The sequence below is a fragment of the Paenibacillus sp. S-38 genome, from assembly GCF_049942825.1.
In the GTDB taxonomy this organism is placed as follows: domain Bacteria; phylum Bacillota; class Bacilli; order Paenibacillales; family NBRC-103111; genus Paenibacillus_G.
In genome coordinates this window covers 187,501-302,843 of sequence record NZ_CP187970.1, presented here as the reverse complement: position 1 = coordinate 302,843, position 115,343 = coordinate 187,501, and the positions used below count along the sequence as shown (strand labels likewise).

118 protein-coding genes, 10 tRNA genes, 1 rRNA gene and 1 other RNA gene (2 of these 130 only partly in view) are annotated in these 115,343 nt (G+C 52.2%); 12 read left to right on the top strand and 118 right to left on the bottom strand.

The features are described from left to right. A protein-coding gene (locus tag ACP26L_RS01510; protein ID WP_426450719.1) for a S8 family serine peptidase crosses the window boundary here: on the top strand, positions 1-722 show its 3' portion. The gene continues 2,527 nt to the left of window position 1, outside the view; 722 of the gene's 3,249 nt are visible here — the last part of the coding sequence; its start codon lies off the left edge, out of view; it ends in the stop codon at positions 720-722. Between the two features lie 363 nt (positions 723-1,085). Here the strand turns inward: ACP26L_RS01510 and ACP26L_RS01505 are convergent, their stop codons facing one another. The 6 genes from ACP26L_RS01505 to ACP26L_RS01480 form a co-directional block, all read right to left on the bottom strand. Next, positions 1,086-2,876, bottom strand: a complete 1,791-nt coding sequence (locus ACP26L_RS01505; protein ID WP_426450718.1) for an FTR1 family iron permease — start codon at positions 2,874-2,876, stop codon at positions 1,086-1,088. Between the two features lie 20 nt (positions 2,877-2,896). After that, complete coding sequence (efeB, locus tag ACP26L_RS01500) at positions 2,897-4,180, bottom strand: iron uptake transporter deferrochelatase/peroxidase subunit (protein WP_426450717.1); 1,284 nt, start codon at positions 4,178-4,180, stop codon at positions 2,897-2,899. Between the two features lie 2 nt (positions 4,181-4,182). Beyond that, positions 4,183-5,064, bottom strand: coding sequence for an iron uptake system protein EfeO (gene efeO / locus ACP26L_RS01495; RefSeq protein ID WP_426450715.1), 882 nt, complete (start codon positions 5,062-5,064; stop codon positions 4,183-4,185). Between the two features lie 215 nt (positions 5,065-5,279). Next, entirely contained in the window at positions 5,280-6,368 is a 1,089-nt protein-coding gene (locus ACP26L_RS01490; protein WP_426450713.1) for an anion permease, read from the bottom strand. Positions 6,369-6,653: 285 nt separating this feature from the next. After that, positions 6,654-6,827 (bottom strand): hypothetical protein, encoded by a 174-nt coding sequence (locus ACP26L_RS01485; protein ID WP_426450712.1) that lies wholly within the window; start codon positions 6,825-6,827, stop codon positions 6,654-6,656. A 245-nt stretch (positions 6,828-7,072) separates the two neighbouring features. Next, positions 7,073-7,531 (bottom strand): SRPBCC family protein, encoded by a 459-nt coding sequence (locus ACP26L_RS01480; protein WP_426450711.1) that lies wholly within the window; start codon positions 7,529-7,531, stop codon positions 7,073-7,075. Between the two features lie 135 nt (positions 7,532-7,666). On the opposite strand from ACP26L_RS01480, the gene ACP26L_RS01475 reads away from it, so the two are divergent. Then, complete coding sequence (locus ACP26L_RS01475; RefSeq protein WP_426450709.1) at positions 7,667-8,506, top strand: AraC family transcriptional regulator; 840 nt, start codon at positions 7,667-7,669, stop codon at positions 8,504-8,506. 234 nt (positions 8,507-8,740) lie between these two features. Here the strand turns inward: ACP26L_RS01475 and ACP26L_RS01470 are convergent, their stop codons facing one another. The 16 genes from ACP26L_RS01470 to ACP26L_RS01395 all read right to left on the bottom strand — a co-directional run bounded on the left by ACP26L_RS01470 (position 8,741) and on the right by ACP26L_RS01395 (position 22,676). Beyond that, entirely contained in the window at positions 8,741-9,268 is a 528-nt protein-coding gene (locus ACP26L_RS01470) for a DUF3231 family protein (RefSeq protein ID WP_426450708.1), read from the bottom strand. A gap of 77 nt (positions 9,269-9,345) precedes the next feature. Beyond that, positions 9,346-11,046: a GMC family oxidoreductase N-terminal domain-containing protein gene (locus tag ACP26L_RS01465; protein WP_426450706.1), complete on the bottom strand. Its 1,701-nt coding sequence runs from the start codon at positions 11,044-11,046 to the stop codon at positions 9,346-9,348. Then, on the bottom strand, positions 11,043-11,702 hold the full coding sequence (locus ACP26L_RS01460; RefSeq protein WP_426450705.1) for a hypothetical protein: 660 nt from the start codon (positions 11,700-11,702) through the stop codon (positions 11,043-11,045). The genes ACP26L_RS01465 and ACP26L_RS01460 overlap by 4 nt, the downstream gene beginning before the upstream one ends. A gap of 175 nt (positions 11,703-11,877) precedes the next feature. Next, positions 11,878-12,885, bottom strand: coding sequence for a cyclic nucleotide-binding domain-containing protein (locus tag ACP26L_RS01455; protein ID WP_426450704.1), 1,008 nt, complete (start codon positions 12,883-12,885; stop codon positions 11,878-11,880). A gap of 546 nt (positions 12,886-13,431) precedes the next feature. Then, positions 13,432-14,082, bottom strand: a complete 651-nt coding sequence (locus ACP26L_RS01450; protein WP_426450703.1) for a hypothetical protein — start codon at positions 14,080-14,082, stop codon at positions 13,432-13,434. A gap of 240 nt (positions 14,083-14,322) precedes the next feature. Beyond that, the gene (locus ACP26L_RS01445) at positions 14,323-14,814 is read right to left on the bottom strand and encodes a CBO0543 family protein (RefSeq protein ID WP_426450701.1); all 492 of its coding nucleotides are present in this window, start codon (positions 14,812-14,814) and stop codon (positions 14,323-14,325) included. A 574-nt stretch (positions 14,815-15,388) separates the two neighbouring features. Further along, a complete protein-coding gene (locus ACP26L_RS01440) occupies positions 15,389-15,772 on the bottom strand; it encodes a hypothetical protein (protein ID WP_426450700.1) in 384 nt (127 codons plus the stop codon). Positions 15,773-15,814: 42 nt separating this feature from the next. Beyond that, the gene (locus ACP26L_RS01435; protein ID WP_426450699.1) at positions 15,815-16,198 is read right to left on the bottom strand and encodes a hypothetical protein; all 384 of its coding nucleotides are present in this window, start codon (positions 16,196-16,198) and stop codon (positions 15,815-15,817) included. A 28-nt stretch (positions 16,199-16,226) separates the two neighbouring features. Continuing rightward, on the bottom strand, positions 16,227-16,979 hold the full coding sequence (locus ACP26L_RS01430; protein WP_426450697.1) for a barstar family protein: 753 nt from the start codon (positions 16,977-16,979) through the stop codon (positions 16,227-16,229). A gap of 108 nt (positions 16,980-17,087) precedes the next feature. Next, a complete protein-coding gene (locus ACP26L_RS01425; RefSeq protein ID WP_426450696.1) occupies positions 17,088-17,615 on the bottom strand; it encodes a shikimate kinase in 528 nt (175 codons plus the stop codon). Positions 17,616-17,761: 146 nt separating this feature from the next. Next, positions 17,762-18,202, bottom strand: a complete 441-nt coding sequence (locus ACP26L_RS01420; RefSeq protein ID WP_426450695.1) for a hypothetical protein — start codon at positions 18,200-18,202, stop codon at positions 17,762-17,764. Between the two features lie 296 nt (positions 18,203-18,498). After that, complete coding sequence (locus ACP26L_RS01415) at positions 18,499-18,858, bottom strand: hypothetical protein (protein WP_426450694.1); 360 nt, start codon at positions 18,856-18,858, stop codon at positions 18,499-18,501. A 151-nt stretch (positions 18,859-19,009) separates the two neighbouring features. Then, a complete protein-coding gene (locus ACP26L_RS01410) occupies positions 19,010-19,345 on the bottom strand; it encodes a hypothetical protein (RefSeq protein ID WP_426450693.1) in 336 nt (111 codons plus the stop codon). Positions 19,346-19,531: 186 nt separating this feature from the next. Beyond that, positions 19,532-20,614, bottom strand: coding sequence for a hypothetical protein (locus tag ACP26L_RS01405; protein ID WP_426450691.1), 1,083 nt, complete (start codon positions 20,612-20,614; stop codon positions 19,532-19,534). A gap of 157 nt (positions 20,615-20,771) precedes the next feature. Continuing rightward, positions 20,772-21,905 (bottom strand): hypothetical protein, encoded by a 1,134-nt coding sequence (locus ACP26L_RS01400; RefSeq protein ID WP_426450690.1) that lies wholly within the window; start codon positions 21,903-21,905, stop codon positions 20,772-20,774. Between the two features lie 90 nt (positions 21,906-21,995). Next, complete coding sequence (locus ACP26L_RS01395; protein ID WP_426450689.1) at positions 21,996-22,676, bottom strand: replication-relaxation family protein; 681 nt, start codon at positions 22,674-22,676, stop codon at positions 21,996-21,998. Between the two features lie 610 nt (positions 22,677-23,286). On the opposite strand from ACP26L_RS01395, the gene ACP26L_RS01390 reads away from it, so the two are divergent. Continuing rightward, the gene (locus ACP26L_RS01390; RefSeq protein WP_426450688.1) at positions 23,287-23,703 is read left to right on the top strand and encodes a hypothetical protein; all 417 of its coding nucleotides are present in this window, start codon (positions 23,287-23,289) and stop codon (positions 23,701-23,703) included. 88 nt (positions 23,704-23,791) lie between these two features. On the opposite strand, the gene ACP26L_RS01385 is transcribed toward ACP26L_RS01390, so the two are convergent. Then, on the bottom strand, positions 23,792-24,250 hold the full coding sequence (locus ACP26L_RS01385; RefSeq protein WP_426450686.1) for a DUF4429 domain-containing protein: 459 nt from the start codon (positions 24,248-24,250) through the stop codon (positions 23,792-23,794). 144 nt (positions 24,251-24,394) lie between these two features. Between ACP26L_RS01385 and ACP26L_RS01380 the strand changes: the two genes are divergently transcribed. Then, entirely contained in the window at positions 24,395-25,240 is an 846-nt protein-coding gene (locus tag ACP26L_RS01380; protein WP_426450685.1) for an RNA ligase family protein, read from the top strand. 62 nt (positions 25,241-25,302) lie between these two features. Here the strand turns inward: ACP26L_RS01380 and ACP26L_RS01375 are convergent, their stop codons facing one another. From ACP26L_RS01375 to ACP26L_RS01245, 27 genes are all read right to left on the bottom strand, one after another. After that, positions 25,303-25,698: a phage holin, LLH family gene (locus tag ACP26L_RS01375; protein WP_426450684.1), complete on the bottom strand. Its 396-nt coding sequence runs from the start codon at positions 25,696-25,698 to the stop codon at positions 25,303-25,305. Positions 25,699-25,700: 2 nt separating this feature from the next. Then, positions 25,701-27,092, bottom strand: a complete 1,392-nt coding sequence (locus tag ACP26L_RS01370) for a phosphodiester glycosidase family protein (RefSeq protein ID WP_426450683.1) — start codon at positions 27,090-27,092, stop codon at positions 25,701-25,703. A gap of 10 nt (positions 27,093-27,102) precedes the next feature. Then, positions 27,103-27,372 carry a hypothetical protein gene (locus ACP26L_RS01365; protein WP_426450682.1) on the bottom strand — a complete coding sequence of 90 codons (270 nt, stop codon included), beginning with the start codon at positions 27,370-27,372 and terminating at the stop codon, positions 27,103-27,105. A 98-nt stretch (positions 27,373-27,470) separates the two neighbouring features. Beyond that, the gene (locus tag ACP26L_RS01360; protein WP_426450681.1) at positions 27,471-27,638 is read right to left on the bottom strand and encodes a hypothetical protein; all 168 of its coding nucleotides are present in this window, start codon (positions 27,636-27,638) and stop codon (positions 27,471-27,473) included. A 19-nt stretch (positions 27,639-27,657) separates the two neighbouring features. Then, positions 27,658-27,933 carry a hypothetical protein gene (locus ACP26L_RS01355; protein ID WP_426450679.1) on the bottom strand — a complete coding sequence of 92 codons (276 nt, stop codon included), beginning with the start codon at positions 27,931-27,933 and terminating at the stop codon, positions 27,658-27,660. Positions 27,934-27,944: 11 nt separating this feature from the next. Continuing rightward, positions 27,945-29,657: a hypothetical protein gene (locus ACP26L_RS01350; RefSeq protein ID WP_426450678.1), complete on the bottom strand. Its 1,713-nt coding sequence runs from the start codon at positions 29,655-29,657 to the stop codon at positions 27,945-27,947. A gap of 1 nt (position 29,658) precedes the next feature. Further along, positions 29,659-30,786, bottom strand: coding sequence for a siphovirus ReqiPepy6 Gp37-like family protein (locus ACP26L_RS01345; protein WP_426450676.1), 1,128 nt, complete (start codon positions 30,784-30,786; stop codon positions 29,659-29,661). A gap of 2 nt (positions 30,787-30,788) precedes the next feature. Further along, positions 30,789-31,640, bottom strand: a complete 852-nt coding sequence (locus tag ACP26L_RS01340; RefSeq protein WP_426450675.1) for a phage tail domain-containing protein — start codon at positions 31,638-31,640, stop codon at positions 30,789-30,791. Continuing rightward, positions 31,633-36,081: a phage tail tape measure protein gene (locus tag ACP26L_RS01335; RefSeq protein ID WP_426450673.1), complete on the bottom strand. Its 4,449-nt coding sequence runs from the start codon at positions 36,079-36,081 to the stop codon at positions 31,633-31,635. The genes ACP26L_RS01340 and ACP26L_RS01335 overlap by 8 nt, the downstream gene beginning before the upstream one ends. A gap of 195 nt (positions 36,082-36,276) precedes the next feature. Continuing rightward, positions 36,277-36,579, bottom strand: a complete 303-nt coding sequence (gene gpG, locus ACP26L_RS01330; RefSeq protein ID WP_013914951.1) for a phage tail assembly chaperone G — start codon at positions 36,577-36,579, stop codon at positions 36,277-36,279. A 56-nt stretch (positions 36,580-36,635) separates the two neighbouring features. After that, the gene (locus ACP26L_RS01325) at positions 36,636-38,246 is read right to left on the bottom strand and encodes a fibronectin type III domain-containing protein (protein ID WP_426450671.1); all 1,611 of its coding nucleotides are present in this window, start codon (positions 38,244-38,246) and stop codon (positions 36,636-36,638) included. Then, entirely contained in the window at positions 38,233-38,634 is a 402-nt protein-coding gene (locus tag ACP26L_RS01320) for a hypothetical protein (RefSeq protein WP_426450670.1), read from the bottom strand. Before ACP26L_RS01320 ends, ACP26L_RS01325 begins: the two co-directional genes overlap by 14 nt. 26 nt (positions 38,635-38,660) lie before the next feature. Next, on the bottom strand, positions 38,661-39,290 hold the full coding sequence (locus ACP26L_RS01315) for a major tail protein (RefSeq protein ID WP_426450668.1): 630 nt from the start codon (positions 39,288-39,290) through the stop codon (positions 38,661-38,663). 2 nt (positions 39,291-39,292) lie between these two features. Beyond that, positions 39,293-39,652, bottom strand: a complete 360-nt coding sequence (gp17, locus tag ACP26L_RS01310) for a tail completion protein gp17 (protein ID WP_426450667.1) — start codon at positions 39,650-39,652, stop codon at positions 39,293-39,295. Then, a complete protein-coding gene (locus ACP26L_RS01305; protein ID WP_426450665.1) occupies positions 39,649-40,041 on the bottom strand; it encodes an HK97-gp10 family putative phage morphogenesis protein in 393 nt (130 codons plus the stop codon). Before ACP26L_RS01305 ends, gp17 begins: the two co-directional genes overlap by 4 nt. Beyond that, positions 40,022-40,360, bottom strand: a complete 339-nt coding sequence (locus ACP26L_RS01300; protein WP_426450664.1) for a phage head closure protein — start codon at positions 40,358-40,360, stop codon at positions 40,022-40,024. Before ACP26L_RS01300 ends, ACP26L_RS01305 begins: the two co-directional genes overlap by 20 nt. Next, entirely contained in the window at positions 40,341-40,532 is a 192-nt protein-coding gene (locus ACP26L_RS01295) for a hypothetical protein (protein ID WP_426450663.1), read from the bottom strand. The genes ACP26L_RS01300 and ACP26L_RS01295 overlap by 20 nt, the downstream gene beginning before the upstream one ends. 1 nt (position 40,533) lies before the next feature. After that, positions 40,534-40,845, bottom strand: a complete 312-nt coding sequence (locus tag ACP26L_RS01290; RefSeq protein WP_426450662.1) for a head-tail connector protein — start codon at positions 40,843-40,845, stop codon at positions 40,534-40,536. A 15-nt stretch (positions 40,846-40,860) separates the two neighbouring features. Next, positions 40,861-42,012, bottom strand: a complete 1,152-nt coding sequence (locus tag ACP26L_RS01285) for a phage major capsid protein (protein WP_426450660.1) — start codon at positions 42,010-42,012, stop codon at positions 40,861-40,863. Between the two features lie 5 nt (positions 42,013-42,017). Next, complete coding sequence (locus tag ACP26L_RS01280; protein WP_426450659.1) at positions 42,018-42,749, bottom strand: head maturation protease, ClpP-related; 732 nt, start codon at positions 42,747-42,749, stop codon at positions 42,018-42,020. After that, positions 42,746-43,951, bottom strand: coding sequence for a phage portal protein (locus tag ACP26L_RS01275; RefSeq protein WP_426450657.1), 1,206 nt, complete (start codon positions 43,949-43,951; stop codon positions 42,746-42,748). Before ACP26L_RS01275 ends, ACP26L_RS01280 begins: the two co-directional genes overlap by 4 nt. Positions 43,952-43,994: 43 nt before the next feature. Then, positions 43,995-45,719 (bottom strand): terminase large subunit, encoded by a 1,725-nt coding sequence (locus tag ACP26L_RS01270; RefSeq protein ID WP_426450655.1) that lies wholly within the window; start codon positions 45,717-45,719, stop codon positions 43,995-43,997. Beyond that, positions 45,719-46,201, bottom strand: a complete 483-nt coding sequence (locus ACP26L_RS01265; protein WP_426454782.1) for a phage terminase small subunit P27 family — start codon at positions 46,199-46,201, stop codon at positions 45,719-45,721. Before ACP26L_RS01265 ends, ACP26L_RS01270 begins: the two co-directional genes overlap by 1 nt. Positions 46,202-46,226: 25 nt before the next feature. Further along, positions 46,227-46,442, bottom strand: a complete 216-nt coding sequence (locus ACP26L_RS01260; protein ID WP_426450654.1) for a hypothetical protein — start codon at positions 46,440-46,442, stop codon at positions 46,227-46,229. Positions 46,443-46,576: 134 nt separating this feature from the next. Next, positions 46,577-47,176: a DNA-methyltransferase gene (locus tag ACP26L_RS01255; RefSeq protein WP_426450653.1), complete on the bottom strand. Its 600-nt coding sequence runs from the start codon at positions 47,174-47,176 to the stop codon at positions 46,577-46,579. An 8-nt stretch (positions 47,177-47,184) separates the two neighbouring features. After that, positions 47,185-47,856, bottom strand: coding sequence for a ParB N-terminal domain-containing protein (locus ACP26L_RS01250; RefSeq protein WP_426450651.1), 672 nt, complete (start codon positions 47,854-47,856; stop codon positions 47,185-47,187). A 341-nt stretch (positions 47,857-48,197) separates the two neighbouring features. Beyond that, positions 48,198-48,557 (bottom strand): epimerase, encoded by a 360-nt coding sequence (locus ACP26L_RS01245; RefSeq protein ID WP_426450650.1) that lies wholly within the window; start codon positions 48,555-48,557, stop codon positions 48,198-48,200. Between the two features lie 1,049 nt (positions 48,558-49,606). Here ACP26L_RS01245 and ACP26L_RS01240 point away from each other — a divergent pair. Further along, positions 49,607-50,014, top strand: a complete 408-nt coding sequence (locus tag ACP26L_RS01240; protein ID WP_426450649.1) for a hypothetical protein — start codon at positions 49,607-49,609, stop codon at positions 50,012-50,014. Positions 50,015-50,121: 107 nt separating this feature from the next. Here the strand turns inward: ACP26L_RS01240 and ACP26L_RS01235 are convergent, their stop codons facing one another. The 16 genes from ACP26L_RS01235 to ACP26L_RS01160 form a co-directional block, all read right to left on the bottom strand. Continuing rightward, positions 50,122-50,469 carry an HNH endonuclease gene (locus ACP26L_RS01235; protein WP_426450648.1) on the bottom strand — a complete coding sequence of 116 codons (348 nt, stop codon included), beginning with the start codon at positions 50,467-50,469 and terminating at the stop codon, positions 50,122-50,124. Beyond that, complete coding sequence (locus tag ACP26L_RS01230; protein WP_426450647.1) at positions 50,466-50,657, bottom strand: hypothetical protein; 192 nt, start codon at positions 50,655-50,657, stop codon at positions 50,466-50,468. The genes ACP26L_RS01235 and ACP26L_RS01230 overlap by 4 nt, the downstream gene beginning before the upstream one ends. Before the next feature lie 130 nt (positions 50,658-50,787). Continuing rightward, positions 50,788-51,351: a tyrosine-type recombinase/integrase gene (locus ACP26L_RS01225; RefSeq protein ID WP_236628784.1), complete on the bottom strand. Its 564-nt coding sequence runs from the start codon at positions 51,349-51,351 to the stop codon at positions 50,788-50,790. 740 nt (positions 51,352-52,091) lie between these two features. Further along, a complete protein-coding gene (locus ACP26L_RS01220) occupies positions 52,092-52,460 on the bottom strand; it encodes a hypothetical protein (protein ID WP_426450646.1) in 369 nt (122 codons plus the stop codon). Between the two features lie 161 nt (positions 52,461-52,621). Continuing rightward, the gene (locus ACP26L_RS01215; protein ID WP_426450645.1) at positions 52,622-52,894 is read right to left on the bottom strand and encodes a hypothetical protein; all 273 of its coding nucleotides are present in this window, start codon (positions 52,892-52,894) and stop codon (positions 52,622-52,624) included. 33 nt (positions 52,895-52,927) lie between these two features. Then, positions 52,928-54,589 carry a DNA cytosine methyltransferase gene (locus ACP26L_RS01210; RefSeq protein WP_426450644.1) on the bottom strand — a complete coding sequence of 554 codons (1,662 nt, stop codon included), beginning with the start codon at positions 54,587-54,589 and terminating at the stop codon, positions 52,928-52,930. Then, complete coding sequence (locus tag ACP26L_RS01205) at positions 54,561-54,791, bottom strand: preprotein translocase subunit YajC (RefSeq protein WP_426450642.1); 231 nt, start codon at positions 54,789-54,791, stop codon at positions 54,561-54,563. The genes ACP26L_RS01210 and ACP26L_RS01205 overlap by 29 nt, the downstream gene beginning before the upstream one ends. Beyond that, positions 54,781-55,032, bottom strand: coding sequence for a hypothetical protein (locus ACP26L_RS01200; RefSeq protein ID WP_426450641.1), 252 nt, complete (start codon positions 55,030-55,032; stop codon positions 54,781-54,783). The genes ACP26L_RS01205 and ACP26L_RS01200 overlap by 11 nt, the downstream gene beginning before the upstream one ends. Before the next feature lie 15 nt (positions 55,033-55,047). Further along, positions 55,048-55,500 carry a hypothetical protein gene (locus ACP26L_RS01195; protein ID WP_426450640.1) on the bottom strand — a complete coding sequence of 151 codons (453 nt, stop codon included), beginning with the start codon at positions 55,498-55,500 and terminating at the stop codon, positions 55,048-55,050. Between the two features lie 15 nt (positions 55,501-55,515). Next, positions 55,516-55,743 (bottom strand): hypothetical protein, encoded by a 228-nt coding sequence (locus ACP26L_RS01190; RefSeq protein ID WP_013914929.1) that lies wholly within the window; start codon positions 55,741-55,743, stop codon positions 55,516-55,518. A gap of 11 nt (positions 55,744-55,754) precedes the next feature. Continuing rightward, positions 55,755-56,117 (bottom strand): hypothetical protein, encoded by a 363-nt coding sequence (locus ACP26L_RS01185; protein WP_426450638.1) that lies wholly within the window; start codon positions 56,115-56,117, stop codon positions 55,755-55,757. After that, the gene (locus ACP26L_RS01180; RefSeq protein ID WP_426450637.1) at positions 56,074-57,105 is read right to left on the bottom strand and encodes a DnaD domain protein; all 1,032 of its coding nucleotides are present in this window, start codon (positions 57,103-57,105) and stop codon (positions 56,074-56,076) included. The genes ACP26L_RS01185 and ACP26L_RS01180 overlap by 44 nt, the downstream gene beginning before the upstream one ends. Before the next feature lie 222 nt (positions 57,106-57,327). After that, positions 57,328-57,576 (bottom strand): DUF2538 family protein, encoded by a 249-nt coding sequence (locus ACP26L_RS01175; protein ID WP_426450635.1) that lies wholly within the window; start codon positions 57,574-57,576, stop codon positions 57,328-57,330. After that, entirely contained in the window at positions 57,554-57,826 is a 273-nt protein-coding gene (locus ACP26L_RS01170) for a hypothetical protein (RefSeq protein ID WP_426450634.1), read from the bottom strand. Before ACP26L_RS01170 ends, ACP26L_RS01175 begins: the two co-directional genes overlap by 23 nt. After that, positions 57,816-58,313: a helix-turn-helix domain-containing protein gene (locus ACP26L_RS01165; RefSeq protein ID WP_426450633.1), complete on the bottom strand. Its 498-nt coding sequence runs from the start codon at positions 58,311-58,313 to the stop codon at positions 57,816-57,818. Before ACP26L_RS01165 ends, ACP26L_RS01170 begins: the two co-directional genes overlap by 11 nt. Positions 58,314-58,644: 331 nt before the next feature. Next, on the bottom strand, positions 58,645-58,881 hold the full coding sequence (locus ACP26L_RS01160) for a helix-turn-helix transcriptional regulator (protein ID WP_426454780.1): 237 nt from the start codon (positions 58,879-58,881) through the stop codon (positions 58,645-58,647). Positions 58,882-59,059: 178 nt separating this feature from the next. Between ACP26L_RS01160 and ACP26L_RS01155 the strand changes: the two genes are divergently transcribed. Further along, positions 59,060-59,431 carry a helix-turn-helix domain-containing protein gene (locus ACP26L_RS01155; protein ID WP_426450632.1) on the top strand — a complete coding sequence of 124 codons (372 nt, stop codon included), beginning with the start codon at positions 59,060-59,062 and terminating at the stop codon, positions 59,429-59,431. A 15-nt stretch (positions 59,432-59,446) separates the two neighbouring features. Here ACP26L_RS01155 and ACP26L_RS01150 read toward each other — a convergent pair whose 3' ends face one another. Further along, positions 59,447-59,599: a hypothetical protein gene (locus ACP26L_RS01150; protein ID WP_426450631.1), complete on the bottom strand. Its 153-nt coding sequence runs from the start codon at positions 59,597-59,599 to the stop codon at positions 59,447-59,449. Positions 59,600-59,824: 225 nt separating this feature from the next. Here ACP26L_RS01150 and ACP26L_RS01145 point away from each other — a divergent pair, with 225 nt between their 5' ends. Further along, positions 59,825-60,064 carry a hypothetical protein gene (locus ACP26L_RS01145; protein WP_426450630.1) on the top strand — a complete coding sequence of 80 codons (240 nt, stop codon included), beginning with the start codon at positions 59,825-59,827 and terminating at the stop codon, positions 60,062-60,064. 392 nt (positions 60,065-60,456) lie between these two features. Here the strand turns inward: ACP26L_RS01145 and ACP26L_RS01140 are convergent, their stop codons facing one another. After that, positions 60,457-61,104, bottom strand: coding sequence for a hypothetical protein (locus ACP26L_RS01140; protein WP_426450629.1), 648 nt, complete (start codon positions 61,102-61,104; stop codon positions 60,457-60,459). After that, complete coding sequence (locus tag ACP26L_RS01135; protein ID WP_426450628.1) at positions 61,049-61,591, bottom strand: RNA polymerase sigma factor; 543 nt, start codon at positions 61,589-61,591, stop codon at positions 61,049-61,051. The genes ACP26L_RS01140 and ACP26L_RS01135 overlap by 56 nt, the downstream gene beginning before the upstream one ends. A gap of 86 nt (positions 61,592-61,677) precedes the next feature. Here ACP26L_RS01135 and ACP26L_RS01130 point away from each other — a divergent pair, with 86 nt between their 5' ends. Then, positions 61,678-61,995, top strand: coding sequence for a hypothetical protein (locus ACP26L_RS01130; RefSeq protein ID WP_426450626.1), 318 nt, complete (start codon positions 61,678-61,680; stop codon positions 61,993-61,995). A 322-nt stretch (positions 61,996-62,317) separates the two neighbouring features. Here the strand turns inward: ACP26L_RS01130 and ACP26L_RS01125 are convergent, their stop codons facing one another. Further along, complete coding sequence (locus ACP26L_RS01125; RefSeq protein ID WP_426450625.1) at positions 62,318-62,995, bottom strand: hypothetical protein; 678 nt, start codon at positions 62,993-62,995, stop codon at positions 62,318-62,320. A 40-nt stretch (positions 62,996-63,035) separates the two neighbouring features. Further along, the gene (locus tag ACP26L_RS01120; RefSeq protein WP_426450624.1) at positions 63,036-63,521 is read right to left on the bottom strand and encodes a DUF7689 domain-containing protein; all 486 of its coding nucleotides are present in this window, start codon (positions 63,519-63,521) and stop codon (positions 63,036-63,038) included. A gap of 923 nt (positions 63,522-64,444) precedes the next feature. Between ACP26L_RS01120 and ACP26L_RS01115 the strand changes: the two genes are divergently transcribed. Next, entirely contained in the window at positions 64,445-65,884 is a 1,440-nt protein-coding gene (locus ACP26L_RS01115; RefSeq protein ID WP_426450623.1) for a recombinase family protein, read from the top strand. A gap of 56 nt (positions 65,885-65,940) precedes the next feature. On the opposite strand, the gene ssrA is transcribed toward ACP26L_RS01115, so the two are convergent. From ssrA to ACP26L_RS01055, 12 genes are all read right to left on the bottom strand, one after another. Beyond that, positions 65,941-66,302: a transfer-messenger RNA gene (ssrA, locus tag ACP26L_RS01110) on the bottom strand. A gap of 197 nt (positions 66,303-66,499) precedes the next feature. Further along, on the bottom strand, positions 66,500-66,985 hold the full coding sequence (gene smpB, locus ACP26L_RS01105; protein WP_426450622.1) for an SsrA-binding protein SmpB: 486 nt from the start codon (positions 66,983-66,985) through the stop codon (positions 66,500-66,502). A gap of 144 nt (positions 66,986-67,129) precedes the next feature. After that, positions 67,130-69,661: a ribonuclease R gene (gene rnr / locus ACP26L_RS01100; protein ID WP_426450620.1), complete on the bottom strand. Its 2,532-nt coding sequence runs from the start codon at positions 69,659-69,661 to the stop codon at positions 67,130-67,132. Between the two features lie 30 nt (positions 69,662-69,691). Beyond that, complete coding sequence (locus ACP26L_RS01095) at positions 69,692-70,495, bottom strand: alpha/beta hydrolase (RefSeq protein WP_426450619.1); 804 nt, start codon at positions 70,493-70,495, stop codon at positions 69,692-69,694. A gap of 91 nt (positions 70,496-70,586) precedes the next feature. After that, positions 70,587-70,826, bottom strand: a complete 240-nt coding sequence (gene secG, locus ACP26L_RS01090; protein WP_426450618.1) for a preprotein translocase subunit SecG — start codon at positions 70,824-70,826, stop codon at positions 70,587-70,589. A 177-nt stretch (positions 70,827-71,003) separates the two neighbouring features. Beyond that, complete coding sequence (locus tag ACP26L_RS01085; protein ID WP_426450617.1) at positions 71,004-71,714, bottom strand: M50 family metallopeptidase; 711 nt, start codon at positions 71,712-71,714, stop codon at positions 71,004-71,006. Between the two features lie 302 nt (positions 71,715-72,016). After that, entirely contained in the window at positions 72,017-73,309 is a 1,293-nt protein-coding gene (gene eno / locus ACP26L_RS01080) for a phosphopyruvate hydratase (RefSeq protein WP_426450616.1), read from the bottom strand. A gap of 52 nt (positions 73,310-73,361) precedes the next feature. Continuing rightward, complete coding sequence (gpmI, locus tag ACP26L_RS01075) at positions 73,362-74,906, bottom strand: 2,3-bisphosphoglycerate-independent phosphoglycerate mutase (RefSeq protein WP_426450615.1); 1,545 nt, start codon at positions 74,904-74,906, stop codon at positions 73,362-73,364. Between the two features lies 1 nt (position 74,907). Beyond that, positions 74,908-75,660, bottom strand: a complete 753-nt coding sequence (tpiA, locus tag ACP26L_RS01070; protein WP_013914027.1) for a triose-phosphate isomerase — start codon at positions 75,658-75,660, stop codon at positions 74,908-74,910. 15 nt (positions 75,661-75,675) lie between these two features. Then, positions 75,676-76,857 carry a phosphoglycerate kinase gene (locus ACP26L_RS01065; RefSeq protein WP_426450614.1) on the bottom strand — a complete coding sequence of 394 codons (1,182 nt, stop codon included), beginning with the start codon at positions 76,855-76,857 and terminating at the stop codon, positions 75,676-75,678. A 404-nt stretch (positions 76,858-77,261) separates the two neighbouring features. After that, positions 77,262-78,269 carry a type I glyceraldehyde-3-phosphate dehydrogenase gene (gap, locus tag ACP26L_RS01060; protein ID WP_426454778.1) on the bottom strand — a complete coding sequence of 336 codons (1,008 nt, stop codon included), beginning with the start codon at positions 78,267-78,269 and terminating at the stop codon, positions 77,262-77,264. Positions 78,270-78,357: 88 nt separating this feature from the next. Beyond that, the gene (locus ACP26L_RS01055) at positions 78,358-79,389 is read right to left on the bottom strand and encodes a sugar-binding transcriptional regulator (protein ID WP_426450612.1); all 1,032 of its coding nucleotides are present in this window, start codon (positions 79,387-79,389) and stop codon (positions 78,358-78,360) included. 259 nt (positions 79,390-79,648) lie between these two features. On the opposite strand from ACP26L_RS01055, the gene ACP26L_RS01050 reads away from it, so the two are divergent. After that, positions 79,649-79,723, top strand: a tRNA-Arg gene (locus ACP26L_RS01050). Positions 79,724-79,850: 127 nt separating this feature from the next. Beyond that, on the top strand, positions 79,851-80,432 hold the full coding sequence (gene clpP, locus ACP26L_RS01045; RefSeq protein WP_426450611.1) for an ATP-dependent Clp endopeptidase proteolytic subunit ClpP: 582 nt from the start codon (positions 79,851-79,853) through the stop codon (positions 80,430-80,432). Positions 80,433-80,528: 96 nt separating this feature from the next. Here the strand turns inward: clpP and ACP26L_RS01040 are convergent, their stop codons facing one another. The 25 genes from ACP26L_RS01040 to ACP26L_RS00920 all read right to left on the bottom strand — a co-directional run bounded on the left by ACP26L_RS01040 (position 80,529) and on the right by ACP26L_RS00920 (position 110,784). Beyond that, positions 80,529-81,335: a hypothetical protein gene (locus ACP26L_RS01040; protein WP_426450610.1), complete on the bottom strand. Its 807-nt coding sequence runs from the start codon at positions 81,333-81,335 to the stop codon at positions 80,529-80,531. A gap of 184 nt (positions 81,336-81,519) precedes the next feature. After that, a complete protein-coding gene (locus ACP26L_RS01035; protein WP_426450608.1) occupies positions 81,520-83,310 on the bottom strand; it encodes a stalk domain-containing protein in 1,791 nt (596 codons plus the stop codon). A 203-nt stretch (positions 83,311-83,513) separates the two neighbouring features. Then, a complete protein-coding gene (locus tag ACP26L_RS01030) occupies positions 83,514-83,783 on the bottom strand; it encodes an HPr family phosphocarrier protein (RefSeq protein WP_010500412.1) in 270 nt (89 codons plus the stop codon). Positions 83,784-84,213: 430 nt separating this feature from the next. Continuing rightward, positions 84,214-85,152 (bottom strand): DNA-binding protein WhiA, encoded by a 939-nt coding sequence (gene whiA, locus ACP26L_RS01025; RefSeq protein ID WP_426450607.1) that lies wholly within the window; start codon positions 85,150-85,152, stop codon positions 84,214-84,216. Between the two features lie 6 nt (positions 85,153-85,158). Then, positions 85,159-86,148 carry a gluconeogenesis factor YvcK family protein gene (locus ACP26L_RS01020; protein ID WP_426450606.1) on the bottom strand — a complete coding sequence of 330 codons (990 nt, stop codon included), beginning with the start codon at positions 86,146-86,148 and terminating at the stop codon, positions 85,159-85,161. Then, entirely contained in the window at positions 86,145-87,044 is a 900-nt protein-coding gene (gene rapZ, locus ACP26L_RS01015) for an RNase adapter RapZ (protein WP_426450604.1), read from the bottom strand. Before rapZ ends, ACP26L_RS01020 begins: the two co-directional genes overlap by 4 nt. A 163-nt stretch (positions 87,045-87,207) precedes the next feature. Beyond that, positions 87,208-88,161: an ROK family glucokinase gene (locus tag ACP26L_RS01010; RefSeq protein ID WP_426450602.1), complete on the bottom strand. Its 954-nt coding sequence runs from the start codon at positions 88,159-88,161 to the stop codon at positions 87,208-87,210. Between the two features lie 377 nt (positions 88,162-88,538). After that, a complete protein-coding gene (locus ACP26L_RS01005; RefSeq protein WP_426450600.1) occupies positions 88,539-93,758 on the bottom strand; it encodes an S-layer homology domain-containing protein in 5,220 nt (1,739 codons plus the stop codon). A 201-nt stretch (positions 93,759-93,959) separates the two neighbouring features. Next, the gene (trxB, locus tag ACP26L_RS01000) at positions 93,960-94,913 is read right to left on the bottom strand and encodes a thioredoxin-disulfide reductase (protein WP_426450599.1); all 954 of its coding nucleotides are present in this window, start codon (positions 94,911-94,913) and stop codon (positions 93,960-93,962) included. A gap of 44 nt (positions 94,914-94,957) precedes the next feature. Then, positions 94,958-96,712, bottom strand: a complete 1,755-nt coding sequence (locus ACP26L_RS00995) for a tetratricopeptide repeat protein (RefSeq protein ID WP_426450598.1) — start codon at positions 96,710-96,712, stop codon at positions 94,958-94,960. 169 nt (positions 96,713-96,881) lie between these two features. Then, positions 96,882-97,832, bottom strand: a complete 951-nt coding sequence (locus tag ACP26L_RS00990; protein WP_426450597.1) for a ribose-phosphate diphosphokinase — start codon at positions 97,830-97,832, stop codon at positions 96,882-96,884. A gap of 120 nt (positions 97,833-97,952) precedes the next feature. Continuing rightward, on the bottom strand, positions 97,953-98,768 hold the full coding sequence (gene hisJ, locus ACP26L_RS00985; protein ID WP_426450596.1) for a histidinol-phosphatase HisJ: 816 nt from the start codon (positions 98,766-98,768) through the stop codon (positions 97,953-97,955). A 12-nt stretch (positions 98,769-98,780) separates the two neighbouring features. Then, positions 98,781-99,488: a bifunctional phosphoribosyl-AMP cyclohydrolase/phosphoribosyl-ATP diphosphatase HisIE gene (hisIE, locus tag ACP26L_RS00980; protein WP_426450595.1), complete on the bottom strand. Its 708-nt coding sequence runs from the start codon at positions 99,486-99,488 to the stop codon at positions 98,781-98,783. Next, positions 99,485-100,243, bottom strand: a complete 759-nt coding sequence (hisF, locus tag ACP26L_RS00975) for an imidazole glycerol phosphate synthase subunit HisF (protein WP_426450594.1) — start codon at positions 100,241-100,243, stop codon at positions 99,485-99,487. The genes hisIE and hisF overlap by 4 nt, the downstream gene beginning before the upstream one ends. Positions 100,244-100,283: 40 nt before the next feature. Continuing rightward, positions 100,284-100,910, bottom strand: coding sequence for an imidazole glycerol phosphate synthase subunit HisH (gene hisH, locus ACP26L_RS00970; RefSeq protein WP_426450593.1), 627 nt, complete (start codon positions 100,908-100,910; stop codon positions 100,284-100,286). A 3-nt stretch (positions 100,911-100,913) separates the two neighbouring features. Continuing rightward, positions 100,914-101,525 carry an imidazoleglycerol-phosphate dehydratase HisB gene (gene hisB / locus ACP26L_RS00965; protein ID WP_426450592.1) on the bottom strand — a complete coding sequence of 204 codons (612 nt, stop codon included), beginning with the start codon at positions 101,523-101,525 and terminating at the stop codon, positions 100,914-100,916. Further along, positions 101,518-102,807, bottom strand: a complete 1,290-nt coding sequence (hisD, locus tag ACP26L_RS00960) for a histidinol dehydrogenase (protein WP_426450591.1) — start codon at positions 102,805-102,807, stop codon at positions 101,518-101,520. Before hisD ends, hisB begins: the two co-directional genes overlap by 8 nt. A gap of 169 nt (positions 102,808-102,976) precedes the next feature. Continuing rightward, a complete protein-coding gene (gene hisG / locus ACP26L_RS00955; protein WP_426450590.1) occupies positions 102,977-103,624 on the bottom strand; it encodes an ATP phosphoribosyltransferase in 648 nt (215 codons plus the stop codon). Between the two features lie 13 nt (positions 103,625-103,637). Next, positions 103,638-104,816 carry an ATP phosphoribosyltransferase regulatory subunit gene (locus ACP26L_RS00950; RefSeq protein ID WP_426450589.1) on the bottom strand — a complete coding sequence of 393 codons (1,179 nt, stop codon included), beginning with the start codon at positions 104,814-104,816 and terminating at the stop codon, positions 103,638-103,640. 315 nt (positions 104,817-105,131) lie between these two features. Continuing rightward, the gene (locus ACP26L_RS00945; RefSeq protein WP_426450588.1) at positions 105,132-105,635 is read right to left on the bottom strand and encodes an acyltransferase; all 504 of its coding nucleotides are present in this window, start codon (positions 105,633-105,635) and stop codon (positions 105,132-105,134) included. Beyond that, positions 105,632-106,285 (bottom strand): pyrophosphatase PpaX, encoded by a 654-nt coding sequence (ppaX, locus tag ACP26L_RS00940; protein ID WP_426450587.1) that lies wholly within the window; start codon positions 106,283-106,285, stop codon positions 105,632-105,634. The genes ACP26L_RS00945 and ppaX overlap by 4 nt, the downstream gene beginning before the upstream one ends. Beyond that, entirely contained in the window at positions 106,263-107,309 is a 1,047-nt protein-coding gene (lgt, locus tag ACP26L_RS00935; RefSeq protein ID WP_426450586.1) for a prolipoprotein diacylglyceryl transferase, read from the bottom strand. The genes ppaX and lgt overlap by 23 nt, the downstream gene beginning before the upstream one ends. A gap of 80 nt (positions 107,310-107,389) precedes the next feature. After that, complete coding sequence (gene hprK / locus ACP26L_RS00930; RefSeq protein ID WP_426450585.1) at positions 107,390-108,331, bottom strand: HPr(Ser) kinase/phosphatase; 942 nt, start codon at positions 108,329-108,331, stop codon at positions 107,390-107,392. A gap of 125 nt (positions 108,332-108,456) precedes the next feature. Further along, entirely contained in the window at positions 108,457-109,581 is a 1,125-nt protein-coding gene (locus tag ACP26L_RS00925) for an ABC transporter ATP-binding protein (RefSeq protein ID WP_426450583.1), read from the bottom strand. A gap of 90 nt (positions 109,582-109,671) precedes the next feature. Beyond that, positions 109,672-110,784 (bottom strand): PucR family transcriptional regulator, encoded by a 1,113-nt coding sequence (locus ACP26L_RS00920; RefSeq protein WP_426450582.1) that lies wholly within the window; start codon positions 110,782-110,784, stop codon positions 109,672-109,674. Between the two features lie 173 nt (positions 110,785-110,957). On the opposite strand from ACP26L_RS00920, the gene larA reads away from it, so the two are divergent. Further along, on the top strand, positions 110,958-112,220 hold the full coding sequence (gene larA, locus ACP26L_RS00915) for a nickel-dependent lactate racemase (protein ID WP_426450581.1): 1,263 nt from the start codon (positions 110,958-110,960) through the stop codon (positions 112,218-112,220). Between the two features lie 120 nt (positions 112,221-112,340). Here larA and ACP26L_RS00910 read toward each other — a convergent pair. From ACP26L_RS00910 to ACP26L_RS00865, 10 genes are all read right to left on the bottom strand, one after another. Continuing rightward, a tRNA-Lys gene (locus ACP26L_RS00910) sits at positions 112,341-112,416 on the bottom strand. A gap of 14 nt (positions 112,417-112,430) precedes the next feature. After that, positions 112,431-112,515: transfer RNA gene (locus tag ACP26L_RS00905), tRNA-Tyr, on the bottom strand. Positions 112,516-112,524: 9 nt separating this feature from the next. Continuing rightward, positions 112,525-112,600, bottom strand: a tRNA-Thr gene (locus ACP26L_RS00900). Between the two features lie 5 nt (positions 112,601-112,605). After that, a tRNA-Phe gene (locus ACP26L_RS00895) sits at positions 112,606-112,681 on the bottom strand. A gap of 48 nt (positions 112,682-112,729) precedes the next feature. Then, positions 112,730-112,806: transfer RNA gene (locus ACP26L_RS00890), tRNA-Asp, on the bottom strand. A 15-nt stretch (positions 112,807-112,821) separates the two neighbouring features. Then, positions 112,822-112,898 (bottom strand) — tRNA-Met (locus tag ACP26L_RS00885). A gap of 15 nt (positions 112,899-112,913) precedes the next feature. Then, a tRNA-Val gene (locus tag ACP26L_RS00880) sits at positions 112,914-112,989 on the bottom strand. Between the two features lie 39 nt (positions 112,990-113,028). Next, a tRNA-Met gene (locus ACP26L_RS00875) sits at positions 113,029-113,105 on the bottom strand. 29 nt (positions 113,106-113,134) lie between these two features. Continuing rightward, positions 113,135-113,222: transfer RNA gene (locus ACP26L_RS00870), tRNA-Ser, on the bottom strand. A 180-nt stretch (positions 113,223-113,402) separates the two neighbouring features. Further along, a 23S ribosomal RNA gene (locus ACP26L_RS00865) occupies positions 113,403-115,343 on the bottom strand (it continues 980 nt past the right edge of the window).

The following is a 115,343-nucleotide window of genomic DNA, read 5'->3' as shown; positions in this document are numbered from 1 at the left end:
TCCAGGAGCTCGAGCAGACGGAGAACGTCATCTATCCGGACAATGGTGGAGACCTCCCGGTGTCCACTGATCTCTCCTTCCGCCTGACGGCCAAGGACACCAATGTCGTCGATCTGTGGGCCGTCGGCCTGGATGACATTCCGATCGGCATCATCGACAGCCTCTCGAACCTGAACGGCAGCGGCCAGCCCCGTCTGCTCGAGCCGGGCGTCTACAGCTTCGAGGGCATCGACGGTTCTTATGTCGATGGCGAGCAGGATGCCGGTGGCCAGCTCGTCGTGAAACACCTCGAAGCGGGGACCTATAAGCTGCTGCTCCGCGCCCAGCTTGTCGATTCTCTCGGCAACCCGCTCGGCGGCAGCGTCTATGAAGCCTACAGCTCTCTGCGCCTCGCTGATTCGGAGAGCGACCGGGTAGCCCAGGCGAAGGACACCTTCAAGGCCAAGGTCGTCAATACCCGTATCGTCGGCCAGCCGGTCCTTCAGCTGCCGGTTACCGAAGGCATCGTGTACAAGGTGACCAGCAGCAGCAGCAAGGCTTATATCGATAACAACGGCGTGCTGAAGCTGGTTCCGGCCAGCGGCATCGTTAACGTGGAACTGACGGTCACGATCTCGTCGGCGGCGGATCCGTCCGTGAAAACAACCGTGAAGGTGCCTGTCGTGCTCAGCAAGGTTAATGTGCCGCAGAAGCAGACCTCCGGGACAGGGCTTGCCGAGTAGCCTTCAGAACGGCAGCGGCCAGGCTCGTTGCATATGAAGCCTCCTGCACGTTTACCGCCCTCTTGGCCGCACGTGAGGCTCCCGGGTGAATAACGGATTCCGGTACCCTGCCTCGTGGTAGAACACGTAGAACACGCAGGAAGTTCCATGCTCTGTAATAGCAAAAGGAGCCCATCTCACGCAAGAGATGGGCTCCTCTGCCATGCCTGGGCACTGGACGTTATAAGATAAGAGCAAGGACTCCCCCGGCCGCTCTGCCCATTCTTTGAAAGGACAGGCCTCCGATCCATACAGCAAAAAGACGCTCCTCATCGCCGGTATGAGGAGCGTCTTCTTGTTCGTGCAATGTTCATTTACTTGGGATCAAGCCGCACGCCGTACGGACTTCTCGCTCGTCCTGCGCTCCGTGCGCACCACATTCCAGACAATGACCGCAAGGATGCCGAGCTGCGGAAGCGTCGTCTCCCAGCTATTATACATGCCGAGCAGGGAGATGTTCACCAGAGTGTCCGATGTATGCGCGGACAGGTTTCCCGTGATCTGCAGCGCGTGCAAGGATACGCCCACGAACTTAAAGGCCAGGTAGTAGAGCAGGAGACTTGCCGCCAGGAAGAACGGACGCACCGGAATACGGTCGCTCATCCGGATAATCACGTATCCGATGACCGCCAGAAGGACCAGCGCCGCTCCAATCCCAAGCAGCATATCCGCCATCGCGATACTGGATGCCATCCCCATGTAGAAGATGAGCGTCTCTGCACCTTCCCGCATTACCGAAAGGAAGGATGTAAAGAACAGCGACCACAGCGTTCCCTTGGCCAGGGAGGAACCGATGGAGTTCTCCACGAAGCGGTTCCACGATTTCAGGTTCGACTTGCTGTGCAGCCAGGCTCCGATCGATACCATAAAGAGGACGGCGATGAGCCCTGTAATCCCTTCGATAAGCTCGCGTGAACCGCCCGCTGTCAGCTGGGACAGCATTAGGGTCAGGACGAGGGCCATGGCCACAGAGAATACGAGCCCTGCAGCAGCCCCCGACCAGATCCAGCCCCGCTTGTCGCGGTTACCCGACCGGTTCAGGAACGCCACGAGCGCGGAGATGATCAGGATCGCCTCCAGGCCTTCACGGAAAATAATTACGCCGGCATCCCAAGCCGTATAGGAAGATGCTTCGGCATAAGGCTCCAGCTCCCGCCGGAGCTCACCCAGTGCGGCCCCGGCCAGCTCCCACTGGGGCGGGCTCGAGAGCAGCAGGGTCGGCACCTCGACCATCTTCGTCTCAACCCGGTTGTACGCCTCCGGGGAACGGGTGCTGACCACGCCTTCCAGCGCCGGCCAAGCCGCGATGAAGCGGTCCATGCCGGCCGCCGCTTCCGTGCCGCGCTGCTTCTGAACGTCTGCGGCTACGGTATCCAGCAGACTAATCAGCTCAGCGATGGATCCAAGGGTTCCACCGGTCGCATCCGCTTCTGTCTCCGTACCGCTCTGGCCTGAGGCATAGGCCTCCAGGCCCGCGATCAGCTCCTGCAGTTTGCCTTCCGCCTTGGCCGTGTCCATCGGCTCCGTATTGAGTGCGATGCGGGCGCCGCTGATCTTCACTTCCATGCTGCCGTACAGCTTCGCGTTGTCCTGCCGGATGGCGCTCTCGGCTTTGCCCCAGCCGCTGACGAAGGAGGCATAGGCCGCTTTGGCCTCGGCGGCGTCCCCTGCCTTAACGGCAGCCAGGCTCTTCTGCAGCAGCGGAACCAGCACGGTCTGCACCTGCTTGTGCGCCTTCTCAGCAGCAGCCCCTCCACTGCCGGCGGTCACATAGCCGTCAACCGCCTTGACCAGCGCGGAGACGGCACTGTATGCCGCCTTATCGTCCTTCTGCGGCTTCGCCAGCTCTTGTTCGGCTGCCTGGAACGCTTCGTCCACAAGCTTCGACTCCGCGGTAGCTGCAGGTGAGAGGGCGGTCCACTGTGCCTTCAGCTTCGCCACAGCCCCGGACGCCGCAGTCCAGTCCCGGTCTCCCGCACCGATCAGTGCGTCACTCGCCAGCGCGATCAGCTGGTTACGGCCTGCAGCCGACCCGTCCGTCTCTGCCGCCAGCAGGGGCGATACGGGCATCAGCAGCATCGCCGCCATACACAACCACAGCAGGCAACGTCTCATGTATGACACTCTCCAACTCTCTAGAATAAAGTACTGCCGATATATTCGCCCTGCTTCACGCCGGGCAAGCAGGCATACAGGCCGCTGCCCACATGCACGATGTATTCGTTGAGCTTATCCGCTGCCGCCAGCTTCTGCTGCATGGGGATAAACTGCTCCCGCGGGTCCCGGTTGTAGCACAGGAAGAGCAGGCCGGCATCCAGCTGGCCCGTCTTCAGGTCGATCCCGTTCGAATAAGAGTACCCGCGCCGCAGAATCTTGACCTTACCTTCCATATGCGCTAAGGCTACGTGGGAGTCGGCCGGAATGAGCGGCTTCCCTGCCGCATCGTTCTTCGCCAGATCCAGGGGTTCAAACTCCCCTTTGCCCCCAAGCGGAGCACCCGTATCACGGTGCCTCCCGAAGGTGGCCTCCTGCTCGCCGAGCGTCGTCCGGTCCCATACCTCAATACGCATCCGGATCCGGCGCATCACGAGGAAGCTCCCTCCGGCCATCCAGGCCGGATGGTCCCCGCCCGCGGTCCAGACGATCTCCTTCGCCGCAGCGTCATCCTGTACGTCCGGGTTATTGGTCCCGTCTTTGAAGCCGAGCAGATTGCGCGGCGTTGCTCCCTGCGGATCGGCCGCACCCGTACGCTGAAAGCCTTCCTGAAGCCAGCGCAGGACCGCTTTGCCTCTTCCGATACGGATCAGATTACGGATCGCATGGAAGGCCACCTGCGGATCGTCGGCGCATACCTGCACGGCCACATCGCCACCGGACCATTCGCTTTGCAGCGCATCGCCCTTAAATCGCGGCAGATCGACCAGAGCGGCTGGCCGCTGGCCCGAGAGCCCGTAACGCTCATCGAAGAAAGAAGCTCCAAGCCCGAAGGTGATCGTGGTCCGGGAAGGATTCAGTCCCGCCGCTTCGCCCGTATCATCCGGCGGCACGAGCGGGTTGCTGTTCTTGTCCCCCGCCCCCTGCCCCTGCGACATCCGGGCGGCAGCCTCGGTCCAGCGCTTGAACAGCTCGCGGACCTCCCCCAGATCTTTGGCCGTCAAATCAAACGCACCCATGCAGATAAAATCCTGCATAGGCGTAATAATCCCGGCCTGATGCTCTCCATAGAAGGGGATTACGCCCCCCTTCCCACCGGAGGGAGGAACCACCGTAGCACTGCCGAGCACCCCTTCGCCTAGGGCTCCCGCTTTGATGCCACCGGCACCGAGCAGGAGGCCGAGACCCCCGGCTCCCGCCAGCTTCAGAGCGTCACGCCGCGAAAACGACTTCTGAAACAAATTTTTCTTCGATGAGTCGCTCATCGTCAGCCTCCGATCACGGTGCCCATCTTGGACAAGGGTTCTGCCAAGGCATCAACCGCCTGGCTCAGCTTCTTGGTTTGGTCCGGCGTCAATTCCGTGTAAGATACGTATCCTTTGTCCTTGCGGTATGGCTGAAGCGCCTTGTCCAGCTCCGTGAAGCGGGTATTGATCTCATTGGCGAGAGCCGCGTCCTTCTTCTCTACGACGGGCTTCAGCACTTGATAAATCTCATTCGCGCCTTCCACATTGGCAGCAAAGTCATACAGATCCGTATGGGAGTAGCGTTCTTCCTCCCCTGTCACCTTGCTCGAGGAAACTTCATTGAGCAGTTCGACCGCACCGGTTACGAGCATCTGCGTATCGATCTCGACACTCTCTACCTTCACCCGCAGCTGCTTGACGTCCTGGAGCAGCTGATCGGCCACTTTGTCCTGTCCGGCAACCGACTTCGTCTCCCATAGCGCCTTCTCGAGGCGGTGGTAGCCTCTCCATTCATTATCCGGCACATCGCCCTCACGCGCATCGATCCACGGGTCGAAATCACCGAGCGATTCGGCAATCGGCTCGATCCGTTCAAAGTGCATGCGGCTTGGGGCATACAGACTCTTGGCCGTGTCCATATCGCCGGCCTTAACGGCTTTCGTAAACGCTTCGGCGGCCTTCACGAATTCATCCGTCTGCCCGATGACATACTGGCGGTACTTCTCGATCGCTTCTTTCTGCACCTCTGCGCCCGATGCCGCTTCAGCAGGCTTGACAGCCGCTTCCTTCTCCGTCTGGGCCGCGCTTGAAGCCGCGGGAGCCGCAGACTGGCCGCAGGCCGACAGAAGCAGGGAAGAACCGAGAAGAATGGAGACCCAAGCTGAATGCTTTTTCATAACCACAATAAGACAACCCCTTACCCATGTATAAGATATCTATCAATCATGATAATGATTATCATTATCTTGTGTAACTGATAACAGATATCATTGTATGACGGGGCAGTCCGTTTTACAAGAGGTTTATTAGTGAATATTTCAGAAAGCAGCAATTGAGGGAACGCACAAAGGCCCATCCGCCGGAGGATGGGCCTTCCCTTGATGCTGCGCTGCTGATTTTATATTCCTGCGCCTTCTTCGTTCACCGCGCGGCGCTCGGCTTGTTCCGTATCGTACAGACTCTTCAGTCCCACCATGGAAATCAGGACAGCCACCATCACCACGATAAGATAGGGTGCAGGTTCGATGAAGAGCTTCACTAATGTGAACGAGACGGTCATCGACAGCAGGGGAGAGACAAGCCAGACTTTGAGAATCTTCAGCACAATCCCTTTCTGCCACAGCCGAAAGCCGTGGTCCGCCGAGCCCATACCCAGGATCGCCGTCGTCGTAATCTGGGTCAAAGGAACCGGGATGCCGAACAGCGAGGAGATGATCACCAGCACGCCTCCGGTACCCGATATCGCCGTTCCCTGAAGGAGCGACATGCGGGTTATTTTCTTGCCGTTGGTCTCAAGCACCTTGCCGCCCATTACCAGCGCCCCAATCGCAACGAACAAGCCGCCCCAGAATATTCCCTGGTCGGTACCGAGCAGTCCCGCCCCTACCAGCGGTCCCACCGCGTTGGCCACATTGTTCATCCCAGCGGAAAACGCTTCCGTAAAGCCGGCCGCCAGCACAAGTCCCATCAGGCCCTTCTTCCACCAGCCGTCCCCTTCCCCCTTCCACCTGGCGTCACGCCGCTCCAAGCGGCGGATTCCATGACCCATCACCCAGGCAAAAGAGAATGCAATAACTGGAAGGATGACCCAGAACGATACGATCAGGAGCAGCTTCTGAACATAGACGGTTTCGTATGCAATCCCCACACCGACTACCGCTCCAACGGTAACCTCACTGGTCGACAGAGGAATCCCGAGCAAGTTGGCTCCGAAGAGCGTAAGCGTCGCCGACAGCAGAATGATAATGACCAGCTGCACGGTAAGCAAGTTAGGGGGAATAATACCCGAGCCCAGGGTTCTCACCACTTCTTCGCCTCCCAGGTACGCCCCCAGGAAAACGCCGACGGCAACCAAGCTGAGCGCAGTAATTTTCCGCTGCACGGCCCCGCTTCCATATGCTACCCCCATGGAAGCGGCCGCACCGCTCGCTCCGATATTAGCGGCAAAGAACAAAGCAATGCCTATCGCGATCCATGTAATCCACATTATGATTCACATCTCTTTCGCCAATCGTTCCTTTTTAAATAGAAGTCATCGGGTCCGTTTTATCGGTCATTTTAGCGTACCTGCTTTAGCACGTCAATAGAGTAGATTACCCGCCGCCTGCTCCATCGAAAATCCTTTGTCCTTCCACAGGAGCTATAGGAACAAGCCGGCCTTCCTACCGGTGTAACCGGTTGATGTAAGCCCACGGCAAAGAGGAACACCCTTCACGGATGCCCCTCTGTCCTGCCTATGCAAACGGGAATCGGAGTGACTCCCCCGTAACGCTTATTTTCTGCTTGCATTCAATTCCAGCTTGTTGCGGTACAGCTCTTTGACCATATCTTTGTACACGCAGTTCTCCTGCTCGCTCAGCCCGTATTGATTATCCTTGTGAATCAGGCTGCCCAGGTGCCGTTTGAGGATCTCGCTCCGGCGTTCCAACAATTCCGTATAAGTCAATTCGTCAGCTCCCTGCTCTTTTGTATTTTTGAAAGGGTCCTGTTCAGTATACCAAACACGGTTTTTCAGGAAAAACCCGGTGAGCCGGACTGAGAAGCGGTAATCCCCCTTCATCCGAACTCAGGCCTTCTCTTCCCGCCGATTCAAAAACATCCGCCGCTATCCTCCCGTATCATTCCATTTGCGGCATTTGAGCAGGAAGGCTGACCCAATTTCCACAAAAAAACGCCCCGCAGGGCGCCCGGCTACCATCCGAAATCCAATGCTTTTCCCGTCTCGGCAACCGTTTTGATGCTGCTGAGGATCATCCACCAGTGGCTCTTTGCATTCTCATAAGCGGTGTGATTCGGACTCCATCCGTCATTGACCAGCGTCAATTTGGTACAAGCCCCTACGGTATCCAGCGTGAAGGTCACTCTGGATTCGAGTTCGGCATGATTGTCGTGATACGATGCTCCCGGATGTTCAAGGTAGCTGATCTCCCTCAGCGGCTCGTAGGTTAGGATCGTCCCGTAGACGTGTACCGTTTCGTCCCCTTCCTTGCCCGGGCCGACATACTTGAACGGTGCCCCCTTCTCGAAAGTGGACTGCAGGACGCAGCCGAAGAATGTCTTGCGCGTGCCTTCCGGAGAGATAAGGGCATTCCAGACCTCCTCCACTCCCGCTCCGATATAAAACTCATATTTCAATGCTTCTCTATCCATGTCGGCTCACTCCCTGGATTATTTGCGGCTTGCGTTGTGGTACTATGAGTATATCGCTTGGAAGGACCCAAGTATTGTAAAAACGCGACAAGCCGTGATCCCCAAGCCATCCAGCCATCCCAAGGGAGTGATTGCATGAACGGGAATATTCCTTGGCCCAGTATGGGCGTGCTGCATCTTCAGGAGGGCAGCTCCAAGTTCCGCCTTACGCGCCATGCTCCGTCAGAGGAAGTGGCCTTCTTCGTAAAACACTATTGGATCGTCCGCTGGGAGCTCTCCGAAGGGGAGACTTATTCGCAGGAGGTTCTTCCCAATCCCTGCATGAATCTGGTTGTAGAAAGGGGGAAGACCGCCGTCTACGCGCCATCGAAGCAAAAGTTCTCTTATCCTCTCGAAGGCCGGGGCTGTGTATTCGGAGTGAAGTTCAAGCCGGGCGGCTTCTATCCTTTCTCGCGCCTGCCTGCTGCACAGCTGGGCGGCCGGCCGCTGGAGGCAGGACCGTTGTTCGGCGTGAACCCGCGCGAGCTGGAGGAGGACATCCTCTCCCAGGAGGAGGAGAGCCGGATGGTCGAGCTGGCGGAAGGCCTTCTGCGACCCAAGCTCCCGCCACAGGATGAGCAGGTTCCCTTTCTGGGCGGGATCGTGGAGCGGATCCGTACGGACCGCGGCATGACGAGAGTAGACTACGTCGCCGAAGCCTTCGGGATCAGCGTGAGGACACTGCAGCGGCTGTTTCACCAATATGTAGGCGTAAGCCCCAAGTGGGTCATCCAGCTGTACCGGCTTCACAACGCGGCTGAGGCTATGGAGATGAGCCGGCATCCGGACGGCTTGGAGCTCTCCATGGAGCTGGGCTATCACGATCAAGCCCATTTTATCAAAGACTTCAAAGCGATCGTCGGCCGGACACCCGAGCAGTATGCCAAAGGGAAGCTCGACCCGGAAAAAGCGGGGAACATGTCTTCATTGACCTGAATCCCGCAGGATTCAGGGGCATGTCGATGCAATTGCTGCCAGCTGGAACAAAAAGGAGTTCACCTCATCGGTGAACTCCTTTTTGTTGGGGGCACAGCCGGGACAACCGCACCCCCGGATCGCCTGGTCTTACATAGGGAACGGATTCTTCTGCCGCCCATTCCCCGCCTTTTGGGCCGCGGCGCCCCATCGCTTCGTACCAGCACCATGGGCTGGTGCTCACTCCACATGAACCTACGGCTTATAATAAGGAGGCACCTTCAGCCAGCCTTGGCGCATCAGGAACTCTCTTAAGCTGACCGCATAGGTCATCTTCTTCATCTGGAACTTGACGAACATGGCTGCGACATCCGGTCGGACGGCCTCTGTCATACCCCGGCAGGCGTAATTCATGCCCAGCACAATATTGAAGCTGAGCAGGTTCCCCACTTCCTCGTCCGATAAGTAGGATCCTTCCGGAATACTCCGGAAATCCCCGATCGGTTTGTCGGGCGTGGTCGAGGGCAGCGGAATCCCCTCTGCCCTCAGGAACCCATTAACCTCCTCCAAAATAGGGCCATGCACGTCATCGATGACAACTCTCAGCAGTTCTTTAAGCTCCTCATTCTGCACGATGTTATAGGACACCTGTTCCCCGCGCATCGTTTGTTCCGTCGCCGTGGAATAGAACCAGAGGTTCATCACCTCTCCCACGTTCAAAGGCGGCTTCTCCCCGTCCAGGAAAGGCTTGATCGCATCCTTGAATACATCAAACAGATTCATCTGCGACAACACTCCATCTTTTTATTGGTTAGATTCCCCTTCCATCACGAATTTTATTTCCATGCGGCTTATCTCCGCTAAAAATAGGTCTGAACCAGCTTCTCCGCTGCCCGTGTCGCCAGTGCCTGTGTAGTCAGGGTTGGATTCGCACCGCCCAATGCGTTGAAGTGAACGCTGTTATCGGTTATGTAGAGCCGCCGGACCTGGTAAGCCTCACAGTTCTCATTGACGACAAAGCCCATTCTCATCGTGCTCTCCATATGAATGAGCAGCGAAGCGGGCCAATCCGATCGGTGCACCTTCCGTGCTCCCGCCTTACGCAGAAGGTCCACAGCGATCTTCGCCAGCTTCATCCGATTTCGTTCTTCCCGGCGCCCTGGAACATAGCGTACCTTCGGAACCGGGCCATGTTCATCCTGCATGGCTGCATCGACGGTAATCCCGTTCCGGTAATCGGGTTCATCATCCGTGAAAATCACGATGCTCAGCGTCCGGCGGTAGTTCTCCATCCACTGCTGAAACTCCGCGCCCACAAGGCGGCCGGCCGAATCCCCTGCCTCTCCTGCGGAAGGATGCAGAAAGCTGTACCCCGATTGGCTGAAGCCAAAGCTCATGGAGGCGGTCAGTCCGGGACTCATGCCAGTCACCAAGAGCGAGCCGAGTCCCGGAATATCCAGCCGGCCTCCCGAGCTATGTCCGACGAAAGGATTGATCTCGGGGGTTCCTAGAATCTGCATGAGATCACGTTCATCGAACAGGCCTGTCACCCAGCCAAAATAATGATTCGTAAGCCCCCTCCCAACCCACCGGTTGAAGGGAAGGCTGGAGTTCAGCCACAGCCGCGGGCTTTCAATCGCTCCGGCAGCCATAACGATGACAGCGGCATGGAGCTCTTCGGTTTCTCTCGTCCACGTATCGCGGATGCGCACGCCGGTGGCCCGAAGTCCTTCCGCTGGATGAGTCTCGGTGAGGATCCGCGTCACGAACGTATTGGGCCTGACCGTAACCCGGCCGGTCCGCAGAGCCAGCGGAATGTAGCTGACGGTGGTGGATCGCTTGGCAACCTTATCCACCGACGGTCCGTGCGGACAGCCATTGACGCAGTGACCAGCCAGCGTACAGCCTTCCATCCTGGATAACTGCTCGAGCGAATAAGACGGATCAGTCAGATGCCGATTAGGAGGAAGAATCGCATTGGGCTGGGGGCGGTAGCCCGGAGTTCTCACGTTGAGGGTCGGAATGAACGGCCAGCCCGCCTTCTTCGCACCGAAGAAAAATAATTCCTCCTTGGCGGTTACGGGCGCAAACTCCACCGGCAGCGTCGCTTCCACTCTCTCGTAATAGGGCACGAGTTCGCGGTAGGGGATCGGCCATACCCCGTCCACCCTGACCGGGAAAGCCCGCGGGCAGTTGGCAAGGTAGCTCTGCGTTGTTCCGCCTACGCCCGAATTCTGCCAGACAAACCCCCGTTCCGTCAGGTTCCGAAACCAGGGCGGGCGATTCCGGTCCGCAGGCCCCCAGCGGAGCTTGCCTGTGATCTGCTCATTCATATCCCCCTCAAGCTTGCTGTAGTGCTCCCTGAAGAGAGAAATATTCAAATCATCCGGATTCGAGCTGCTTCTAGCCCCTTGTTCCTTGTTCGGTTCGGGCCAGTCCGAATGTCCGTACCAGGGGCCCGCCTCCAGCACCAACACCTGCAGCCCGAGCTCTCCAAGCTCTTTGGCCATCACGGCTCCACCGCCGCCCGAGCCAATCACGATTACATCGGGATTCGTCATTTACGCTCCCCCCGGTCTGCAGGGTAGGTTAAGAGAAATCCCCGCAAATCCCGGTAGCCGAACGACGGTCCGGGGTAGCCCGAGAGAAACCAGCCGGGAGAGGGGAATTGGAGACGCCGGTCGGCCGGCGGATCAAACCGCATCGTGCCGTACCCGTACCATTCGCAGTAGTAACCGAAATACGGCAGTTGGGTAAACGAATTCACCATGGTCTGCACCAGGCCTGGATTGTTCGTATACGGGAGGGGCAGCTCTCCGAGCGGAATCTCCAGGCGGTCGATCCGCTCCAAGGTCAGCAGTCGGTCCAGCCGGGCAAGCCTTGTAAATTGACCACCACCCGGGTAGCCTTCAGAGAGGGGCAGCGTTAAGCCTCTGCGGATGGACTGCTCCGCCCCCAAGTCCAGCAGCTGTGCCGTGGACCTGGACAGCGGCGGAAGAGCGGATAGACTATTCTCCGGTTGGAACTCGGAATGATCGAGCTCCCTTAGGAGATATTCATGCAGCTGCAGCTGTACCCCGCTGGGAACAGGAACGAGAGCATCCGCATCGTCCTCCCGGGCCCGGTAAGTGACCGGAAGAATCGCGTCCAGCAGCGCTTGGAACGTAACTCTTACATAGATATCTTCCGTTGCCGTCTCTCCGTTGAATTTTGCCACACCCTCACCGTCCCACTCTTTAAGCCGTCCTAAGGTTTATAGATTAGTTATATTGGAATTTGAGGGGGACTATGTCTAGGGGAGAGGAAAGATTCGGCGGGATTACAATCGACCTAGAACATGGCGTACCAAATCTTATCGATTCCTATAATGAAGAAAATCCAGACCCCTACCATCATATGCGAGACGGAAGCTCCCAAAAGGGAATGCTGACGCCCGTACATCCACCCCAGTAGAGTCCGGGAAATAGGGTCAGCAAGGCGAATGTCAAGTTAACGTGCGAATGCGCAGCCGAGAACATCAGATTGGACAGCACGATCGCGATCCACACCCGGCTTCTCGATGCCGGCAAAAAATTCTGCAGTGCCGACTGAATGCCGCTGCGGGAGATGAACTCCTGAACGGGACAGAATAAGGCATAGGCCAAACCGTATAAGTAGAAGGTGACGTTTACACTCCCTCCCTCGAACAGGGATACGATGCCGAAGACTTGATCGTCGATTTCCGGGTGAGTGTACAGCACGAATGCCTTAAGCAGCGCAATACCGGCCAAGAGAGGTATCGTCATCAAAAAAGCGTCCCAGACCACTTTTCTCCAGCGCTCCAGCGTCAGCCCGAAGGTTTGGAGAGGATAACCGCTTTTTCGGATCATCACGAATATGACGGAAGCCATAAGCGCCAAGATGGCAAGAGAAATGAGATTGGAGCCGAACGCGATGACCATGGCATTCAAAGATTGCAATGCAAGCGTATAGATGCCGAGCATAAACAGCAGGTTCACCGTAAACAGACCCATACCGATTCTGGCCTTGCTTGTCTCCAGCTCTCTTTGCATCGCACTGATGGTAACATGGTTCGCTGTGCTGAGCTTTCCGGATAACGCCCTGGCCATATTGCTGAGCAGCTTGATATATATCGAATCGAATTCGGTGCGCCCGGTCATCCGATCCATCTGGATCTTGATCAACACCGTCTTCTCCACCGTACGGACCGAGGCTGTCCGTCTAACATCCCCCTCGAGAACAGAGGTCTCGCCGATGCACTCTCCTGCACCGAGCTGCATGATCGTGTACAATTCTCCTGTGTCCGGATTTTTTTTGACGATTTCAACTCGGCCTTGTTCGATCAAATATAACGCTTTATCCGCATCTCCCTCTCTTATGAAAAAATGCCGCTTCGTCATAGCATACCCGCTGTGTTACCTCAAGCAGGCGGCTCATCTCCTGATCGGTAATATATTGAAATAGAAGATTGGACCGAAGATTCGACTTCATCAGCGTATGTATGTGCTCGGTTTCCTTCAGGCTCACAGAGATGCTCCTTCTCTACCGACTTTTTGAACATTTCTTTATAAAGAACAATCTATGAAAGGATTATAGCATTATCGGAAACAGCAAAAAACCCGCTGTTCAGCGGGTTTCTTCTTGCATTATGGAGACGAGGGGAGTGGGTACCTATAAAGTACTGAAAACAGTAGATGCCAATATATTCATTTTTATAATGATCGATGTAGGGTTGTTCCCCAATTCATTTTATTCAGCTTTCTGATATATATAATGAAGAAACAATATTCTCTGATCATAAATGGCTCACCATACGTGATTAAAAGTAACCATTATCAACTGTATGCCGCGGCGCTTTCAGCATATATCTGTATTCAACTAACGTTCCTCGATAGCTTAACGATGACCTCAAAAAGCGTCGGTGGAACACCTAGAGTTTCTTTGGTTTACGTACTACCTCTTCTTTTTCGACCGAGCAGCTTCTGACTCATATAAATCAAGTTGATCCCATTGACGGCCCCCTTATGCTCGTTGATGGTTGAGTTTTTCATTTTCCGAAACAAGCAGGTTAACATGTAGGCCCCCTCAAAAAGAACCAGATATATAAAGAAAATGATTATGTAGTTAACCCATTGATATTTTTCGAATAGTCCACATAGGACTAGTAATGGTTTGAAGCCAAACCCAAAAGCTACTGCAGTCAGAACAGCGTAGAGGTGAAAGTTCTGCTTTCTCTTGAGGGTCCATTGATATACGAACATTATCGCAATAGGTATCAGGGAGGCATCCAATGACACACTAGGGAGGAATGGGAGGACTTGATAAGGATATCCCCATAATCCATAGCGGATGCCAAATGTGTCCGTATAAGCAAAGAGAACATGAGTGGTGTATCCAAAGAATGCAATTTGGTATATCTTCGTACGATCAATAAAAAAGTACAATAAAATAAGGGGAAACACCAACATACAGAGGATAGTCCAAAACTGCCAGGTGTTGAAATTAGAAAACACATACCAGTAATCAAGCCACTGGTGAGTAAGCGTTTCTTGACTCGAGACTAAGTCACGAAAATACTCTGCTTGTGTTCGTGTCATCTATCCTAGACCTCCTTGTAGTCGGTTCTTAGGATGTACTATTAGAAACCAGAATATTACATTGTTAAAGCAGCTGCATTCTATGACTTGAAAAATAAAGTCTTAGACTACGGTTGCTTTATTGTGCTTACGTATTCGTTCAACGCTTGCCGAAATTTTAATTTTCCTTAGCCGGGTAAGAGTTTAGCCCTTCATATGTCCCTTTAAGATTATCTGCAACCGTTCTTACGGTGATTCCGATTACGTTATAATACAAGAATGAGTAAATATACTTCCACTTGAAATACGCGCAACAACCATGATCAAATTGCAAAAAGGCTCCCCAATAAAAGCGTAGATCACGCTCATACAAAGTAAACCGAGACAATATGATTTCCACGTCTTAAAATACTGATATAACAACATATACGCAACAGGAACCATTGACATGTCAAAAGCAAATGCCTCAGGCACAAGAGGTATCATTTGAATGGGGTAATCCCAATAATTTAAATTATAACCGACTATGTCTAAAAGCTTAGTTACAATCGCAATGAATAGTCCAATCACCACAAGTTCAAGCTTTCTTTTTTTATCCACTATCTTTAACCAAATAACCCATGGAACGATTGTAAATGCAACGAGCAGCCACCATTGGGGACTTAAAAACCCACCATGGTTCATGAACCTTTCTATATTCGTTTGGACTAATGCAGTAACTAATTCCCTTGCTCTTTCCATATTTTCATCCATTTATATACCACCTATATGTCAAGGATCACTAATAGTGTCCGTCAGCAAGGGAAAATTTATGCATATACTTACCTTTGGGTCGAACTGGACGGATTCCACTAATCTCTGCCCGTTACTTTAACGAACAAAGGAGCAGCTGCCGCGGTGGCAAACTGCTCCTGGTTGGCTCTAAACTAACGTCTCCCTTTAGTTGAATGACGATAGTAAATCTTGTAGCCTTACAGCACTAATCATTATAAAAGAAAAACCTACTAATCTTACAAATAGGCTCCATTTCCAGTTAAGTTTCCCTTTCTTATATGGCCTAATTCCAAGATAAAACCACTCCCAAAATTTTTGAGGTAGCAATAAACAAAACACTCCGATTAATAAGACAACACTGTATATAGCTACTGGCATTTTACTCCTCCTCTCTTACTGAGCAACTTCTTTTCCATCCTTTATCCCACTGAAGGGACTCCTAAAACAATTTTAACACATATTGGAAGAATCCTGCCGGTTACTTCAACGAGATCAGGGAGCAGCTGCCACGGTGGCAAACTGCTCCTGGGTGGCTCTGAACTAACGTTCTCAGTTAGCTCAACGATTCTTCGGTTATGAAAAATCCAACAGGATAGTTCTCATCCTCTTCTGCATCAACATCAGGGTGACGATTAAAGACTGTATGGAAATACTCGTGTTTGATCAAATGGTCGATTAGTTGTTCAATCCTTTCCCTGCTTATAATATCAATCAACACCAAGTCACTGGACCAAAAATATGCGCCGTTCATGCATTCACCGGTCTGCATATTCTTTTGCCTCAACGTCTCGATATTTTGGTACGTGAAAAAGCTGGCAATCCATTTGGAACGATCCGGAAAGACAACAATAACATCGGAATTATGATTCTTACAATCCCATGAGCCTACGGGCCATATCTCAGCTTCTATCCATACATAACGTTTCGAAGAGTTCATGCCAATCTCCTAAATAGGTAGTACTTAAGCTATCGTTCCCAGTTAGCTCAACGATTCTTCGGTTATGAAAAATCCAACAGGATAGTTCTCATCCTCTTCTGCATCAACATCAGGGTAACGATTAAAGACTGTATGGAAATACTCGTGTTTGATCAAATGGTCGATTAGTTGTTCAATTCTTTCCCTGCTTATAATATCAATCAACACCATGTCACTGGACCAAAAATATGCGCCGTTCATGCATTCTCCGGTCTGCATATTCTTTTGTCTCAACGTCTCGATATTTTGGTACGTGAAAAAGCTGGCAATCCATTTGGAACGATCCGGAAAGACAACAATAACATCGGAATTATTATTCTTACAATCCCATGAGCCTACGGGCCATTTCTCAGCTTCTATCCATACATAACGTTTCGAAGAGTTCATGCAATCTCCTAAATAGGTAGTATTTAAGCTATCGTCTCCCGTTAGTTGAACGCTTTAGGTGTACATCACAGCCTCGGCTAGTAAGAATGTTGAGTAACAGAAAAACGAATTTGGAATTACCTAAAAATTCATTGCCGAAGGATTTATCAAAGTTTCTCCACTCTAATATAAATGGTGGAATTAAACCGAAACCGCCACATAAACAATCATCAATACCATCTAGATCGGCTCCATAATAACCAAACGGCCCATTTATTGCTTCGCCTATTGCAATAAAAAATGTTTCGACATCGAGAATAAGGTCACCCTCAATTGTAATAACTTCATCTTCTCTATCTATAAGATTTTTATGTGATATTAAACGTAAAACCTGTAACCATGCTTGTTTTTCTTCAAGAGAACAGTTTTTCCATTGTCCAAGTTCAGTGGGCTTTTCTCGTAATCTCTCCCAGACTTCAAAAGCGAAAGGCAAAGGATCTGTTGAAAAGCCACCTACAATCTCGATTGACTTATCTTCCGAAGTATCCATTGAATTTATTTTTAGTTCTTTATTCGGAAAGAAATTATATCCACCTAAACTCTGTCCGTCCTTGCTTAGAACATTAAGACGGAAGTTTGAAAGCTTAATCGTAGATATTTCCATAAATTCATTTGTTAGTATAAAGCCATGCAATTTCAGTTTTGTATAACCCTCATCATTCACATTATGTATTTCTACTTCATTACAAAAACCCAATACTTTATCATTTTCATCATCAACAATAGAATATTTATAACCCAAAGTTCTCCCTCCAAGTATTATGAATATTTCATTTTAACACGCTTCTCACCCGTTACTTTAATGAAAAATGGAGCAGCTGCTGAGGCAAACTGCTCCTGGATCGTTTAACTAACGTCTCCCGATAGTTGAACGATTATCGTGCATTTCTTGGATTAGCTCAATAATTTCACCTACACAAATTTCTATATCCTTATTTGTGCAGTCGAGGGTTTTGTCACTGTACTTAATGTATAAAGGAACTCTTTCCTCGTAAACATCCTTGAGATCGTTTCCTTTCTTTATAACAATGCCTCTGGTTGTTACGTTAATTAGTCTCCTCCTTATCTCTTCATACGGGACATGTAAGTAAATGACCTGACCCTCTTGTTTTAAAACATCCATTGCTTTTTCGGAATATACCACGCTTCCACCTGTAGATATTACACAATTTTTCAGTTGCAGTTCCGAGACAGCTTTTTCTTCAATCTGCATAAATATTTCGATGCCATCATTATCAATTATTTCTTGTAATAACTTACCTTCACGTTGTTGAATGACAATATCCGTATCCACATAATCCATTCCTAAAGCTTTTGCCAGCAATACACCTAAAGTGCTTTTCCCAGCACCAGACATACCTACAAGAACTATGTTCATGTTCTTCCTCACCTTATGATTATTGTTGGTTTCATTAAACCATTCGGTAGTTGTCATAAATATCCTTCATAGGTATTACGTGAACAGGGAGCAGTTGCCACGTGGCATGGCGATCTGCTCCCTGTGTATTGAGCTAACGTTCCCAGTTAGTTGAACAAACCTAGCTTATTGAGCTCTTCTGATGTTTCAAAGTTCAACTTATAAAGGTAAGTAGTTCCCTTTTGTATTGGTGCAATTTTAATCACTTCTCCCGTCTTATCCACCCAGACGAAAAAAGATTGTAGTGCATCATGTTTCACTGCCGGATCATAGTAAATAGTTAAAGAATAGTCTTCTTCAGGTGTTCGATTAGGGGTGACAGGATTTAACACTTCGTCGGTTTTATTGGCTTTCTCTACGGCATTTATAATCGTTGAAATTTGTTTAGAATCGGTAATTGTGTTGTCATATCCGTTTTTGCTATTAATGGATACAAACTTAATGTTTCCATGTTCCAAAGATAATGTGTCTGGATTCTTTTCATTACACGCAACCAACAGAATGCTTAATAAAAAAAATGGCAATATCAATTGTAAGACTTTCCTCAATGTTAGTCGCCTCCCGTTTGCTCCGTTGGTTGTCGATTATTTATACGTTTCCAATGCTTGTAGGTTCTGCTATTCTGCTGTTACTTCAATGAAGAAAGGGAACAGCTACCGCGCGGCGATCTGTTCCCTGCTTATTGCGCTAACGTTCTTCGATAGCTTAATCTCACCGTGTAACTGGTTTTAAAATATGGCTATGTAAAATCTCAATGTTGATTATTAGCCAAAAAAATAAAAGCCCGTAACGGTTTAATAATTATCGTATTTCGAATTCGTTAGGTGGATGACGTAATAAGAAATTACTCAGCATGTTTAAAATTCTTATCATCCTTACCTTCCATAGGAGCAACGCCATTTTGAGTTATATCTTTGTTTTCTGATTTATAGTTATATTTATATCCATAAATTACGTTCGGCTCATCGTTAAAAACTACATTAATGGCGTAAGGACCTCCGAACTTGCCTTCTCCTGATTTATTATATTTAACTTCAATATTAAACTCATTTTCTTTGTAGCCTTTTGAAACAAGATGAGCGACCACTTTCTGTTTAACCGATTCTTCAGATTCTGGTGGTCCTGAAAAAATACTGCAACCAGTTGATAGTATACTCATTGCCAAGATGATAGTTAGCAAAGCAGCATTTCTCTTAAGTATCATGCATATCTTCTCCCCTAAACATTTTTTTCAGTATGAGCATGAACACACCTGCCCGTTAGCCATACATTTTGAAGTTCACCACTCGTTTAACTTCCTTATCCGTTGGCTTAGATAAATGGGGGGCAATTGCCGCGGCAAGTCAAGTACACCCTTATGTTACCATAATTGGAACTATCCTGCCCGTTAGCTTAACAACTAAGCCGCGAAACCATTTTTTCATTGAACCAACAGAACGAGAAGAGACCCCACCATCGGTGGGGCCAACTCTCCGAATCATCTCAACAGCATCCAGGTTGATCCAAGTCTTCTCTTTGCCGTCTTCAGATTGAACACGAATAAAACTAACACCTGCCATATCCTCTGTTATGATATCGTATTCAACAAATCGAGCCTGCAACTGCACTTTACCTTCATCCATTTCGTAAAGCACCTCAATCAAATCACCCGGTTGCAGCGGATCTCGTTTTCCTCCCCTTCTTATCTGCATCTGGCATCCCTCCTTGTTTTTTATTACCCAAGGGATGCTTATGAGCTAGTCAAAAGTCTTATCGCTACTTTAAGTTTTAATATTCAGAAATTATCCTCATGATGCGGATTATTTATTACTAACGTCTCCAATATTAAAATAAAGCGATGCCAACTGATTCGGATGCCTTATAATCTAGCGTTAAAATTATACGATTTTATATGTTTCACTTAAAAAATTAGGGATAGTATCTCTTTTATTTAAATCATAGGTTTCCTTTGCCGCTGTTAATGAATCAGCAAAAGGACTGTCGGCAACAGAAATGGGAGTCGTTTTTGCTACCTCTTTCAGGATTTTATTGCCAAAAATCTCTTGGTCGATGCCTTTATAAAAATAATAATCTTCAGTATAGCTAAAAATAATGTAGTTAATAACCTTCAACTTTTCTTCGGACGATAATTTTTTGAATTGTTTAAAGAACTTTGAGTATCTATTTTCACCATTTCTACAAAACATCATTACCACACTGTGATTTGCGAGCGGAAAGACACATATATGCACACTTTTTATTACATAATCGCTTAAGTGATTATATAAATCATTGATAGTGCCACCTTCAAGATCCGAGACTAAGGCGATATTATTCTGGAATGCGATTGGCACAACATAAGGAATGGATTCAAAATATGATAAATAATAATTATTATGCCATTTTGACTGACAAGCTTTTTTAGCATATTGGAATTCGTCAATATACTCCATTAGATCTATTGACCCTATACCTTCCATGTGACTCATCAACTCATGGCCGCCAAATTCTTTGGCCATATTTCTATACAATTGAATTTCTAGTTGCCTTTTGCTGATACTTTTCAGGTTATTCTTCATTGCTATTTGAGATAGCATCTTGTCGGTTGGTCCTTGATAGTAAGCATCAGGATTTTCATAATCACTGAAAACCGAACTATCACACTCTCTACAGATTATCTTAAAAGTACCAGCCTCACCTATTCCTTTGTCTTTATCCAACATGGGCATATCAACTAAATTACCGGAATGATATAATTTACCGGATACAGATATGTTCTGAAGGCAGAACTGGGGCACAGAATGTGAATTGCAAAAGCTACTACATTCCTTCCCACAAATATAACATTCAGAATTTTTAGCATCAGCTCTACTTACCTTGAGAAGGCTCCCAACTCTTTTGTTATATTCAACTTTCTTCTTATCAAAAGTTTTCTTCTCATCATCCGTTAACCCTATCTTAAGTAAAGAAACGTCATCCACCTTTGATCTCCCCCAATTAAAATCATTACACACTTAGACCACTCCCAGAGACTCACTTCTCTGGTTATAACCTAAATAATTCTGCTTCCTTCATTTTGTCTTGCAAACCAACGTAACACCTGACTTGCAGCGATTTTAAGGCAATTGGAAAAGTCTATCATTTCATGGACCGGACATTTTTTAATTTGTAGTTAGTTTTGGCATGAGCGATCATATTCCGAGTATCAGAAATTGAATTTGCAAATTCCTCGAGGCATTGAGAACGAGATTCCTTACTACTTTCAAATGTCAATTTTTTTGTTTTTTTCAAGTAGTTAGGTGCAGATGATACTAAATCAATGATATCACAACACGTTTCAACAGTTAGTCTAATTGCTTGGTTATCTTTTCGATTATTTTTATGTTCCTCATATAATTTTTCAAGTTCTAATATATACTTGGCATCAGGATTAAGCGTGTTTGGACTATAAAGTTTCTTGGTAATCGACTCAACCATTTCCTTCCTGAGAACAGTTTGAGAAACGTATTCAATCACTTTAGTGTAAGTTAAAATTCGGAATTCAGGGTTACTAATACTATTACATTCATTGTAAATCTTTAATACCTCAGTAATTCCTTTGCCATGGATCAGTGGTCTCAGTCTTAATTCATGTGAACGCTGAGGCTTCGCATCTTCCTCTTCCCAATCGAAACCATATTTCCTTGGGATAGCAGTAATATCTAACTCCAACGTTGAACTGCATTCAAAAATATAGGACTGAGTTATTTCATCTATTGATTCAAAATCAATAACTTCAGAGGAAATTATCTCAATAAATAGATCCTCTGATGTTATTGGAGGAAAATGTTTGTCAAAATTATCATCAATAATAATTCTTATATTGTAACAATTTAAGTCATTTATTAATCTTACCTGAACTTCTTTTCCGTTCCATTTTTGATTGATAAGATACTCCGATTCCTTTAACATAATCAGTCTATCCCGTTGTTCACACTCAACGTGTATCAGAACTATATTAGGGCTAACAAATATACTTTCATCGATGATTTCCCCCCTCTTTGCATGTTTAATCATCTGATTCAAACTCTCTATGTTTGTTTCGACACTTCCTTCCCAGCTATGTGGGAGATCCACTCTTATACTCGTATAATTATCAATAATAACTTCTTCATCTTCATAGTCGTCTTCTAAATCATAAAAATCATAAATGCCAATCCTATACTCCTCACAAAACGAAAAAATTTCTTTAACTCTTGTCTCCACCTCTTGAGACTCGAATGTTAAGCCCATATTAGTTCCTTCCTTTCAAATCATATCGCATATGTCTAGTTGTTTAATGCTTACTTTACCAGAAAAAGCCTATCAGCCACCACATATTCATTAATGATCTATTGCTCCATCTATTCGCGAAACTACTACAGGTTTTCGTCCGACTACAGCGTAACCATGTAGGACGAGTTCTGGGGATTGCTCTGTTAATATGATAGGCTGAGGAATAACCCCTCCTCCCTGCTTGAATCGCTGCCAGGGAGCCTGCAGGTAGTGATTGCCGCCAAAATAATCGTTCCACCGACGCCACTTCTTGGCCCACTGCTCCCGGGAGAGTCGGCTCAGTTGCACCTCAAGCAGATATGCGCGCCGGTTCCAGATCAGGAAGCAGTCCGGTGCAAAGAGATATTCCCGGCCAGCGTAGTGATAGGGGATGCGCAGCTCGCACTCCAGATGTCTCAGCATCCCCGTCTGCTGCAGCTGCAGGTAAGCATCACCAATCGTCAACCAATGAGCGATCTTCGGGGAGTTTAAGGGGACGGCAGTTTTGTCGGTCTGTGCTTCGGCCCGGCCTCGGCGGGTCAGCCGCCATATCTTCCGCATGTCTCCCAGGCGGCGCCCCTCGACGATCTTATCCTCCTCGAGCCCGCGCAGCAGCTGAGAGGCCCGCTTGAGGGGACTTCCGGCCTCTGGGAACATCAGGCGCCCCACCTGCTCGGTTGTCATCAGGGGGATGGTGGATAGTGTGGATAATACCAGTTTGGTCCTCTCGTCTTTGCGACTGGCCAGCATAAATAACCTCCATTCTTAGGGGCTCGAGCAAAGCTGCCCATGCGTCATCTCCGCCCACATAGGGGATTTGGATGGTCGCTTCGACCGATGTGCTGTATATGGCCCGGCCGGGCACCTTGGCCGGCAGTCGCTCGGCGCCCGGCCGATCGAGGATGCTCTGGCTGTTCACGGCCGTTTTGGTCCGCAGGGCGATAATCCGCGGCTCAATCCGTCTGATAATCTAGGGTACGGCTCACGGCTTGGCTATTATTCGCAAATTTGCGAAAGGGTAGGTTTTAATTTTCATAGTCTTGTCCATCCTTGGGGTATAGGAGGGGATTCCTTTGTTCGGAAAGCCAAGGACGCTGTACGGTGCTTTTGCTGATCGGCACGAAGTAAAACAGGAGGAGATCATGAAGGCAACTCGCCTAAGCAGAAACACGGTTTCCTACGCTTGTAGTGATAAGAACTATTCTCCGACTCGGAGCACTAAGCAGCTCCTTGTTACGGCCATAAAGCAGCTCACTGGGGAAGATGTATCTGCGGAAGATTTCTGGCCAATCTAAAAAAGGCGGCCCATTGCTAGGATCATATGTTCGGGTTATAATCAACCCAGGATGGTGATTAGAACGTGAACTTGCCAACAGCCGATGATCTGCGCATGATAAAGCGCTATATATTGTTGCCGTTGGTATTGAGCGAGTTTGAACAGGACCGCAAATCGATCGGATTAACAGTTGACCATGCGGAACCGTACGATGAGATGTTACAGGCTGTTATGGACCGGGTGACCGTCGATCTGCGCAAGGTAACGACATACCTACGCAAGCACGGAATCAAGGTCGAGGATACCGAATGGACCCCTACGACTATACGTGCGCGCTACATTTGCCGCGGACATACGGATGTATTGTCCATCATGCAATACTTAAAAGACGCGGACATCAAGGTAGCCTTGCGCCACTATTTGGGATTACATACTGATCAGTACATCCGAAAGGATCTGCCGCCAGGTTTCAATGTCTCTAAGCCGGATGCAGTCCCATAAACGAAAAAACGCTCACAGTCGGAAATCTATCCGCTTGTGGGCGTTTTGTTCTAAGTTCCTGTTACTCATCTCACCCGCGGCCTTTTACTTACAGCCCGAGCAGTTGTTTTTTCTTCATATCGAATTCTTCTTGGGTAAGGATGCCTTGATCTAATAACTCTTTGAACTTCCTAATCTCGTCTGCGGCACTTACACTTGGGGCTACAATAGCAGATTCTGCCTGCATCTCTTCGATCTTGGCTTTGATTTTATCAACCAGCTCGTTGTATTTCTTGGCGAACATTACCGTGTTTTCATCTTGTGTGGCCTTCATAATGCCCTTGGTGCTCTCATTGCCTCCCGATACCGTAAACTGTATGTACCCATTGGTCAGTGAGCTTCCAGGCTTTATCTGAATACCTGAGATCTGCTTTAGGTATATTGATTTGTCGCCCTTAAAGAAACCTTGCGTCATCTTTGCCAGTACGCCTTTTCGCTTTATGATCACTTTATCCGAATACAACTCCAACTGCCCGTTTACACCATCAAGCCGGAAGATTGGCTCCATGACCGCAACTCCTCAATATTTTTACCCACTGTTTCGACACACTATATGGAAATTCCTGCATGTTTGGCAATTGGCATTCATTCCATAAGGCAGCGTAACCATTTTAAGAGTAATCTTAACTGGTAAAGGTGCGTGAGAACCGGAATGATAAACCCATTAAAACCAATGTTATTACATAAAGCCGACACCCCGCCTGCAGGAGCTGAGTATTGGCATCAGATTAAATGGGACGGACACCGTTGTGTGCTTTACTTTATCGATGGCAAAGTCCATTTGTTTACGAGGCACCAGACGAACTGTACTCAATCCTATCCCGAGCTTCAAGGGATTCAGCTAAATGCGGCCAGTTGCATTTTAGATGGGGAGATGATTGTTCTTCAAAATGGCGTTCCTTGCTTTGAAAGTGTTATGGAACGGTTCCACGCAGGAAAAAACATAAAATGGCAGATGGAAAAGAATCCAGTCCATTTCGTGGCTTTCGATATACTCCAAGTGAATGGAGAAGATTTATCGGGACGACCTTTGTCGGAAAGGCATGTAGCTCTTAACAAGGTCGTAAAGCAGTCGAATATTATTTCAATTTCGCAATACTTCACAGATGGTACCGCGCTTTTTTCAAAGGTAAAGGAAAAAGGGTTAGAAGGGATCGTTTCCAAGAAGATCGACAGCCGGTATACCTTGGACCATCGCTCGCAATCATGGTTAAAAGTGAAAAATTATTTGTACACTGAAGCTGCCATATCCGGCATTCGTAAAAAGGAATTTGGATGGTCCTTAATTGATCCGGTCAGCGGAAAATATCTTGGTGTCTGTGAGTTCGCCGATCCGGAATCAAGAAAAGCATTCCATCATATTGCTAAGCAGTTGGTTGTTCGTGAGGATAAAAATTGGATTTGGATAAAGCCCTTAATTAAAGCGAGGGTAAAATTCCAATGCTGGACAAAAAACGGCCTCATGAGAACCCCAAGCTTTCAGGAATTTCTTTTGTAGTTGCACCTTGCGAAATATAGAAAAATGCCCCCACTGCTAATTAGTCAGTGGGGGCATTCCTGTTAGATAATCTTTTGCTCGCTGCTGGTGCCGGAATTAATCAGTTTTTCAGGCTGAATTTTGGCGTTGTGATCCAGCCATGCTTTGTGGATAGATGCCTTGATCTCTTCACCGGAGAGGTTGATACCCAACTGCCCGAGTTTCTTGGAGGCATACTCGTATGCCGCGTCCAGTTTGGCCTCTCCGCCCATCCCTTTGAAAAGTGTCTCAGCGTGAGCGAAAGCCTCAGTTCCGACTTTCTTCAGAACCTCGCGTTGTTCATTCGTCGTCTGAGCTTTGTACAGCTCCAGCGCCTTCTTTTTGACCTGCCGGAGGCCCGCAAGTGCGAGAAGTGCGGCAATAGTCAAAACGGACTGGGCAATTTCAGTGATATGAGGTTGAATGATTTCCATGATCATGATTAGATCGCTCCCTTTTCGGATAATTTTTTGAGGACCACTGCAAGCTCGGCGAATTCGACTGGTTCGTTGGGGTCATGCGGGCTTTCAATGCCACCTTGTGCTGCAAGCCAATTGAGGGCTTCCTGCTTCCATGCATCGATGGCCGGCGAGGCTGCTGGCGGAGTGATCGGCTCTGGCTCCACGACCCAAATCAACAGGGCGTGATTCACCACGCGTTCCCCGGCTCCCTGGTTTTGCCCCAAACTGCCCTTGCCCTTCTGGGCGAACACGCTGGATCCGCCGCCGTCGAAATTGAGCGCCCAGGTGCAGCCCTTCGATTGCATGTAAAGTGCGGCCTCCTCGAGCGTCAGGCCCTGATCGTACTGTGTCCGGCCGTCCGCCACAGCAATATGCAGATCCCCTGAAGCATCCAGCCCGAACACAGTGCGCTGTGCGCGGCTTGTGCCAATGTCATCGGGCACTTCCTGGAGTACTCGGTAATAGTCCCAGCACAGGTTGCCTGCCTCGATCAGCAGAGGGGCTCCCTGCACCAGCACATCCCACTGCACGGTAGGATCGAGCTGGCCGATCTGTGGCCGCCCTCCTTTAACGCCAAATTCGTGCCAGCTGAGCATCTTGCCGTATGCTTGGGCAATCACCTGACCGTCAGCCACCGCATCCCCGAGCACCTTACCATCCCAGAAATAAGGCGCATTCGTCGCAAAATCAGCGCCATACTCCGCGAGCAGATCCGATACCTTGGCGCCGGTCCTGGCCACAAACTGAAACTTCAGCTTCTTACCGTCAAGCTTCAGATACCGAACATCTGTGGCTTTAATCTTGTAATCTCCATCGCAACGTTTAAGCACGCCGCCTTGGGCATAGACCCGTTCCTTTACAACTGCAGGAAGCAATTTAATCCCCATCCTCTCGAAAACATCTCTTTTGAACCTGTCATGAACAAAAAGTGTATGGTGAGGGCAATCCTTGCCGTAAACCACTTTGTGCGGCTGCAGCTGCTCCCACGATGTGAAGCCTTCCTGAAGCATGATCTGAGCAACCACATCGACCGCGTTGCGATAGGTGACCAAATCCAGAGGCTCCCCGGGCTCAACAGCCTCGCAGGCAATCTCCACACCGATCCAATAGGTGTTATACACCCCATTACCGTCGCCGGCATGAAACGCATTTTCGTCAAAGGGGATATGCTGAGTGGCGCTGTCCTTGTCCACCGTCACATGCCAGCTGACGACCCGGTCCTTAACCGTGGCCATGTACTCCCCATGCATCTCATCGCCAGCTCCGTCCTTCCAGTTATTTGTGGTATGAAAAAGGACGCCTTGCGCTTTGCGCCGACGTCCTGGACGGTTAGGGCTCTCTATTGGGATGAATTTTTGCTTAATGGTAATCATCTTGCCCTCCTTATGGCTTATACGTTTTCCACAGTCCCAAACCGCCTAAGAGCACGCTTCCCAGGATAGATGTGCCAAACCAGAACAACCACCTATCGATAGCATCAAGACGCTTGTGTGAAGATTTGGTGGAGCTCAAAGCTTCCTTAGCTGTATCGTCCACGTCATCCACTTTTTCCTTCAAGTCTTTGATATCGGCCATCATGGTCTTTAACTCCCTGATATCCAGCCGAACATTGACTATCTGCTCACTGAGCACCTTAGCATCCTCTCCGCTCATGCATACACCTCCTCCCCAAGGGTTGGAGTGCTCCCTCGCCCTCTTAAGGAAACTGAAATAGCCCCGATCGGATCGAGGCAGCACTTTCGTATTTGGAACTAAGCTGGGAGGTTTGTCTGTAGATTATTTTGCTGCTCTTTGCTTTCGATCAATGCCTTTTCTTCCTCGGTGATGTACTTCTTCGTTACAGCGGTTTGCAGCTGAGCTGCGGTTACGGCCTTTTTAACCCAGCAAATCTCAAAATGCGGATAAAGTACACTCGGCATCCAATTCCCCTCCGTTCCATTAGACTCCCAGGAGATAGTTGACTGTCGTGCGAAGAACCGAAATCTCATTCTTGAGTTCTTCGATTTCTTGCTCAGGTGTTTTCGGAGGCGTTGGTATACGTTCTGTGCCGACTTCCTTTGCTTCGAAATTGACCGTCAGGCGGTGTCCTGCTGGAATCTCGGGGGGATCTCCGTCGAACAGCACATACTGCTGTGGCAAAGCTGCAGCCATTTCCTCGGTAACGTTTGGGACAATGCCATTGGGCCGTCCCCCGTCATTGTATATGGCGTACATATTCACCCTCCTTATAGAACATCGTATCGAAAGCGAACATTCGCAATTTTGAATGCCCCTAAGCTCGAGTATCCCAAAACGTAAATGGGCATCTTTGTCGATACCTTCACCGTCGTTTCGTATGTCGCCCACGAGCTGGCACCCATACTTCCTCCTGTGCCGCCAACCAAGCTGTTATTCCATCGGAAATCCGAGTCAGTATCCCAGTATGTCCCGTATGCGTGCCACCACAAAGGACCGTACCCATCGTACGCTTCCCGCGCGTAGTACCCACTCGTGCTGCTGTTTGACATGTGCTGCACGGGAGAAAAAACCTGAATCCCTGTATACCCACCGCTTGAATTAGTGTCGTTGTAGAAGTCCACAACAATATTGAGCTCTCCGACGCCTTTGGGTATGTGCTTCGCCACTAGAAACTTCCGGCCTCCATAGGAGCTTCCGCCCGCGAAGTCGGCTGCCGATCCGTGAATGGTCTCCTGTACCGTGCCACTTACCACGATTGTACTCATGCCCGCCGCCCTCCATCTTTCTCCGTCCCAATATTCCATGACTCCACCTCTAACTCTTGTAGGGGCCATGAGTTCGCCGCGCTGCCACAGGTCTCCATTCTTGTACATTTCAAAACCTGAACCCGGCTCACCAATGGTTAGGGATTGACTGCGGAATCGGGCTACCGTATCATTGCCGAACTTCAAACGAAAGAAATCCTCGATCCCCGTATCCGACCCTTGAGCATCATCGCCTACTATTAAGGTGAGGATATCCTTGTTGGCTCCTTCGTCCACAAACTCCAGCCGGGCATAATCTGAATCCCGATCCCACAAAATTCTTGGGTTGTTAAGTGTCGAGTCGTTGATGGTGGAATTCTTGATGGTGGCCGAATCAATGCTTCCTCCAGAGTCCGCCAGAATGACACGCTTCCCGTCAATAAAGGCCGTGCCGTCGCGCCAGATTTGCATCAGCGTCTTGTGGTATTGCCCGTTATTCTTGTAGGCCCACACGGTGAAGGCGGACCCGACCTGATCATCACCGTTTTCGTCGCCATCCAAACCGATGCCAATTCGAAAGACATCATTGGTGCTCCCCAGGTAATGATGTACACGCCCGCCGGAGGCAGATCCTACCGCTGATCGGAGCGCGCCGGTCATAGGCTGACTGCCATCTTTGGGTAGACTTGCATTGGCTTTGGCTATGGCCTGGTCGGCAAGGAGCTGCAGGTCGGTGAAGTCGTGACCAACGGCCTTTCCACCCCCGCCGCTGTACCGAATATCGGTAATATTGCTTGCATCGACCTTCGTTACGCCAGCGGCCACAAATACGTTAGCCAGACCGATTTCCCAGTACTCCTCATTTTGCTCCAGTGCAGGAGGCACAGGTGTCGCCGATGGCTCGCCGGCCTTAACGGTGGCGACAATATCCCGTTTATTCAGCGTATCCAGCCGAACGACGATGCGATGGATTCGTGGGAACTCCGCATGTGCCGACGGCAATTCAATCTCCTTGAAGTCATCATTACGATACCAGTAGCCCCGCAGCCATGCCTGTCCTGTGCTTACGCGGACGGCAAGCCGCTGGGGATCCGTCTCTTGGACCTTGAGCTCTGCACCAACCCTTGGGAAGATGCCTGTCTGGAAGAATCGATCAAATACCTCGGCAAACTCGAGCTGATTGTATTCCCTCACATCGCCTTCCGTGCTGCCGAAAAAACGATACTGCTCCGTCATGCTATCTTCTCACCTCCGTCTCCAAATTTCTTCGATCTGCTTTCCATACACTAACTAGGTCCGGCCACTCCTTGCCGACAACCAGCCTGACCGCCTCTCCCCGATCCGGCGTGAGCTCTTCGACCACACCCACAATTCTGGATTCCGTGCTACCTACGCCCGGATAACGTGCATGGACGATATCGCCCAGGTCGAAATCAATGCCGTATTTAAACGGCCCCCATGGTAGGTGCTGAAACTCCATAACGAGCTCCTCACCATATTCAGCCAAGCGCTCATTTCCGCGTTGCAGCAGCTGTTCCGCGGTCTCGAGGTCGCGAGCATCGATAAACACTTCTCGCCGCTTTATTCCTTTGGGTGAACCATTTGCAACAGAGACCACCAACCGATCCTGCGCCTCCCTCTTGCCGCCGACAATGGCTACGTTTTTTGAGTCCAGAATGCTGTGACGAAATGCCATGCTTTCGACGTTATCGAACTCCGGAGAGAAGATCACCGGTGGATGCTCGGTCTGGCTTGGCGTCAGGTTGCGGCCTGAAAGAACGTTAAAGGAAAATGAGGTGGACTCCAGATCAAACAAAGTTTCGTATCCCAGCCCGGAGGCAAAGGAAAGGTTCTCGAGCAGGGCGGCTACCGTTTGGAACCGGGCTCGCATCTCTACCGTTTGTCCCCTTGCATAGTTTAGTCCAAGCTGCAGGAAGGGGATGACACGGTCCGGATTACTCGGCTCAATACAGTTCACTTTCACGTAATGCCTCATCACCTGCTCCGCGATGCCTCGCTGTTCATCGTACCCACTGCCGGTATCAGTAAGATGCAGAGCCAGACGTTCAAGGAACACCCCGGAGAAGTCTCGGCCTTTCACCGTCCACGTTTCCGAAAGCTTGCCTTCCTGTGTCAGCGGCAGTTCCCTGTGCGCGATGATGCCGGCACGCCACTTGCCCCCGCGTTTTACTGCAATGAAATTGTCGGCCTGCAGGTACTCGGCATTGGTTTTATTTCGGTTGATCTGAAGCTCCCAGGTGTGTGGGTTACGCCAGCGGCGTGTCCATTGCAGGTATTCGTAATTATCGATCTGGGCAAGGTAGCGAAGCTCCGGATCAAAGATAAGGACAGGATATTTGTTCACTGCTAAACCCCCAAGTATCGCGGCTGGTATTCCAACGTCACAGCGCCAAACTTCGATTCCTCTGTTGCCTGATAAGAAATCTCATTTTCTCCCGGTACCAGACCCCAAAATTCGGACTCCGGCGCAACCCAGTGAAATGCATTGGAACGGGTGCCATCCTCGGTAATCTTGGTCACCGTCTTCTGGCCGAATGCTGTATTGATCTCAAGCCGGTGTCCTTCTGGGATTTCCTGCACCAGCTTGATCATCTGGCCCGTGGTCTTGTTCTCAAGTATGGGGTTCTTCAGCGGACCGAGAAAGGTGATAAAGACCGGGGCGTCCAGGTCCCCGCGGTTGTTGAGCATCATGAACTGGCCAACTCGCCCAAAGCTGATCGGGAATCGAAACGGGAAGGAAAGACCTCCTGTGAAAGAGGCCAGATTCACCTTTTCGATTTTGGGGTCATAAAAGGCCGGATCCGGGCACAGGAAGGAGATCAGAAACTTCTGATAGACCCCGTGCTGCTTATCAGGGAAAACCGGGGACTCCTCCGCGATCGCCCGGATCTCCTTTGCCCCGCCGGCATCCTCATACCGAACGACCCCCAGACCAAGCTTTGGATTGAGCACCCGCATCAAGGTCCTGCGTCTCTCCTCCACCTTCGCTGCCCCGGGCACGATCGAACCCTCGATCGTTATCTCTCGAACATCAAGGGTGTTGCCAAGGTAGGTCTGACCGTCTTGATAAGGCGATTTATTGAGCTGCACCGTTGTCCGGACAGCACCCACCCCCTCGAGCTTCGTTAAAAAATATGGCCCGGCACTCAACAGCTCGATGCTTTCCTTATTCGCATTTGTGAAGGTGATCTTACGCACCGTCTAACCCCCATCCCATCGCAAGCTGCCGGCTGGCCCGCAGGTTCAGCCGGGCCGTTTCAGCCGGAGAGAGTGGCTGAGGAGAGTTGATGGTAAGGTTCTGCACAAAGCTGCTTGATGGAGCAGCTTGCGCGGCAGCAGTTCTGCCCGCAGGCGCCGCCATATTCGGCAGCTCTACCTTAGGGAAAGCTGCGCTGGCGATGGTCCGTGCCGCACTGGCCACACGGCTCAGTCCACCCTTCATCCCAAGGGCAAATCCCTCCGTGGTGAATCCGCCGTATTCCATCATCACCCGGGAAGGCGACCGGATGCCTAGTGCGTCGGTAATGCCGCCCTTTACCGTGCTCGCTACGCTGTCGATCGCCGCTTTAACGGACCCGATCGCCGATCGGATACCCTTGATCAACCCTTCGATGATATCCTTGCCCCACTGTAGGGCCTCCTCCGGCAGCTTCTTGATATAATCAAAGGCGCCGTCCAGACCGGTTGTGACGGCGCTGGTTACCTCATTCACCGTGTTGTTGAAGCCATCGCGCATGGACCGGAACATGTTTTCAGCATATCCTTTGAGCCTCTCGGGAAGCTCTCCAAACCAGGTCAGAAGTTCATCCCACTTCGTCCGGGTACTGCTGATCGTCTCCTCCACCAGCTTGGTTACTGACGTTTTGAAGTCCGTCCAGCCCGTACTCGCCTGGGCAGAGATATTGACCCACAGCGTGGAAAGATAAGCCTCCGCCTCGTTCCAACTCTGTATCAGGTCCGTTTTCATCAGTCCCCAGGAAGCAGTCAAGCCGCCTTTGAGTGTTTCCAGGGCGCCGGTAAAGACCAGCTGGATGCCGTCCCAAATCAGCCGGAAGGCAGTTTTGAGGTTTTCCCAAATCTGCCCGGCATGAGAGGTCAGTTCAGTAAAATTGAAAGTGACCAGGTCCAGCAGCAAGAGGATGGAACCGAGTGTCACGTTTTTAATGACGGTCCAGCTGCCCGAGATAATCGTTTCAATGCCGCTAAACACCGACGAAATGCCTCCGCTCATCCTCCCGAAAATCGTCATCACAGTGCCGACGATCTCGGACACAACAGAACTAATGTGGGCAGAGATGTTGTTCCAGGTGTCGGTCACACTCGTGTGGATGCCATTGCTCACCGAGGTGGCCACGGATAAGAACGAGTTCCACGAGGAGGTGAAGAAACCAGTGATCCCTGACCACACCTGCTGTGCTTGACCGGCGATGCCTGCCCATGTCTGGGTAAGATAGGCCGTGATCTGCCCCCACACATTACTCGAGGAGGCCATGACCTCGTTCCAAGCCCCGCTGATACCCTGGACCGAAGGGACGAAGTTGCCCGTAAGATCCTGCTGCAGGGTGGCGGTGGTTTGCATGAGCCCCTCGAGCTTGGCCGAGGTGTTGTCCGCGGCTGCACCAAGACCGCCGATGTCCCCACCGCCGTCGCCCGCAAAGCCGCCTGAGTCGGGGAATGGAGATTCTTCAGCACCTCCTGCACCGGCTTCCGCTTTTTCGGCCTGCTGCAGGCTGGCAATCTTCTTCTGCAGTTCATCGAGCACACCCATCTGCTTCTGAACCATGGGCTGCAAATCGATGGTTTTGCCAACAGCATCGGCAATGCTCTGCTTTTCGGAATTGAGCCCGTTGACCAGGCTGTCGGCAAAGGATTGGCCTGCGTTCTGCCAGCTCGGGTTGTATTTCTGGAGCAATTCTACGATTTCCTGATTGTTCTTATCGATCACCAGCTTACGGGCTTCCATCTGCAGACTTTCTTGTGTCGTCAATTCGTCAAAGTGCTTTTTGACCGCATCCTTTTCCGCCTTCAGCGACTCTTCCACCTGCGAGGCCCGCAGCTTTTCCTGCTCCTTCTTGCTATCCAGATCGGCCTTTAGCAGCTCTTTTTGCTCAGTGGAGGCTTCCTTCAGTCCTTCGATCTGTTTCTTGAGAGCTTCCTTCTGGTTGTTCCGCTGCTCGAGCAGCTGCTCCCGTTCATACTTGGCGATGGTGCTGCTCAGCTCTTCCTGCAGGCGAGCCCGTTCATCCGCCGTCTCGGCAGCCGCGATCTTTTTCTGCAGTTCGGCGAGCCGTGTCTGCTGCTCCTGGGCTTTTAGGGCTTTCTCTTCATTGCTCGTCTGGCTGTCGATGCTGTCGATCTGGTCCTGAACGGCCTTGACCTTGTTATAGGTCTCTTCGTCAATGAGCTTCAGCTTTTCAGCGTACTCCTTGTCGTAGACCTTTTGCCGCTCGTCGGAGGCTTTTTTCTCGTTCTCGAGCTGTTTGTCCAGCGCCGCGGTTTGGATGCTCTCCATTTCCTCGTACTGCTTGCGGAGAGCTCCGACGATCGCCTCACCGAGCTTGTTCAGCATACCGATGTTCTTCTCCATCGTCTGTTTGATGCCATCGGCAATGCTCTGGGTTTGCTCGAGCACGGAATCCTGACCGGAGGCCATCCCCTGCACAAGCCCCTCATCAATGAACTGGCCGTATTCCTCCATCACCTTTGACGGGGAGTGAATGCCCATGATCCGCCGGAAGGCGCCCGTGATACCATTGGCCACAGCCGTAATCATGTTGATGACCGGCTGCAGCTTGCTGTTGATGCCTGCCATCAGGCCGGTCATGATGAACTGGCCGTATGTGGTGACCGTGCTAACGAGACTGCTGAAATACGATGAAAGCCAGGAGCCGAGTCCCGAGAAGAACGATTTAATCTGATCCCAGTTCTTCACGACCAGGTAGGCACCCGCAGCCAAGGCCGCTATCGATGCAATCGTAATGCCGATCGGACCGGTGATCACCGCCATCACCCCGCCCGCGGCCGCGATCGCTCCGGAAGCCGCAGAGAAGGCACTGATGAGAGTGGTGACGGCCCCCACCATTTGAGCAACGATCATCACGACAGGACCGGCTGCCGCGGCGATCGCCCCGAGCACTAGCGTGAGCTTCTGGCCGCCTGGCGAAAGGTTGGAGAACCACTGCGTCAAGGACTGCACCGCAGCGCTGACCTGCGGAAGGATTTCCTCGGCAAGGCTGATCATCATCTCCCCGAGGGGCTGCAGGGCCGTCTGGAACTCCCTCCATACCTTGGTTGCCCTCACTCCGAGGTTATCCCTCAAAGCGTCGCCTGCCCGCTGGGTGGCCCCCTGGAATCCCGTTACGGACCCGATTCCTGTGGCCATGGAAGTGACGACCTTTGCCTCGAGGTCCTCCCACTGTGTGCCAAAAAGCGCAACACCGATCGCGTTACGCGTTAAGGGGTCCTGCAGGCCGGCCAAGGCCACGGTGACAGCCTGGAAAGCCGTCTTCCCTGTCTCCCCGCCAGCGGCGAATTTGGCGCTCATTTCATCCGCATTAAAACCCAGCGCGGCGAAAGCCTGAGAAGTGAGCTCACTTCCATCCTTGGCTCGGATGTTGAACTCTTTCAGCGCGTCGCCGACTTTATCGAGATTGAAGGCCCCCGTTTCTGCCCCCTTAATCAGAATGCCGAGCATGTCGTCGGCACCAATGCCCATCGCCCTAAACTGCGGAGCATATTCACGCATCGTATCCAGCAGCTCGTCGCTGAAGTTTCCGCCTTTTTGAAAGCCGACAGTGATCAGGTCCATAGCCGCGGACCCGTCGATCCCGAAGTTTTTCATCAGGACTGCGGCGGTGCGCGTGGTTTCATTGACTTCAGCGCCGAAGGCATCCCTTAAGGTGAAGGCATCCTTTGTTACCTCATCGAGGCTGCCGTCATCAAGCCCCTGCATATTCTGCTTTACGGTGATGAGGCCTTGAGTCACGTCCTCCATGCTCTCCCCGAAGGCGTCCTTCCACAGGTTTTGAGCAGTTGCGCTGAGCTTATCGGCCTCCTCAGCCGTCAGCCCCAAGCTTGCCTGCATCTTCCCTGCGCTCTTGTCCACATCAGCCGCAGCACTGACCGCCCCGACCCCAATGCCGGCGAGCGCTGTGGTCAGCGTGGCACTGAGCATGCCGCCAATGCCGGACAGCTGGTCCCCGACCGCCTGGAACCGGTCCCTGATATCATTTAGCGTGCCCTCCAGCTTACTCCAACGGTTGGCCTGCTTTTCGATCTCCTCGTTGACCGATTCGAGCTTCTTCTCGGTCTTGGCGAGCTCTTCTTTGGCCTTGTTGAGCTTGATCTCAAGCTCCTGGGTGGCTTTGGCGTCCTTTCCCTTGCTTTCCGCCGCCTTCTCATAGGCCTTTTGCAAAGCATCGACCTTTTGCTGCTGCAGGCTCATCTGCTTGGATAACGCATCGGACTGCAGCTTCAGCCCTTCCGCACTGTTCCCGAAGTCCCCGAGCTTGGCACTGGCCGCGGCGAACTCACTCTGAACAAGCCTCAGCTGCCGGTTGATGTTGCTAATGCCGTTTTGAAATCCGGTGCCGTCCATCCCGACCTTGACGACCACACTGCCGGCTTCTTCCTCTGCCATACTGTTTCCTCACCCCCTTTCGCTAGAAAATGTGATCGATGTATACCATAGGGGCTTCTTTCGGCTTCACCCTGTACGCAAGCAGATCGAAATAGTGGATGATGTCCATGTTGTCGATGGTCTCGAGGGTCCAACCGCTGTCCAGGAGAGAGATGTAAACCTCTTTGATCGTGTCGGTGGGGTCTCCGTCTCCCTCTATGCGTTTGGGTCGCTCAGGGGCTCCAGTGCTTTGGCGGCTTGGCCGGTGACTTGATGGATGCAATCCATCACAGTTTGAAGCAGCTTGTGAGCTTCAATGCCGTCATAGAACTCATCCACAGAGAACTGATTTTTAAAGAGGTCGACAACGAAAAGCACCAACTCATCGAGTACTTCCACGGTGACGTTACTGAAATTCATGTCTTTGGAGATCGCGAGTGTTTTCCGAAGCATCCGGCCGCTCACAAATGGGACCGTAAACGTCTTTGTTTCTTCACCAATTCTCAGCTCAAGTTTCATATATGTGGCCCTCCCAATAAAAATAGGGGCGCCGGCGCGCCCCACTCATCAATGGATTAGTTCGAATACGATTTAAGATACTCCCAGGAAGAAGCATTCTCACCACCGGCATACAGACCAATTCCGGTGTTGTCACCATATTTCGCTTGTTCTGCAGCTGTCAGCGTATAGTTGATTGCCTGAGTGCCATCTACTAAGACTTTGACGTTGTTTCCTGCGCAGACAATCTTCACGATATTGGAACCTGCCGTATTGATCGTAGCCGGCCCCGCAGCGATCTGCGTATTGGCCGCCGTCGATTCATGCTTCTTATACATCTTGATTTCTTCGCCTGCATTGCCTGCCGGATCAAACCGGACCCACATATATTCCGTTCCATCATTCGCCCGGAATACAACACCCGCCTTACCGCCTGCAGGGTAGATCTGGGCTTCGGTTGTATAGTCCCCGCCGGGTGCTGAAGTGGACATGATAATCCGGTCTCCGGTGGTACCCGAATATTTCATCCGATTGCCTTCGATGACCCAGTTTGCCGCAGTTACTGCCGTTGCAGTGTTGGTCGCCTGTCCGCTTTCTGCAACTTGCCCATTTGCGGATCCATCTGCGCCGGTAAAGGTATTTTCATAGTAGGAGGTAACCGTTCCGCCGCCACCCGTTGGAGCTGCATCGGTTTTCACAGATAGAGCCTCTGAAGCCGCGGATACATTCCCCGCCGCATCCTTCGCTTTGACGGAAAGCGTATAGTTCGTTTCCGGATTCAGCCCTGGAATGGTGGCTGAGGTGCCTGTTACATTCACCGGACTTGGCCCGCCCGTTACAATGTAGCCAGTAACACCTACTGCATCCGTAGAAGCTGCCCAAGCGATCGTTATACTGTTGTGGGTTTTGCTCGTCAGCGTCGGTTTGCCTGGAACTGACGGCGCCGTAGTGTCAGCCGGCGGTGAGGCTATCGACAAATCGATGGTCTCGAAAAATCCATACCCACACAGCGCCACTTTGGCCGCCCCCTGGGCATTTAAATGAACCCCATCCGACTGCATGTATTTCGGAATGCTCGCATTATTGATGCCGCAGTTGTACAAATCCCAGACCGGAATATCGTGCTTTTGCCCGATCGCCAAAATCATATTGTTGTAATCGATCAGGCTCAGCTTCAGATCGTTCAATGTTGTGCCGGTGATGGGTTTGCCCGTTCCATCATCTCCACCATTGCGCTGCAGGGATGTAATCAGGACGATCTTTGCCCCGGCCATATTCGTCTTGATATAGACGATACCCAGGTTGATTGCACCTGCGAATGTGGTGTTTACCATGTCATCCACATTACCCCGCGGGATATTTAACCGGTTGTCATTGCCGCCTCCATACATAGCGTAGAGCTTTGCCGTTTTCGGAAGCAGCGCCCTGTTCGAGTAGATCGTATCGTCGGTGCCCGTCCCTTTATAACCCCACGGTTTACCCGGGTACCCATAGCTTCGATTGACCATGCCGTTCAATTTGCCAAGCTGAGTTTGAAACTTTTGCGGGTCCGTTAAGCCTTGCCCCTCAATGATGGAATTGCCCCACCAAACCACTTCGATGCCTTCATAACTACGCGGAAGAGATCCGTTCCCTGTGCCTCCACCTGGATTCGCAGTTGTACCCGGCCAAGGCTTAAAGCGCGACATAGGAAATCCCCTCTCCGGCTACGGAAGCATCAATCCAAAGCATACTCGCGTTGCTCACCGGCAGCGTAATCGCATCTTTCTTATCCAGCTCTGCAGCGAAGGAGTTTGCCGAGACGGTTTCAGAGCCAACATAGATCGTGCCCGTATTGTTTTTACGTGCGATCACCGTGATTTCCCGGCAGGGAATGTTGGGCAATTGAACTCTCACTCCGGGAGCTGATACGGAAATGACTCCATCTTTGATCGCCGAGCTGCCCTTCACATTGACGTCCGAAGCTCCGTCCCGTCCATGCAGAGGCTCGAAGGTGTCGGATAAAGGGTTGAAATACTGCGGTACTGGATACTTCCCTCCACCATCAACTGCAAGGGTTTTATTTTGAGCTGGCATGATACATGCACCATCCTTTTGATTTGTTATTGAATAACAACCTGATTTGGGGTGATAAATACCGGAACACCAGAGGCAGAGCCCGATCCTCCCTTATCACCGAGAGCGTACACTTTGTTGAACCAGACATCCGCCAAAGTGAACCCAGGCATATCCTCATCCCCGGTCACTTCCCACCAACCGTCAAACTCACGTTTGACGAATACTCCGCTGATTACCGGTGTTTGAAACTCAGGTTTGTCGCCCTGCGTCTTGTATTCTTCAGCAGGCAGGCTGAATCTGCCTTTTAACAGCCATTTAAATCGGTATTTTCCGTTCGACTTTTTGGAACGGAATGCAACGGCCACGTACGGTGCTGTATCAGAATCCTTTTTTACCAGGATACCGTCGATAATCGTACCTCCAAGAAGTTCTGCCTGCTGCTCCAGTGTCAGATCCTTGAGATTGATTTCAACGGTAATTTCCCCCAGGGCCGTTGCCGTTTCAGCTGCTCCATCGTCGGCATACAGCGTTTCAGTCGTAGAACTTGGAGTGATTTTTGCGCTTATGACGCCTGAATACTTCTTCGGTACCGAGTACACAGCGCCCGCAATGTCATCGCTAAGCAATTTAGCGATGTGCAGGTCCTTTAGACCAATGCGAACTCCTCCAGACATGGTTAGGCCTCCCTTGTTGTTGTGTATCTCATTGCTTTGTGAAAAATGCCGGTGTCATTCTCGTAGAGGTCCGCTGAGCCCGCACGACCGAATCCAAGGGATTTCATGACCGCGTCCACCCGATCCGCTATGCCTGAAGTGCTTGCCTTGTTCCATATGTCCACTTGAATGAGTATCTGGCTGGAGATGGCGAAGTCATCGGCAAAATCCTTATCAACATTGCTCATTTCAAAGAATGTAATCCTTGGAAATTTATTTGGCTCGGGTGCAACCAGCTGGTATACCCGGGGGGCCCCGAGCAATGCAAGAAGCTCTTCGTCGGTACGAAGAGCTTCCAAAACTTCCGGTTTGATGTTGATCATAAGCCCAGCCCATCCTTGATCGCCTGCTTCATTTGTTGGATCACTTCTCCCTGCTTTTCCGCGGCAACCGGGCCCAGGAAAGGCCTGGCCGCCATCTTACTGGTGCCCCACTCGAGGAATTTACCGTAGAAGAATACGGAATTATCGCCTTTCTGCGGACCAACGAGCACATATTTCATGCCCTGGCTGCTCTTGATCTTGCTGATCGTGATGTTATCCGCCAAGTGAGGTCCGCTGTCATGACTCCGCGGGGCCCGCTCGCTCGCGGCCCGGCGGATCACCTCGGCGCCGGCCTGCAGCGCGGACCTCTCAATGACCGCACCCTTCCGCCCCATCTCCTGCAGCCGTTTCACCAGCTCCTCCATACCCTCAAGCTTCATTTCCGCCATGCTCCCGCCCCTCCAGACACATCAAATGAAGTTCTCTGTGGGCCTCATTCGGATCAATGATGGCGTTGATGTTATAGATTTTTCCGGCATACCGCACCCGCATTTCACTTGTCAGTCCTGTACGGTACCGGATTTCTATCCGCAGGGTGTTCTCCTGGTTGATCGCAGCAGCCTGAAAGTACTCCCGGCCTCTGAGGGGATTGACCGCCGCCCAGAGACTCAAGAACTCCGACCAGGTGAAGACCGGCAGCCCTTCGTTGTCTTCGCTCCGGGCTGGCTGGAGGATCTGAATGCGCCGGTTATACTTGGCCGGATTCATGGATCGCCGTGTCTCCCGTCTGCTCCGCTGGCGCAGGCGGACTTGGGGCTGCAGCCGGTGCTTCCAAAAAACCGAGCTCAATGAGGTACTCCGCCCTTGCTTGATCGCGCGTTGTATATACGGCATCGGCTGCATAGTACACTTGATCTCGGTCAATGAACTCGATCAGCACCCTATATTCCGTCTCCACCGAGCCCTTCGAGGATGTTTTCTGGCTCGTTCCCGCCATAACTTGCTTCACCTACCCTTAATTGAGTGATCAGGCTTTCCAGGGACTTCTCCATGGCCGCATTGCCGTCCCGGTCGTAGTTCAGAGCCACCTGGATCATAACGGCCAGTTTGTACCTTGGACTTGATGACTCAGGGACCCCCGCGTCCTTCAGGTATTCTTTGGCCGAATGAACCAAAAGAGCGAGAAATCCATCATTCTCGCTCCCATCCACCCGAAGGTATGTCTTCAGTTCTTCCGTATCCAGGGCCAGCAATGCCGATCACCCTTTCTATGGTGTTGCCACGACGTTTGCGATTCGGAAGGCGGACTTGAGCAGCATGTGCTGGTCAATCCATGCCGTCAGGACGAAGAGGTATTCACCCTTCTTTACATCCTTGTCCGTTTCATAGATGATGTCGCCGTCGTAATTCAACTGCGCATAACGGAAGTCACCGACGATCGGATTGACCGCGGAATCGGAAAAGAGAGCAGGCTTGCCCAGAATTCGTTCTGGTGGTGCATCATAGAAAGATGCGTTGTTACCGGCGAGAGTTCTGACGATGGACATATAATCGGAGAACCTCATCGCCACTTTGGCTGTCTCCCGGTAATCTTCATGCAGATCGGCAATTGCATTCTGGATCGCGTCGTAAAGGTTGCCGCCAGGCACCTTGGTGATGTTGTTCTGAGCCGAGTAGAAGCTCATATGCTCTTCGCCAGCCTTCGGCGTGGTTGTGAAGGAAACCTTCTTCTCTTTGGCTGCCAAACCTGAACGGAGAGCACTTTCGACGTAGTTCACGAGCTCCAGGTCCGACCCGTGAACGATGGTGTCCGGAATGCTCGCAAAGACTTTAAATTTATGCCGGTCGAAAGATACGGTGTCACCGGTCAGCTGGAGCTCTTTGGCTGTCTGCTCGTCTGTAATGAAGTCGTCATCGTCCAGCGTAAATGCAATTTTCGGAAGCTCGAGCCCTTTGATGTTGGATACTTTGATCACTTCACGGAGTGGATTCTTTACCAGCGGCTCAGAGATGAGTTCATTGGACATCGTCGTCGGGAGAAACTTATCGCCGCCGGAAGGGTTGGGGCTTGGCAGTGCACGCAATGTGCTCAGTGCTTCTTCTGCAACCGGACGCCCTTGGATCGATGCCCGGATAAATTCCGCCTTTGCCGCGATGAGCTTTTCCTTGTCCGTATTCGCAGCAGACACTGGATTTTCACGCCTGAGGGAGGCCCGGAGCTCCGCCTCTTCCTTGTCATGCTGCTCTTTGAGCAGATTGAAACGTTCCTGCAGGTCATTTTTGGAGTTCTTGAGGTCGTGGATCTCCGACATGGCAACCGCCGGGTTCGCGAGCCTCTCGACCAGCTGGCCCTCGATGTTTTTCAGTTGGTCGCCTACCGTGGCGAGCTTCTCTTTCAGTTCATACAGTCTTTTGGACATAGGTTTCAAACCCCCAGAACACGATTTATTTTTTCGATGTTTTCCTTGGACTCGGCGATCATAATCTCACGCTGAAGCTGACTCATTGGGCTGTTTTGGGGCTGTTTCATCGCAGAAATGAGCGTTTTTGGCACGTTTTTGTACCTGGAAAGCTGCTCTGTATTGATGCTGGCGGCGATTTCTACCGACTCCACGATCTGATCACAAAGGCCGTAGTCGTAGCACTCCTGCGCGGTCAGCCATGTCTCCGCATCCAGGAGATCGACCAGCTGCTCCCTGCTCATCTTCTCGCCTGTCTTCGTGAGGTAAGCTTCAATGATGCTCTGGGCAATTTGATCGAGGTCATCCGCTACTTTCCGAAGGTCTTTGGCGTTTCCGGAGGCATAGGTCCAGGGGTTATGGATCATCATCATGGCGTTTTTGGGCATGTAAATGGTGTCTGCCGCCATCGCAATGACACTTGCAATGCTTGCAGCCACCCCATCCACGTGGACATTGACATGCGCTTTATGCCGCTGGAGCATCGTATGAATCGCCTGCCCCTGAAATACGGATCCGCCAGGTGAGTTAATATACACATTCAAGGTCTTGACCTCACCAAGACCCTGCAGACCGTCCCTAAAGCTCTGCGCCGTCGTATCGCTCTCATCCCACTGGTAAGAGACAATATCGCCGTAAATATAGACATCTCCGATGTCATTCGCGGCATTTTTGAACTCAAAAATGGACTTTTTCACTCTGTTTTCACCCCCTTTCTCGCCTCCAAAGGGGTATCCAGAGGGTATAGGTCACCGCTCAGGAACAGCTTGTCCCCGCCGGCCTGCGGCGGCAGCTCCTCAAAAGCCCTAACCTCGTTTGGAGTGAACCATCCGGAACGAATGCCCTTAAAATAAAATTCTCCGCGTGTCTGTGTGTCGCCGCGGAGTAAACCATTCATATTGAATTTGAATCCGGTACCCGAATACTGATCGCTTGAAGTGAGCAGCTTCCGGTTGAACTCCTGTTCATACATCCGGACAATCGGCAGAAGTGTAATCTGCACATACTCAAGACTCTGCTGCTCCATGCTCGAAAAGGAGGTTTGCGAGAAATCCCCGAGCATATGCGGCGGCATGCTGAACACGGCAGCTACCCGGGACCGGGTAATTCGCTCCACCTCGAAGACCTTGAGATCGATGATATCCTGCTTCAGTTCCTTCAAATCCTGGCCGGAGTCCATGACGATGACTCCACTTCCATTCTTGGCGTAGAAATCACTGAAGTTTTTCAGCAGGGCCTTCTTCTTGTCATCATTAAGCAAGCCATTATTCAGCTTCAGAATGAACGAAGCCTTGATGCCGCTCTCCATCTGGCTTAGGCTGAACTGCTTCACCTGCGAATCGTAATTGATGGTATTCCGAAGCACATCAAGGGGCGAAATGCCTTCGTAGCCCAGGGTGTGGAAGTGCTTCACATGAATCATGTCCATGTTATGGACATAGTAAAGTCCGTCCTCGCCCTCCATTTCATACCAGAGTTCCTTGGTCGTCCTCTCCTGTACCGGCTTGACCTTCTTGGGATTCAGCAGCCACAGCGCCTTCACCTGATACCTGCTGTCTCTTTCGATCAGAGCATAGCCGTTCCCGCGCGTGTTGCGAAAAGCCTCAAGTGTTCTGATGAAATCGAATCCCGTCATGTTCGGGTTCGGACCGTACTCAAGCAGCTGGGCAATCGGGCTGCGTACCGGCCGGTATTCCCGGTACAGCTTCAGCGGCAGGCTCGCCATCGAGTTAGACAACCGGGATACCGCTGAGAATATCGTTTCATTGTTGGCATCCAGCTGTCCGGACCGATCAAAGATGTTATGCGGACTAAACCACTTTTCAAACTCGCCAAGTGACCTGTTCACTGTTTGATTCTTGATGCCAAACAACGACTTGATCCGCTGTATAAGTCCCATTCTCCTCCTCCTTTCCCCTCGGATTCGCCCGTTGCTTATTCGATCAGAACGTCCAAACCTCAACTCCTCCACTTGCTGGGGAGGCCACCCGGGCGCGGACAAAGGCGTTCATGACCGCTGCAATGGGATCGATCCGGTTAGTGGATTTGGCCTTATCCAGCATTAGATTCTCCTTGTCATCCGACTTGGTTACGGCATTGCCGAGTGCCCAAGTAAGAACGGGATCGTCTCCATGAATGAGGCGTTTCTGCAGCACAAACTCCCTAAACTCCTTGGTAGGCTCAGAAAGCGTCTGGATCCCTTGCCGAATCTCGATGATTTCGTAGCCTCGATCAGCCATGTTTTGAGCAAACTGGGTCGCTGCGTAAGGGTCATAGCAAATTTCCCTCATCATCCATCCCCTCCGCTCTTCCTCCTTGACCATGTAGGCCTCGATGGCCGTTTGATCGACCACCGGTCCAGGGATTACGGTTAACCACCCTTTGCGGATCCAGAGGTCATACGGGACCTTGTCTGTCCTTTTCTTTTTTTCCAGCGTTTCTTCTGGAATAAAGGAGTGCTGGGCAACGTAAAAGCTTCCGGAGGAAAGTGGAACCACAAAGCCAACGGAAGACAAGTCGATCTTCATTGACATATCCACGCCTGCATAACAGGTGAGTCCCGTAACGTCGGGCAGCTGCTCCTCGGGCGCCAACTTTCTGCGTTTGGTGATACCGCAGGCAGCCCATTTCTCCATGTTCATGTACTGCTTTTTGGGATGACTCATCCAGACATTCATGTTTTTGGTCATGAAGTCTTCCATCATCTCCGGCTTCTCGAGCGCTTCTTTCAGCCGGGACCGCATCTTCTGAATGCCCTCGGGATAAGAGCATGCAATAGGATTGGCTTTAACCCAAACCGACTCATCTTTGATGTCATCGATCAGGTTTCCGTCCTCATCCTTGTCGAGCTCGTTCACCATGGCGAAATAGGATTCTACCTCGGTGGGGTCATCGGGATCGAGCAGCCGGGAAACGAAGTGGTACTCGGTGCGGTAACAAGGGCTGTTGAGATTCGTACCAGCTGTGGTGATGATAAAGATCAGCGGCTGAGCCCGCGCGATCATACCGGAGTCGATGACGTTCAGCATTTCATCCGTATCATGAGCATGATATTCGTCAATGATGCCGCACTGCGGATTAAGACCGTCACCCTTCTTCTTGTCCTCCTGGCTCAGCGGCTTGATGATGGAGTTGCTTTTCAGGTGCCTGATGATGCCGTAAGACGTTTTGAACTTACCCTTCAAATCTGGGCACTGCTTAATCATGTAATCCGCTTCGGACCATACGATCTTGGCCTGCTCGCGTTTTGTCGCAGCGCAATAGACCTCCGCCATCGCCTCACCAAATGCCGATGCCTCGTAAGAAGCGACACAGGCGTTGCTTTGAGACTTCGCGTTCTTACGGCCTACCTGCCAATATCCCTTATTGAACCGCCGGTACCCGGTGACCATGTGAACCCATCCATAGATGTTGCCGAAAATAAAGTACTGGATTTCGTGCGGCTCGATTCGTTGATCCTTCAGTACACCTTTCGTGTGCCGAAAAAGGTTCATCCATAAAAAAAAGCGCATTGCGCGCTCTTCATCAAAGATATAGGGAAACTCTTCTGTTCCCTCCCGTTCGATATCCCGAAGGAACCTCATGCACGCCCACTTGTGCTTTTTGCATGCGATCACTTCACCGTCGATAACATCGTGGCTGTAATCGATAAGAAACTGTTTCAGCATTAAACATCACCGAACGTCTTCTCGAATTCGTCTTCCTCGTCTGGCTGTCCACGCGGAGGCATGGCGATCTTGGCCCTCGAGGCCGGTGTAAGCCCGAACTCGATAGCCAAGGATCGCATTTGTTCATGCATCTGCTTTTTCTTGGCCAGAAGAGGATGAGCCACTTCGTTAGTTACTCCTGATTTGTTCGTATGCTCGACCATTAGCCCATCGTTTTTGATGATCCTGGTCACCTCAATGTAATCAGCATAGGCGTCACAATAAAGCGCAAGGGCATTCACATCCACATTCGTGAGCAGATCAACTTCCTTGAGCTCCTTTGCGATTCGCCTGAATTCTTTTTTTGCTGTATCACATAGCCAACTCGGTGGGTTGGTACGGTTAGAATTCGGCTGCAGCTGCTTCTCTCGTTCCTGCCGCGCCTCAATTTCTTCCTTCGTCAGGTGCTTTTTCCCCTTAATCAGAAGTAAGTTAACAGGCATAGCCTTTCTCCCAGCCACACATATCTCACCTCCTTTTCCGTTGATTTTTGGTCAAAACGAAGTCGTCTTTCAATATATCGATGTCGATTTCGATGAGCTTCCGCAAATCGTCAACCGACTGAATTTTGATCTTGCCGTCCTGAAAGTCTTTGACCCATTTGGAGATACCTGCTTGGAGAATGGTCCTGTACCGACTTTTAGCCTTTTCTAATTCCGCTAGTACATCTTCTGAATTTTTCATTGAAGTCACCCCTGGTATCCATTAAGATGAATGCAGAGTTAGTGGACACAAGCACCGTGGCCACGGATTCCCACTAACTCAACCAGGGGATGACCTGGGCAAAAAGGAGGAGGCGTACCAGCGCTCTCCTCCTTTTATTTGGCTTCGACCTCAACCGGCTCAATCCCGGTTGCTTCAGAAAACCGCTTTTTGATTACGTCACAGAACACCGGGTCGAGCTCCATACTGAAGCAGGTTCTTCCCATCTGCTCGCAGGTCATTAGGGTTGACCCACTACCTCCAAACAAATCGAGTACTAAATCCCCTTTTTTGCTGCTGTTTTTGATCGGAATCTCCAGCAAATCAAGAGGTTTTTGGGTCGGATGAACGTATTTTGTGACGTCTCCTCGAGATATTTCCCAGACCGTTTCTGGCGCCGGCTGCTCTACGGGGAGCCCAGCCTTCCACACCGTCGTCTGCTTCATATCACCGTACCAGGACGGGGCCTTCCCCTTCAGATGGGCATAAAACACTGGCTCATGCTTTCGTTTGTATTGTGCAAATCCGAATGAAGCAGCATTCTTCACCCAGATGCACTGGTTTCTTACAACAATGCCATTCTCATTCATTACGTTTTCAAATTCACGTTGGTAAGAATAGGGATGGAACACATAGATGGCTGCTTTCGAGTCCATATGATCAGCATAGTTCCTGAAAACGTCAGCCAGGAATGCCTTGAATTGCTCGTCGGGCATATCGTCATTTAAGATTTGTCCCCGGCATCGGATTGAAGCTTGCTTGAATTACTTTTCACAGCAACGTTGTAGGGAGGATCCGTAACTACCAGATCAGCCTTATGGCCTGCCATCAACCTGGCTACGTTAGCCTTCGAAGTTGAATCCCCACACATTAAGAGATGCCGGCCAAGGCGCCAAAGGGTGCCCGGCTTTGTCTGCGGCTCCTTGATCTCACCGACCGCGCCCTCCAAATCAAAACCATCATCCTCGACCTGCGGATCCATCTCCGTATCGGTTTCAAGTCCGTCGATCACTGTATTGAGCTCAGTGAGCGTAAACCCGGTGTATGTAGAAATCTCGTCCAGCGAGTAGAAGTCTGAAAGCTCGTTCACCAGGGAGGCCAGAATCTCCTCATTGGTCTGGCCGCGCAGGTGATTCAGGCTGACGGTTAGCAGTTTTGATTCTTCCTCGGAAGACTCCACCATGACACAAAGGACTTCGCTCATCCCGGCATCAATTGCCGCACGCCATCTCTTCTCGCCCTTGATAATCGTTCTGTCCGAACGGATGAGAATCGGCTGCAGCAGACCGAACTGTTTTATGCTTGCAACCAACGAGTGAAAGATGTGGTCCTGCATCTCGTTGGGATTCCAATCGTTTGACTTGAGTGAATGGATTTCAACCTTCTCGATGAGCAAAACAATCACTCCTAATTTTGTTTCCCCCCTTGTGCCCAAAAAGGGAAATTTTTTTACACGCGAGGCCCCGTCGGTCCCGAAGAGGCTCCTAAACAGCTTTGAAGGCAGGGGGGGAGTCTTTTGAGAACTCGTATCTCTCTGGTTTACCCAAGACAGCCCGTGTCTCAGAATTGATTCTCGTTCGTTTGGCACTACATTGGAATCAACCTCCTTTCATTCAATCCTGTAGTTGAGCAAAGCAAAATGACTTGTTCCTTGATTGCTTTCAGATGTAGGATGACAAAAAAGGGAGTAGCTGCCGCGCGGCATCTGCTCCCTGGTCATTGCGCTATCGTTCCCAGTTAGGTGAATGTTCTTTGTGAACTAAACTTTCTAATCCATCCGTTTTTACCGTACAGTTCTCCTGCTAACCCATCACTTTCAAGGCTCAGTTTTTCTGTGGCATTGAACTCGCCATCAATACTTATATCAATAGTGTCTTCTTGTTCAATCGTAGAAAGCATGTAATGGATAGTTGTGTCTACTATTTTTGGTATTAACCGCTGTATTAGTTCCAATTCTGAACTATCTAGAGACTGCAGTTTTTGACTTTCTTCATCGTTCATCTGACCATGCACAATTTTATCCCAATGCTGAATGCTTGTATCCCGAACATTCTGAACTAATATCTTACCAAAGTGATTCAATAAATCTTCACTCATTGAAATTCCTCCTCGTCACTCTCACTGATTTATGTCTTCGGCTTTGTAATTGAATTATCCTGCCCTCATCGCAACGAGGCAGCCGATCTATTGGCCGGCTGCCTTCGCATCTTCATTCAACTAACGTTCCCCGATAGTTGAACTTTAAAGTAACTAAATATTTTTTGTTCTTACGTCCCTATTTATCACAAAGGAGAGAATTAGAAAGTTAATCCAAGTTATTATTGGGATTGAAAAAAACAACACATAACGACCAGAATGACCAAATCCGAACATTCTTGTCTCATCATCAAAGCTATAATAAACCCAAACGACTATTGTTAAAAATAGCGTATTAATAAAAAGTGCAGATAGCATAGCCAACCATTTGTGGTTTCTTTTTTTCCATAACAGAACAGATAAACTCGTTGAAACTAATAAAGAAATCATAATAAGAATGAAATTCAATTTTTCACCCCCCTATCGTTCCGTTACTTCAAAGGACCAATTCGATTCACCGAACACACTAGTATTTCGCTACCGTTTCTTCAGTTGGCCTTAGCCTTCAACACTCATAATACAAAGCCAAAACAACACTCCAAAAATCCCTGAAGTAACAAAGGTTAAAAACGTACCGAGTCCAGTGTCTTTGTTTATGAAAGCACGGATTGTGATTAGGAAGCACATCATGAACAAAAATGCTGGCAGAAAAATAAATATAAATTCCACGATCCTCCCACCCCGGTACAATATCAATTTCGATTCCAATTTTAACATATTTCTCCACTATCCTGCCCTTTAGCTTAACGCGAACCAGGGAACAGCTACCCTGGCGATCTGCTCCCTGGTGCTGTGCTTTCATTCCAGTTAGCTTAATCCCTTCTACTCTTTACAATCTATCATCATAAGACAGCCTGAATCCGACCATGCCATAAATAGTATTCAACAGGAAATTCCCTATAACAAAACAGACATTAGTGAAACAATCGCATTCAATTTATGTTACAATGCCTTCATTAGTCGTAAAAAGCTGAAGAGATATCTCAAATTTTAAAAAATGGGAGCCGTTCATGCGTTTGATTGCCTGCCTTGTAATGGCGTTTTTAATTGTTACGGCTTGCTCAAATAATAAAAAGGAGAATTCAGATTTGAATGCTGGAAATGATAATAAGATAGAGATCTCAGAAAAATTCTATAATGATTGTACGGAAGCCTTAGCAATTTTAGAGGATGTTATTAAAAACTTGGATTTGTTTTTTGAGGAAGAATCTAGATTTATGAGTAAATTCACAGATGGGAAATACAATGATAAAGAGAGGTATTACACAAAGCAAATTATTAAAATCCAGGTGGGGTATTTTGCAAAGTTAAATCCGAAAGATAAAAATGACCCAAAGCATGATGTAGTAATTAAGGAGTCTCTTAGTAAAATAGAAGAATTAAAAGAGAAATTGAACTTAGAATATCACTCTCAGTAAACTCTTATTTTAGTCTCTCTCTAACACAGGTGAATCCCTTCACTTGTGTTTTTTCGTTATTAAACATTATTACTATTCTGCCAGTTAGTTCAACGACTAGCCCATCTTTATATGGTTCCGTGTATTCTGTTGTGACAGGCATCGCAAAGGCTAACCAGATTATCAAGCTGCAACCGCAGTTCCCAAGCCATGCGCACTTCTTGGATATGATGGACCATAGCCGCCGGCGTAAGGTGCTGTTCCTTAAGGCAGTATTGGCAAAGATGGTTATCACGAATCAAAGCAGCTCGTCTGGTGGTTAACCAAGCCGATGACTTATAGAAGGCTATGAGCTTGGGATCCCTTACCTGCCGATCGTATTGCCTGGCGGTTTGTTGTTGATGTATCTGGCAGTAGCGGCCTTCGGTCAGCTCCGGGCACAGAGGGTAGCCGCACGGCCTCTTAGGCTTGGTCATTGTACCTGCCAGTCCTTTTTCCTGCTTTTGATAGAATTATGGACTGAAGCTGCGTTCCGAACTGGGATACCATTATGAAACCTAGTATTTAGCTCCTTGGCGATCTCAGTGACGCCAGCTCCCTTAGCGTGCAACTCATCACTCAACTTCTTCTCTTCATCACTGAAACGAATAGGTAATTTCCTCATCTTAAACACTCCTTATAATTGAAATTGAGTTCCCCATATCTTATATTTTGATGAACTCAAGCACATCGAATTTTCCCAAGCACGGCAAGGGTTCACCCTGTTTTCAGAAAATGAGTTCCACACGTCCTATTTATGGGTAACTGCTATAGCTAAACTTAAGAACGGCCTTGTTGATGGTATCTTGAGTAATGCCAATGTAGCGTAGTGTAATCGATGGATCACTGTGTCCAAAGATCTCCATCAAGAGCCCGATGTTCTTTTCGCTGGACATGTAGAGGTGGTATCCGAATGTTTTTCTTGTTGTATGACAACCAATGGATGTGAGCCCGTATTTACCACAGACCTTGTTCAGCATTTTGTATACAGTGCTTCGGTCGAGCTCTCGTTTTATTCTCACTTTCAGCTTGACCTGTCTGCTGCAGAAAACCATTTCGTTATCATCACGGCCGGCAATGTACTCTGCAATACCTTTCTTCAGTTCAGGGTGAATTGGGAGCAATACCTGGCTCCTGTTCTTCTTTTGCCTGATGGAGAGCTCTTTTCCTTTCAAATCCTTCACACGAAGTCGAAGCATGTCTGATATTCGCAAACCGGTGTAGATCCCCACCAAGAAAATAGCATGGTACTTAGGGTTCTTTTGCTTGAGTTCCTTTAATATTGCATCGATGACCTGGAAGTCGCGAATTGGTTCCACGCTGTTCAACCCGGATCACCTTCCCTCCATACCAAATAGATATCTCATGCGCTCTTGTCCCTCCTACACTATTTGTTCATGGCAGAATTCAACTGGCCAATGTCATACCAGCGCCTAGTGACAGCAACCGAACTGAACTTTCCTCTTAGGTATAAGACATAAACATGTTCGCCGTTATAAGTACAGATATACTCCCATCGAATATTCTCATTCGGTTTCAGCATCTCGTTCACTCCACCCGGCTCATTTGACTGCACTTTTCCGCGTGGCAACTCCTCTTCGGGTACACGTCGGTTTAGAACAGAACTGTTTCGATGCTTCCCAGCGGCCCCAGTAGCAACCTTTACAGATGTCCGGTTGCATTGGAGGATGTGGTTCCCTACGTATCTGACGTTTCCCCATATGCCCCTCACCCCAAATAAAAAAAGAGCCGCATAAGCGACCCTCTGGCTTCCATTGTATAAACAATAGAGACTATTCACAATTTTATACACAATTCATCCACAGCCCTTGTGAATACTATCCATTATTCAAAATTACAAAAAGGGCATTTCACCCACCCTCATATCACACCCTCGACGACTGGCGTCTAAGGATCAAAGTCCCACAGCATGACCGAGTGCCTACGTTGATAAAGGTACAGTAGACTTCACCCGAGCCGGTATCGGCTCCTTGGTGATACTGTACCCCTCAAAAACAGACATTGTCTGGACAGCACTTGGACAAGGAATGGACATTATTTACTCCAAATATAATAGTGTATTGGCTACGGATTCTATGCCATCGATAATTTTACGATCGATTGTTTTATCGCAACATTCCCACTGTTCGAACCTTAGAATTGTTGCTGCTCTGGAGTTTCCCCTGAGAAACCGGTATTCCATTACTTTCCGAACGTCCTCTTCAAGGATCTGTGCCACAGCCCTTTCCAAAAGGCTTGTAAATTTGATTAAATTAGCTTTCACGTTACGCAGTTCTTCTGTCTGTGGTGGGTTCCTTTCCAAAAATTCAAGCCGACTTTTCTTCTCTTTATACTGACCCAAATAGCGCTTGGCACGTTCGATATCTGCTTTTGTTGCCTCTGGAAAGAGATCCTCCATCTTATACATAACCGACATTCCCCTCACCCATCCCCGCATGCTATAATTTGGGTGAGAATTTGCCCTCCACCGCGTCCCGGTCAAGGAAACGTGCGGTGGAGGTTTATTTTTATCTCTCTATTTTTATTGTGTACTCCACACAGGCTAGGCCGCCTTATGTCCTTCCATACTCAAGCTATTCTCTTTTTCAATGTCAATTTGCACTTTGTGAGGTACTCTTCAAACTTTATGTGAATCTTGCCGGCTGCTAGGAAGATGGCTGTCTCCTTATCCCTATGTGCTGCAATTCCTGCCCCGCATAAGCAATCAGAAACGACCCAAGCATCGGAATCCCAGCGAACAAAAAACCTAAAGCCTCTGTACTCGAAGGCGAATTCACCGACCACTTCATACTGCTTTATTGCCCCTTTTTGACGTGTACGGATAAAAAATCTTTCCTTCATGGATTCACCCCATGTCCTTCAATACTCATTTTTTTACACCAACTGCATTTCCAATTGATGTTGCCCTTTATATGGGACTCCGGCTTTACACAGCTCAGGTAGGTTTGCCTTAACCAGCGCCTCAGCAAACGGTGGAGGTACAGAATTCCCGCAGCGTGCAACCTGGGCTGACTTTGGATAGCGCCTGCCGATTGCGTCACGATCGATGATATACTCTGCTGGGAACCCTTGTGCTGCAAAGAGCTCATGCGGCTCGAGCATTCGCATACCGATGTCAACGATCTGGAAATCTTGGCCCTCCACCGTAACCAACCCAAAACGATCTTTGGTCACCACTGTATGCAAGGGGTCCGTAAGCTCTTGACCAGTCCCGGAACCATAGTAGGCCATGAGGAACGCTCTGACCTCACCCACATGCAACCCCCCAGCCGTAATAGTCGGCATCGGATCCGTAACCGGCTGGCCATCCTGGCATGTGCCGCGTAGTTTGATCAAGCTGCTTGTTACCAGTGCGGACTTTCCGCCACCTCCTGCCGTCACCGTACCGATCGGTTTATAAACCGAGCTGCCTACAGATTCGCCAAAATGCCGGGCGATATGAGCCATGACCACGGAGTTGTGATTGATCGTGGTAACTGTCGGCAGTGGCGCCTTCATTTCTGCACCCGGACCATTGTAATTTCCACCGAAGTGCTTTGCCAGGAAAGCTGCAACCAAACCGTATCGGTTCGAGGTATCCAGCGTTAATATCGGCCTATCCATTGTCTGGCCACGTGCGTCGTGACTCGCCGTCTCGCTGTGGTACTGCGCGAGGAACGGGGCAACCAAGAGATGCTCCGCCTTGGTTGTAATCGTGGTTAGAGGCTCGTCTACCTTGTACTGCAGCCTGTCACCGCCAAAACCCGTCTGCCCGATACGGACGATGAACGGCTCGGGGGTATCGATCACGAACCGCTTGATCCCCCGAGCAATCCGCCGCAGTGTATTCTCCGCCAACGGTCGACTGCGCTCGAAGATGCTTGGGCAGGGAATCGACCAGTCAATAATCTCCGCCGCAGTACGCCATGGTTTTAGCTTCTTCGCTTTTACCGGCAGACTGTTAGGATTCCCGTGTGTTGGCAGCGGCCAGACGATCGGCCGGCCGTCGCATCGGGCAATCAGGAATAGCCTTTTTCGAATGGTGGGGGCTCCGTAATCGCAGGCCCGCAGTTCTCTCCAATCCACCTGGTACCCCTGTCTCTGAAGCGCATTAACGAAGGATCTGAATGTTCGTCCCCTCTGCTTCTGATCCGGCCGACCATCTTTTAACGGCCCCCAGGTTGTAAACTCCTCAACATTCTCAAGCATAATTACCCGGGGACGAACCGTTGCGGCCCACCGCAATGCCACCCACGCGAGACCTCGTATCTTCTTTTCGACCGGTTTACCACCTTTGGCTTTGGAAAAATGCTTGCAGTCAGGGCTGAGCCAGCACAATGCTACTTGCCGTCCGGCAGCTGCCTTTCTGGGATCTACATCCCACACCGACTCGCAGTAATGTTCAGTCTCCGGGTGGTTCACTTCGTGCATTGCGATGGCAGCTGGGTCATGGTTAATAGCTACATCGACGCTCCGACCGATAGCCAGCTCAATACCTGTGCTTGCTCCGCCGCCACCTGCAAAGTTATCAACTACAATTTCCCGAAGCAGTTGCATCCGCGCTTCCTCCTTCGCTCTCCATCATCTTAAGCAATTGCTCCCTATCGATGTTGGTAAACCGGATAACATCCTCGATCGTCAGCTCCTTGTTCCTCACCCCGAGGATCAACCCGTGTATCCTGGCCGCCAGCACCACCTGACGGTCCACCTTTAAGAGACGATCAATCCGTTCGGCATGCTCCTGGACTTCAGCACTCATTCGATTCGCTCCCCTTCCCCTTAACTGCTTCCATCCTGGTGTAAAGCTCCTTCACAGCCTGCTCGTTCCCTGTAAGCCGGCTAAGCTCGCGTTCAAGCTCAACGATATGCAATGCTTGCTGCTCGACGGTGTCAAAAAGATTCTTCAAGTCATCTACCCGAACCAGCTGCACGGTGATCCCACTCGTGATAATGATTCTGGTACCTTCCTGAAGCTCCTGAATTTGTTCCAGCACTGACATGAGACATAACCTCCATTACCGTGTATTTGTCAAAACCGCTGCCGCGGCCCGTTCAAGCGCATAATTGAGCTGAAAACGAGTCATACCGAACTCTCGAGCCAGAATGGATCTGGGTCTATGACGGTTTGCATGTAATCGTTCCAGATCATGCCGGTTAAGTTCAATCTTCAGTGTCCTGAGAAGTGGATCCTCGTCACTCAACACATATGCACGTTGCAGAATACTTTTGGATGTGCGGACCTCATTGGAGATATCTGCTGCAGTAAACCAGGACTGCCCCTTCCTCTCCGTTCTCACTACGAGGCCGCACTGGATGAGCACTCTTACGTACTGGCGGATGCTTGAATGGGCTATGTCCGTTTTGAACAGTATTTCCTTGTACGTGTACTTCCCCGTCTTAAGAAACTCATATAGCACGGCTTGTCCCTTAGTGAGCACTGGAGTTAAATCTTCCTGTCTCTCCTCCACACGTCATCCCCCCGGTTACACAAAGTATCTCTCACGTCTAATTCGCTCTTTCCATTCAGCCGGCATACCTTGCCCATTCGTCTCATAATATCGCTGACCCTTTACGAATGACACGAATACTCTCTTGGCTCCATCAAAATAAAAACCGTTCAGACTATCGTCCGCCTGCCTCACTTCACTGGCCTCCAGCTCGTTCAGCAGATCATCAATGGTCACTTGATTCTCTTCCCGGTACTCCTCCATGGCCTGTCTCCTTACTGCGTTGTTACTTTCAATAGCAATGTCCGAATCTCTGCCGCATACGGCTTCAGGTACTTGTCCTTCATCTCGTCATAAAACTCCTGAGACGGCCAAGCGCTGTCTGGACTCAGCAGGATCGGCTCCAGCCGGCTGCCATGATGCGTCCAGCGAATAATCGTCCCAATACTCCGGATCGTCCAGAGCCTAAAACTGAGCTCCAGCGCCTTCCTGCGGTCCGGGAGGAAAATACACTCACGAATTAACCGGCTCCATAGCTTGCTGTCCTTCTCGAGATCTGGCCGCGGATCCGTAAGGAGAAAAGCGTAATCACTCTCAACCAGCGGCTGGGGCATGCTTCGTTCTCCACTTGGTTTCATACTGTGTCCAGGCATCTTCGAACTCCTTGTCCGTCATGGGAGCAAGCTTGTCCATCGTGCGGGCCATGTCCCTGGTCTCCCGGAACGCTTCACGTGTAAGCATCTTCGGAGGCTGTGTCGTCCCGGCCAACGGCAGGTGCGGCTTGCTTCGCTGGGTTCGGGCAGAATTCCGGCCATTTTTGGCCGCCTGCTGCTTCTTCCGTTTGGCCTCTTCCCTTGTGCCGATTCCTTCTCTCTCCCACCGTTCAGCAATGGTCTCCAGGAAGCGGATATTCGGCTTCCCGTTTGAGCTCTCACCAGCCTCAAGCAGCAGCTCCTTGACGAACTCCTCCGGATGCCCCTTGTCCATAAGCTTCACGATGAACCCGCTGATCAATGGGGGCATGGACAGATTCCCGAATACGGTCACATAGACATCCAAGATGGACTGTGCAAAAGCAGATGCAGCCGAAGCTTTAGGATCCGAGACTGCCCCCACCTCGGATGCTGCTTGCTCCTGTGATGTGCTTGGGTCATCGTCTTCTTCTGTGGGTTCTGTATGGTTAGGTAATGTATTGTTAGGTACGGTACGGTTAGGTACGGTACGTGCGCCGTCTTCCGACTGTCCGTCGGACGTCACGCGGACATCCTTGGACGCTCGCCGAGATTTCCGCTTCCTCTCCCGGTCCTCTTCGCGCTTTTCCAAGAGACGTCCGGCATAGTCATACCAATCATGCAGCCGAAGCTCCCCGGACGTCTCGTCCTCGTCCACCCAACCAGACTCCGTCAATGCGTGAATGAAATCGTCAGCTTCCGCTTCCGACATTGCGGCTTCGGCGATATCCTCCCTGTCATATCTGGACAGATTCCCATCCGGTGCAAAATCAAGCGCCCACCACCACAACAGGTGAAGGTGGCCGATCGCAGCCGGTACAGTAACCCTCAGCTTACGGGCAAGCTTCTTCGTCTTCGGATGTCTGGCGAGCTCCTGGTGACTCTCAATCCACATACGGCGGCCCCCATCCGTACCGGGCAGCAAACACAGCCTCGTGTGCCCGATGAAAATTCGATTTTGACTGCCTTAATCGCTGTGCCAGGACTTGATACTGACGGGACCGATAATCGGTCCCTGTCACCTGCTTCTCCGCTGCTCGGGCCAAGAGCTCGAGCTCCTGACCGTCGAATTCCAAGCAAGCTTTGGCTGGAAACATCCACTTCCACGCCCCTTTCGTTATTCCGCTAGGTCCAGCACCTGAATCACGGCTGCTCGTCCTGCACGAATAGCAACAGCGGCGCCGCGCCACTTCAGAAAATCAAACGGTGACTCTGTATGCGCCCACTTCACCTTCCGGTAAATCTCCGGATGGGCCAGTACGTAGCAAGCTGCAGCATACTCCCTGTCTTGATATGAGCCGAACTGGATAAGCAGCTTGCCGAAGTTAGAGCGATGCTCGGTATTAACAAAATGGATGCCAGGCATCAAGCACCCCCTCCTTGCCAATCTCATCAGCAGCAGGTATACTGGTCTCAAGGTTTTTAACAAATGAAGCAGTTACGATGAAGTCGCCCCGCCAGGCGGCTTTTTCGTTGTTATTGGACCTACCCGATTCGTTGGCCTTAAAAGCAGCAGCCATACGAGACACCTCACTGGCCTTCAAAATCCCCGTTGCAAACACCGCCCCTGAGCTTAATCCACGTTGTTGAAGCATCTTCGCAAAATTACCTTTCACCGCGCTTCACCTCCGCTTCGTGCTTTTCAATCATTCTCTTTCGGTCGATCCCGAACTCTTCTTCGAGAACTCCCTGCAGGACTATGGCCTTCTCCATGACGTCTCGCATCTCTTGCCATACACGTTCGGCACTCTCTCTCCTCTTCTCAGGATCGATGTGCTTTGCCATGACCAGTCCTCCTAATGCTTGTTCCAGCTCGTTAATCTCTTTTAGCAACACATCTTTTAGTGCAGCTGGGTGAAGGTCGAGGTTTGGAAGATCGTCCAGGATGTTAGAAATGAACCCATCTGTTCGTTCGTCCGCGATTTTTAAAGCGAACTTCCAGCACATCCGCGCGAGTACTGGTTCCAATGCCGGCGGAAGTTCGCGGCTACCGGATTCTACCTTTGCGAGTGTTGTACGATCCATGGGGAGCCTTTTGGCAAGTTCACCCTGGGTCAATCGGTTGACCTTACGATAGTCATGAATCACTTGACCGATGCTCATAGTTAACATTCCCTTCACAAATAGTGGGTTATTGTGTCAACAAAGTCACCAAAGGGGACTCGATATGTGACAGCAGTTAGGTATACTATTGAGATGAACAAACCGGTACTTTCCCGATCTTCCTTGCTAACCTGCTACCGCAGAGTCGGTAGTAGGTTTCTTTTACGTCGGCCTTCCCTTTTGGTAGCCTTCCTTTCTTCCGCGATCGCCTTGTTTTTCTGAATGCTAAGATACATTCTTTCGAGGAGATCCCTAGAAAAGACTGACACGGGAATCTCTACATGCGTCGCCATTTCTCCATTAATTAATATTTGATTCATGAGAACCTCCTCTATGCGGTTTGAGTCGTCTTTTGTACTACATGTAGTACATTATCCACAAAAAAAATCTCCCTAGCATCCTTATTAAAGAAATGACTAACTTTCAATAGTAACTCTGCAGATGGGGTCCCTCCATTCATTACTCTGTAGATAGAACCACGCGAGACTTTTAGCTCCTTTGCAATATCTGTAATGCTTAGATTCTGCGCTTCTATGAGGGGTTGGAGATTATTTTTCAAGAATTTCACCTCTCGTCTTTTTTGTACTACAAATAACACAATAAAAATGTACTACTTATAGTACATTTTGTCAACACTATAGTTCGTTGTTTTTTAATCAACTTGTAGTACACTATGTATTATAAGTCGTACAAAAAAACAAAATATTAATAATAAATAGGTGTAACCAGAGAGGAGGGAGCCTTAAGTGACAGAACTGGCTGAAACGCTTAGAAAATTACGTGGAAGATTAAGCCTCAGAGAAGCTGCAAAGAGAAGTGGATTGAGTTACACATACATTGGATCTTTAGAGGCAGGCAAACATCCACGTACTGGAGAACCAATAAAACCATCACCGGAAAGCCTGAAAGCACTTTCTAAAGCTTATAACTGCTCTTATAGTGAATTAATGAAAATTGCAGGTTATTTAGATTCAGAAAACCCTGGAGAAGCTAACAATGATTTACTAACACAAAAAAAGAACGAATTAATTGATAAAATCTTTTCCCTCCCCGAGGCAGAACAAAAATTAATTGAAAACATGATTTCTACTCTATATGAAAAGAATAAGGATCATTAGAAGGTAAAGTGAATATTACATAGCCCGATATAGGTCTTCAATTGTTGGAGCTAGGGAAACCAATTTAGGATTATTGCTATCTAAAATTAAAATTAATAATTGAGAGACTTGTTCTTTTGTTGCCATTTGAATAAATACCCTGATCAAGCAGGTTTTCTCTGTCTCCATAGTCATCCACTCCTGTTTCATTTCCTTTTTATGTATGTTTCCTCAATAATATCAGAACATTAGTTCGCATTACAATGATTTCCACCAAAAATGAGACCCACTTATATCATGACCATAATAAATATAAGCCGCATCCAATGGTGGATTAGCGGCTTTATTTTTGTTTTTCTTACATTTGCCCAACATCCATACATTGGGTAATAAAGTACAAGGAGGAGATAACGGATGCAGATAAGAAGGGGAGGTACACGTGATCCACTTCAGCAGGGTGACTTGATCGAGGTGCACTACGAAATGGATGAAGGAGAATTGCAGCTACAGGCCCGATTCGTTGAATACAGTATTATGACGGAAGACATGACCGGCGTAGGTTTCATTCGTGTTCAATCTGAAGATGGCAACGAGAAGATTTGGATCAACCTGGATACAGTGAAGTCGATTCGTAGGATCGGCCCCGGCAATTGAGAAATTCTTCAACTTAGCGGAACTTGAGATAAACATGGAGGTCGTCCCCCCACCAGGTGATGGGGTCTCTTCTCTTGCGCTGCGTAAACCGACAGGGTTAATTCGGAAGGAACGTTAGTTGAATACAAAGAGGCTGCCGCGGGCAGCCTTGCTTTAAGGTAGCTAAAAGGCTATCTAAGCTTTATAAATCCACGTTTTGCTCTCGGCAACCCCAATCATTAATTGCAATAAAGATGGCCTTAACGGGGTAATACCAGCGTAGGCTGTCACCCTGGGGCCAACATCTGGGTTTTGTAAGTTAAACAATTTAATTCGATCTACTTTTAGTTCTGTGTCAGCTTCGCTGGTATTGGACCTACTTTTGGACATTAGCGTTGACCATATAACCCAAATCATTCATTAATTAACTTTGCGTTGTACATATTGTGATTACCCAATTTAATTTCGATCTTACTGCTACCGAGCTTTTTCATATCCTTGTAGGCGCTTATCTCAAGTATACTTTCATCCACTATTTTTTGATCACCAACTACCACAGGAGTCCAGTAAATCGTATCGCCTGACTTAAAGGTCGCGACCTTCCCCTGCGATCTTACCTTGAAATCTTCCTTATTATCCCATAATAACAGCTCCCCCTCTGATGTTCGTACTTCAATTTTATCTGCTTCTTTAGAAACAATTGTTACAGGAAAGCCTGGCACACTGCTCATAAACGATGAGTATTGACCAAGCGGGAAATCTACATCAGGTTTTACCACCAGAGGAGCACCGTCTGCCGCGTAAGCAGTAATCACGAACCCACTAAATAATGTAGATGGATTATCATGATTCTTATCATGAAGTATAAGTGGTCCACCAATGGCAAGAAGTAATATAGCAATACAGGAAACGGCAATCATTGCGACCTTTCTGCGAAATGCTCGTGTTTCGCGCTGAAGAACAGCAGTACTCATGCTAGCATTATTGATGATTGTTTGTTTAAGTTCATCGTCTACTTTTATTTCGTTCATTTCGTTCACATACTTTGTTCTCATCGTCATCGTCAAATCCTCCTATTATCTTTGCCTTCAGAAGTTCTTTCGCTCGCTTTAGTTGTGTCCGGACCGTGTTCTCGTTTATGTTTAGAAGCTCGGCAATCTCGGATGTTTTGTAGCCTTCATAATAATAAAGATGAATGACCATCCGGTATTTCCGAGGAAGCGTAAGAACAAGGGACACGATCTCCATACTCTCTGGATGGTTATCTGGCAGAGGTGCCACCTCCAGGGGTGAGAACCATCTCTTCCATGGACTTCTGATTACGTCTCTGCAAGTATTAATGGTTACACGAATTATCCAAGCTTTCTCATGTTCCACATCGCTAAAGGGGCGTTGATGCCTGAAAAGCTTGATATATACTTCCTGACATACATCCTGCGCATCTGCCAGGTTTCCGAGATGGGTTAATGCCAAGCGCAGCACCATATCGGCGTATTTGTTCACCAAGATTGCTAAGTGTTCATTCCTGCCTACCTCCAAGCTTCCCAATTATTCCACTCCTTTCACCTTTAACACGTTCAAACAAAGGGAAATGTTTCATTTCACTAAAATAATTTCTCCGACTTCGTAAAGCGATGGGACGTTTCCGCAGAAATAATTTACTAGCAAGCAGTCTCGGCATTTTCTCAGCAAATTCAGACCTATGCAGGCAGCTTGAATTAGCAGACATCGACGACTATCAAGCACAGCAACAGGAAGAGCAGACGCAAGCGCTTGTCGAGCAATTGCTGCTTGCGGAAAGCGAAGGGCGCAAGCTAGGGGAAATTCGTTCAACAGGCGTGTGTCAATATATAATACCTTCGCAACCAAGTCATGGAATTCACTCAATAGGTATCGATGTCGTTAGATATTTCTCTATCAAAAGAAAAACGGCTTTTATTTGCGTTGTTTGACCCTAACACTCCACAAGGTGACGCAATTTTTTCGTATATCGACAAGCAAGATGTTTGTTTTCATCAGCAGTATATAATTATTCAAATAGGAGCATTAGACATTATCAACGTAGTCCCAATTCAAAAGGCCTTCCATACAGCTAGATAATCAGGAATAATAACAGGGTGACAGCTATGATGGTGCCACCCCTATACGGTAGGTATGGGCTTTGTGTCTAATAATATGATGCAATAACGCCACTACTTCAAAAAATGCATTTTGTAAGATGCATAAGAGGCCACCCAATTACGGAGTGGCCTCTTAATTAATTCAAAGATTAGGTTATTTGGATTTTACATAGTTCTTGAGATCATCAAATTTACTCTTGACACTGCTAGCCCATTCTTTCTTGCTTTTTCCTGCACTGTCTGACGATACAGACTTATTGCCCTTCAGCAACTCGTCAGCAGCAGGAGCAATTTCTTCGTTTCCTGTAGCGACTTCTTCTAAGATGAATGGTAACGCTGGTGTACCGAGTTCTGTAAGCTCTCTAATTTTTTCTTCTTTAGATTTCGACGATGTAGAAATACTTTTTACAGAAGCAGGAATCTTCTTAAGGTGTTCTTTCCATTTGCCGGAGAAACCATCTCCGGTTTCCCAAGTACTTTCCTGCTTTTGCTTGAGATTAATTTTTGAAATCTTTTCAGCAGCTATTGCAAGGAGGTAGTCCTGAAGAGGGGAACCGGGGCTCTCATCGATCTTTTTTTCGAGTACTGGAAGTACCTCTTCTCCGAGATTTACAATGTTCTCGAATTCAGCACTATCCTTAATGTAATCGTAGGGATTGCTGCTTTTTGCGAGTTCAGTTCTATTCTCAATTTCTTTAGCGAGCTTAGCATTAATACTAACAAGGTTTGTTTCAAGCTGTTTTTCAACAGATGCATTTGCTGATTGATTAAAAATCATGGTAACAGCAAAACTGGCGGCAAATAGTCCCATACCGATAGCTATTTTTTTCATTGTATTCACGCCCTTTGATTTTGTTTAAGAAAGCCTGACATTAGTGCCCTACTGCGTAGGTTTTAATTTTTGGTCCATACCCACCTGAATAGCTGTATGGATCCCAGCTGAGTGACTGAAGTCGTTCTAATTGGCCCCATTTTGCATTAACATAGTTGGAATCTGCAACCCTACCGAAGTGAGTGATGTTTGTGGAAGATGTGCCGTAGGAGATGATTTGTGCTTCAGATGGAAAGGTAGCACCGACGTAGCCTTTACCATAAAGGTAGTTATCAACTTCAGCTGAGGTTGGATTAGAAACCCAAGGCCATACCCACGAAGACTGATTCTGAAGTGCCCAAGCAAGGCAGTTATAACTAGGGGTGGCTGGAGCGAGATAGTTGTAATTGTCGGGTGTTTTCACGATCGCATCATATGTTGCTTTACTTGCAATAAACTGAGGGTCGTTCCAACCGGCAAGGGCCGTAGCGCTTCCTGCCATTACTACAGTGATACCCATTAGAGTGGAAATAATCTTCTTTTTCATCGGATATTACACACCTATCCTTTTTGGGGGATTTTTTCTTGCATCTTTGTTTCCAGAACATTTCGATATTAATGGACTGCTTGCGTTGTTCTGAAAACCTGGGTTTTTTTTACAAATCTGATTCTATCACGAAACAAAATTTAACATAATACGTCTTTAATCCCATTTTATTCTATTTATTTAACACAGTATTTGTAAATTTGTGAAAAATTTTATATTATTAAGTCGAAATGTAGGGTTTTATCTATATCATAAATGGAGAGGAGAGCTACAGCATTGGCCTCCCTCCCTCTAGTCTATAATCGTCACGTCTAGCGTCTGGCGGCGAACTAGCGCGCCTGGTTAACGCTTGGCACTGAGGTCGAGCATTGATTTCCGGTCGATAACCACGGGGCCCGGCAGGATTACCATGAATACGATCAAGGCGATGGCCACGAGAGCCATTACGCCTCGTAAAATTACCTCGAAGTCCAGGGATCCACTGCCACTACTGCCTCCGCAATTCGCCTGCTATATCCTCACTTCCCATTGGACACCGCGCCCAGCTTCCGCTTCTTAATAGAAATCCAGGAGTGCGCGCAGATTGCCGTCAGGACCGGAATGCACGTCGCCCGCATTCGGCAATCCATCCGCGCATCCTCCGCCGGTACGCCAGCGAATCTCAGCGCGTCATACACACGCTGCGCCTCGGCCATAAACCCGTTCATAGAGATTAATCGTCTTAGTCATTAAGCTACCTGGAGACGATAGCTGAATAAATAATATATGAAATGGCTACCAGCTCTACTCGATAGTTTTTTCTTACTATGCTTAAAAGGATAGGCCACTTAAATGCATTACTTACATCCCTCTATTAACTATTGCTTACTATAATTTAAAATGTTTATGCTAATACACTGTTTCTTCTCAGGAGGTCGACGACCATGAAAGGTAAAGCAGCCATTTACACAAGGGTTTCTACTGAAAGACAAGCCGAGGATGGTTTTAGTCTCGATGCTCAACGTGACATCCTCACTGACCTAGTTGAACGTAAGGGCCTGCAGTTGTATCGAATATACTCAGATCCAGGAGTCAGTGGAGGATCTTTTAACCGGCCAGGTGTCCAAGCATTAATAACAGATATGAAAGCGAAGAAATTTGATACAATCCTCATCCATAAGCTGGATCGACTTAGTCGGAATATGGGCGACCTATACGATTTTATTGGGATGGTAAACAAGCTCGATGTTCGATTAATTATTGCTGCTCAAGGTTCAGAAGAGATCGATACAAGGTCACCGATGGGCAAAGCATTTCTTATGTTTTCTGGTATATGGGCAGAGATTTATTTGGACAACCTTCGAGAAGAAACATTAAAGGGGCTCGTTAAAAAAGCACAGCTGGGGGGCAAACATATTTCAAGACCTCCACTCGGTTATAGCTTTGATTCTAACTATAATTTAGTTCTTGTTGAAGATGAAGCCGAACTGATCCGTACGGTGTTCCGACTCTATCTCGAAAAGGGATGGGGTGTTGTGAAGATTGCAAAACACATGAATGAATTTTCACGCGGTAAAGAAGGCGGCCTTTGGGACGGTAAGCGAATTAGGACAATTCTGACCAACCCAACTTATGCCGGTTACAATCATTTTAAACCCGATGCCTGGAGTGATGAAAAACGCATCCTGAATGAAGGCGTTCATGAAGCCATAATAAGTCGTGAGGACTTCGAGAAGGCCCGGAGATTCATTGATCGCCGCGCGAAAGGGGAAATGTCCATGCGATCCTTTGTGTACCCCTATGGCGGTTTAGTGAAGTGTGAAGAGTGTGGTGCAACTTTCTCTGGTAATGCCACTGTTAAGGATGGAAAAATCTACAGGACCTACAGATGCTATAACAATTATGTACGAAATACATGTGATGCCCCCGGCATCTCAGAACGGGCAATAACTAAACTCGTCTTTGACAAAGTTTCACTCATGATGGACAAGCCATTAGATGAGGCCAAGCCTAAAGAAAAACAAAAAAGTAAGAAGGAGAAGTTCAATCTTCAGAAAGAAGTGGAGATAAGTAATAAGAGGCGTAAAAATTGGATGATGGCCTTAGGTGATGGGAATCTGACATCGGAGGCTTACGCCATGCTTATCGAGGAAGAGGACACCCGCATGAAGGGTATATACGCTGCTTTAAGTGAAGAGGATGCACCAGCAGCTACCCCCGAAATTCCCGCGGCTGAGCTCGTTCAAATGGTCGAACATTTAAAAGAAAACTGGGACCTGATCGACGATGAGGTCAAGAAAGAAACCACCCAGAGCATGTTCCGTAAAATAGTCATAAAAAAAGAAAAAGACGGCTGGAGTCTAATTGAGCTCCAAACCGTCTGAACAATTTCTCGACTCTCTTCGCCTTCAACAAAGTACAGCTTTTTTTCTGTACTTTCTTGGAGACGAGGGGAGTCGAACCCCTGTCCGAAGGCAACGCCACACAGGCATCTACGGGTGTAGTCACAGTTTTGATGTCACCCGAGCAGCGCCCCGTAACCGGCTCTGCTTTGGGTCAGCCTGATTGTCTTCTTCAGCTCACCGCAGGCGGAGATGAGACAGCGTATCCCACTAAGGTTGAGCCCCTATCCCGGTACATGGGCGATACAGAGTAGAGGCACGCTCACAGGTTATTAAGCTGCGAAAGCGTAGGTTTGTTTTTGGTTGCCATTTAATAGGCTTTAGCGTTGATGAAGTGGACGCGTCCCCACTACCCGCAACCCGCGCTCGTACTACCCCCGTCGAATCCAGAAACGTCCCCGGATTGGTAGACTATGCGGTCTACTAAAATTGATGCTAGGTTTCTTGCGGCGGTGAATCATTGAATCATTGTTGAATCTTGAGCCGCTTGCGGGAAGCTCGTTACCGCTCATCCCCGGCTGCTTGTTTATTATAGCATACTCTCGGGCGAAAGGAACACCCGACTATCTGGAAGAGCATCCAGTTCCCCGAAGGCGGTTACCTGGCTACCTTCTGCTTCTCGCGCAGTGCCCGTGCAATCTCCCGCTGGGCATCCTTCTTCGCTGCCGATTCGCGCTTGTCGTACTGCTTCTTGCCTCGTCCGAGGCCGATCAGGAGCTTCGCGTAACCGTTGCGAACATAGATCTTCAGCGGCACAATGGTGTAGCCCTCCTGCTTCGATTGGCCGAGCAGCTTATGGATCTGCTCCTTGCGCAGAAGAAGCTTGCGCGCTCTCGTCGGGTCCTCCGGATTGAACCGGTTCCCCTGGGCGAAAGGCGAGATATGCATATTGTGAATGAAAGCTTCGCCATTGCGGATGGTTGCGAACGCGTCACCGATGTTGGCTTTGCCGAGCCGAAGCGACTTGATCTCCGTACCGGTCAGCACCAGCCCGCACTCGTAGGTGTCCTCGATAAAATAATCATGGGACGCCTTCTTATTCTGGGCAAGCAGCTTGCCTTCATTGGGATTCTTCTGAGCCATATTCGCCTTACCTCCTACCATCACAGCGATTTCCATTCCAAGGGATGGAGTCCATTGTACCAACTCCATCCCCGGAAATCAAGAGCCTGCTGCCGATCCTTCCCTGCTTGCCGCCTTGCCTGGAAATACCCTGCGGACTTCCCGCTACCGCTTCACGGTCTTCTTGCGCTTCTTGCGCACGAAGCCCGTGCCGCCGCCGCTCTCGCCGCCACGGCCGACCGCGTCCAGCGCCCGCGCCTTCGCGGCCCCCGGGCCCTTGCCTGCGCCTGCGGCACTGCCGCCGCGAGCCGGCCCGGCTGCCGCGCTGGCCCCGCGTCCGCCGGCTTTGCCGCGCCCGCCCAGGCTGCCGCGTGCGCCCGGCCCGGCCGCTGCCGCACCGCGCTTGCCCCGGCCTCCGCGTCCGCCGCCTCCGGCTGCTGCCGGCCGGCCATCGCCGCCCCCGCGGGCTCCGCGCGCACCACCGCCGCCGCGTTTGCCTTCGCCGCGGCGTACGCCGTTCAGCGCATCGACGAGGCTCATCTTCTGCGAGCGCGGCTTCATGTCGACCATCTCGAAGTCGATGGTCTTCTCGTCCATGTTCACCCGCGATACGCGGACCTTCACCTCGTCGCCGAGACGGAAGATCTTCGACGTGCGCTCCCCGATCAGCGCATGCTGTGCATCATGGAAGTGATAGTAGTCGTCCGTCAGATCGGAGAGACGGATCAATCCTTCTACCGTATTCTCCAGCTCGATGAACATCCCGAAGGAAGTGACGCTCGAGATAATGCCAGTGAACTCCTCTCCGACCTTGTCGAGCATGAATTCAGCCTTCTTGAGAGCCTCGGTCTCCCGTTCGGCATCTACGGCCACCCGCTCGCGTTCTGACGACTGTTTTGCGATATCGTCCATCCGCGAAGTCAGGTATTCATGCCGCTTGTCGGTGAGACCGGTCCCGCCGCTTTCGAATACCTCCCGCATGACCCGGTGGATGATAAGGTCCGGATACCGGCGGATCGGTGAAGTGAAGTGAGAATAGAACTCAGCTGCCAGACCGTAGTGTCCCATGGAGTTCGCATCGTACTTCGCCTGCTTCATCGAACGCAGCATGACGGTAGAGATAACTGTCTCTTCCTTGGTGCCTTTGATCTCCTCCAGCAGACTCTGCAGTGCCTTCGGATGAATCGTGTTGCCTTTGCCGCGCACCACGTAGCCGAAGTTCGTGATGAACTCGAGGAAATGCTGCAGCTTCTCCGCATCCGGATCTTCATGGATCCGGTACAGGAACGGCACCTTCAGCCAGTGGAAATGCTCGGCCACCGTCTCGTTCGCCGCGAGCATGAATTCTTCGATGATCATCTCGGCGATGGAACGCTCGCGTTTCACGATATCCGTCGGCTTGCCATTCTCGTCCACGAGGATTTTGGATTCCTGGAAGTCAAAATCAATCGCACCGCGGCGCATCCGCTTGTTTCGCAGACGCATCGCCAGGTCTTCCATCCGGCGGAAATCATCCATCAGGTACGCGTACTTCTCCTGTACCTCCGGTTCGGCTTCGCCTTTGAGCAGGTTGCGCACGTTCTTGTACGTCATCCGCTCGCTGGTCCGGATCACACTCGTGAACACATCGTGCCGAACCACATTGGCCTGCGCATCGAATTCCATCTCACAGGACATGGTGAGGCGATCAACTCTCGGGTTCAAAGAACAGATCCCGTTCGAGAGCCGGTGGGGCAGCATCGGAATGACGCGGTCGACCAGATAGACCGAGCATCCGCGGTTGTAAGCTTCCTGGTCCAGTGCCGAGTTCTCGCGGACATAGTAGCTGACATCCGCAATGTGAACCCCGAGCACGTAGTTGCCGTTCTCGAGCACTTCCACATTGACGGCATCGTCCAAGTCCTTGGCATCTTCGCCGTCAATGGTCACGATCCGTTTGTTGCGAAGGTCACGCCGTCCTTGGGAGACAATCTCCTCCTCCGTGATCACCTCTGGAGCGTCAGATGCCTCATCCATGACTTCTTCCGGGAAAGCCTCGGGAAGACCATGCTTGCGGATGATGGAGAGAATATCGACGCCCGGGTCGTTCTTATGACCCAGAATCTCGATGACTTCCCCCTGCGCCGCCGCCCGTCCCTCCGGATAGGAGACGATATTGACAACCACCTTGTGCCCGTCCATTGCACCGCCGAAGGAGTCCTTCGGGATGAAGATATCGCGCACGACGCGCTTATCGTCCGGTATCACGAACGCATACTCCTCATGGGCTTGGAACAGGCCGACAATCCGGGTGTTGGCGCGGGATACCACACGGACGACTTCCCCTTCCATCCGTCCACCCGAAGGACTGCGGGATGTGATGCGGACTAGAATGATATCCCCATTCATAGCCGTACTCATGTCATTGGCATGAATGTAGACGTCCGGGTGCTCCTTGTCGTCCGGGATCAGGAACCCGAATCCCTTGGCATGCGCCTGCAGACGGCCGCGGAGCAGATTCATTCTCTCCGGCACACCGTACCGGTCGTTGCGTGTCCGTACGATCAGCCCTTCGTTCTCCAGCTCATTCAAGAGCTTCAGGAATTCTTTGAACGATTGGGCGCTGTCGAGCTGAAAATGCTGTTCCAGCTCTTGATAAGTCAGCGGCTTATAAGCCTCTTCCTGCATAAAATCCAGTAATATGTCTCTAGTGATCATGACGGTCACCTGCCTTCTTCTTTCTATACTCTATGGCGAATACCCCGCCGCCGTTTGTTCCCATGTCCCTATCTGCTCAAGCGTCACCAGAAATCGGTGAATATCCGCGTATACCTGCTCCCGCTCGTCATCCAGCAGGATGGCATGCGAGGTGGAAGGATAGTGGGCGATCTGCCGGAAGGCCGAGGAGACATGTCGGTAGATGTACTCCGCACTTCGCGGCATGACAAGCTTGTCCCTTCCCCCTTGTCCGATAAAAAGCGGGGCTTTTACTTCATTTAAACTGGTTTTGACGTGCTTAAGCAGCTTGCGCAAATCCACGACACAAGGAATCGGCGTACGGCTGTAGGAGCAGGCTTCCTCGATGATATGAGGGGGTACGGTCGGCCGCCGCTCCACATACTTCACAAAATACTGCAGTAGCACAGCCAGAGCCGTCTTACGGGAGGCGAGGAAGATCGGTGCAGCCAGGGAGACGACACCTGCCAGCGGACGCTCCATAGCCAGCTTCAAGGCAAGCAATCCGCCCATCGAATGCCCTACGGCCACAATCCGATTGTTCGGTCCCCCCTGCTCCCGTATCGCGTCGAAGCAGTCCACTACATGTCTGGACCAATCAGCCAGTCCTGTCCGGATCATATCCTCCGGCGTCGTCCCATGGCCGGGCAGCAGGATCCCCCTGACCGAGTAGCCCAAATCGTTCATGTAGTAGCCCATGCGGCGGAATTCCGAAGGCGATCCGGTGAACCCATGGATGAGCAGAAGCTCCGTGGAAGCCCTCTCTCCCGCTCCCTCCAGGTGAAAGGGCTCCGTAGTCCGATACTGCCGCTCCAACTGCCTCGCCTCCCTGCCGTAAGCCCTCGGACTGTGCATAGTAATAAAAAAACAGCAGGAGTATCTTTCCCCTGCTGTCACGGTTTTATGTTTATGCCCCTTTTACAAAGTAAGCCACAATCAAAGACAGAACAAAGAACGCTACCGCAAGGCCCATCGTCAGGCGATTGAGGAACAGCTCCAGGCCGCGTGCCTTCTGCTTTCCGAACAAGTGCTCTGCACCGCCGGAGATGGCGCCGGATAACCCCGCGCTCTTGCCTGGCTGCAGCAGTACAACCGCGATCAGACCGAGCGAAGCGATAACCAGTATAATCTTCAGTGCAACTTCCATAATCCTACCTCCTGCTAGTGTACGAGAGAACTTGCCCGATGTCCTTAGGCCCATATGTCGATGAAAACCCAGTAAACAGACAGCATGCATAGTATAGCACACTCTTGTCCATCTGACAAATCTTGCCGGGGAAGGAGATCTGCCATATTAATTCAGGATACCCATATGAGCCGTGGTTTATTCTCCATAGCGTGTATAAATGGCTGGAGAGCGGCGGTTCTCCGATGTTCTCCCCCGAAGGAACAGGGTGATGGCACGGACTGCACACCAGAGTGCGAACAAAGTGAAGATCAGCCCCCAAGCAAAAGCAGGAATCGGAGTTACGAGCGCGAGGTTCGTCGCATCGCCCGCCTTTGAAGGATCACGCAGAGCATAGAGTACCAGCGAGAAAGGTCCCATAACGGACTCCTCCAGCGTCAGGAAGGCAATTAGAAGATAATACAGATCCCGGATCCAGGCCGGCATGAACGCCAGCATCACGACATTAAGCAGGATAAAGCCGATCAGCCACATCACGCCGAACTCCCCCCGCACGAACAGGATCAGTGCCGCGATCGCGATCAGCGTTACCACCTGCAGGCCGAGTCTCTCCCGGTCGTGCGCTCTTACCCGGAACAGGAACAGAGCGAACAGCGATGCCGTCATATAACCGGCCATAGCTATCGGGATCAGACTCCAGGGCTGGGATATCTGGGAATACGTCACGCCGCTGTGATTAGCGAACAGCTCAATATACATGACCTTCCCCTGCAGCAGCAGAGTAACCACCGCATGACCGAATTCGTGGATCATCGTGTCCAGGTTGCGGAAGAATTCATTGAACGGGATAAAGTGGGACAAAAATACCGACAGCACCAAAAAGCCGATCGTCTTGAGCCAACGGCGCATAGGAAGCTCCCTCCCCTCTTTTCATCAGATTGAACTTCAGTATCTCCTGCCAGTATATGCGGCTCCTCCTCTGGCAAGCAGGGTGGCCGTATTTTAGGTTACGGGACTGGCCCATGCCCGGTTGTAGTTTAACTCTCTTATCCTTTTGTTCCCATTTTACCCGGGCATTCCGCCCTTCAATCAGCGCCCGCCCCGGATTCGGACTCCATCCCTTTTCACTGTACCGGATACTGGTGAAAAGAAAAGGAAAAACCCGCAGAGGCCGGGGCCCTGCGGGTCTTATAGAAGCTTCAAGCTGAAACTTACTTGAAGTTTTTGAGGTTGTAGAATGCGCTCTTGCCTGCGTATTGAGCAACGTCCGTCAGCTGGTCTTCGATGCGGAGAAGCTGGTTGTACTTCGCTACGCGGTCCGTACGGGAAGGAGCACCGGTCTTGATTTGGCCGGCATTCGTTGCCACAGCGATGTCTGCAATCGTGCTGTCTTCGCTCTCGCCGGAACGGTGGGAGATGACGGCAGTGTAGCCTGCGCGCTTCGCCATTTCGATCGCGTCGAATGTCTCCGTCAGGGAACCGATTTGGTTAACTTTAACCAGGATCGAGTTACCGATGTTCTCTTCGATACCGCGGGACAGACGCTCAGTGTTCGTTACGAACAGGTCGTCACCCACGAGCTGAACTTTGCCGCCGAGCTTCTCGGTAAGAAGCTTCCAGCCTTCCCAGTCGTCTTCGGAGCAGCCGTCTTCGATGGTGATGATTGGGTACTTGTCTACCCAAGCCGCCAGGAAGTCAACCCACTCAGCGGACGTGTAGGACTTGCCTTCGCCTTCGAGGTGGTATTTGCCGTCTTTGAAGAATTCCGTGGAAGCAACGTCCATACCCAGGAATACGTCAACGCCCGGCTTGTAGCCTGCACGCTCGATGGCCGTGATGATCGTTTGGATCGCTTCTTCGTTGGAACCGAGGTTCGGTGCGAAGCCGCCTTCGTCGCCTACAGCAGTGTTCAGGCCCTTCTCTTTCAGAACGGTCTTCAGGCTGTGGAAGATTTCTGCGCCTGTACGGAGGGCTTCCTTGAAGGAAGGAGCACCTACCGGCAGAACCATGAACTCTTGAACGTCAACGTTGTTGTCCGCATGCGCGCCGCCGTTGATGATGTTCATCATCGGAACCGGCAGCTGCTTCGCGTTGAAGCCGCCGAGGTACAGGTACAGCGGGATGTCGAGCGCTTCAGCAGCAGCACGGGCAACCGCCATGGATACCGCGAGGATCGCGTTCGCGCCCAGCTTGCCTTTGTTCGGCGTGCCGTCGAGCTCGATCATGCGCTTGTCGATGCCGACTTGGTCCAGCGCGTTCATGCCGATAATCTCAGGAGCGATCACGTCGTTCACGTTCTCAACGGCTTTCAGAACGCCCTTGCCGAGGTAACGGGACTTGTCGCCGTCACGAAGCTCAACGGCTTCGTATGCGCCTGTGGATGCGCCGGATGGAACGATAGCGCGGCCGCGTGCGCCGGATTCCAGATGAACTTCCACTTCTACCGTCGGGTTACCGCGGGAGTCGAGTACTTCACGAGCGTACACATTAGAGATTACTGTCATTGCGGAATACACTCCTTCAAAATTAGGTTTTGGGATGGGTCTTGCTTGCCAGCTAGCCGCGGGAAGCAGCCAGCGTTGTGCCGGTCATTTCCTCTGGCTTGGACACGCCAAGCAGGTCCAGCACCGTCGGGGCAATATCTGCCAGAATGCCATCGTTTCTTAGTGTAACACGACCGTCCGTCACAATGAAAGGCACCGGGTTGGTCGTGTGGGCCGTGTTGCGGGAGCCGTCCGGATTCGTGACAACATCGGCGTTCCCGTGGTCGGCAGTGATCAGTGCAACGCCGCCTTTGGCGATGATCGCATCCACGACCTTGCCGAGACATTCGTCTGTGGCTTCGATTGCCTTGACCGTCGGCTCGAGAAGGCCCGAATGACCGACCATATCCGGGTTCGCAAAGTTCAGGATGATGACATCCTGACGCTCCGCTTCAATCTCCGCCACAGCCGCTGCCGCCACTTCATAAGCGCTCATCTCCGGCTGGAGATCGTATGTGGCTACCTTCGGCGAAGGGATCAGAATGCGTGTCTCGCCAGGCAGCTCGACATCCCGTCCGCCGCTGAAGAAGAACGTGACGTGCGGGTATTTCTCGGTCTCGGCGATCCGAAGCTGCTTCAGGTTGTTCTGCGCCAGCACTTCGCCCAGCGTGTTGTCGAGGTTCTTCGGCTTGTAGGCCACGTAGCCTCCGACCGTCTCGCTGAAGAGCGTAAGGCACACATAATACAGATCCGTCGGTGCCTTGTCCCCGCGGTCGAACCCGCGGAAATCGCTGTTCGTGAATACCTGGGAGAGCTGAATCGCACGGTCCGGACGGAAGTTGAAGAACACGACGGAATCGCCGCTTTCCACCAGACCTACCGGTGTATGGTCCGGCTTCACAATTACCGTCGGCATGACGAACTCATCGTACACCGAGCGGATATAGGATTCCTGGATCGCATTCATCGGGTCTTCGAACGTCGGGCCGTCCCCGTATACCATAGCGCGGTATGATTTCTCGGTACGCTCCCAGCGCTTGTCGCGGTCCATGGCGTAGTAACGTCCCTGCACCGTAGCGATGCGGCCTACGCCCACGTCCGCGATCTTCTTCTGCAGACGCTCCATGTACCCCGCTGCACTGTCAGGCGCCACGTCACGGCCGTCCAGGAACGCATGGATGTACACTTCCTCGAAGTTCTCCTTCTTGCACACATCGAGCAGCGCGAACAGGTGCTCGATATGACTGTGCACGCCGCCATCGGACAGCAGGCCGTACAGGTGAAGCTTCTTGCCGTTATCCTTCGCGTGCCGGACCGCTCCGAGAATCGTCTCGTTCTCATAGAATTCCCCGTCGCGGATCGATTTGGAGATCCGGGTCAGGTCCTGATACACGGTGCGGCCGGCGCCGATGTTCAGGTGACCCACCTCAGAGTTCCCCATCTGGCCTTCCGGCAGGCCTACGGCTTCGCCGCAGGCGATCAGCGTGGTGTGGGGGAACTGGTTCCAATAACGGTCGTAGTTCGGCTTCTTCGCCTGGGCTACGGCATTGCCCTGCACGTCCCCGCGCAGGCCAAAGCCGTCCAGGATAATGACTGCTACCGGTTTCGGTCTGGCCATCTTACTTGGCCCCCTCGATCAGGGCGATGTAGGAAGCCGGCTCCAGGGAAGCGCCGCCTACAAGCGCGCCGTCGATATCCGGCTGCTGCATGTATTCCGCAATGTTGTTCGGCTTCACGCTGCCGCCGTACTGGATGCGCACCGCCGCAGCCGTCTCCGCGCCATACAGACCGCTAACGACTTCACGGATGTAGCCGATCACGTCTTGGGCGTCTGCAGCTGTCGAAGACTTGCCTGTTCCGATAGCCCAGATCGGCTCATAAGCGATAACCACCTGTGCCGCCTGCTCTGCGCTCAGGCCGGCGAATGCGCCTTCCGTCTGCACTTTGCATACGTCTTTGGTTTGGTTCGCTTCGCGCTCTTCGAGCTTCTCGCCTACGCAGACGATCGGCGTCAGACCGTGCTTAAAAGCCGCCTGGACTTTCTTGTTCACGATCTCATCCGTCTCGCCGAAGTAAGCCCGGCGCTCGGAGTGGCCGATGATCACGTACTCGACGCCGAGATCCTTCAGCATCACGCCGCTGATCTCGCCCGTGTAAGCACCGTTATCTTCGAAGTGAAGGTTCTGAGCGCCGACTTTGAGCGTCGTGCCTTTCACCGCTTCTACGAGAGCTGGAAGGTTTGTAAACGGGGAGCAGATCACGCTCTCCACGCCTTCGACTTCCGCTTTGCCCTTTACTTCATTCACGAAGGAAACAGCCTCTTGAACGGTTTTGAACATTTTCCAGTTGCCTGCAATAATCGGTTTGCGCATGAAGGGTACGCCTCCTTATTTATCTTGAAGCGCAACAACGCCCGGGAGCGCCTTGCCTTCCATGAATTCGAGGGACGCGCCGCCGCCGGTGGAGATATGGTCCATCTTGTCGCCAAGGTGGAACTTCTCTACTGCCGCTGCGGAGTCGCCGCCGCCGATCACCGTGTAGCCTGCCGTTGCTGCGCAAGCTTCTGCTACCGCTTGAGTACCGTTCTTGAACGGCTCGAGCTCGAATACGCCCATCGGCCCGTTCCATACGACCAGCTTGGATTCGGCGATCGTCTTCGCGTAGATCTCGCGCGTCTTCGGACCGATATCGAATGCTTCCCAGTCAGCAGGAATTTCGTCGATGTTCACGATCTTCGTGTTGGCGTCCGCACCGAACTTGTCGCCTACAACAACGTCAACCGGCAGAAGGAAGTTGATGCCCTTCTCCTTGGCTTTGCGCTCGAACTCTTGTACCAGTTCCAGACGGTCGTTGTCTACGAGGGATTTGCCGATTTCATAGCCTTTGGATTTGAAGAATGTGTAGGACAAACCGCCACCGATGATGATGTTGTCGGCGATTTCGATCAGCTTCTCGATGACCGCAATCTTGTCTTTTACCTTCGCACCGCCTACGATGGCTGTGAAAGGACGCTCCGGATTGTTCAGCGCACGGCCGAGTACATCGAGCTCCTTCTCCATCAGCAGACCGCCGACAGCCGGCAGGTGATGCGCGATGCCTTCCGTCGAAGCGTGTGCACGGTGTGCTGCGCCGAACGCGTCGTTCACGTACAGGTCTGCCAGTTCAGCGAACTGCTTCGCGAGCTCTGCATCGTTCTTCTCTTCGCCCGCATAGAAGCGCACGTTCTCAAGCAGAAGCACGTCACCGTCTTTCAGCTCGGCAACCTGTGCCTGTACCGCTGCGCCTACCGATTCGTCGGCCTTGGCAACCGGCTGGCCCAGCAGCTCGGAGAGGCGTGCTGCTACCGGAGTCAAGCGGAGCTCTTCCACAACCGCGCCGTTCGGACGGCCCATATGGCTCGCGAGGATGACTTTCGCACCGCGCTCCGTCAGGTACTTGATCGTCGGTACGGTCTCGCGGATCCGTGTGTCATCGGTAATCTTGCCGTTCTCCAGCGGTACGTTGAAATCTACGCGCACAAATACGCGTTTGCCGCCTACTTCCACGTCACGAACGCTCTTCTTGTTCATCTTTGTCGCCCTCCCGGTGGGTTCATTTGTGCTTGCTGCTCTTGCCAGCGCTCTAGTCCTGCGCTGTTTCGTGCTCTATATGTGATCCGGAACATGTCATGTCAGCTGGTATGTACCGGTTTCTCTCTTGGTTCTCTCTGTATGTTCTCTCTCTACCCTACCCTATACCCACACACAAAAAATGTGGGAATGGGCCTTGCTTGCCCTTCTCACCAAGGCGCACGCCAGCACAATGAGTATCTATCGCAGAGCGCAAACGCGGATCCTTTGAACTTTCGTTATAACCTCTTCCTATAATTCAGAAAAACGAAAGTTCAACAGATCCCGAAGATAGATACTCATTGGACCGCGCCAGTGCGCTTTGGTGTTCAGGGTGTTAGCAGACCATTACCACAGTTTCGTTCTTACAGACCTTTTTTGGCGATGAAGTTAGCCAGGTCAACGACACGGTTGGAGTAGCCCCACTCGTTGTCGTACCAGGAAACGACTTTCACCATGTTGTCGCCGACAACCATCGTGGAGAGGGCGTCGATCGTGGAGGAAGCCGGGTCGCCGTTGTAGTCGGAGGATACAAGCGGCTCTTCGGAGTAGTTCAGGATGCCTTTCAGAGGGCCGTTAGCCGCTTCTTTCAGGGCGTTGTTGATGTCGTCAACCGTTACGTTCTGGCTCAGTTCAACTACCAGGTCCGTTACGGAAACGTTAGGCGTAGGTACGCGCATAGCCATACCGTTCAGCTTGCCTTTCAGCTCAGGCAGAACGAGGGATACAGCTTTGGCAGCGCCTGTAGTCGAAGGGATGATGTTCTCGGCAGCTGCACGCGCACGGCGCAGATCCTTGTGCGGCAGGTCGAGTACGGACTGGTCATTCGTGTAGGAGTGAACCGTCGTCATCATGCCTTTTACGATACCGAACTTGTCGTTGATTACCTTAGCGAAAGGAGCCAGACAGTTCGTTGTGCAGGAAGCGTTGGAGATGATCGTGTGCTGGGAAGCGTCGTACTTGTCTTCGTTAACGCCCATAACGATCGTGATGTCTTCGTTCGTAGCCGGTGCGGAGATGATAACCTTCTTCGCGCCGCCTTTCAGGTGAAGCTCGGCTTTCTCTTTCGCAGTAAAGATCCCTGTGGATTCAACGACGATTTCTACGCCGTTAGCGCCCCAAGGCAGGTTTTCCGGATTGCGCTCTGCAAATACTTTAACGGTTTTGCCGTTTACGATCAGCGCGCCTTCAGTTGCTTCAACCGTTGCATTCAGCTTGCCGTGCGTAGTGTCGTATTTGAGCAGGTGAGCCAGCGTGTTTACGTCTGTCAGGTCGTTGATTGCAACGATTTCTACTTCAGGGTTGCCCAGTGCTGCACGAAATACGTTACGGCCGATACGACCAAATCCGTTAATACCCACTTTTACCATGATTGATAGCCTCCCAAAATGTATATTGTCACACCCGCGATTCCCGCACTGCGGGTCCGCTGGGCGCAACGTTCAAGACAGGAAAAACCTGTCATGATGAACTGATGTTGCGGATGATCTCCTGCGCTGCTGCTTCGTCGGTAACGAGCACGTCCTCATGACCGTACTTGAGCACCGAGGCGATCGCCTCGCCTTTGCTTCGGCCTCCCGCCACCCCGATCACGGTATCCATGCCCTGAATATCCTCGAGTCGAAGTCCGATGGTCGGCATGCGGTGAAGTATGCGGCCGCTTCGGTCAAAGTAATACCCGAACGCTTCCGCAAGCGCCCCTTCCCTCTGCAGGCTTTCGGTCGTTTTCCGGTCCACTTTGCGCCTCCTGGCCATTACCATAGCATCTCCCATCCCATGAATGACCATCCGTGCCTGACGGATGAACTGGATGATCTCGGAGATCGTGGTATCCTGGATCAGCGACTGATAAGCTTCCTCGCCGAGGTGATCGGGTACGTGGAGCAGACGATAACGCGCTCCAGTCTTCTTAGCCATGGTGGAGGCAATCGTATTCGCCTGCATCTCGAGGCTCTCCCCAAGCCCTCCGCGGGCCGGTACGAACCAGATGCCCTTCATCGCCGGCGCTGCCGTAAGATGGTAGGCCACTTCAGCCATCGTCGATCCGCCGGTAACGGCGACGACGTCGTTCTCTCTAACCAGCTTGCGCAGGACGGACGCACCGGCACGGCCAAGCTCCTTCTTCACCTGGGGTGAAGTGTCGGAATCGCCGGGCACGATAACCACCTGCTTCAGTCCGAAATGCACGCGCAGCCTCTCTTCCAGTTCCGTGAGCCCGAACAGGTCCTTCACGAGCGGTTCGATCCGCTCCAGCAGTTCCCTGCCCGCCATACTGATGCGTATGCCGGAGGCATCCACGTCGACCAGCCCCTGCTCCTTCAGAAAGTCCACTTCCGCGCGGAGCACCCGCTCCGTCGTGTTCAGCATTCCCGCCAAAGTGCGCCGGCCGATCATCCCGGAAACCAGGATATGATGAAGAACGGTATAGCGCTTCTTCATGGTGTCCATCAAGTCGGGAAGCAGCTGTTTTTGGATGTCAAGAATCTCTCTCATGGATTCACTCCCGCTTGCTTGCTAACTGGACACTTTTCGTCCCGGTGATGCATTTTCAGTCCCACATTCTCCAAAAGAAGAACTAAGCTCTCACTTAGTTATCCCTAATATACCGGATTTTCAAACCATTTTCAAGAGAGCCTTTGTAAAAATCTTGTAACCGAAAAACTTTTGGACAGGGACTTGCATTCCGGCTTGGCATGCTATATAATCAATTTTGCTGTCACACACAAGTGATCGCACAGCAAGCTTCATACATGCGCCCGTGGTCCAATGGATATGACGTAGGCCTCCGGAGCCTGAGATTAAGGTTCGATTCCTTACGGGCGCGCCACTTATACAAACAAGCAGATCAGCTGACAGAGCTGGTCTTTTTTTGTCGGTTAATTTGACCTTTCTTGACCTTAGTTTGTTTTTGGGCTATGATGGTTATAGTTTAATTATAAAGGAGGCTGCAGCTCATGAGTTTTATCCCAATGGTAGTCGAACCGGATGCAAGAGGGGAACGCGCCTACGATATTTACTCGCGTTTGCTCAAGGACCGCATCATCTTTCTTGGAAGTGGCATTAACGACGTTGTAGCCAACTCGATCATTGCGCAGCTGCTGTTCCTGGCGGCCAGCGATCCCGACAAAGACATTCATCTGTATATCAACTCCCCGGGAGGCTCGATCACTTCGGGCATGGCGATCTACGACACGATGCAGTTCATCAAGCCGGACGTCTCGACGATCTGCGTCGGCATGGCCGCTTCGATGGGCGCGTTCCTGCTCGCCGCAGGCGCCCCTGGCAAGCGTTTTGCGCTGCCGAACAGCGAAGTCATGATCCATCAGCCGCTCGGCGGCGCCGAAGGCCAAGCCAGCGATATCGAGATCCGTGCGAAGCGGATCCTGAAGATGCGCGACAAGCTGAACACGATCCTCGCCGAGCGCACAGGCCAGTCCTTTGAGCGCATCGAGAAGGATACCGACCGCGACAACTTCATGTCGGCGGAAGAAGCCCGCGCTTATGGTCTGATCGATAAGGTTATCGAGAAAGTGTAAGTTCCCCATCAACCTGCGGTAAACCTAAGAGCCTGCCCCTCCGGTCATCCGGATGGCAGGCTTTTTGGTTAGGCTCACCCTGTTCTCCATCAATGGTTACTTCGCATCCGTAGTGAAGCTGAATACATGAGTCCGCCGCCCCGCCTCCACTTCGATCCGCACCCTGCGGTCCGGCTGAAATCCGCCTTCAGGCTCAAATGTCATACCGTACTGCGTCGCCCCTGTCGCTCCCGGCACCGGAGCATCCGGCGAATCTTCATAACGTACCCGCATGCCCATAGAGTCATAGCTGCCCTTCCATGCCACCGTCACCACGGTTTCGGTGGGCACATGTTCCATCCCGTCAGCCGGGTATGTACTCATAATCCAATTTCTTGACTGATAGGCATTCCATCCCCACCAGAGAGCCAGCAAGCTTCCTAGACCCAGCAAAAAGCGTATTCCCTCCTGCCGTGAAAGGCTGACCTCCGAATTTCCACGGCCAGCCAGCGAAAGTCCGGCGGCAGTGACGGCAGCAAGAGCCCCTAGGATCAGCCATCCATGCAGCCCCACACCTAAGAAAAATCCTACCTTCGGTGGAAGGGGCCAATGCCGGATCAAGCTCCCCTGATACATCATCCATGAATACAGGGCCGGCACCTGCCCAAGCAGCAGCAAAGCCATTCCCGCCAAACTTGATAACAGCAGCAGACGCCTGGCCTTTCCTTTTCGGTACACCCAGGCACCCAGCAGCATACCAGCTCCCCCAACCATGCTGCAGAGGGCCCACTGTCCAATCTCCGCCTCCTTGACCTCCCCAAGCACATACCAAGGGAATACAGGAAAATACAAGCTCCCTATCCCGATACAACTCCATCCGATCCACTGCCAGATCCGCTGCGGTTCCCTCCACCAAGGGCTCATTTCACCCCCTCCTCCTGAGTCCTTTCCTACAAGCTAGACGAGTTCTGCGGACCGCAGGTTGCCGGATTGGGGTGATGACTGCCTGACGGATCGCTGACACTGACTTCGTTAGCTCGGACAGCAGAGCATAAGAAAAAGCCCTTTCCTTATGAATGGCATAGGAAAGGGCTGTTATTGCTATAGATTACGGCTGCTGCTCTACACGGTCGTCCAGCGGATAGAAGATCAGATCCACCGGGAAAGCCGAGCCGGCCGGCGGGCTGAACTCAATATCAAGCGATTCTTCCTTGCCCGTCGTCTTCGCAAGGATCTGCATGCCGTCAAAGGCCGTGATGACCCCCGATTCCGGAATAAGTCGAATGTCTCCGTTGATCTTAATCGGCCCCTTGAAGACGCCACCCTTGGCCAAGATCATGATAGCCATTTTGCGCGGCTTATCGGCATGAATTTTGTAAATGACGCCGTAGTTGCCGTCATTCTTGACCTCAGCCTTCCGCTGTGGATCGTAACCCGGCAGGAACGGATCTTTGATCCCATCGCCAAGAATCAGCCTGGACGGTGTCGTGAACGAAGAAGCGTCGATGTTCCATTTCACTTCCGAGATCGGGAAGGTGCCTCTTACGTGGCCGCTGAAATCAAGCTTTGGCAGCGCCAGCGCCTTCTGGGAGACATCTTTGGCGGCAATAAAGGAGAACTGTACCTTGCCGTCCGTCTCGAGGTCATAGAACAAATTCACGCCTTGAGCCGGGTAGAAGTCCGGCATCTGCTTGTAAGTGAATGTCTGGCCTGCAGGGATCGTCATGCTTTCGCTCAGCGGGTCCCCGAGCAGGAAGTCGACTGTGGCTTCACTGCCGATCAGGTTCGCGTAGACCGAAGGCCACACTTCCCCTTTATTCGTCGTCTTGATCGTGACCGGCTTATTTGTCATGTTCTTCGCCAGGATGGCGAAGCTTACTTTTTCCTTGGTCCCGTTGATATGGTCGGCATACAATCTCGCTTTGCCTTCGACTTCGTCCTGATACAGGATGCCCTGCTCATAGAACTCCTCCGGACTGTCGGAGACCAGAAGCGTCCGCCCCGGAACCTCGGTAGCCGTCTTAGGCAGCTCCGGCAGTTCCCAGAAGTGGCTCCACAGCGTGCTCCAGTTCGTCTTGATGAAGGAACCGACCGGCTTCATGTAGATCGGGTACTCCACAGCGCTCAGGAAGGTCTCATTCGAGATCACCAGATTGCGTGTGTACGGCTCGCTCTTGTTGCCGTTGATGTCCCATACGGTCAGGGTGATCGGGTAGGTGCCCGCTTGGAAATAAGCGTCTTCCTTGCCCTTCCACTCGAACTTGGCAATCCCTTCGGCATCCGGATCATAGCTCAGATCCACGAACTTGATCGGCTCGCCGATCTTGTAGGTCTGCTTGGCAAAAGTGAACTTCGCCACCGGCTTGGAGTTGCTCGTGTTCGGATCGTACAGCCCTTGAGGCGCATTCACATGCAGCACTTCCACGCGGCGCAGTTCATTGTTATACGTATATTTGGCTCCCATGTAATCCGCGAGCCAGGTCAGCTTGATCATCAGGCGTCCGTTCACAATGGCGGCTACGTCGTCAAAGGCCATCCAATACCCGTTAATCCATACCGATTTGTTGTCAATGTCGAGCATGATCTCATAGCCCGGGGTCTCCATCTCAATTTGGCGGGTAGCGTCATTCCACTCCACCTTCATGCCGAGCGCATCACCGAGGAACTTTGCCGGCACATACATTTTGTCCTTAATGATTGTAGCCGGGGCATCCAGGGTCACCTGCGTGCCATTCAGGAAGGCTTCCGCCTTGTCAATATACAGCAGCACATACGTGGTGCTGGCGGATGCGAGCGGGTTCTTCTCCTCCTCAGCCGCCGCTCCCGGGGAAACCCATACGAATGACATCAGCAGGCTGACCACCATCAAGAGGGCCAGTTCTTTTTTGATTCGTTTCATGTTCTCTTCTCCTACTCCTCTTCCTGCAGCTCTATTCTGTCTCTTCATCCCAGGCCAAAAAACCTTCTCCGGCCGTTTGAGGCACGTCATAATAGACGCACGGCTCGAAAAAAGGTTGCGCTCTTCCCCTTGGCACTATACTTCTGAAGCCCTACTTTTAGCACAGGAAAAAAGCTTCCTTATCGGAAGCCCCGTGGCGGTCGTTATTGGTTCTCCAATTCCTCTTTGCTGACCAGTGTGACTAAAGCGTTTACAGCCTGTTCAGCGTCCGAACCTTCAGCACTTATGTGAACTTCCGTACCGGTGCTGATCGCAAGGCTCATGATGCCCATGATACTCTTGGCGTTAACCTTCTTCTCGTCCTTCTCCACAAAGATTTCCGAAGAGAACTTATTCGCTTCTTGAACGAACAGCGCTGCCGGTCTGGCATGAAGGCCTGTTTTTAACTTGACGACAACTGGGCGTCTCGACATGCAACCAATACCCCCTACAATCTGTAAATTCCGAATCCTGAAGACGTTCCCGTCCCCTTCTAGCTTTAAAGCAGCCTGGATGTTCGTAACGTCACTAGGCTTCAACCAACAAGACATGAGTCCATTCCTGTCATACCGCACCGCTGCCTATGGCAGGCATACCGGCTATCGCATGGTAACAATGACTGCGGCCCAACCGGCAAAACCAAATGAATCCTGGAGCATCCAGAACGTTAGGATGAAAAAATGATGACATAACCCTAACGTAACTGGCCCATACGAAAGCGTTAAGGAAGCTTCTCGCTGTAATCTCCGGGTGCTTCTTCCCTCACATTTCCAAACTAAAAAAGCAATTTTTCAACTATTATATCATTTTTCGGCACTCTGCACTAGAATATTTGCAAAATTACACAAAAGTTCTATATTTCACTCAGAGCGCCTGGGATTTACGAAGCTTCTCCGCCATCTCATCAATCTTCCGCAGCCGGTGATTCACACCCGACTTGCTGACTTTTCCCTTCAGCAGATCCCCGACTTCCTTCAGATTCATATCGGGATGCTGAAGACGAATCTCCGCAACCTCCCGAAGCTTCTCCGGCAGGTTATCAAGGCCGAGCTCTTTTTGGAGCAGCTTGATGTTATCGATCTGCCGTACAGCCGCGCCGATCGTTTTGTTGAGATTGGCCGTCTCACAGTTCACCAGCCGGTTGACGGAGTTTCGCATATCCTTCATGATCCGGACATCCTCAAAGCGCAGGAGCGCCTGATGGGCACCGATCAGAGACAGGAAGTCGATAATCTTCTCGCCTTCCTTGATATACAGCACGAATCCCTTCTTGCGCTCAATGCACCTGGCGTTCAATCCGAATTCGCAGGCCAGCCTGCACAAGGCTTGGCAGTGCTCCTCATACATCGAATAAATCTCCAGATGATACGAGGTTCCTTCCGGATTGTTCACCGAACCGCCGGCCAAGAAAGCTCCACGCAGGTAGGCCCTCTTGCAGCAATCTTTCGCAATCAGGGAAGCATCGATCTCCGACGCAAACAGGAAGCCTTCCGAGACGATCCGCAGATCGGACAAAATGCTCTGTACCTGAGAGGGTACCCTGACGATATACACATTATTTTTCTTAAGCCGCATCTTCTTTCGAACGAGCAGTTCGATATGCACCGTATACGATTTCTTGAGCAGGGAATAGATGCGCCTGGCAATAGCGGCGTTCTCCGTCGAGATGTCCAGAATGATCTTCTGGCTCGTCAGCGACACCGCTCCATTCATCCGGATCAGTGCGGACAGCTCCGCTTTTTCGCAGCAGGCGTCCGCCTCCATCAAGGTCAGCTCTTTCTTCGTTTGGGCGGCGAAGGACATGGTACATCACCTCTTCTTGAACATCCAGCTCTCCACCAGTTGATATATGTGTTGACTCAGCTTCTCGGCATCATGGCGCAGGTACGTCCGGAACAGAACCAGCTTGTCGGCGATGACCTTGTAGCCTTCCTGCGTCACAGCATCCAGATCCAGGGGGACGACCTCGGCCCCTTTGTCGGCATACTTGCGCTTCACCGCATCGGGGATCACCCCGTTATTGACGATAACGTAGTCGAACAGCGAATGGCCTACATGATCGCGTATCGCTTTCAGATGATCGCTGACCTTGTAATCGTCCGTCTCCCCGGGCTGCGTCATGACGTTGCAGATGAACATCTTGAGCGCTTTGGACTGGACGATCGTCTCGGCGATCTCCGGTACCAGCAGGTTCGGCATAATGCTCGTGTACAGGCTTCCGGGGCCGACCAGGATCGCATCGGCGTTCTTGAGCGCTTCCAGTGCTTCCGGCAGCGCCTTCACATCCCGGGGCTCGATCATCACCCTGCGGATCACCCCGCCGGCTTTCGGGATCTTCGATTCCCCTTCAACGATGCTGCCGTCCATGAGCTCTGCCCGAAGCACAATGGCCTCATCGGCTGCCGGCAGCACGCGTCCCCGGACCGCGAGGACACGGCTGAGTTCCCTGACGCCTGTCACGAAGTCGCCGGTAATATCACGCATGGCTGCGAGCATTAGGTTGCCCAAACTGTGCCCTGCCAATCCATTGCCTTTGTCGAACCGGTACTCGAGCAGCTTGCCGAGCAGGGGCTCCACATCAGCCAGCGCAGTAAGCACGTTGCGGATATCCCCGGGAGGAATGATCTCCAGCTCGGAACGCAGGATGCCGGAGCTGCCCCCGTCGTCCGCGACCGTCACTACGGCGGTGATATCCATCGGCTTATGCTTCAAGCCGCGGAGCATGACCGACAGCCCGGTTCCCCCTCCGATGACAACGATCCGGGGCGTATAGCTTTCCCTCTCCAGGGCATCGGTCATCTTTTCACCTCGACCCGGTCGCGCTCCGAATCACGGTGGCTTACCCTGACGATTTCCGTTTCGCTGCTGCCCATCATTTTGCCGAGGTATTCCGCAATCGCAACCGAACGGTGCTTGCCGCCTGTACATCCGATCCCTACGACTACTTGGCTCTTGCCCTCTTTCTTGTACTGCGGGACAAGGAACTGGAGCATATCGAGCAGCTTCGCGAGGAACTCCTGCGTTTCGTTCCACTTCATGACATACTCGTAGACCTCAGGATCCTGCCCCGTATTCGGGCGCAGGTGATCGATATAATGCGGATTCGGCAGGAACCGCACGTCAAAAATCAAATCTGCATCGATCGGAACACCATATTTGAAGCCAAACGAGATGACGTTGACGGAGATGCTGCTGCCCTCCACGTTGGTGAACCGTGAAGCGATCTTCTCCTTCAGTGCGGCAGGCTTAAGACTCGTGGTATCGATGACCTGCGTAGCCAATCCCTTGAGCTCCTCAAGCAGCTTGCGCTCCGCCTGGATGCCTTCGAGCGGCGCGCCCGTCGGCGCCAGAGGATGCTTCCGCCGGCTCTCCTTGTACCGCTGGACGAGCACGGAATCGGTGGCATCAAGGAACAGGATCTCATACGTCAGCGTATAATTCTCGTTCAGATAACGGAGCGACTCCGACAACGACGTGAAAAACTCGCGTCCCCGCAGGTCGATCACGAGCGCAACCTTGCCGATGCGCCCTTTCGACTGCTCGATGAGCTCCGCAAACTTCGGAATCAGAACCGGCGGAAGGTTATCCACGCAGAAGAAGCCCAAGTCCTCGAGGCTCTGCACCGCGATCGTCTTGCCTGCTCCGGACATGCCTGTAATGATGACCAGCTTTCCGAGGGAATGGTTTTCTTCCATAAGGCCTAACTCCTTTCGCTTGGACTTTGGCTGGCCGGACAAAAGGAAAGGGTCTGCACTTGTGCTTCTTGCAATCCCTTCCCTCTGGAACGGACCGGGTCCTCGCCTTGTAACTCTTGTATATCAGGCAGGTGTACGAGACTCCGCAGCACCGGTTATCCAGTTAGATACTGTGCAGGTTCAGACCCGCTGCGCCCACGACGCCGGCATCGTTGCCGAGCACGGCCGGCACAATGTCCACGCCTTCCTGTGCAGTCTCTTGAGCAAATTCATGGTAATACTTGCGGATAGCGTCGAACAGGATATCGCCTGCCTTGGATACGCCCCCGCCCACAATGAAACGCTTCGGGTTGAGCACGACGGACACAGCAGCCATCGATTTACCCAGATACAGCGCTGCGCGGTTAATGATCCGAAGTGCGGTTTCGTCGCCGGTTTTCGCCGCATCGAACACATCCTTCGCCATGATGTTCTCCACCAGCGCCAGGGAGGTATGCTCTCCGCGTGCTACCGCTTCTTTGGCCATGCGAATAATGCCCGTACCCGAAGATACGGTCTCGAGGCAGCCCTTCTTGCCGCATCCGCACTCGATCGCTTCCAGATCGGGCACGACCAGCATGTGGCCGAGCTCTCCCGCCATGCCGTTGAAGCCCTGATAGATGCGGCTGTGAATAATAATCCCGCCGCCTACACCTGTTCCAAGCGTATAGCAGACCACATTCGGAATCCCTGCGCCCGCTCCGCTCCATGCTTCGCCGAGTGCCGCTACATTGGCGTCGTTGTCGATCTTGACGGGCACGCCCAGCTTCTCCTCAAGAATCTTCTTGACCGGAACGTTGCGCCAGCCCAGGTTGGGAGACAGCTTCATGAAGCCTTCCGGAATATCCATAAACCCGGCGATCCCCGCACCGACTCCGGCAACCTGCTCCCACTCATAAGGGGATTCCGCCACCAGCTTGCGCACATATTGTGCGATATTCTCCAGCACGACATCCGCGCCGTGTTCGGTACCGGTCGGGCCTTCGTACGTCTGCAGAAGCTTGCCCTGCGCGTCGCACAATCCCACTTTAATCGCGGTTCCTCCCAAATCGACTCCTACGTACACTTGATCTCCCATACCTGCTTTTCACCTCATACGACATGTTTAACGTATAACTCCTGTTCCAACTATAAGGCAACCCTACCTACAGGTCAAGGGTAAACCAGGGGCTCCACCCCCTCTTCCGGAGGGGCTTCCCAAGGCACCCACAAGGCCGCTTTCCACCGCATCAAAGAGCTGTATATTCCCCGCCGTAAAGACGGTTTAACGGTCTCAGCCCTTCTATTGGCATCCCTTGCCGGACGCCCGATCTCTCCTATTATACCTCATCCCGGGCCGCTTGAACATGATTCCGCATAAAGTCCACATTTCCGGGTGTGTCGTAGCTCCGCAGAATGCTGAACGGCACCCTCATTCCAATGGGAACGAGGGTGCCGTTTGCATAAGGCCGGATCCTAATTAAGGTATTCAATATAAAGCAGCATCCGTTTGAGCATCACAGCCGCCTGGGCCCGGGTTGCATTCTCCATCGGCGCGAACGTCGTATCGGTCATGCCTTGAATAATTCCCGCATGCACGGCTTCCGCTACCGCTTCTCCCGCCCATTCGCCGATGTCCCCTTTATCCGTAAAAGAGCTCAGCAAGGTCGTAGAAGCATTAGGCTTGCGGTCCGCAAACTTCAAAGCTCTGGAGATCATCGTCGCCATCTGCGCTCTGGTGATGGACGCATCTGGCTGGAACGTGCCGTCCTCGAAGCCTTCAATCAGCCCGGCATAGACGGCAGAGGATACGCTCGCGCCGTACCAGGCCCCCGGTGTGACATCGGTGAACCGGCTTATGCTCTCTGCAGCCGGATCAACGCCGAGGGCGCGGACCAGCAGCGTCGCAAACTGGGCCCGTGTCATCGGGCTCTCCGGTTCGAAGGTGGTGTCCGTCGTGCCTTCGATCACACGCTTGCCGGCAAGAAGCTCCACATCCTTCGCCGACCAGTGACCGCTGAGGTCGGTGAACGCCGGCTCCGTAATCACTATGCCGTAAGCAGGGGATACATTCCGGGCGACGGTGACGGTCGTCTTGCCCCCTTCTTCCTTGAAGAGTGCCGGGGCAAAACGGATTGTGCCTTTGTCCGGGTCATAGCCGGCAAGAGAGGCCTGGGCTTCGTTGATCTCGCCATCCAGCGACAGGGTGATGACACCGGCTTTGTTCGCCGGGATGGCCAGCTTCCGGGACGCCGTGCCTGCTGCGGCGGTCACGTCAAAGCCATAGAGGTCTCCCTGAAGCTTCGCGGCCGTGACCGACGAACCCGGAGTGACCCGGATCCCGAAGCGGACCAGTACGTCACTCGGTTTTGCAGCCTTCAGCTGTTCCGTAATATCTCCCGGAACCACATGCAGAGGTACGTGGTAACCGGCTGTATTCGTTTGGATCCGAAGCGAGGCATCAGGCACTGCCTTCAGCCCTTCGAGCAGCGCTTGTCCCGGAGCTACAACAGTCACACCCTGCTTAGTGTCGACTTCAAGCGTAATGGTGTGGGAGGCGCTGCCGAGCGTCTGCAGCTTCTGGAACGCTTCGGCCAGCCGGGCGCCATCCAGCGTGATTTCGGTAACGAACTGCCCGTTTTCCGTCTTCTGCACGGAGGTGTAGGCGCCAGACTTGAGGGTCACGCCCTTATCGGATACCGTAAAGGCATCCGCAGGAAGGGCACTGCCTCCTCCGCCGCCACCTGGTGAGCTTGAACCCTTGGTGGTAGTTACGGAAGCTGTAGGGCCGCCCGTAGACCAATTGCCGGCCGCATCGCCCGCTTCGATTCGGAATTGGTAGGTCTTGCTTGCGGCAAGGCCCGAAACAGCATAGGAGGTTTCGCCGCCGTATACCGTACCAACCACAGTATTATCGCGGTATACCCGGTACTCGGTAACCCCCTTAAAGTCTAAGGCAGGATCCCAAGTGAGCTTCGCTCCAGTACGGGTCACGTCGCTGACCGTCAGCTTGCTCTTCGCGGCTCCGTCCGGAATGACCTTCAGGAACTCCGCGGCAATCGCAATATAGCCTTCGGTGCTCGGGTGAATGTTGGTTGCAATCGGGAGGTTCTGGGCTGCGTTGACGGCAATTGCATTCATGGTAGCAACAAACTTCGCCCCCCGTTTCTCGGCCACATCCTTAATCACTTGGTTGAGCGCCTCAATCAGCACCTGAGCGCGCTGCTTCTCCTGCTCTGTTCCATGTGGATATGGATTGTAATAACCCATCACAAAGACAGATGCATTGGGATTGAGCTCTTTGATCTGGTCCAGCGTACTGCCGATGTTGCTGCCAATCGATGCCAGCAGCTGGTTTACCTGCGTACCGCCGAGTGTCCCTCCCGTAATCTTGTCGGCGGCCAGCAGATCGTTGGCTCCGGCATTCAGCGTAATGAGGTTTGCCGAACGTACCGTATCGGCAATACTGCCTTGTCCAGGCTGGCCGTAGACGGAACGAGTCACACTGCGCTTCAGGTCCGACAGCACGTCACCGGACGTATATCCAGGAGTTGCATAGCGCTTGTCAGTCAAGGGATAAGCAAGCTGTCCTTGCTTGGTCAGCTCTTGCGCGATGAAATCAGGATACCCGAGTCCAAGTCCACCGGTCGGCGTCATACCGGCTGCCAGGGAATCCCCGAGAGCCGCATAGGTGGACCAGATCGGAGCGTATATATCGGTGGTAACCGTCACTTCATGATTCACATAGGTTACTGCCGGAGTAGAAATCCGCCCTCCCGCAGCATCCACCGCTTTGACCGAGAACATGTAGCTTCCCGGCGTCAGACCGGTCACGTTGTAAACCGCATCTGTCACTCCGGACGCGGAAGCCACAACGCTTCCATCCATCCCGTAACCGTAAACCTCGTAGGTAACAGGTGTGCCGGCAGCAGCCGGCTCCCACTGCAGCCTCACGGATTCCGGCGTCACCTCGGTCGCCCGAAGGCTACCAGGGGACAGGAGTCGGACGATTGTGATCGGGGCGGACACCATACTCGCCGGATGGCTGCCGATGACTTGACGCATCAGATATTTGCCATCAGGTACATAGAAAAAGTAAGCCCGATTCTCGTTTGCCTTCAATGGGGCGGTAGATACGAGTGCACCCGTTTCCGCATCGTGCAGTTCAACGATGGATTCTTTTTCAGCAGGTGTGATCATTCCCATAATTGTAGTTCCCATTACTACCGGTATAGGCGCTTGGGCTACATCCATCTGAATGGAGTTCGTGTTGAAGTTCCCGGATAAATCAACAACTGTTTCGGATGGAATCAGAATATTCCGTATCGAAGCAAGATCGAGTGGGCTCTTCCATGAGATGACGAGTTTCCCATCCTGAATAGCGATACTTTGATCGGCACCAAGAGGCTGTCCCCCCGTACCATCCGCATCCACATTTACCCTAAGCTTGTCCCTCAACATCCTCCCGTCGTTGCGGTACTCTAACACATTTTCATTGAACTCAATGGTCAGAGTTGTTTTATCCGCACTGAAGGAGGATTTTTGGTAGAGGGGAGCGACCGTATCCTTGTTTCCTTGGACTACAAAAACGGTCCATACCCTCGAGCCACCGCTTTGAGAAGTGACCGTGTAAGTTACGCCCCCCTTGCTGAAATCCCGGGGCGTGCCTAAAGACGGGCTTGTTGTGGCTCCGGAAGATACCGTGAACAGTGGAGTCAAATTGCTGATGTTCGTTCCTTCGGGAACATAATAAACTACTGTCGCATTCCCCAGGTCAATTTTCGTTTGCTGTTCCATTTCGGTTTTATTGCCCACGGATGGAATCGTAAAACTCGTGATATTGTTGCTCTGGTGTGCTTCGGAACCATTCGTATATCCGAGGCCCACTTCTGTCCAGGCTGCAATGACCGCTTCCTTCACCTTCTGAGCCTGCTCTGCCGGGATCCCGTTAGCTTTCTGCCAATCGGCTACGGAAGCTACGAAACCGTCACGCGCATCCTCGAACTCTGCGACCGGCGTAATATATTTCGTCAGCGAGTGATATGCGAGATGCGCCATTACCCGACGACCGCTCCACCCGGCAATCTTCAGTTCATCCACTTTCTTGGCAATAAGATACGCCGCATGATTCGGAATACCGCTGTTGATATGTACCCCGCCGTGGTCCCCTTTTTCTTCATTCACATCATCATGCAGCGGTTGATAGGCCCTCATATGATCGGGTTGTCCGTGCAATGACGGGGTTTCCAAACTGCGCAGGGCCGAACCCGTATCTTCACCTATCAGCCAATCCTCACTGTCAAAAGCGGCTGCCAAGATATCCGAGTAGGACTCATTCAGCGCACCAGATTGATTCTCATATACGAGTCCTGCAGAGAACTCGGTTACCCCGTGCGTGAGCTCATGAGCCACCACATCACTGGCGCATGCAAGGCATTTCATCAGACTGCCGTCACCATAAAACATGGCATTTGCCCCGCTTAACCAGTAAGCATTATCCAGCGGCTGATTATACTTGTTAGGTACATGGACTATGGAATTAATACCCATCCCCTTACCGTCAAGGCTGTTGCGTCCGAATTCCTTCAGGAAGAAATCATACACCTGTCCGGCATTGTAGTGTGCATCCACTCCATGGGATGCCTGGCTGCCGGCTTGGCTGTTGAACACCGGCGAATTGCTAGAGATAGGTAACAGTTCCGTCTTCTGCGTGCTTGCTTTAAGCAGATCATTATAATCATACGTTTCGATCGTTCCCGGTAAATCGTGCCCCGGATGCTGCGAGAACATGAGCTTGGTGAAATCCGCCATATAGTATTTATTATCAAGCTGAACCACATTCAACTGCTTCTTGTCGCCCTTATGGCCGACATTCTCCGAGACAACCGCCCCGTCCCCATCCGCGTGATGGAGATTGCTGTACTTATGTATGATAGCTCCCGTATGAGCATCGACAAAACCAACCCAGCTGCCGATCTCCGGCTGGATATACGTGAATTTGATTTCATACGCCAGATGCGTCTGACCTTCGGATGGATACACCACCAGCTTGGCCTCCGGCAGCGGCACCTCCACCTTCTCGCCGATCTTCCCCCCAAGCGTGATTGCTTGTCCGATCTCCGCTTCCAGTTCAGCCCGCAGCTTGGCCACCGCCTCCTGCCCGTTCAATGCCGGAGTAACATCCACAGATAAACCGCTGACGGAACCCAGAAGCTGGTTTTGAATCGCATACGCCTTCTTGCCTGAATCCAGATGCAGGTTGATATACTTCCCATAAACCGGAACGCCCTGGTACTTTTGCTGGTACAGGTAATGGGATTGGCCTATACTATCCGTGTTCTTCCTGACCAAACCGAGCTCCGCCGCGGCATTCTGCAGGCCGAAGACCTGTTGGTTCAAGCTTACATATCGAAGCACAGCTTCATCCGTGTTCAACCGGGCCGATAAGGCCCCCATCAAAAAGCGCGGCGCCCCCGTATCCTTGTTCTCCGTAACGGTAAGACCCTTTTGCTGCAGCAGCTGTACCGGGGAAGCAGCCAATCCCTGAAGCTGTAATGAAGGTGCAAGCAGCTCGTTGGACGGATCAACAACCAACCCCTGGCCGGTATCGGGTGCGGCACCCGCCGGAAGACTGCCGCCAATCAGCAGGACGGAAGACAGAACCGCAGGGATGATTCGTTTCGACAATTTCTTCAAAGTATCCGACTTCTCCTTTCCCTAAAACCCCAAGTTTCGATACACTATGTATCACCCCGCTCATGCTACCATAACTTCAACATTTTGGGAATCCCCCTAAACGAAACTTAAGATCGTTTTAACTTAAGCACGGTTGAACAGCAAAAAAAGCGTAAATCCCTCACCATCCGGTGTCGGATTTACGCTTTTTCCACCACATCTTTACTTGTTCAGCGACTGGCTCCAGTCATGCACCATGTGCCCTTCGAGGAATTTCTCGCAGTCCAGAGCCGCCATGCAGCCGCTGCCGGCTGCGGTAATTGCCTGGCGGTACTTGCTGTCCTGTACGTCACCGCAGGCAAACACGCCTTCGATATTCGTCAGCGACGAACCCGGCTTCACCTGGATGTAGCCGACTTCATCCGTTACGATCTGTCCCTTGAGGAAGTCCGTATTCGGCTTGTGGCCAATCGCAACGAAGATTCCATCCGTCTCGAGGATTTCTTCCTGGCCCGTCTCATTGTTCTTGACCTTAAGGCCGGTTACGCCCTTCTCACCCGAGATGACTTCAAGCGGCGTCCGGTTCAGGCTCCAGGCAATCTTGCCGTTCTCGCGTGCGCGGTCCTGCATGATCTTCGAGGCGCGCAGTTCTTCGCGTCGGTGCACCAGACGCACTTCCGTTGCGAAGCGGGTCAGGAAGTTCGCCTCCTCCATCGCGGAATCGCCGCCGCCCACCACGATGATCTTCTTGCCGCGGAAGAAGAATCCGTCGCAGGTAGCACAGGTGGATACGCCACGGCCGATGCTTTCCTTCTCGTTCTCGATCCCGAGCAGCTTGGCAGACGCGCCGGTAGAGATGATGAGCGACTCGGCTTCGATGTCGCCAAGGCCTTCGACGTTCAGCTTGAAGGGACGCTTCGACAAATCCACGTTGTTCACCCAGCCGGTTTTGAACTCCGCGCCGAAGCGCTCCGCCTGCTTGCGCATGTTGGCCATGAGCTCAGGACCCATGATGCCCTCAGGGAACCCGGGGAAATTCTCGACTTCGGTTGTGGTGGTAAGCTGGCCGCCCGGCTCCGGACCCTCAATCACCAAAGGACTGAGGTTGGCGCGAGCGAGATAGATCGCTGCCGTCAGGCCTGCAGGTCCGGTACCGATTACGATGGATTTGTACATATAGGTTCCTCCCGTCTTTGCATACGCATTAGTTTGCTTGCTATCTATGATTCATGGCTAGAATCCAACTCGGCAAACTTGCTGAAGATCGCGGCCATCTTCTCCCGAAGCCCGCAGGCTTCGTCTATGGTTTTGGCATTCTTGCTGACGGTCGCAATGGAGACCCCGTATCTGGCGGCTGCATCTCCGTACGTGATGGGACGGCGGTGCATCTTGGCCGTCAGGTACTCGAGTGCCGCGGCCCAGCCCTCAGGCTTCGCCATCTTCGGCACATTCGGGAACACCCTCGTAAGGTATTCTACCCAGAGTGTCTGCAAATCGTACTGCTGCACCATATCATAACGGCGGGCCATGTTACGCATCGCCATTTCCATAATACCCTGCCACTTGCGGTCCCAAACGGGCAAATTCGGAGCGAATGGCGATGGGGCGACCGTGGTCTCACGGCCTTCCAACACCGCCGTTAGCGGTTCCCTTACCCCGATACTGCGGAGAACGAAGACGGCTACCTTCTTCAGATAGTCATCTTCCTCCGGTTCCAGGATGAACTGGGTCAGTGCGTCCTTCACTTCATCATCCCCGATTAGGGCGAATGCCTGAATGACCTGCAGCTTCGTATCCCCGTCCCCGTGGCGCAGCGCCCAGAAGAAGGAAGAACGAACAAGCGGATCGCGCTTCAGATGGTCCGGCAGACCGTTCTCCCCCCGCTCAATACCGCGGAACTGCTCTTCGAACGGCAGATGGTAGTGATAGCTGACATTCGACTTGATTTTGTCCTGCTTATACTTGCCCATCAGGGTAAGATAGAACTTCGGAATCTCCGAAGTCGGATCGAACTTCTCGGCTTGACGCCACTGCCGCTCTGCTTCCGCATACCTGCCCGTATTGTAAGCCGCTACAGCCGTATAGTGGAACAGGCAGGGATCCAGCCCCGCTTCACCGGTCTTGAGCAGACGCTTGAAGAGACGGTAGGCCTTATCGTGCTCACTCAGGATCCCCATCGTCGTGGCCAGCTTGAAGACATGGTCCTGGTGGAACGGATACGTCTTGCGCAGCACTTCGAGAAGTTCGCCCAGCGCAGCCTTATCACCGAAGTGCTGGTAGAAGATCGCAAGGTTGCAAAGGGCATGCAGATTGCCGGGCTCCAGCTCAAGCACCTGCTTGATCATGTCGACCGATTTATCGAAATGCCCCATATAGTAGTAAGCCAGCGCCAGATTGTTGCGCGCCGCCATGAAATCCGAATGCTTCTTGACGATGTTCTCGAGAATGCGTACCGCTTCCGAGAACTTGCCTTCCTCGAGCAGCGCACGGGCGCGGTCATGCTCGAACAGCCCTTCGCGGCTTTTGATCGTCGACAGCTTCGCCGGCCGCTCGAGCTCGAAGCTGAGCAGCTCCATCATCTCCTCGGATTCCTCCAGGAACTGGCCTGTCGGGTCATTCTCGAGATAATGGACGATCGCCTTCTCCGCCGATTCGTAGTTCTCCATATTCGCGAAGTTGTTCGCCATATAGAAATAGCATTCCGTCATCGCCGGATCAATCTGGTCGAGCACGTGCTGCAGAATGCGGTTCGATTCCTCATAGTTCCCCATCTCGGATAACAGCCCCGCCAGATTGCAGTGGTTTACCGCGTTCTCCGGCTCGTACTCGGCGGCACGACGAAAATATTTCAATGCCTTATCATAATGATAACGGTCCATTGACTGAACGGCTTTTTCGAAAAAGAACGTGGCATCCATTTTCATCGGCACGACATTGGTGTGGGTTTGGGGCAGAGCACGTTTTTTCTTCTCCATGAGTAAGGCACCTCCGTGTCCGTCCGGTATGATCGAGAAGTCATCGGCAGCCTACGCTGATGGGTGAGTCTCTACATGTCCGGTATTCGTAGTTCTTCCCATCATAACACAAACCGGCCCAAAACCATAAGGTTCTGAAGGCCGGAGTCGTGTGGGAAATATTATAAGGTTACACTCCGCCGTATTTGAACAGGGAGCTGAGCGAGCCGCCGGACATGATGATATTGATCGCGTCGGCCAGCAGGTGGGAAACCGAGAGCACCCGGAAACGGGCGGAATGATCTTCCGGAATCGCGATGGAGTCCGTAATGACCACCTCTTTGATGTTCGGGTGATCCAGACGCTGCAGGGCAGGACCGGAGAATACCGGATGCGTCGCACAGATGTAAGCGTCGTGCGCTCCGCGTTCCTTCAGCCCCTCGACTACATTCACGATCGTCGTGCCCGTGTCGATCAGGTCTTCAATGATGATCGGCGTCATGCCGGCCACGTCCCCGATCACGTGCGTGATGACGGCTTCGTTATGCGCAGGGCGCTTCTTGATCATCATGGCAAACGGCGCGTCGAGGATGTTCGCCATCTTCTCGGCCGTTGTAGCCCGTCCGGCATCCGGAGAAACGATGATCGGATTAGGCACATTGAGTTTCTTCATATAATCGCTGATGAGATCCAGCGCAGTCAAATGGTCCACAGGGATGTCGAAAAAGCCTTGAATCGCCGGTGCATGCAGATCGATCGTGATGACTCGGTCCGCACCTGCCGCGGTCAGCAGGTCTGCCACCAGTTTGGCCGAGATCGGTTCCCGGGGCGCGGCTTTGCGCTCTTGGCGGGAATAACCATAGTATGGAACGACAAGGTTGATCGTTCTCGCCGAAGCCCGTTTGGCCGCGTCCATCATGACGAGCAGTTCCATGAAATTCTCGTTGATGGAATGGGAGAACGTCTGCACCAGGAACACATCGCAGTTCCGGATGCTCTCTTCGTAGAGACAGTAAATTTCCCCGCTCTTGAAACGGGAAAGCTTAATCTGGCCGAGCGGTACCTCCAGCTCTCTACAGATGCGCTCTGCCAATTTCGGGTTGGACGAACCCGAGAAAATCTTCATTTTGTCGCTGTACATGGTTACCTCCGCATTCTGCTTGTGTTCCGTGGAACATTTGACGTGTGGCGCATAAGGCGCCTGTATCGGTTTACCCTGGAATCAGGAGTGACATTTGTTTCTTCCCCATTATACATGAAATTACTCAAATCCAATAGGCACGTTTTGTCGGTTCCTGACTTTAAATGTGGCTAAATCGGTAAAACCCACGTCCTGCAGCAGGGCTGTAGCCTCATCCAAATACTGGCCAAGCCGTTCAGGCTGATGTGCGTCGGACCCCAGCGTAACGGGAATGCCAAGCTTTAACGCATATTCCAGCATGCGCCGGCTGGGGAACATCTCCTGAACCGGCATGCGCAGACCCGAAGCGTTAAGCTCAATGGCCATATCAGCGGCCTTCACGGCCTCAAGCGCCATCTTCTCCAAATGTTCGACATTCCGGTCCGGCTTGAAGCCGAAGCGCTTGATCACATCAATATGGCCGATATAATCGTAGAACCCCGTCCGGCAGGCCTTCACGACCGCATCGTAATACTGCTCGTATACGGCATAAGCGTCGCGTTCTTTCCAGCCGTCCGTTTGGCGGTAGTCCGTGATATCCCATTCCCCGAGAAAATGAACGGAGCCGATCACATAATCCCATGGATAGGCCCGGATGATCTCCTCGATCTGCTTCTCCCAGCCCTCGATGTAATCGCCTTCCAGGCCGACACGGATATCGATTTGATCTTTATATTTCTGCTGCAGGCGGAACGCTTCCTCGACGTACCGCGGCAGTTCATCCATCGGCATGGCCATGCCGGGCAGATAGGTCTCCGGATCTACATGAAGCAAGGGCATGTGATCGGACAAGCCCAGCTGGGTCAGTCCGATCTCGATGCCCTTCATCACATACTCCTCGAGATCGCCCGACGCATGCCCGCAGCGCACATGGTGCGTGTGGTAATCGATGCGCATTTAGCTTCTCTCCTATTCCAGCGAATATTCCGACTTCGGTTTGTTGTACCGGCGTCCCAGCTCGTACATTAGGTCATCGAGCGGCAGCTTGCGCTCGCGCAGCAGCACCATCAGGTGGAAGAGCAGGTCCGTCGCTTCATAGCGGAGCTCTTCGTTGTCCTGATTTTTGGCTGCGATGATCACTTCACCCGCTTCCTCACCGATCTTCTTCAGGATCTTGTCGATCCCCTTCTCGAAGAGGTACGTCGTGTACGCGCCTTCCGGCCGCTCTGCGTCACGCTGGGCAATCACGGCCTCGACCTTCGCCAGCATGGCGAAGCGGTCCGATTCATTCGCAGCAGCCCCCTCCGCTCCCGCGAGGGCACCCAGCTTCACATCGTTGAAGAAGCAGCTGTAGCTGCCGGTATGGCAGGCTGGGCCCTTCTGCTCGACAAGCACGAGCAGCGTGTCGCCGTCACAATCATACCGCAGCGATGTGACCTTCTGGGTATGCCCAGACGTGGCTCCTTTGTGCCACAGCTCCTGCCGCGAACGGCTCCAGAACCATGTCTCGCCCGATTCCAGCGTCAGCTTCAGCGACTCCTCATTCATATAGGCCATCATCAGCACTTCTTTGCTCAGTGCATCCTGGACGATGGCGGGCACGAGGCCGTGGGCATCCCACTGGATAGCCGCCTGCAGCGCCTCTATGCTCTCTACTGCTCCCTGTGCTCCACTCACCGGACTTCGACTCCTTTGCTGCGGAGGTCGTCTTTGACCTCTTCGATCGTCATTTCTTTGTAGTGAAAAATCGTGGCGGCCAGTCCCGCATCCGCCTTGCCCTGCTCGAACACGTCGGCAAAATGCTCCTTGCGTCCCGCTCCGCCGGAGGCGATGACGGGAATGCTGACGAGCTCCGACACCGCACGGGTCAGCTTGATGTCGAAGCCGTCCTTCGTGCCGTCGGCGTCCATGCTGGTCAGCAGCAGTTCCCCTGCGCCGAGCGTCTCCGCCCGTTTCACCCACTCCAGGGCACGGATGCCTGTCGCATTGCGGCCACCGTGGGTGAACACTTCCCACTCGCCCCACTCGGGGTTGAAGCGCGCGTCCACCGCCACGACAATGCACTGCGATCCGAACCGACGGGCTCCGTCGGAGATCAGCTGCGGATTGCGAAGAGCCGCCGTGTTGATCCCGATCTTGTCCGCGCCCGCGCGCAGCATCCGTTTCATATCGTCGACGGAGCCAATGCCGCCGCCCACGGTGAAGGGAATGGTCACCTGCTCTGCGGTCTGCTGCACCACTTCCACCATGGTGGCACGCCCTTCGTGAGAAGCCGAGATATCGAGGAATACGAGCTCATCGGCCCCTTCCTTATCGTAGATCGCTGCAAGCTCAACCGGATCGCCGGCATCCCGCAGATTGACGAAATTGACTCCCTTGACGACCCTTCCGTCCTTCACGTCAAGGCAGGGAATAATCCGTTTGGCCAGCATACTTATGCCCCTTTCCGTGCTGCCTAGCTCCACTCCAAGTTTACAGCTGCCCTGCCTCTGTGCGTCCTTCACACAGCGCAAGGAAGTTGCCGAGCAGCTTCATGCCTACGCTGCCGCTCTTCTCAGGGTGAAACTGCATGCCGAATACATTGCCGCGTCCGACGATCGCGGTCACTTCCTGGTAATAATCCGTGGTGGCCAAGAGATCCGAGGCCTGCTCCGGCTTCACGTGATACGAGTGGACGAAATACACGTGTCCTTCCGGCAGTTCACGGAACAGCGGGCTCTCCTGCTTGTAGGAGAGCTTGTTCCAGCCCATATGCGGCACCTTGTAATCGCCGCGGAAACGCACCACCTCGCCCGGCAGCAGGCCGAGGCCTTCATGCTCGCCATGCTCTTCGCTGCGCGAGAACAGCAGCTGCATGCCAAGGCAGATGCCGAGCAGCGGTTTGCCGCTGTCCGCGGCTTTCCGCACGGTATCCGCCAGCCTCGCTTCGCACAGATGCGCCATCGCGTCGCCGAACGCGCCGACACCGGGCAGGATCGCGCCGGCAGCGCCGAGAATCTCCGCTTCGTCCGAGGTGACGAGCGCCTCATAGCCGAGGCGCTCCACCGCGGAACGGACGCTGTGCAGATTACCTACGCCGTAGTCGATGATCGCGATCATGGCTTACAGAACCCCTTTCGTCGAAGGCACGCCCTGTACGCGCGGATCGATGCTTGTCGCCTCATCGAGGGCCCGGCCCAGCGCTTTGAAGACCGCTTCGATCATGTGGTGCGTGTTCTGTCCATAGTGGACGATGACGTGAAGCGTGATGCGCGCTTCCAGTGCCAGCTTCCACAGAAATTCATGCACGAGCTCCACCTGGAAGCTGCCCACCGTCTGGGACGGATACTGCGCCCGGTATTCGAAGTGCGGCCGGTTGCTCACATCAATGACGACCTGAGCCAGTGCTTCGTCCATCGGGACGAACACGCTCGCATAGCGCTTGATGCCCCGCTTGTCGCCGAGCGCTTCACGGAGCGTCTGCCCGAGGCAGATCCCGATATCTTCCACGGTGTGGTGATCGTCAATCTCCACATCCCCCTTGGCGTCGACACGCAGATCGAACTGGCCGTGCTTCGTGAACAGGTCCAGCATATGATTGAGGAACGGCACGTCCGTCTCAATCTCCGATACGCCGCTTCCGTCTACCGCGAAGGCCAGACGGATATCGGTCTCATTGGTTTTGCGCGCCACTTCGGAGCGGCGGCCTGCTTGCTGATCTTGTTCATTAGCCATTGCGGTTCCCTTCCTTCTCCAACCGGATTTCAATCGCACGTGCGTGGGCTTCCAGCCCTTCGTGGCGGGCCAGCGTCATGATCTTCTCCCCGTCACGCAGCAGCGCTTCCTTGCTGTAATAGATCACACTGGATTTCTTCAAAAAATCGTCGACGTTCAGCGGCGAGGAGAACCGTGCCGTACCGTTGGTCGGCAGCACGTGGTTCGGTCCAGCAAAATAGTCGCCTACCGGCTCCGAGCTGTACGGACCCAGGAACACTGCCCCCGCATTCTCGATGCGGCTCAGGTATTGGAACGGGTCGGCCACCAGAATCTCGAGATGCTCCGGTGCCAGCCGGTTCACCGCATCGACGCCCTCTTCGAGCGAGGAAACCGTCAGGATCGCGCCGTAGTCGCGGATCGACTGTGCGGCGATCTCACGCCGCGGCAGTGCCTGCAGCTGCAGCTCCACTTCCGCCCGCACGGCGTTCGCCAGGTCCTCCGAAGGCGTAATGAGAATCGCCGAAGCCATCTCGTCATGCTCTGCCTGGGACAATAGATCGGCTGCCACATAGGCCGGATCGGCACTCCCGTCCGCGAGCACTACGATCTCGCTAGGCCCTGCAATGGAATCGATGTCCACCGCGCCGAATACGTACCGCTTGGCCAGGGCCACGTAGATATTGCCCGGCCCGACGATCTTGTCAGCCGCAGGGATCGACTCCGTGCCGTAAGCCAGTGCCGCTACGGCCTGGGCACCGCCGACGCGGTAGATCTCCTTCACGCCGGCTTCCGCCGCCGCCACAAGGATGTGTGGATCGATGCCTTCCACCCCGGCTGTCGCCGGCGGGGTGACCATGACGATCTCCGGCACACCGGCCACCTGGGCCGGAATAGCGTTCATGAGCACGGAGGACGGGTAAGCGGCCTTGCCTCCGGGAACATACAGCCCCACGCGGCGCAGCGGCCGGATCACCTGGCCGAGAATGCTGCCGTCGCCCTGCAGATCCATCCAGGAAGTGCGCATCTGTTTCTCGTGGAACCGGCGTATATTCACTGCTGCTTCCCGAATGGCCGCGAGGAATCCTTCATCCACCTTTTGATACGCTGCTTCAATCTCCTCGGCGCTCACACGCAGATCGCTTACGCGCACCCCGTCGAACTGTTGTGCGAACCGGCGGAGAGCCGCATCGCCATCCTGCCGCACCTCTTCGATAATGCGCCGAACCGCCTCATTTTGCTCGGGAGAGCCGTACTCGACCTCCCGCTTCAGACTAAATTCCGATGCCGGCATCACCTTCATGTCGCCGCCTCCTCCCGATAGCTTCCTTGCTTCAATTTCTCATCACTGCCAAATGATATCTAACCGCCTTGTACCCGCTCACGGTTGCAGCTGCATGTTAAGCGCTTATCCGCAGGCTAGGCTGTGCCTATAGCATCAGCAGCAATCAGCCTTAGCCTGGGTCGATCGCTTACTTGCCGGCACCTGCGACAGCCGCGGCAATGGCCGGCTGAAGCCGGTCGCACAGGGCTTGAATCGCGCTGTTCTTCATCCGGTAGCTCACGCGGTTGGCGATCAAACGGGACGTGATCGAGAAGATCTGCTCATATTCCTTGAGCCCGTTCTCGCGGATCGTGCTTCCGGTCTCGACCATATCGACGATCCGGTCAGCCAGGCCGATCATCGGCGCCAGTTCGATCGATCCGTTGAGCTTGATAACCTCCACCTGCTGGCCCTGCTCCCGGAAGTACTGGGACGCCACGTTCGGATACTTTGTCGCTACCCGGGGATTGATCACCGGCTGCCAATCCGGCAGTGCGATCACAGACATCCGGCAGCGTGCGATGCCTAGATCCAGCAGCTCATATACATCGCGGTTTTCTTCCATCAATACGTCTTTGCCGACTACACCGATATCCGCCACCCCGTACTCCACATAGGTCGGCACATCGACCGGCTTCGCCATAATGAATTCCATATTCGCTTCCGGCACCTGAATGATCAGCTTCCGGGAATCGTCCGCATCGTCCGGTATCGCAAGGCCCGCTTCGCGGAACAGCTTCGACGCCTGCTTATAGATCCGCCCTTTGGGCATCGCAACCTTCAATAGCTCCTGCATCGCCTGGGACCTCCTATCCTTCGCCTACGAATTCAAGCACATCGTCATACGGCAGTCCCTGTACCGCCACGAAAAATCCTTCGGGAATCAGCCGGGTCTCCACCGTACGCCCTTCTTCCAAGCGCAGTTCCGCCGCACGGGCCAGCGCTTCCGCCCGCCGTCCTGCCGTATAAAGCACAAGCGTGCTCCGCAGCCGGCGCCCCTGCGTCTCCCGTCCGACAACTTCGAGAATCCGGTTCGTCTTCAGCGCGAATCCCGTTGCCGGTGCAGGACGGCCGAACTGCTTCAGCAGGTTATCGTAGCGTCCGCCGCTGCATACCGGAAAGCCGAGATCAGCCGCATAGCCTTCGAACGTCATCCCCGTGTAGTAAGAGAAGTCCCCGATCATCGTCAGGTCGATGAGCACATGATCGCTTACACCGTAAGCCTGCAGCACGTCCCATACCTCGCAGAGGTGGGCAATGGCATGCTGGGCCACCGGGTCCTCGGTCAGCTCGCGTGCCTGACGGCAGATTTCCTGGCCGCCGCGCAGGCGCAGAATGCCCTCCAGCTCGCCGCGTACCCTCTCGGTCAGCTGAAGCTCTTGAAGTGCCTCCCGGTAGCCCACGTAATCACGGTTGAGCAGACAGCCCTTCAGCAGCGTCTGTGCTTCCGCATCGTCCTTCAACGTTTCCTGCAGCAGCCCGTTCAGGAAGCCGACGTGACCCACGGCAATCTTGAACTCCTTGACGCCTGCCGCCTGCAGACACGCAATCGCGAGCGCGATCACTTCCGCATCCGATTCGGACGAAGCGTCTCCTACGAGCTCCACGCCAGTCTGGAAGAACTCCGCATCCCGGCCCGCCTCCGCCTCGAAGGCCCGGAACACATTCGCCTGATAGGAGAGCCGCAGGGGGAAGGCCTCGTTCTGCAGCAGAGACGAAACGACCCGTGCGATCGGTGCCGTCATGTCGGAGCGAAGCACCAGCGTCGTTCCGTTGCGGTCTAGCAGCTTGAACAGCTTCTTATCTTCCGTGGAGCTGGCCACACCCACCGTATCGTAATATTCTAACGTTGGCGTGATAATCTCACGATACCCCCAACGTTCCATGCACTGCATCACGTTCAGCTCAATGCTGCGCAGTTTGGCAGCTGCCTCAGGGAGATAGTCCTTCACGCCTGTAGGCTTCTCAAACACCTTCGGTTTGGACAATGGAGTTCACCCTATCTATCTTCGTTTAGTCATGAATATTTCAGAACGCTTTAGTCCGCTAATATGTTACCATACTACCAAGATGAAGAATGTATTCGTTAGTTTACCACGGAAGCCCAGCTTCGTCAATTGCAGGCCCTACTCCCGCAAACCGGGTACAAAAAAGAGACGGACCCGCAGGTCCTGCCTCTGATGTTGTCTCTAAGCTGTGTTGGCTGCAGCTATATACAATGCAATCCGTCGATCACGCGGATAAAGGTCCTGTATCTCCCCGCAGGCCATCCGCCGCGCATCTCCCAGCCTGCTCTTCATCGCTCAGGCCTGGTCATCTTCCCTGATATCCGGCCGGATGACCTGGAGCGGATTCCCGGCCACGAAGCTGTACGGAGCCACATCCTTGTGTACGACCGAGCCCGCTCCTACGATCGCTCCATCGCCTATCGTCACCCCGGGCAGGACAGTCGTATTCGCTCCGATCATCACGTTCGACCCGATCCGCACATGCCCGAGCCGGTATTCCTTAATGAGGTATTCATGCGTCAGAATCGTGGAATTGTACCCGATAATCGTATTCTCCCCGACTTCGATTCTCTCCGGAAAGAACACGTCGACCATCACCATGAGTGCAAAGGAAGTATGCCGTCCCACCTTCATCCCAAGCACCCTGCGGTAGATCCACAGCTTCAGCGGAAGCGAAGGAGCGTAGCGCGAGATCTGGATGAAAATGAAGTTGCGGACCGCCTTCCACCTTGGAATGGTGCGGTACACCTGCCAGAGCGAATTCGGCCCGTCTACCGGATAGCGGTCCGTCCGCCTCACACCTGCTTCTCCTCCAGCCCGATGATGCCAAGCAGTTCCTCAATGTCATGGATAATGTGGGTTGGTGAATACCCTTGGAGATATTCCAGCCCCTTAAGGGACCACGCTACCCCTACGGAAGGAAGCCCGGCATTGTGTGCGGCTTCGATATCATAGTGGCTGTCTCCCACCATCAAGGCCGTGGCCGGATCCGCACCAAGCTCCTGCAGCGCCTTTCGGATCCCTTCCGGATCAGGCTTCGCTTTCTCCACATCTTCAACTGTCACGATGGAGCCGAAATAGTCGTAGATCCCGGTCAGCTTGAGCCCCATTTCCGTTGTTTTGCGGATCTTGCTCGTGACCACGCCCATACGGATTCCCGCAGCATGCAGCTTCGCAAGGGTCTCCCGCACTTTGGGGAACTCTGTGACAAGCTCGTCATGCCGGGTCAGGTTAAAGTGACGATACTTCGCCACCAGATCTTCTACCTCTTCCCTGCCTGAGAAAAAGACCATTTGCTCCACCAGAGGCCGGCCCATGTTCGGAATGATATGGCTTCGCGTCAACGGCTCGGCGGTTACGCCTTCGAAAGTATGCAGGAACGATTGGATGATGAGCTCATTCGTATCCAGAATCGTTCCATCGAGGTCAAACAGTACGGTTTGGATCATGATCCGGCTCCTTTGTATAATAGTCAGTCTTCCCCGCCTTATTGGCCCCCGTTGGATTCACGCCGGCCTCCAATGTACCGCCGTCGGCTCCCACCTCATGCGCAGGGGCTTCTCCTCTGCGCCGAATCGGATCGGCATATTTCGCCGCGGAGGCCCCGGTAACCCGCCGGATGATCATAAGCACAATAGCCCCGATGACAAACAGGACAGCCAGCATTTGAGAGATCCGTACGTTGCCGCCATTCATGCTCATATCCCCTGCTGTAAACCCGAGAAGGGTCATTGGAGACCAAAGACCGTTCATGAGAGCAGCGAGCCAATCCGGCCCCGTAAAACCAAGGCTGTCGGTCCGCAGCCCTTCAATGAAGAACCGCCCGATGCCGTACCAGACAAAGTAACTCAAGAACAGCTCGCCCGCCCGAAGGAAAGGCTGCCTGCGAAGCACGAAGAGCACCAGCAGCCCGACAATATTCCAAAGCGATTCATACAAAAAGGTCGGATGGTAATACGTCCCGTTGATCTGCATCTGGCTCACGATCCATGATGGCAAATGCAGATTGTTCGATAAGAAAGCCACATCCACTGGACCACCATGCGCTTCTTTATTGATGAAGTTTCCCCATCGTCCGATCGCCTGCCCGATGATCAGTCCCGGAGCACAGATGTCCGCGATTCGCCAGAACGAGTAGCCCTTGCGCCTGAAATAAATACCCGCTCCGATGATCGCGCCGATCAATGCCCCGTAGATGGCGATCCCGCCCTGCCATATGTAAAGTGCCGTAATCGGATTGTCCTTGTAATCTTCCCACTGGAAGGCCACATAGTAGATGCGCGCCCCGATAATGGCCGAAGGCACACCGACCAACAGCATGTCCATGAAGAAATCGGAGGGAATCCCGAACCTCTTACCTTCCTGAACCGCCAGCATAAGCCCCGTGAGCGCGGCCAAGCCCAGAATAATGCCGTACCAGTGCACACTGATCGGACCGATCGAGAATGCGATGGTACTCATTGTAAATAACATGAGCGGTGCTCCTTCCCTACAGCCTACCCTTACTCGGATTGAGCTGCGCTGATGGTACATCTTGTTAATCTGCGGTAACGCTATTCCAGATCATCCATATCTTCCGCAAGGGATTCCGTCAGTTTGTTCGTAAACTGAAGCGCCGCGTTGTAGCCCATCCGCTTCAAGCGATAGTTCATCGCAGCCACCTCGATAATGACGGCAAGGTTACGGCCCGGACGTACAGGAATCGTGACCAGCGGTACATCCGTATCAATGATTCGGGTCGTCTCTTCATCGAGGCCAAGCCGGTCATACTGCTTATCCTGCTGCCAGGTTTCGAGCTTGCAGACGACGGCAATCTTCTTCTCTGTGCGAACCGCTCCTGCCCCGAACAGCGTCATGACGTTGATAATCCCAATCCCGCGGATCTCGAGCAAATGCCGGATCAGCTCCGGTGCGTTACCGATGAGCTGGTGATCGGCGGTCTGACGGATCTCCACCGCATCATCCGCGATAAGTCGGTGTCCCCGCTTGACGAGCTCGAGTGCCGTCTCACTCTTACCAATGCCGCTGGAGCCCGAGATCAGCATCCCGATGCCGTATACGTCAACGAGAACGCCATGGATCGTTGTTGTCGGAGCGAGCCGGTTCTCAAGAAAATTCGTCAGACGGCTGGCCAGAATCGTAGTGGCCATTCCGGTACGCAGAACGGGAATCTTATGCTCGTTCGCCGAGGCGAGCAGCTCGATCGGAGCTTCCAGGCTGCGCGACAGAATGACGCAGGGGATATCCTTGGGCGAGCAGATCCGCTCCATGCGGTCCGTCCGGTCTTCCGAAGACAGGCCGTCAAAGAACGTCAGCTCGGTCTTCCCCAGAATCTGCACACGGTCATGCGGGTGAAACTCGTAATAACCGGCCAGCTCCAGTCCCGGCCGATACAAATCCGCGGTAGCGATCGGACGCTTCAGTCCTTCTTCTCCGCAGATGACCTCCAAATGGAACTCTCTCACCAAATCCGATACTTTCACTTTTTTAGCCATCGCGATCGGTCTCCTTTGTATTCCAATATTCTCATCCTAATGGAATCGTTGTTATAAATCAACAAGGCCTTATAGCAAAAAGAGAGCCAGCCCGTGGGCTGACCCTCTTGGAACGAACCGATGAATTAAGAATTCACCAGGATGGATTGCGTCGTTTCTTTGTCGAAGAAGTGTGCTTTATTCATGTCGAGCGCAAGCTTCACTGTCGTGCCTTCCTTGAAGGAAGCGCGGCCGTCTACACGGGCGATGACCGTTTGTGTACCGATGCCGTTCAGGTACAGGTACATTTCGTGACCGAGGTTCTCGGACAGCTCGATGTTAACGTTCACGATCGTGTTCGGGGAAGCTTCCATGAAGATTGCTTCTTCGTGGAAATCTTCAGGACGGATACCCATGATTACTTCTTTCCCGATGTAGCCCTTCTCGCGCAGTACTTTCGCTTTGCCTTCAGGTACTTCTACATTCAGGCCCTGAGCTTTGAAGTACACGCCGCCGTTCTGCTCGGCGAAAGTACCGCTCACGAAGTTCATGGACGGGGAGCCGATGAAGCCCGCTACGAACATGTTCTTCGGATAGTTGTAGATTTCTTCAGGCGTTGCAGCCTGTTGGATGATGCCTTTATCCATAACGACAATCCGGTCGCCCATCGTCATAGCTTCCGTCTGGTCGTGTGTTACGTAGATGATCGTCGTTTCGAGACGCTTGTGCAGCTTACCGATTTCGGCACGCATCTGTACACGCAGCTTTGCATCCAAGTTGGAGAGCGGTTCGTCCATCAGGAACACTTGCGGCTCACGGACAATCGCACGGCCGAGGGCAACACGCTGGCGCTGACCACCGGAGAGTGCTTTCGGCTTACGATCCAGCAGGTGCTCGATGTCGAGAATTTTCGCAGCTTCGCGAACACGTGCATCGATGTCGGCTTTCTTGAACTTACGAAGTTTGAGACCAAACGCCATGTTCTGGTACACGTTCATGTGCGGATACAGCGCGTAGGATTGGAATACCATCGCGATGTCGCGGTCTTTAGGAGCTACATCGTTCACAAGGCGGTCGCCGATGTACAGTTCGCCTTCCGTGATTTCTTCCAGACCCGCAATCATACGAAGCGTCGTGGATTTACCACAGCCGGAAGCGCCTACAAGAACGAGGAACTCCTTATCCTTGATATCCAAGTGGAAGTCTTTTACCGTTGCTTCTGCCGCGCCAGGATATCTCTTCACAATGTGGTTCAAACGAACGCCTGCCATGATTAATTCCCCCTACGAGATAGTATCTTGATATGAGTTAATCATACCCTACGGCCCTCGCGGTGACTATGCACAATCCCTACAAAAAAATCACTTTCTTTTCGTTACTTTGTACAATAGCATGGCAATCTTCACAAGAACCGCATTATTAAAGGTCCGGACATCCAATCCGGTCTCCTGTTTGAACTTGTCCAGGCGGTACAGCAGCGTATTTCGGTGGATGTAGAGCTTTTTCGCCGTCTCGCTGACATTGCAGTCCAGTTGAAAAAACTGTTCCAGCGTCGTCATCGTCTCCGGATCGAAAGCGACATCCAGCCGCTTCAGCACGCGCTCCAGGAAGCTGGCTTTTTCCGATTCCGGTACGAGGTGTACCAGCTTCTCTAGCTGCAGCTCCCAGGGCAGATGCATGCTGCTGCCGACATGGTAGGTACGCCCCAGCATGATCGTCTCCCGCAGTTGGAGCACGACGCTGTAGAGCGATTTGGCCGGCGTCATCGGGTAGTGGACGGCCAGATGGGCCTCGCCCACCCACTCGTTCTCCAGCATCTCGTGCAGACCGTACCCCATGGCGGCCAGCTTGTCCTCCAGGGTTTCCTCATCCCTGTCGTCCATTCCATCCATCGACAGGATTTTCTCCGAGCCGAGGATAAGCCACTCTTTTTCCGTCAAGGGAATCAGCGTAATCTCCGCATCAAAAAAGGAATCGAGCAGCTTCTTCAGCTCCGCATATTGCACGCGGCGCGAGGTTGTATAGTCTCCATAGAGAAGAATAGGTACTTTTGTGGAATAGAGTGACAATAGAGATACGAGCTGGTCCGGCATCTCCGCATGGGTGAAGCCGCGCTCCTGCTGCTGATGCAGCCAATCCCGCACCAACCCGGCTTTGCGTTCTTCCTCGCTCGGCATACGGACCAGCTTAGACTCGGGCTCCTTCTTGGCTGCAAGCACCAAGTCCACGAGACGCCGTTCAACTTCACTGACCAGCGGCTCATCAGCAGCCAATAAAAGCGCTTCCGTTTCCTGCTTCTGTACCAGCCAGTATACCCGACCATGCTTAACTAAGCTGACACTGGGCTCTTCAGAGGCTCCCCAAGCTTGCTCCCAATCGGTCAGCGGCCACTTGACCGCTTCTACGTTGATGCCCAAAATACCTTCCAGCTGCTCTCTCACCGTTCCCCAGTCCATCCGGCTCCCAACCTTCATCTATAAGGTATTATATCTAGTTACATCTCTCCATATTGTATCATAACCCTCTTACTTCCTTGCAACTCGAAGGGAATACGCAGGCCCCCTCGCATCGGATATAGGGCGCTGCCTATGGAAATCATAGTAATTAGTTGGTGATTCTATCATTCATTGAAAAAGGAGGGCTCACCTTGCCCGATCTACGATACGGCCGCGGAACCGCAGCACTGGATATCCCGTCCTCCAAGGCCTGGGATTCACTTACTTATCCTGGCACGGACCGAGCCGCCTCGCCTCAGCTCTCATTGGAACGCATCCGTCGGTCTCTTGCTCATCCCTTGGCCTCTCCTCCGCTTCGTGAAGCTGCCGCCGGCCATTCTCGTGCCGTCATCCTGATCAGCGACGGGACACGTCCATGTCCGAATCGGCTCATGCTGCCCCTACTGCTTCAGGAACTGACTGCGGCCGGTATTGCGGATGAGCAAGTGGACATTGTGGTGGCCTTGGGAGCCCACCGCCGTCACACGGAGAAGGAACTGATTGAACTCGTCGGCGAGGAGATTGCGGACCGGGTTCGAATTCATAACCATTCTTCAGATCCGGAGGACTGCGTATTCGTAGGAACCACCAAGCTGGGGACCCCCGTAGAAATCAACCGCCTCGTGGCGGAAGCCCCTTTCCGGATTGCTACCGGCAATATTCAGCCGCATGCACTGGCGGGAATTTCGGGAGGGGCCAAGGCCCTCGTCCCCGGTGCCGCTTCCCGGCGTACCATCGAATATAATCACGGATTGTCGCTAAAGTATCCCGGCAAAGCCGGAAAAGCGGACAACCCTTTATACGCGGATATGGTTGAGGCACAATCATTCACCCCCATCCACTTTATCCTGAATGTTATTTTGAATCATGAGAATGAAGTATTGGACTCCTTCGCAGGGGACCTTGTAGAGACGCACCGCAGCGGGGCACGGCTCGCCGCCCGGTATTTCCTGCTGCCTGTACGTGAGCTCTATGATGTTGTCGTCGTCTCTGCGGGAGGAGCCCCCAGGGATCTGCAGCTTTATCAAGCGCTGAAATCTCTTCGTAATGCGGCTGCCTTTACCCGTCCTGGAGGCAAGGTTCTGCTTATCGCAGAATGCCGGGAAATGCTCGGAAGCGGCGTCCTTCAGGATTGGCTTGAGACGATGCCCGACCTTCAGCGCAGTACGAATGCCTTGAAGGAGCATTTTGTACTTGGTGCCCATAAGCTGCTTCACGTGGAAGAGATAGTAAACCGGGTTCAGGTGCATCTCTACTCTTCTCTTTCCCCTCACTGGGTTGATCTGCTCGGCTTCTCGACCATCTCTGATCCGAATGAATGGCTTCGCAGAACCCTTGCTGAGCAATCCGATCTCAGCTTGGCCGTCATGCCTTTTGGATCGCTCACTTTTCCCCAGCCTTCTGAAGAAGCATAGCAGCTCACACAGCTTTGTCCCAATCAAAAAAACCGCCTTGAGGATAACTTCTCCCTTGGCGGTTTTTACTAATTCCCTATAAAACAAAAAAAGACCCCTATCGAGGTACTTACTCCAAAATGGTGAGCCATGTAGGACTCGAACCTACGACACCCTGATTAAAAGTCAGGTGCTCTACCGACTGAGCTAATGGCTCTGGATGAAAAGAAGTGGTGGAGGCTGATGGATTCGAACCACCGAACTCGATGAGAGCAGATTTACAGTCTGCCGTGTTTAGCCACTTCACTAAGCCTCCACAAAACAATGGTGCCGCCGAGAGGACTTGAACCCCCAACCTACTGATTACAAGTCAGTTGCTCTACCAATTGAGCTACAGCGGCATACATGGTGGCTCGGGACGGAATCGAACCGCCGACACGAGGATTTTCAGTCCTCTGCTCTACCGACTGAGCTACCGAGCCTTAGTATATATAGTTATGATTTCTGTATTCCTCAAAACAAGGAATAAATGGCGGAGCCGACGGGATTCGAACCCGCGGTCTCCTGCGTGACAGGCAGGCATGTTAGGCCTCTACACCACGGCTCCACACTAGAGTAAAATTGGTTGCGGGGGCAGGATTTGAACCTGCGGCCTTCGGGTTATGAGCCCGACGAGCTACCGGGCTGCTCCACCCCGCGTCAGTAAAAACATTATGGTGGAGGCTGACGGGATCGAACCGCCGACCCTCTGCTTGTAAGGCAGATGCTCTCCCAGCTGAGCTAAGCCTCCTGGGTAACCAAACCATATGTATCAACAAGTTTGGAAATATGGTAGCGGCAGAGGGGATCGAACCCCCGACCTTACGGGTATGAACCGTACGCTCTAGCCAGCTGAGCTATGCCGCCATATTATTCAATGATGCGGTTGAAATCTACGGAGAGAGAGGGATTCGAACCCTCGCACCACTTGCGCAGTCTAACCCCTTAGCAGAGGGTCCCCTTGAGCCACTTGGGTATCTCTCCATGCATCAATCGACTTTCAAGGCTTGTACCTTGAAAACTGGAAACGAAACGGTCGTTCGGATATATCATTTTGCGTTCCGTTGTGCTTCGCACAAAGGTCACTACCAAAATGATATATCCTCACTCGCTAGCTAAAGACCTCACATCTACATTACTGCTGCCGCTTCCTTGCGGAAGCTAGTGGATAAGCCCTCGACCGATTAGTATTCGTCAGCTCCACACGTTGCCGCGCTTCCACCCCGAACCTATCAACCTCGTCGTCTACAAGGGGTCTTACATACTGGGAAATCTCATCTTGAGGGGGGCTTCACGCTTAGATGCTTTCAGCGCTTATCCCGTCCGTACTTGGCTATCCAGCCGTGCTCCTGGCGGAACAACTGGTACACCAGCGGTACGTCCATCCCGGTCCTCTCGTACTAAGGACAGCTCCTCTCAAATTTCCTGCGCCCGCGACAGATAGGGACCGAACTGTCTCACGACGTTCTGAACCCAGCTCGCGTACCGCTTTAATGGGCGAACAGCCCAACCCTTGGGACCTACTTCAGCCCCAGGATGCGATGAGCCGACATCGAGGTGCCAAACCTCCCCGTCGATGTGGACTCTTGGGGGAGATAAGCCTGTTATCCCCAGGGTAGCTTTTATCCGTTGAGCGATGGCCCTTCCATTCGGTACCACCGGATCACTAAGCCCGACTTTCGTCCCTGCTCGACCTGTTTGTCTCGCAGTCAAGCTCCCTTATGCCTTTGCACTCTTCGAATGATTTCCAACCATTCTGAGGGAACCTTGGGGCGCCTCCGTTACGCTTTAGGAGGCGACCGCCCCAGTCAAACTGCCCACCTGACACTGTCCCCGCACCGGATCACGGTACCAGGTTAGAACTCCGATACGATCAGGGTGGTATCCCAACGGCGCCTCCACCCAAGCTGGCGCTCAGGCTTCTCAGGCTCCCACCTATCCTGTACAGATCGTACCAAAGTCCAATATCAAGCTGCAGTAAAGCTCCATGGGGTCTTTCCGTCTTGTCGCGGGTAACCTGCATCTTCACAGGTATTAAAATTTCACCGGATCTCTCGTCGAGACAGCGCCCAAGTCGTTACGCCATTCGTGCGGGTCAGAATTTACCTGACAAGGAATTTCGCTACCTTAGGACCGTTATAGTTACGGCCGCCGTTTACTGGGGCTTCGGTTCACAGCTTCGGGTTACCCCTAACCGCTCCCCTTAACCTTCCAGCACCGGGCAGGCGTCAGCCCGTATACTTCGCCTTGCGGCTTCGCACAGACCTGTGTTTTTGCTAAACAGTCGCTTGGGCCTTTTCACTGCGGCCCCCTCGGGCTATTCACCCTACCGAGGCACCCCTTCTCCCGAAGTTACGGGGTCATTTTGCCGAGTTCCTTAACGAGAGTTCTTCCGCGCGCCTTAGCATGCTCTGCTCGCCTACCTGTGTCGGTTTGCGGTACGGGCACCTTCTCCCTGGCTAGAGGCTTTTCTTGGCAGCCTGAACTCATGACCTTCGGTACTTAAGTTTCCCTCCCCATCACAGCTCAGCCTTACGATGTGCGGATTTGCCTGCACATCAGCCTCACTGCTTGGACGAGCATCCATCAGCTCGCGTCACTATCCTTCTGCGTCACCCCATTGCTCATAACGGTTCACGGTGGTACAGGAATTTCAACCTGTTGTCCTTCGACTACGCCTTTCGGCCTCGCCTTAGGTCCCGACTTACCCTGAGCGGACGAGCCTTCCTCAGGAACCCTTAGGCTTTCGGCGGATCAGATTCTCACTGATCTTTTCGTTACTCATACCGGCATTCTCACTTGTATGCAGTCCAGCTGTCCTCACGATCAACCTTCAACCCGCATACAACGCTCCCCTACCCCAGGATATCATAGATATCTAGTCATAGCTTCGGTGGTGTGTTTAGCCCCGTTACATTTTCGGCGCAGAGTCACTCGACCAGTGAGCTATTACGCACTCTTTCAATGGTGGCTGCTTCTAAGCCAACATCCTGGTTGTCTGTGCAACTCCACATCCTTTCCCACTTAACACACACTTGGGGACCTTAGCTGATGATCTGGGCTGTTTCCCTCTTGACAATGGATCTTAGCACTCACTGTCTGACT

Coding starts and splice junctions, on each gene's coding strand:
- ACP26L_RS01505 (WP_426450718.1), bottom strand. CDS start 2,876: ATGAGACGTTGCCTGCTGTGGTTGTGTATGGCGGCGATGCTGCTGATG.
- efeB (WP_426450717.1), bottom strand. CDS start 4,180: ATGAGCGACTCATCGAAGAAAAATTTGTTTCAGAAGTCGTTTTCGCGG.
- ACP26L_RS01490 (WP_426450713.1), bottom strand. CDS start 6,368: ATGTGGATTACATGGATCGCGATAGGCATTGCTTTGTTCTTTGCCGCT.
- ACP26L_RS01480 (WP_426450711.1), bottom strand. CDS start 7,531: ATGGATAGAGAAGCATTGAAATATGAGTTTTATATCGGAGCGGGAGTG.
- ACP26L_RS01475 (WP_426450709.1), top strand. CDS start 7,667: ATGAACGGGAATATTCCTTGGCCCAGTATGGGCGTGCTGCATCTTCAG.
- ACP26L_RS01470 (WP_426450708.1), bottom strand. CDS start 9,268: ATGAATCTGTTTGATGTATTCAAGGATGCGATCAAGCCTTTCCTGGAC.
- ACP26L_RS01465 (WP_426450706.1), bottom strand. CDS start 11,046: ATGACGAATCCCGATGTAATCGTGATTGGCTCGGGCGGCGGTGGAGCC.
- ACP26L_RS01455 (WP_426450704.1), bottom strand. CDS start 12,885: ATGACGAAGCGGCATTTTTTCATAAGAGAGGGAGATGCGGATAAAGCG.
- ACP26L_RS01450 (WP_426450703.1), bottom strand. CDS start 14,082: ATGACACGAACACAAGCAGAGTATTTTCGTGACTTAGTCTCGAGTCAA.
- ACP26L_RS01445 (WP_426450701.1), bottom strand. CDS start 14,814: ATGGATGAAAATATGGAAAGAGCAAGGGAATTAGTTACTGCATTAGTC.
- ACP26L_RS01440 (WP_426450700.1), bottom strand. CDS start 15,772: ATGAACTCTTCGAAACGTTATGTATGGATAGAAGCTGAGATATGGCCC.
- ACP26L_RS01435 (WP_426450699.1), bottom strand. CDS start 16,198: ATGAACTCTTCGAAACGTTATGTATGGATAGAAGCTGAGAAATGGCCC.
- ACP26L_RS01425 (WP_426450696.1), bottom strand. CDS start 17,615: ATGAACATAGTTCTTGTAGGTATGTCTGGTGCTGGGAAAAGCACTTTA.
- ACP26L_RS01415 (WP_426450694.1), bottom strand. CDS start 18,858: ATGATACTTAAGAGAAATGCTGCTTTGCTAACTATCATCTTGGCAATG.
- ACP26L_RS01410 (WP_426450693.1), bottom strand. CDS start 19,345: ATGCAGATAAGAAGGGGAGGAAAACGAGATCCGCTGCAACCGGGTGAT.
- ACP26L_RS01400 (WP_426450690.1), bottom strand. CDS start 21,905: ATGGGCTTAACATTCGAGTCTCAAGAGGTGGAGACAAGAGTTAAAGAA.
- ACP26L_RS01395 (WP_426450689.1), bottom strand. CDS start 22,676: ATGCTGGCCAGTCGCAAAGACGAGAGGACCAAACTGGTATTATCCACA.
- ACP26L_RS01385 (WP_426450686.1), bottom strand. CDS start 24,250: ATGGAGCCAATCTTCCGGCTTGATGGTGTAAACGGGCAGTTGGAGTTG.
- ACP26L_RS01380 (WP_426450685.1), top strand. CDS start 24,395: ATGATAAACCCATTAAAACCAATGTTATTACATAAAGCCGACACCCCG.
- ACP26L_RS01375 (WP_426450684.1), bottom strand. CDS start 25,698: ATGATCATGGAAATCATTCAACCTCATATCACTGAAATTGCCCAGTCC.
- ACP26L_RS01370 (WP_426450683.1), bottom strand. CDS start 27,092: ATGATTACCATTAAGCAAAAATTCATCCCAATAGAGAGCCCTAACCGT.
- ACP26L_RS01365 (WP_426450682.1), bottom strand. CDS start 27,372: ATGAGCGGAGAGGATGCTAAGGTGCTCAGTGAGCAGATAGTCAATGTT.
- ACP26L_RS01360 (WP_426450681.1), bottom strand. CDS start 27,638: ATGCCGAGTGTACTTTATCCGCATTTTGAGATTTGCTGGGTTAAAAAG.
- ACP26L_RS01355 (WP_426450679.1), bottom strand. CDS start 27,933: ATGTACGCCATATACAATGACGGGGGACGGCCCAATGGCATTGTCCCA.
- ACP26L_RS01350 (WP_426450678.1), bottom strand. CDS start 29,657: ATGACGGAGCAGTATCGTTTTTTCGGCAGCACGGAAGGCGATGTGAGG.
- ACP26L_RS01335 (WP_426450673.1), bottom strand. CDS start 36,081: ATGGCAGAGGAAGAAGCCGGCAGTGTGGTCGTCAAGGTCGGGATGGAC.
- gpG (WP_013914951.1), bottom strand. CDS start 36,579: ATGAAACTTGAGCTGAGAATTGGTGAAGAAACAAAGACGTTTACGGTC.
- ACP26L_RS01325 (WP_426450671.1), bottom strand. CDS start 38,246: ATGTCGCGCTTTAAGCCTTGGCCGGGTACAACTGCGAATCCAGGTGGA.
- ACP26L_RS01320 (WP_426450670.1), bottom strand. CDS start 38,634: ATGCCAGCTCAAAATAAAACCCTTGCAGTTGATGGTGGAGGGAAGTAT.
- ACP26L_RS01315 (WP_426450668.1), bottom strand. CDS start 39,290: ATGTCTGGAGGAGTTCGCATTGGTCTAAAGGACCTGCACATCGCTAAA.
- gp17 (WP_426450667.1), bottom strand. CDS start 39,652: ATGATCAACATCAAACCGGAAGTTTTGGAAGCTCTTCGTACCGACGAA.
- ACP26L_RS01305 (WP_426450665.1), bottom strand. CDS start 40,041: ATGGCGGAAATGAAGCTTGAGGGTATGGAGGAGCTGGTGAAACGGCTG.
- ACP26L_RS01300 (WP_426450664.1), bottom strand. CDS start 40,360: ATGAATCCGGCCAAGTATAACCGGCGCATTCAGATCCTCCAGCCAGCC.
- ACP26L_RS01285 (WP_426450660.1), bottom strand. CDS start 42,012: ATGTCCAAAAGACTGTATGAACTGAAAGAGAAGCTCGCCACGGTAGGC.
- ACP26L_RS01275 (WP_426450657.1), bottom strand. CDS start 43,951: ATGGGACTTATACAGCGGATCAAGTCGTTGTTTGGCATCAAGAATCAA.
- ACP26L_RS01270 (WP_426450655.1), bottom strand. CDS start 45,719: ATGCTGAAACAGTTTCTTATCGATTACAGCCACGATGTTATCGACGGT.
- ACP26L_RS01265 (WP_426454782.1), bottom strand. CDS start 46,201: ATGCCTGTTAACTTACTTCTGATTAAGGGGAAAAAGCACCTGACGAAG.
- ACP26L_RS01260 (WP_426450654.1), bottom strand. CDS start 46,442: ATGAAAAATTCAGAAGATGTACTAGCGGAATTAGAAAAGGCTAAAAGT.
- ACP26L_RS01255 (WP_426450653.1), bottom strand. CDS start 47,176: ATGCCCGACGAGCAATTCAAGGCATTCCTGGCTGACGTTTTCAGGAAC.
- ACP26L_RS01245 (WP_426450650.1), bottom strand. CDS start 48,557: ATGAGTGAAGATTTATTGAATCACTTTGGTAAGATATTAGTTCAGAAT.
- ACP26L_RS01240 (WP_426450649.1), top strand. CDS start 49,607: ATGCGTTTGATTGCCTGCCTTGTAATGGCGTTTTTAATTGTTACGGCT.
- ACP26L_RS01235 (WP_426450648.1), bottom strand. CDS start 50,469: ATGACCAAGCCTAAGAGGCCGTGCGGCTACCCTCTGTGCCCGGAGCTG.
- ACP26L_RS01230 (WP_426450647.1), bottom strand. CDS start 50,657: ATGAGGAAATTACCTATTCGTTTCAGTGATGAAGAGAAGAAGTTGAGT.
- ACP26L_RS01220 (WP_426450646.1), bottom strand. CDS start 52,460: ATGTATAAGATGGAGGATCTCTTTCCAGAGGCAACAAAAGCAGATATC.
- ACP26L_RS01215 (WP_426450645.1), bottom strand. CDS start 52,894: ATGAAGGAAAGATTTTTTATCCGTACACGTCAAAAAGGGGCAATAAAG.
- ACP26L_RS01210 (WP_426450644.1), bottom strand. CDS start 54,589: ATGCAACTGCTTCGGGAAATTGTAGTTGATAACTTTGCAGGTGGCGGC.
- ACP26L_RS01205 (WP_426450642.1), bottom strand. CDS start 54,791: ATGAGTGCTGAAGTCCAGGAGCATGCCGAACGGATTGATCGTCTCTTA.
- ACP26L_RS01200 (WP_426450641.1), bottom strand. CDS start 55,032: ATGTCAGTGCTGGAACAAATTCAGGAGCTTCAGGAAGGTACCAGAATC.
- ACP26L_RS01190 (WP_013914929.1), bottom strand. CDS start 55,743: ATGGAGGAGTACCGGGAAGAGAATCAAGTGACCATTGATGATCTGCTG.
- ACP26L_RS01185 (WP_426450638.1), bottom strand. CDS start 56,117: ATGAAACCAAGTGGAGAACGAAGCATGCCCCAGCCGCTGGTTGAGAGT.
- ACP26L_RS01180 (WP_426450637.1), bottom strand. CDS start 57,105: ATGTGGATTGAGAGTCACCAGGAGCTCGCCAGACATCCGAAGACGAAG.
- ACP26L_RS01175 (WP_426450635.1), bottom strand. CDS start 57,576: ATGCCTGGCATCCATTTTGTTAATACCGAGCATCGCTCTAACTTCGGC.
- ACP26L_RS01165 (WP_426450633.1), bottom strand. CDS start 58,313: ATGAGCATCGGTCAAGTGATTCATGACTATCGTAAGGTCAACCGATTG.
- ACP26L_RS01150 (WP_426450631.1), bottom strand. CDS start 59,599: ATGGAGACAGAGAAAACCTGCTTGATCAGGGTATTTATTCAAATGGCA.
- ACP26L_RS01145 (WP_426450630.1), top strand. CDS start 59,825: ATGCAGATAAGAAGGGGAGGTACACGTGATCCACTTCAGCAGGGTGAC.
- ACP26L_RS01140 (WP_426450629.1), bottom strand. CDS start 61,104: ATGACGATGAGAACAAAGTATGTGAACGAAATGAACGAAATAAAAGTA.
- ACP26L_RS01130 (WP_426450626.1), top strand. CDS start 61,678: ATGGGACGTTTCCGCAGAAATAATTTACTAGCAAGCAGTCTCGGCATT.
- ACP26L_RS01125 (WP_426450625.1), bottom strand. CDS start 62,995: ATGAAAAAAATAGCTATCGGTATGGGACTATTTGCCGCCAGTTTTGCT.
- ACP26L_RS01120 (WP_426450624.1), bottom strand. CDS start 63,521: ATGAAAAAGAAGATTATTTCCACTCTAATGGGTATCACTGTAGTAATG.
- ACP26L_RS01115 (WP_426450623.1), top strand. CDS start 64,445: ATGAAAGGTAAAGCAGCCATTTACACAAGGGTTTCTACTGAAAGACAA.
- smpB (WP_426450622.1), bottom strand. CDS start 66,985: ATGGCTCAGAAGAATCCCAATGAAGGCAAGCTGCTTGCCCAGAATAAG.
- rnr (WP_426450620.1), bottom strand. CDS start 69,661: ATGATCACTAGAGACATATTACTGGATTTTATGCAGGAAGAGGCTTAT.
- secG (WP_426450618.1), bottom strand. CDS start 70,826: ATGGAAGTTGCACTGAAGATTATACTGGTTATCGCTTCGCTCGGTCTG.
- ACP26L_RS01085 (WP_426450617.1), bottom strand. CDS start 71,714: ATGCGCCGTTGGCTCAAGACGATCGGCTTTTTGGTGCTGTCGGTATTT.
- eno (WP_426450616.1), bottom strand. CDS start 73,309: ATGACAGTAATCTCTAATGTGTACGCTCGTGAAGTACTCGACTCCCGC.
- gpmI (WP_426450615.1), bottom strand. CDS start 74,906: ATGGCCAGACCGAAACCGGTAGCAGTCATTATCCTGGACGGCTTTGGC.
- tpiA (WP_013914027.1), bottom strand. CDS start 75,660: ATGCGCAAACCGATTATTGCAGGCAACTGGAAAATGTTCAAAACCGTT.
- ACP26L_RS01065 (WP_426450614.1), bottom strand. CDS start 76,857: ATGAACAAGAAGAGCGTTCGTGACGTGGAAGTAGGCGGCAAACGCGTA.
- ACP26L_RS01055 (WP_426450612.1), bottom strand. CDS start 79,389: ATGAGAGAGATTCTTGACATCCAAAAACAGCTGCTTCCCGACTTGATG.
- clpP (WP_426450611.1), top strand. CDS start 79,851: ATGAGTTTTATCCCAATGGTAGTCGAACCGGATGCAAGAGGGGAACGC.
- ACP26L_RS01040 (WP_426450610.1), bottom strand. CDS start 81,335: ATGAGCCCTTGGTGGAGGGAACCGCAGCGGATCTGGCAGTGGATCGGA.
- ACP26L_RS01035 (WP_426450608.1), bottom strand. CDS start 83,310: ATGAAACGAATCAAAAAAGAACTGGCCCTCTTGATGGTGGTCAGCCTG.
- ACP26L_RS01030 (WP_010500412.1), bottom strand. CDS start 83,783: ATGTCGAGACGCCCAGTTGTCGTCAAGTTAAAAACAGGCCTTCATGCC.
- whiA (WP_426450607.1), bottom strand. CDS start 85,152: ATGTCCTTCGCCGCCCAAACGAAGAAAGAGCTGACCTTGATGGAGGCG.
- ACP26L_RS01020 (WP_426450606.1), bottom strand. CDS start 86,148: ATGACCGATGCCCTGGAGAGGGAAAGCTATACGCCCCGGATCGTTGTC.
- rapZ (WP_426450604.1), bottom strand. CDS start 87,044: ATGGAAGAAAACCATTCCCTCGGAAAGCTGGTCATCATTACAGGCATG.
- ACP26L_RS01010 (WP_426450602.1), bottom strand. CDS start 88,161: ATGGGAGATCAAGTGTACGTAGGAGTCGATTTGGGAGGAACCGCGATT.
- trxB (WP_426450599.1), bottom strand. CDS start 94,913: ATGTACAAATCCATCGTAATCGGTACCGGACCTGCAGGCCTGACGGCA.
- ACP26L_RS00995 (WP_426450598.1), bottom strand. CDS start 96,712: ATGGAGAAGAAAAAACGTGCTCTGCCCCAAACCCACACCAATGTCGTG.
- ACP26L_RS00990 (WP_426450597.1), bottom strand. CDS start 97,832: ATGTACAGCGACAAAATGAAGATTTTCTCGGGTTCGTCCAACCCGAAA.
- hisJ (WP_426450596.1), bottom strand. CDS start 98,768: ATGCGCATCGATTACCACACGCACCATGTGCGCTGCGGGCATGCGTCG.
- hisF (WP_426450594.1), bottom strand. CDS start 100,243: ATGCTGGCCAAACGGATTATTCCCTGCCTTGACGTGAAGGACGGAAGG.
- hisH (WP_426450593.1), bottom strand. CDS start 100,910: ATGATCGCGATCATCGACTACGGCGTAGGTAATCTGCACAGCGTCCGT.
- hisB (WP_426450592.1), bottom strand. CDS start 101,525: ATGGCTAATGAACAAGATCAGCAAGCAGGCCGCCGCTCCGAAGTGGCG.
- hisD (WP_426450591.1), bottom strand. CDS start 102,807: ATGAAGGTGATGCCGGCATCGGAATTTAGTCTGAAGCGGGAGGTCGAG.
- hisG (WP_426450590.1), bottom strand. CDS start 103,624: ATGCAGGAGCTATTGAAGGTTGCGATGCCCAAAGGGCGGATCTATAAG.
- ppaX (WP_426450587.1), bottom strand. CDS start 106,285: ATGATCCAAACCGTACTGTTTGACCTCGATGGAACGATTCTGGATACG.
- lgt (WP_426450586.1), bottom strand. CDS start 107,309: ATGTTATTTACAATGAGTACCATCGCATTCTCGATCGGTCCGATCAGT.
- hprK (WP_426450585.1), bottom strand. CDS start 108,331: ATGGCTAAAAAAGTGAAAGTATCGGATTTGGTGAGAGAGTTCCATTTG.
- ACP26L_RS00925 (WP_426450583.1), bottom strand. CDS start 109,581: ATGGCAGGCGTTCGTTTGAACCACATTGTGAAGAGATATCCTGGCGCG.
- ACP26L_RS00920 (WP_426450582.1), bottom strand. CDS start 110,784: ATGAAGGTTGGGAGCCGGATGGACTGGGGAACGGTGAGAGAGCAGCTG.